This window comes from Paenibacillus sp. FSL K6-0276, from assembly GCF_037977235.1.
In the GTDB taxonomy this organism is placed as follows: Bacteria; Bacillota; Bacilli; order Paenibacillales; family Paenibacillaceae; genus Paenibacillus_AQ.
This window is the reverse complement of the sequence record NZ_CP150276.1, coordinates 346029-461371: the sequence shown is the minus strand read 5'-3', so window position 1 is coordinate 461371 and position 115343 is coordinate 346029. Positions and strand designations below refer to the sequence as shown.

Sequence of the window (115343 nt, the reverse complement as noted above, 5' to 3'; positions counted from 1 at the left end):
CCGGACTTCCCAAGTTCGTCCAAGATTCGATGTCGAACCCGCTTCCTGAATTACTTCGTTATCAAAGTTGGCTTTTTGAACTTACCTTATAAAATGAGAGGATTGATTATCGTGGCAAACACACTACTCAGCATTCAAGTAATTCCAAAGACTCCAAACAACGAGGACTCCATCCCATACGTAGATAAAGCGATTGAGGTCATTCAGAAATCCGGCGTTAAACATCAGGTAAATCCACTGGAAACCACCATGGAAGGTGAGCTTTGCGAGTTGCTAGAGGTTGTACGTCAGATGCAGGAAGCACTGATCGAGGCAGGCAGTCCAAGCGTGATTTCGCAGATCAAAATCGCTCATAATCCTAACGGAATCAGCATGGATAAATTGACGGAGAAATATCGGCCGTGAGATCGACCTGGAAGCTAATATGGCCGCCCCTTGTGGCGGTCGTCTTCTTTTTAACCGTATGGCAACTATCCGTTTCTCTTTTTTCTATCGAACCTTGGATTCTGCCGAGTCCTGCTGATATTGCTCGTGAATCCACCAGTAATGCCTCAGGTCTCTGGGCTCATACTATGGCTACGCTTCGGCTCACGTTAATCGGCTTTCCCATTGGTACGGCTGTAGGCCTGATCGTCGCTCTACTGCTGCATCTTTTGCCTTGGGCCAAACGGGCTTTTTATCCACTCATTATTCTGAGTCAAAATGTTCCCTCCATCGCACTCGGGCCGCTGCTCATCATCTGGTTCGGCTTCGGTCTTTTGCCCAAAATCGTGTTGATTACGCTGGTATGTTTCTTCCCGGTAGCTGTCGCTGCTATGGGCGGCTTGTCCCAAAGTGATCAGGTCATGGTGAATTATATGAAAATGGCGGGTGCAAGCAAGTGGCAAATCTTCACCAAGCTAGAGCTGCCCTCTTCTATTCCGGCACTATTCTCTGGTGTGAAAATATCCGCCACCTATGCGGTTATGGGAGCCGTGGTCGCAGAATGGATTGGCGCAGATAAAGGTATTGGCTATTATATGCTTCTCCAGAAATCCGCTTATCGTACAGATCGGATGTTTGTCGCTATTGTTATTATCGTGCTTCTTAGTCTTGTACTCTTTGCTATTATTGCCCTGCTTGAGAAATGGCTTGTACGCTGGAAGCCGCGCCGTAACTCATAGAAAGGAAGATGCCTGTATGTCTCAAGCGACGCAAATGCAACACAGAACAACAGAAGTCATAAGCTCACCTGAAGCTCATACCGCACCACCTGCTCTTGAAGTAAGTGGCATCTCCAAGTCCTTTTTCCATCGTCGCCGCGAGACGAACGTGCTGAATAACGTCTCTCTTAAGGTAGAACCGCAAGAGTTCGTTTCGATTGTAGGTCCTTCCGGCTGCGGAAAAAGCACCTTATTCCATATGATCGGTGGTCTTGTGAATCCAGATGCTGGAACGATTCGGATGAACGGCAAGGTCGTTACGGGACAGCGCGGTGAAATTAGTTATATGCCGCAACAGCCTGCACTGTTCCCTTGGCGGACGATTGAGGATAATGTGCTGCTTGCCGGTGAAATCAAAGGCGCACTGCGTGATGGCGCTCGTGAGGAAGCGCGGCAGTGGCTCGCCAAGGTTGGGCTAAGCGGGTTCGAACAAGCTTATCCGCATATGCTGTCGGGTGGAATGCAGCAGCGTGCGGCTTTTCTTAGAGCATTGCTCGCTCCGCAGGAACTGATGCTGCTCGATGAACCTTTCAGCGCACTGGATGCGCTAACTCGCAGTGAAATGCAGCGCTGGCTGCTCGAACTGTGGGAGGAGAATCGCCGCTCTGTACTGTTCATCACCCACAACATCGAAGAAGCATTGCTGCTCTCGAATCGTATTTATGTATTTTCGGGCCGCCCTGGCTCCATCCTACATACTGTTGACGTGCCATTTCTACGGCCGCGCCGCGATGAGATTACGGATTCCCCGGAATTCCTTAAACTCAAACGCCAGCTGTCACAATGGATGCGAGAGGAACAAGCTAAAAGCGGGAAGCAACCTTCAGAATAAATGTAGATAAAAGACATCTCAGATCAAAGTAACAAATGAGAGATCAAACAAAGAACCGCTCGGGCTTCTATTAGCCCAGCGGTTCTTTTGTTGTTACCCAGTAACGAAATATGGAGTTAGTATCTTATTGTGCTTGTACGAACTCAGCAGATTTAATCCCTGCTTGACGGCCGAAAATAATGATTTCTGCCACAGAGTTACCGCCGATCCGGTTTTGACCGTGCAATCCACCTGTAACTTCACCTGCTGCAAACAGGCCAGGAATAGCTGCACCGTCTTTATTTAATACTTCTGTGTTCGTATTGATCTTCACACCGCCCATGGTGTAGTGAATCCCAGGAGCGATCTTAATCGCGTAGAAAGGACCCGCGGACAAGTCGTTGTCCATCCCTGTTGTTCTGCCGAATTCAGCATCGTTCTTGTTCTTTACTGCGCTGTTCCAAGTATCGAGTGTAGCTTTCAACTTATCTGCTGGAACGCCGATTTCTTTTGCCAATGCCTCGATGGAATCCGCTTTGATTACGAAGCCCATTTTATCATATTGTTCAATCGCTTTAACGCGTGATTTTACGCCGGAATCAAAGACAAGTGTAGCCGCCTTTTCAGGAAGTGCATTGATAGCTGCAGTAACTTTATCACGTGTAGTCAATTCGTTTACGAACCGTGTACCTTCACTGTTAACGAGGATAGATCCTTCACCGCGAACTGCTTCCCCGATCAGGTAAGATTTTTCTTGTTGTACCGTTGGGTGAACCTGGATTTGATCCATATCAACCGTTGTTCCACCAAGTGCCTCAATCATCTTGATGCCGTCGCCGGTACTACCGATCTGGTTAGTAGTAACGTATCCTTCCAGATCAGGTCTGACTTTAGAGATCATGTCCATATTAGCACCGAAACCACCAGTTGTTACAACAACTGCCTTCGCTGTAATGGTTTTCTCATCGGCTTGGTTAAACAGTACTTTGACACCGTTAGTCTTACCATCTTTTTGGGTGATTTCCTTAACATCTGCGTTTACAAACAGTGGGATTTCTTTTTCTTGTAAGTTCTTAACCAAGCCTTTGACAAGGTATTGGCCTACCGCAGAGCCGTCTTCTGGACGGTGGGTACGTTTTTCACTCATGCCGCCTGTAATCGTGATATTGTTCAGTCTGATTCCAATTGAATCCAGCCAATCGATAGCACTTGCGGAATTGTCAACGAAGAAACGAAGCATCTCTTTATCGTTCGTGTCATGGCCGCCCTTTAGTGTCTCTTCATAAAACTTATCATTGCTGTCTTCAATGCCTTGATCTTTTTGGAATTTCGTTTGGGAAGCGTTCATCCCCGACGAGGATTTACTTGTATTCCCGCCAGCAACTGGCATTTTTTCGAAAATAACCGGGTTCAAGCCTTTAGCCTTTGCTTCTAGTGCAGCAGACATTCCCGCACCGCCAGCACCGACAATAACGATATCGTAACTATCTTTTAATTGATCCAGTGGTGTGTAACTTGCTTCTGATGCGCCTGATACGGCTTCTGTTTTATCATTTTTAGCCGTCTCATTTACCTTACTCTTGTTCTCGTTGCCACTACTATTACCTGTGCTGTTGCTATTACTGTTACCGCATCCTGCGAGAACGAGCATGACAGAGAGAATGAGAATAAGGGCAGAGCTTGTTGTCTTTTTCATTTTTATAACGCCCCTTTTTTTGTGAATAATTTCACATTTATAATACATCAATAACGATGTTTTGTGAAGCATTTTCTGTAATTAGTTATGATTATCCTTTCATTTCCATGAATATTTTCATGTATATTTTCATTTTAATTTGCAATTCCAGTTACTCCTCAGCTCGCTATTCAAGTATAAACGCCTTCGACGTCCCTATAAGGACGGTAAGCGTTTAAGCGAGAAATATAAGGTTATTAAAGTTGCGCAGCCTATAAATTCTTATATTTTAAGAAAGCCACCCTATCCAGGGTGGCCTTCTTACTTATTTTCTAATCATCGCTTGAAACACAAACTTGGGTAGTACGGACTGTCTTCGCCACCGCGACTTTTGTCCTTTGGCAACTGGGGCGAATAATAGTCGATGCAGCCACTCCAAGTTGAGCTTTTTCCATATCGGAGGTGCTGGCTTCACTTTCCCCGCTATGACATCCAAACTTCCGCCCACGCCAAAAACAACCTTAACCTGCGTAAGCTCCACTTTGTGCTTGTAAACCCATTTATCAGAGTACGGCGCACCCATAGCAACAATCAGGAAATCCGGCTGTGCACGCTGAATCTCTGCCACAATAGAAGGCTCCTCCTCTTTGGTAAGAAATCCATTATGTCTTCCCGCAATCTTCACATTCGGATAGGCGTGAGTGATCGCTTCGACCGCTTGGCAGCTTGTTAGCTCATCCGTGCCTAAGAAATAAAAACTCCATCCCAGCTTATTCCCTTGTGCGAGCAGCTCAAGAAGTAGCTCATACCCCGTAACTCTTTCAGCAATAGGGTCGCCTTTTCTTCTTGAAGCCATCACAATGCCGATCCCGTCAGGGGTAATCAAATCTGCCTCATGAAGTATGGTTCGAAGCTGCTCGTCCGATTGACTTGTTATCGTAATTTCCGGGTTTGCCGTTATCAAATGAAATAGCTTGGATTCCCCAGATTGAATATGTTCTGTTAGATGAAGTGTCGTCTCGTGTAATGTTAGTTTTGAAAAAGGAACTCCTAATATAGAGACTGTCCCAATCATATAGTCACCTCCTACTAAAAAGTTCATTCCAGTATACCTTACCCTAATCAATAAGGATAGTCGGTGTCATTACAGTTATCACTCATTCAAAAACTTCCACCACTCGATTAACCAAAGCTCATTTATCCCTCGCGCACGAAATTCATCCACAAGGATCTTCCGAAATCGTTTTTCCATTTTAACAAAGTTATTGTCCTCCTGGTACATAGGAGCAAAGGACTCATCATCTCTAAGATAACTCCAAAAATCGCCTGCACACTCCAGAATTTTTCTGCCAACGGTCGTTTGCTGCGCTACGGGAACAAGCCATTTGTCATAGGGATACGGATAACCTTCAATAGTGATTGCACAGCGTAAAGCTTCCTTATAAAGAGAAACCGCTAAGAACAGGACGGGAAAGGCGTCGCCACGAACTACAGGATTATCTAGACTTCTCGCATAGCTTCTTAGCTGTATGTATGAATTTTTACGAAATCTCATTAGTACTTCAGGTTGGAGTGGAACATAGGAATGAAAAAGTGACTTCAGATCCAACTCGTCGTAGTAAATATAGGACACTGATGCATTCCAAAGCCATTCCATATTCCCGCTTATTAACGCTTCTTTGATCTCAGATATTTTATGAAGTGTATAATGTCCTGTCTTCCCACTCGGAAGTTTTAAATCCATAAAAAAACTACTTTGCTCCGGAATCAGCCCCGCTTCCTCGAACCGATGATTAATACTGTTGTAAGATTCATCTTCACAAACAATGATTACATCCACATCCGACTGCCCATCCACTATTCCGAGTGCGGTTGATCCATCAAGGATAATGCTTACCCGTTGATGATCCTCTTGCAATAAAGGGTGATTTAGAATCTCTTGCGTAATGTATCGCCCAATCTCCTCTAGTAATTCGCTATGAAGCTGCAACTTGTCAGGCGTTAGTAAAATATCTGATAACACTGATTTCATCATCTTCCCCTCCAACCTCCAATCAATCTCAATTCCCCTAAAAAAATATCGTTTACATAAATCCCAAAATGTGGATGAGGGAATATTATTCTACACCACGGAGATACATCTTGCAACGATAAATGAAGTACCCTTTTGCCTAAGCCTAAATATAATGAAGTATCTATTTACTTGAAAAGGGGTATAAGCATGGCGCAGCCAAAAGTGATTGCTACAATCCGCTCTGCCGGACCGATCGGAGATATCGAAGTAAATGTCGACACAAATCGGGTATACTTTGTAAACCCAGACACTCAGGCTGGAACTATCGGGGTACTCGATGCCAGAATCAATAGAATTATCGCACGCATCAGTGTAGGAAGACTGCCAACACAGCTCGGAATTAACCCCCAAACTAACCGAATTTATGTACCTAACTTCCGTGATGAAACGGTTTCTGTTATAAACGGGCGGACAAACCAGGTGATCAAGACCATCAAAGTAGGCCGATTCCCTGACAATATCGGAGTAAATGTTCGAAAAAATTTGATTTATGTGACTAGCGCAGACGGAATTATATTCGTCATAGATGGAAAAACAAACCAGATCCGAACACAGATTGAAGTCGGTGGTCGCCCTTCCAGAATCGTTATCAATGTGCTTACCAATCGGATCTATGTGACCAACACAATAAATAATACCGTCTCCGTCATTAACGGGAATACACAGACTATCATTGCGACCATCAAAGTCGGTAATAACCCTGTGATAACACCCGCACTTAATGTAATCACGGGCCGCATTTATGTCGCTAATAACTTAAGTCGGTTTCTTTCAGTGATAAATGGGCGCAACAACAAGTTGCTGCAAAATGTGCAGCTGGGGCGTCTGCAAAGTGAGGTTGTATTAAATCCGCTGACGAACCGTATTTATGTCTCAAGTGCACAAGTTGAGGGTAAAGGAAAGCTATTTGTCATCAATGGACGCAACAACAAAATTATAACAACAAAAGTACTGCCCACCTCTTCCAACACGACCATTAATCCGAATACAAATCATCTGTTTGTTGGTAATTTCGAAAAGAACCACATATCCGTCTATAACGCTAGCACGTTTAAAAGACTCGCACGATTCCCTTCAGTTTCAGGCAGCACTGTGCTAAACCCGCTCACCAATAGAATTTATGTAGGAGGAAATGACTCCATCACGGTCATCCAAGATGCACCAGAACTAATTCGATAAGACAAGTATAAGGATATTATAGTTGCGCAGCTTATAAATCCTTATATTTAAAAGAAAGCGCCCACCTTAAGGTGAGCGCCTTTTTGAATAACAGATCACATAGAACTAATGCGTTGCAACTTGCTTAGCAGCTACTTGCTTTGAAGTCACTTTCTCTTCTACCGTTTCCTTAGGCTGTATGCCTCTTTTAATAAAGAAAGCAAGAATAAATGCAATGATGGCTACGCCTACTGATACTAAGAATGCATCATTAATCCCCTCAATAGTTGCTTTCGCAATGACTTGATTTTGTATACCAAGCAATTGGTCTGCCGAAGGCTTAGCCGTTAATTTACTTACAGCTTCAGCGACCATATCCTTCACATGTGAAGTGGTACTGTTGGACATGATTGTTACGAGCAGCGCTCCGCCAATAGCCCCCGAGACTTGCTGAATCGTACTGTTCATGGCTGTACCATGCGGTGTATATTTAGCCGGAATGGAATTCAAACCATTGGTCATAACAGGCATCATAACCATAGAGATCCCTAACATTCTCACAGAGTATAGAATCATCAATGTCGAATATTTAGTCGTTTCAGTCAAATCACTGAAGAAATACGTACTAGTCACTACAATGGCTAGACCGATAAGTGCTAATACTTTACCGCCGAATTTATCGAACAATTTACCTGTGATTGGTGACATAACCCCCATAATTAACGCACCAGGCAACATTAGAAGTCCCGAATCCAGTGGTGAAATCCCTCTAATATTTTGCAGGTAAATCGGCATTAGCATCATCGCCGAGAACATTGCCATATTCAGAGTAATCGAAATCGCTGAGGATAAAGCGAACATCGGATATTTGTACACTCTGAAGTTAAGCATAGGCTCCTTCATCTTCATCTGGCGCATAATGAATATTACTAATCCAATCGCCCCGATAATAAGGGCGGAGTAGACCATTGGATCATCCCATCCTTTATTCCCAGCGGAACTGAAGCCGTATAGAAGACCCCCGAACCCAATCGCTGATAAAACTACAGATAGAATATCGATCTTAATAGCCACATCTTTTTTAGGATCATGCAATTTGAAGAAGGCAAGAATGAACACCAATACGGCGATTGGTGCAATCATAAAGAATAGAACAGGCCATTCATAATGCTGAATAATCCATCCAGATAATGTAGGGCCGATAGCTGGTGCAAAAATCATTACCAACCCGAACATCCCCATAGCTGAACCGCGTTTCTCAGGTGGAAAGGTAGTGAACAATACGTTCATTAATAATGGCATCATGATCGCAGCCCCTGAAGCTTGAACCATTCTGGCGATCAATAACACAGGGAAACTTGGTGCTAATCCTCCGATAAAGGTTCCTATCGCAAATAATCCAATAGCGATTAAGAACAACCGTCTCGCGGTATACTTTTGAATCAAAAAGGCTGTTGAAGGAATCATGATCCCGTTCACTAGCATATAACCCGTTGATAGCCACTGTACCGTTGAGGCACTGACATCAAAATCCTTCATAATCGTTGGTAAAGCTATATTGAGTAGGGTATTACTCAGTAAAGCAACAAATGCACCAATCATGAGGATTGCCAATATCCCGTAGGACGCTTTACTTTCTTTTGCTTTCATTTTGGAATCCTCCATTCTATAATCATACTATCGGTTCAAAATTGAACTCTAGTTACAATCCAGTGTAGAATATAATACTCTCTTATTTCCTGCTTGGCAAGACAAAATTCATTTAAAATTGAAATTGTATTAAGCGGAAATATGAGCTAGTCTATATTGGAACAAAGAGTCCAGCTTAAAGGGGCACCTCAGATGATAAATAAACGAAAAGAGCAAGTGGTTCATAAAGCACATGAATTATTTATTGAAAAAGGCTATCACGCCACATCCATTCAGGATATTTTGAATCATAGTCGGATTTCCAAAGGATCTTTTTATAACTATTTCCCTTCCAAAGGGGATCTCTTTAAGGCTGTATTTACGTCTATTCACGTTCGACTTGAAGAAGGACGAAATTCGCTACTTATAGGTCAGGATCCCTCTGACATTAAGATATTTGCTGAGCAGATTCAGCTGGTTATGAAAATCAATAAAAAAAATAAATTGTTACAGCTCGTTGAGGATGCTTTGGTCTCCAATGATCCAGACTTAATTACATTTATCAAAAAAACGAAGTTCAGCCTGCTAACCTGGGTATATGAACGTTTCCTTCATATTTTCCCTGCCGATAAGAAACCCTATTTACTGGATGGAGCCATCATTTTTACCGGGATTCTGCAAAATATGCTGCAAATCAACAGTGCTATGAATGAAGTCATCACCTCTAAGCAAATCATTGATTATTGCACTACTCTTATCCAAACCATTGTTGAAGAAGTAAGTGAAATGGGCATTCAACTCATCTCACCAGATCACGTGGACAAGTTATTACCCGCAGCGGAATACACTGATTTTTTCAATAATGATTTATCCTTTGCGACAATAAGTTTGAAGAAAATTATAGAGAGATCCTTTGCGCCAGGTGATGCGAACCTCACCAACTATCTAAAGCTGTTGTACTTTGTCCAGGAAGAAATCATGAACAACAAGGAACCGAGGCAGTTCTTAATCGAAAGCGCTCTGCTATCCTTAAGGACATGCCCTAATCTAAATGAAGCCAAAGAGTTTAAGCATTATCAGGATGTATTATCTAAAATGCTGTAAACACTAACTAACTAAAAGTGTGGTGAAGAATTTGAAGCTATTATTAATCGAAGACGACACGACGTTGTTTAATGAGATCAAAGAGCGACTTACGCAGTGGTCTTATGATGTGTATGGCATTCAAGATTTCAGCAATGTCACGCAAGAATTTATAGAGATCAAACCTGATTTAGTCATCATCGACATCCAATTACCTAAATTCGATGGATTTCATTGGTGCCGAATGATTCGCTCCCACTCCAACCTTCCGATTATCTTCTTATCGTCCCGTGATCATCCTACGGATATGGTAATGTCCATGCAGCTTGGAGCTGATGACTATATTCAAAAGCCCTTCCATTTCGATGTACTCATTGCCAAAGTACGTGCGATTCTTCGACGTGTCTATAATTACAATACGGATAACATTGAACTCAAAACATGGTGCGGAGCCACCGTGGATTATGAGAGAAATCTATTGACCCATGACATGGGATCGATTGAGCTTACGAAAAATGAGATTTTTATATTGAAATTGCTTATTGAGAAAAAAAATAAAATCGTCACCCGCGAGGAATTAATCAATAGCTTGTGGGATGATAAACGTTTTATAAGTGACAACACCCTTACCGTCAACGTAAATCGGCTTCGAAAGAAGCTGGATGAGCTTGGATTAGGTGTTTTCATTGAAACGAAAGTGGGACAAGGGTATATGGCCATCGAAGAGGAATCGTTATGATTAAAAAGTATCTCTTAGAAAGAAGCAGCTGGATCATACTAGTTCTCTTTACCAATCTATTTATACTCTTTGTCACTTATATGGATCCGTCGATTCCACTCTCTTCGGTTCTCTATCTGGTCTCCTTGTCGATGCTTTTTTTCGTGATGTTCTTAATCCTTCGCTATCCCAGGGAAACCAGGTTCTATAAAAGCTTAGCTGAGCGAGATGATGATCTGGATTTAACGAGTATCGCCACCCCCGAAAGCCCGTTTGAGAAAATTATTGAAGAGAGCATCACCAATCAAGCTAAATTGTTAAAACAGGCTGCTTCGCATAATCTAATGACGCTAGAGCAAGAGAAAGATGAACTATTATCTTGGATTCATGAGGTGAAGACCCCTCTAACCGCAATGCATCTAATGATTGAGCGTATGGAAGATGATGTAATGAAGAAACATCTGACCTATGAATGGCTGCGAATTCATCTTCTACTGGATCAACAGCTCCATCAAAGGCGGATTCCCTTTATCGAAAATGATTTATATATAGAACATATTGATTTAGAAACGCTTATTTTTGGTGAGATTAAGACGTTGAAATCCTGGTGTATTCAGAAGGGAATTGGCTTTGAACTAAACTTGGAAGTAGCTGAAGTGCTTAGTGATGCCAAATGGCTGGCTTTTATCCTCCGACAACTACTAACCAACGCCGTAAAATATAGCGAAGCTTCAGATATTACAGTGAACAGCTATCAGCAAGCTGAGCATATTGTTCTTGAAGTGAAGGATGGTGGGCGCGGAATAGATCCCAAGGACCTGCCTCGTATATTTGATAGAGGGTTTACTTCCACCACGGTGCATCGCGACAATGCCGCCACAGGCATGGGATTATATTTAGCCAAAAAAGCAGCGCAATCCTTGTTTATCGTCATCGGGGTTGAGTCGAGGCTCGGATCAGGGACGACGTTCACCTTAACCTTTCCACTCAAAAATGAATTCGTGAAGCTCTCAAGCGTGTGACAACAATGTCACATGCTTTTTCATTTTGTTCGGGCAATCGAAGGATAAGAACGGAAAAGCCTTTTATAATAAAGCTATACAAAAAGAACGAGTATAAAAAAGGGAGTGAATCATTATGGCAATTCTAGAGGCCACTAAAATTCATAAAAGCTACGGAAATAAATTAAACAAACAATCCGTATTGAGCGGACTGGATATTTCTATAGAAGAAGGTGAATTTGTTGGGATTATGGGCTCTTCCGGTTCAGGAAAGACGACACTGCTTAACGTGCTCTCGTCGATTGACCAGATCAGCAACGGATCAATTACCATTGAGGGCAATGAAATTTCCAATATGAAAGAAAAGCAATTAGCTGAATTTCGGAAGAATCATTTAGGCTTTATTTTTCAAGAATACAATCTCTTGGACACGCTGACGGTGAAGGAGAACATCCTATTACCTCTGTCCATTACCAACACCCCCAAGAAAATCGCCAATGAGAAATTCGAGAGCGTCGCAAAGGAACTGGGGATTTATGAATTAAAGAATAAGTACCCGAATGAAATTTCCGGGGGCCAAAAACAACGTACCTCCGCAGCTCGGGCCTTCATTCATGATCCAAGCATTATTTTTGCTGACGAGCCTACCGGAGCCTTGGATTCTAAATCTGCTTCTGATTTGTTAAACAAGCTAAGTGAACTAAATCAAAGACGAAAAGCAACGATAGTTATGGTTACACATGATCCAGTGGCTGCTAGCTATTGCAGTAGAGTTATTTTTATTAAGGATGGTACGATCTATACGCAATTGAATAAAGGGGACGAATCCAGACAAGTCTTCTTCAACGACATCATAAAAACACAAGGTGTATTAGGTGGTGTGCAGAATGAGCATTAATGTACTGATGCTTCGAAATCTGCGAAAAAACATCAGAAATTACTACCTGTATGTGTTCGCTCTCGTCTTTAGCGTAGCCTTATATTTCGCCTTTGTTACGTTGCAATACGATCCCTCGATGGATGCGGTAGAAGGGTCTGTCAAAGGGGGCGCAGCAATCAAGTCCGCCTCGGTCTTACTGGTCGTGATTGTATCCATTTTCCTGTTATATGCTAACACCATCTTCATTAAACGGCGCGGTAAAGAAATTGGACTATTTCAGTTAATCGGGATGACCAAAAGTAAAATATTCCGTATTCTTACTGCCGAGAACTTCATACTATACTTTGGTTCTTTAATTCTAGGAATAGCCGTAGGCTTCTCAGTTTCAAAATTAATCCTCATGATTCTTTTTAAAACGATGGGGATCGATGCGATAGCCTCCCTTCATTTTTCTACCCCGGCCCTGATCCAAACGCTAATCGTATTCTTTGTAATCTATCTCTTAATCATGCTGATGAATTATGGCTTTATTAAAAGACAAAGCATTCTATCTCTGTTCCGGGTGACCTCAACCACAGAAGGCAACGCGAAAAAGCTATCCGTCTTTGAAATGATCATAGGGATCGCTGGGATTGGATTGATTCTGCTTGGCTATTCGATTTCATCTCGATTATTTAGTGGAGACTTAACATCAATGACTCAACTAACTATATCCATGATCACTATTCTGGCTTCAGTTATCGTTGGGACTTATCTTTTTTATAAAGGCTCGGTAAGCTTTATCTTTCATCTCATTCGTAAAAAGAAAAACGGGTACCTGAATATTAAAGAGGTGTTATCTCTCTCCTCCATTATGTTTCGTATGAAATCAAATGCCGTATTATTAACCATCATCACAACGGTATCGGCACTGGCGCTAGCTTTATTATCCTTGAGCTATATCTCTTTCTACTCTGCTGAGAAAAGTGCGAAGCTCTATGTCCCGTCAGATTTTATTCTTACAGACACCCATGATGCTGACATTTTTAAAGAGGCGTTAGTTGCGAAGAATTTAGTGTTTACAGAAAAAAAGATAGAAGTCATTCAGGTAGATGTAAATATGGAGAAGGCTATGGGTGAGAATCCAAAGGGATCCAGTATAGTTTCTAAGATCATGCCCCTCCCAGTTATTAGCGAAAATGCACTAGAAGGCATCGATGTATCACCGGATGAGACCTATTTTACAAAGACAAGTAGTGCACTGGATAATCTGATTTCGCTGAAAGACGAAGGCCCCATTGAATTTAAGGGAGCGCATGAGGTTATTCCGCAGGTATATACAACTATAAATAAGGACGCACCTATTTTAGGGTATTTCACAGGTGGCGGCTTACCTGTTGCGATTGTAGACGAATCGACTTTTGAACGCTTACAGAAAGATCTAGATCCAGCCCTTCAAAAAAAATCCACTCTTAATATCGGAATCGATATGAAAGAACGGGCAAGCGTTGAACAGGCTAATGAGCTTTTTCAGAACATGAAATTTAAAGATAAAAGCATTAACGACTCTCAATTGGAGACGAAAAACAATCAAAAACAAAATATGGGACTCATCATGTTTATCGTTGCCTTTCTGGGGTTAACCTTCCTGATTACCTCCGGATGCATTCTTTACTTTAAACAAATGGATGAGAGTGAGAATGAAAAGCCCAACTACACAATCCTAAGAAAGCTTGGTTTCACGCAAGGTGATCTGCTTAGAGGGATTCAGATGAAACAATTGTTCAATTTCGGGATTCCATTAGTCATAGGTCTGCTTCATAGCTACTTTGCCGTGAAATCCGGCTGGTTCTTCTTCGGTACAGAGCTTATGACACCAATGATTCTGGTGATGATCCTTTACACCGCTTTGTATTCGATCTTTGCAGTGCTGTCCGTCTTCTATTATAAAAAGGTGATTAAAGAGTCGCTCTAAAACTAAGAGGGTGTTCCAAAAGCCATCATGGCTTAGGAGCACCTATCTTCATATTCAATCCTAGTTAACCCGTAAAAGACTAGATCCTCGAATTTATCCCATTTTAAAATATGCCGTTTAAATTCCCCTTCAAATCTCATTCCAGCTTTTTTCATAACATTGGAGGAAGCAGGATTTCTAGACATTGCCGCTGCCCATATTTTATTTAATAGCAGGTCTTCAAATCCAAAATCGATCAGTTTCTTTGCCGCTTCCGTCGCATATCCATTTCCCCAAAAGGGACTACCTACCCAATAAGCAAGTTCACCTCTTCTATGCGATTTGTCTATATTTAGACTCATACAACCTATTAAGGTATTACTCTCTTTACTAATTAAAGCAAAAGGAAATCCTTCACCATCGTCTGCTCTCTTCCTACAGGCACCAATCCAAGATTCAGCCGCTCCATCAGGGTATGGATGAGGAATAGACAGCGTTGTTCTAGCTACTTCAATATCCCCAGCAAGCTCTTGAACTTTATTGGCATCTGTTGATTGAAACGGTCTTAGAATTAACCTTTGTGTTTCAAATGTAGGTTGCATAGAGTACCTCTCACTATTGGATTTTCAATAGATTATATTACAATTGTTGGATATTGCAATATATAAATCAGCTATTCACAATCCCCAATACGAATCCATCATACCCTTTACTTCCCACCGTCTGAATGGCAGTAGCCGAAATCCTAGGCTCTTCAGCCAACAGATCATAAAATTCCCGTACGCCTACTACACGAGGATCTTTGCTATTCTTGTTAATGATCTCACCTTCTCGGATCACATTATCGCCAATAATCACCGTTCCGGGATGGGAAAATTGAAGCGCCCATTGTAAATAGTTAGGGTTGTTCGGTTTGTCCGCATCAATGAATATAAAGTCAAAGGGTTCCACACCCTCTTGTTCCATCTGAGACAATTGCCCCAAAGCATCGCCTATACGAAGTTCTACCAGATCATCTACCTGAGCAAGCGAGAAATTGGCCCCTGCCACCTGAGCATGAGATGGATCTAGCTCCAAAGTAACGATATGTCCGTCAGACGGGAGCGCTCTTGCCATCCAAATCGTGCTATACCCACCCAAAGTGCCAATCTCCAGAATCCGGCGTGCACCTTTCATTTGAACCAATAGGTTAAGGAACTTACCCTGACTAGGTGAAACATCAAAGGGCGGCAGCCCTGCCTGTTGATTAGCGGACAACACTTCCTCGAGCACGGAATCCTGTGGAATTAGGCGCTCTGTAATGTACTGATCGACTTTATCCCATGTAGTCGTTTGATTCATATTTATCACTTCTCCTTTGGTTTGACTTCTAGTTAAAATGAACCTGTCATTTCCCATTTAGGGATCGGTCGTAACTACGAGGAGTGTTTGGACTTCCGGCCGCTGTTGTCTCCAGATTTCTTTAATTAAACCACTACTCGTGGTTGAAATCCGGGGACAAAGGCGGTCGCTAACGCTCCTACAGTTCCAAACCTCCTCTTCGTTACTCCCTTTCCCTAACTAAAAATTCAAGTTCAAATTCAAGTTCAAGTTCATCTTTATACCTGTATTGTAAATCAGTTATAATCATAAATATAATATATCTTTAACTATAAATTATATATTCAGTATATGAATCGAACGATAGCAGATGGGAGTTTAACCATGAATCTACATGCGTTACGCTTATTCCATGTGATCGCATCAACGGGAAGTGTGACACGCGCCTCAGAAACTTTAAGTATCAGTCAGCCTGCGATTACTGCTCAGATCAAGAAATTCGAAAAGGAACTGTCCTTCGCCTTATTTAAGCCTCAAGGGAGAGGGATTGCATTAACGGATGCGGGCGAAGAGCTTGCTCTACTCGCCAAAAGACTCTTCGCCGTCGAACAGCAGATCGAACAATTCGCCCAGGATTACGTTAACGGCACGAATGGAAGTATTCGTCTAGCCGCGACGTATTTACCCGCTCACTTCCTTATCCCTACCTGGATCGCAAAGTTCAAACAACAATATGAACAAGTAGAAATGGTGATTACCACCACCAATTCAAGCGATGCTCTGAAGCAGCTGTTAAATGTAGAAGTGGATATGGCGATTTACGGAGGGATTGCCGAGGCATATCCAGATACGATCCAGACAGAGGAGTTATTTCAGGACGAGTTATGGTTTGTGGTCGCACCCCATCATCGCTATGCGAATCAGCAAATTTCTCTATCCGAAATGATGAAAGAATCTTTTGTCATGCGTGAGGAAGGAAGTTCGACGAGGGAGAGATTATTATCCTTATGCCGTACATACAACATGCCAGCTCCCACAATCTCTTTGCAATTTAATGGACTACATGAAGCGATCCAAGCGGTCATCGCCGGATATGGCGCGAACTTCGTCTCTTCGCTCGTTGTACGCGAATATGTAGAACGTGGAGAGTTATGCCGAATTTATGTTGAAGGAATACATCTGAAGAACAGCATTGCGATCTGTACGCGGAAAAATGAACCTTTATCAGCCTCGGCGGCAAACCTTATTCAGATGATCCGCCAAAATCCCTATACCTTTGAGGGCATTAAAGCATAGCTTTATACTTTCTTATATTTACAGCTTACGGAGCACACATTGTTGTACTTCCCGCAGGATTTTCGGTGGTTTGGCGAGTAAGAACTACAGTGTAGGTGGAGGATTTTACTTTGGTGGAATACGTTATAGGGAAAACCTCCCTATAAATTAGGTCACAGCTGTTATATGACCAGGTTATACGGAATTTCTCCCTATATATTGACCAATTTCAATTAAATTCACCGATTTCAGCTGAAATATAGGGAACAATTCCCTATATTCTATCGAAATGACCTCATAATATAGAATTATAGGTAATAATTCCCTATAATTCTAGCGGTTTGACCCTGAAGTAGAGAAATAGAAAGCATTAAAAAAGTTTATGTGTGAGAGTAGTGATCTTTTAGAATCTGGCGGATGATTCCTTGCTTCTCCCACGTCTCCTGGTTCTTCACGTTCATCCCACCTACTTTTTTTCATCGGAGTTATCCACATTTTTTGACTGCATAATTTCCTATACAACAAAAAAAGCCATCCTTTGCGGGATGGCCTATCAATCCTATTTTACACCGTTCGATCTAAATAGACTTCAAACGTATCTCCAGTTACATAATCCATATACCTCGTATTCCCATCGTAATCCAAGTAAGCTTGATAGCGGGTACGAATAGCCGGTTGTGTAATCCAATCAAGCACTTTCTCTTTTACCACCCACATCACTTCAGATGTTTCCTCCGAGGTACATAATTCCCCACCCACGGGCTTGCAGATAAAATCAAACATGACCTTGGTAGGAACATCCGTCACACCGTCATACCATTTATGAATGCCTGTATTCGAATACACACCAATCAATCGAGAAACCGTAACATCTATTCCACTTTCCTCTTTAATCTCTCGAATTAATGCATCGATTAGGTTCTCTCCGACCTCTACTTGTCCACCAGGGAATACCCAGCCTCCATGATGAGTCTTTACTAAAAGGATATCTCCTTGTTCATTTTCCGCGAATCCACCTACCGCTACAATATGTGTTGGCCAAGCCATAGATCGCACCTCTTTTTTTTAAGAAGAGGTTAACAATTTAATCAGCATTTGTAAACGATATTTTTCTACTCCATAACGCTTTAAAAGCTTCGCAATGCTCTATTAAATCATCAAACTTCCCTTCACCCACAACCGAGCCTTGATCCACTACCAGTATCTTATCAACGTCTTTTATAAAATTCAGTCGGTGGGCAACAATGATGATGGTTTTGTCCTTAAATTCCTTTAAAATCGTCTCCATGAGACTTTGCTCCGTAATATTATCAAGTGCTGACACCGGCTCATCCAGAATTAGAACATTTCTTTTTTGGGCAATGATTCTGGCAAAAGCTAATCGCTGTCTTTCCCCGCCTGACAATTTAACCCCTTTTTCACCCACCAAAGTATCTAAACGATCCGGTAAGTGGCTTACTTTTTCCTGCAAATGAACTTTTCCCAAAATCTCATACAGCTCTTCATCGGACAAGGTATGCTCATCAAATACAATATTGTCCCTTATAGTCGCGTCAAAAATCGGCGTGTCTTGTGATAAGTAAGAGATGTGATCATAGTAGCTATCCAGATGAATCTCATCGATATCCTTACCATCCAATAAGAGTTCACCTTTGTTCTTTTTTAATAATCCTACGATCAATTTTATCAGGGTAGATTTCCCGCCTCCACTTAATCCGACAATAGCAACGGACATTCCTCGCCCAACGGAAAAGCTCAGGTTGTTCAGAATTCCTACATTACCATAGTCAAAAGATACATCCTTAAATTCAATATTGCCGTGGATCTCAGTGACGACTTCTCCGGACTCCAAATTTCTATCTTCTGGGGCATCAATAAATTCCTCAAATCTTCTGTAGGTCACTTTATTCAGTCTGTAATCTACAAATAGAACATTGAAAATGGCAATCGGCGAGTAAATCTTATCAATAAACATAAACAATGCGACCACAACACCAAGTGACGTATCACCTGCGACAATACTTTTCACACCATAAATCAAGACGACGACTTTAATTACCGTGACAAACAGCTCGAATATCGCGAAAAAAGCTTCGTGAATCATTTGTAGCTGGGCATTTTTATGAATGATAGTGCGTGCGGTTTGGCTTAACTTATCGATCTCTTTCTCATATCGTTTATTAGTTCTGAAGACGACCAATTCCATAAATCCACGGATAGAGAATCTGGACATCTTTTCTTGTTCCTGGAGAATGGTAGCCTTCATCGCATACAGAAATTTCAACAGCAGATTCGTTATCAAAAAGATGACCACGTAGCCAGCTGCAATCACTACCATGATCCTTAAATCATAGAAGCTGATAAAGATTAGACTGAACAGAAGAGTGGGCAATAACTCATGTAATGTTTTGAGGAAAAAAGAATAGATCATGCTGTTTCCAGCCGCTGCCCCGTTCTCGATCACTTTAATCATCTGCCCTGTGCCCATATCCTGATAGGCTTGATAGTCGATTTTGGATATTTTAGATAGTGCAAGTATCTTTAATCTCTCCGTTATACTGTTCGATAGATATACACTAGGGTATTCGTCCACATAATTTAGGATCACCACCCCAGCCAACAAACCCCCATACACCATGATTAAATTAGATATTTCACCAAAGCTGTTGATCATCGTGGCCTTGTCTAATATTTTTTGAAACACTACAATGCCTAAACTACTCAACAGCTGAATAGTAAAACCCAATAAAATATAACCACATATCCACCATTTCAGGTGGGATAGACTCTTTCTTAACATAACGTTCTTCCCCCTCTTTCAATTGAATGCAAAAAAGCCAGGCAACCCCCACCATCCAACTGTAAAAAACCATCCACAAATAAACGGTTCTCTAAGTTAAATAGTTAAGTGCCAGGCTCTATAGAAATAGCTGCCTATGACACCGTTCAAAGCTCTAGTTAGTGTAATCAAAAGGATAGACTACCCCCTTGATAGCTGGTACGCGTTTTACCCAGCCCGATAACTAGTTCCTTGTAACGGTACGGAAAGACATCCATTTCACCTCAATTAAAAGAATTGTACCTATTATAATTCTCGAAGCCTTTTTATTCAAGAATTACGTTTGACGATACGTAGTCCTGCTACTTGGCCAACCTTATCCCCTTCATGCGAAGCGAACTTGATTGTGAATGGTTTCCAGCTTGTTCATCTCTTCAGACTCAAGGACGCCTAGCCCAAGTTGTTCACCATCAGCCGGAATATCGAAGGCCACCGAAGTATCGTTGGACTTCAAATACGTTACTACCAAATCCACTTGCTCTTCTGGCAAGACTTCCATCGTGAAGGAGAACCAGCCATTGATCCAGCTGTCGCGATACTTGCGGTTATAAATTTTGCCTAAGCCAACATACTCACCTTCGAAGTGATGGTCGCGTTCAGGCTGCATCTCAGCAGGTTGTACTGAATCGACGGTTAGCTGTTCAAGCAGTAGATTAAAACTTCCATCCGGAACACATTTTTGCTCACATTAGACTGAATGAGGCTGCCCGTCAGCGTCTCACGATCACCGATTAATACGGAAGCAAGGGCGCGATCACTACCTAGCTCTGCATTTATAGGTCCAAAATCACCTGCGAGCACAAGCGGACCATAGAGGAACGCAATTCGATTCTTACCGACATCGGAATATCATATTCGACTACGTCTCCATCCTGCCACACTCTATCCAGCGTACGGTAGCTGGATTTGCCCACATTCACTGGAATGTCTTCACCATTCACTTTAACGCTCATTCCTTGCTCAGCCCAGTAAGGGTATCTTAGCTTCAATGTGAATTTAATTGGTTTCTCTGCGCTAATACGCAGGGTGCCTTGTCCCTCTTCTGGGAACTTGGTCTCCTGCTTTACACGGATGCCCTGCTCTTTCCAAGTCACTGTTGAAGGCACGTACTGATTCACATAGTGAATTCATCTCAGAAACGCCATGGAAACATGTAGAACGTGCAATGGGGAATTATGAGCTAATCATTGGCGTGAATGAAACGATCTATTTAAGTGAGGAGTTTCGAAGTAGGCCCTGACGAATAATGATTGAAGTAAAGGGGCTGACCCTAAGTAGCATTCACTACTTTTGAGACAGCCCTTTCTTCGACATAGAATCTTATATTATTGAATCGTTTGCGATGACGAATTCCATCTCCAGCGCGGAGCTACGCCTTGCAGATGCCCCCCTCCATACCATTCATCGATCCCTTTCTTCTCGGCCCAGTCCTCTTTTCCAGACATTACGTTCTTTCCGAACGCTGTTAATACAACCTCACAATCTTGAAATTGCATCACTGGTTCGTTATAACCGGGGAATTCCTTCAAGCCACGCATTTGCAGCAACGGGTATGGCTCTTGTGCCATCTTTCTTAGAATATGCCAATATTGCAGATCGCCCATTCCTAATATGTGAAGCTTATCACCCACATTTTTGAACAACTCACACGGTGATTTTATTCCCTCATGGATCATCTCCAGTGTGGATTGCTCTACAATCCCAAGTCCATTATAGGTAGATGGGAAACGCGATAAATGCGCTTGGAATGCGTCATGTGCAAATGGCAGTGCAGACGTATCTTTTGTTAATAATTCCCTTAATAATTCTGGATTCGGTGATACATAAGCTTCCCAGAACGCCTGTCCTACTTCTAGTTCCTTGTCGCCGATTAACTTCCACGTTCCTGATAAAGTCTCCATTTGCTCTACAGATAGTTGTCCAAGTCCTCGAAACAACTCAATTCCGGGATACTCTCCGATGCACAATAAGCTCAGCTTCGTTGTTAACAATTTCTGCTTTGAGAACCAGTGGAGCAAATAGCACAGCATCGTCTGGTCAAATAGATCATACTCGAACCACAACACCACTTCCTCATATTTATGAAAGTCAGCTAATATTTTTTCCTGACTCTCACTGCCCTGTATGAATTCCATCTGCGGAATCCCCATCGTTTGTTCCAAATATTGCGCTCGTATTAAGCGGTTATCCTGTTCCGCAGGCTCTAAAAAGACCGGTCCATGAGAGTAGACCTCTCTCCAAACTAATACATCACCTTGCACAATTCCCTGACGCAGCTTATCTCCCACTACATCTCCGTTTACAATATGAAGCACACCTTTTCCTCCTTCGTACAAATGGTTGAATACGGAGAGGACATCCGCTACAGGTAGCGCCCCTTTAAGCTTGCGGCGAGCATCAAAGAGTCGTTTCTTCAATACCGGGATTGAAGTCCCCAGAAAGTCAGCAATCTCTTGAAGAGAATATCCCTGAAAATAATATAATTGAACGGCGATCCGCATATTGGACGTTAATGCAGCTATAGACTCGTGAAGCAGTCGCCGCGCTTCTTTTTTCTCAATAATGTCCGCCACACTACATGAAGATTCTGTCGATTCCACAGCTTCATCGTAGGGTAATGCAGGATGCTGCTTTCTTCGCAAGATTCGATAACATTGCCTTGTTACTATCGCTTTAAACCAGCCTGGAAATGCCTCTACTGCTCGTAATTTATTCAAATTTAGGAAGGCTTCAGTGAAAGCTTCTTGCACAGCATCCTCCGCTAATTGGTAATCGTGTAGCTTTTCATATGCAACTGCATTCGCCATCGGTGTAAAGCGCCTAACAATCTGTTCAAAAGCTTGACGATCTCCTCGTCCTGCCTCTTCAATATACTGAAGCATACTTTCGCTCGCTCCCTTCTTCCGTATTATATACAAGTGCCAATGAAGTTCCCAAAGGTTACGGATTTGAATCAATATCTTTCACATAAAATCCTCTCTCCACATTTGAACCACAAGCTAGTTCCATATATGATAGCTTTATCATTGTTATCAGGGGAGGATTCACCCAAGTGACCGTATTAATCAACGAACAAATTAGAGCATCCGAAGTAGTGCTTACTGGACTTAGAGGTGAGAAGCTGGGGATTGTATCCAGAGAAGAGGCACTGGCAATGGCTCGTTCTGCAGGTGCAGATCTGGTATGCACCTCACTGATGAGCAGCCCGCCACCTTGCAGCCTGACCCCGAAGGGCAAGGCAAAAGCAGCCGCGCAGAAGGAAGCAGCGGCAACACGCAAGGCGAGCGCAGGCTCGGCAACAAAGGGAGGCAGCAAGGAAAAGGTCAAAGAGCTACGCTTCACTGCTCATATTGAAGAGCATGATTACGATACGAAGCTTCGTCAGGCAGAGAAGCATCTCCGCTCTGGCAAGCCAGTCCAACTAGTCGTGAAGGCATCCGGCGCCAAAGAAGCCGCTGCTTCCAAGGCCGTATTGGAGCGACTAGTGACTGATCTAAAGGAAGTCGGAACGAAAGAAACCGGCATCCAGACAGGTGGTAAAGGGTCGCAGGTAAAATTAAACCCGCGTTGAAGAGTGGCCTATGCCGATCATTCAAAAGCAAGCAAACAAGGCCATCCTCTGCGGGATGGCCTATCAATCCATAAGCAATGTCCTTGCTCGCTCTTAATCTTTCAACTTACACATGATTGCCCATTAATCCCCTTGGGCGATAGTTCATGCCACCAGCATAAAGGTGGGAGACATCTCCTAGTCCAATACATCTAGGAACCGCAAAGTGCTTGCTACGCTCTTCGAACAAGATCGTCGTTACCGAGCTTGGCGCTAACCAAAATACGGACCAGGCCAAAGCCAGAGGAATCTGCAGCAAATGAGCTAGCCAAGCGAGACCAAAGCCACCGTGGCATATTACTCCGATCTTCTTGGTAGAAGGCTCGAGGATACGATAAAGGCCATCTTCTCTTTTATAGTGGTGTCTCAGCAAGAATTGATCTGAGGCCGCTTGTAATTCGCTGAATCTCAATCTGTATTCTTCTTGTTTCAACCAATGATCCGTCTCATCAGACCACATTCTCTTTCCACTCGATAGCTCGCTAATATGTTCTCCGGGGCTATCCCATATAGACGCCAATTGTCCATCCAACATAATCTCTGTCCAATCCAGTTCACGAGTCCATGGTTCTGTCTGAATTACAAGTCCCGTCTCTTTGGCCACATAACTTGCTGTTGTCTGTGCTCTCCCCAGTGGTGAAGCATACAGTTCATCCAGACTGATAGAAGCCATACGTTGTCCCAATGCTGCCGCTTCCTGATGCCCGAACTCCGTAAGATCGTCTATAGTGTAATCCGGATCACCATGCCGAATCAGAAATATTTGCATAATAATGCCCTTCTCCCCTCAAATCCAGCCTTTTTCTTCTGCCAGCCGTACTGCTTCAATTCGACTTTTCACTTCCAGCTTATTGAGTATTTCAGAGATATAATTACGAACTGTGCCATGGGAAAGATGTAGCGAAAAAGCGATCTCCCCTGCCGTTTGCCCTTCACCAGCCAGCTTTAAAATCTCTCGCTCCCGTGCTGTGAGTGGATTCTCTTCACGCAAGCTACCGAAGACTAACTCGGGAGATACCTCACGGTGCCCAGCCATGACACGGCGAATGGATTCGGCCAGCTTATCTACAGGCTCGTCCTTTAATAAATACCCTTGTATACCAGCCTTCACTCCACGCTCGAAATACCCCGGACGTGCAAAGGTAGTCAAGATGATAATTCGAGTCGGACAACCCTTACTCCGCAATATTTCTGCAACCTCCAGTCCGCTCTTGAACGGCATTTCAATGTCCATAAGACATACATCCGGCTGAAGCCTGTCGATTAAAGCTAACGCCTCCGCCCCATCACAAGCTTCTCCGACTACTTCGATATCATCCTCAAGATCCAGCAAGGAAGCCATCGCCCCCCGAAGCAGACGTTGATCCTCCGCAATAACGATGGTTATCATGCACTCTCACCCCCTGTTGCTTCCTTAACGATTAGAGGGATCGTAACGATCAGCGTAGTTCCCTGACCTTCTTCTGAGCTTAGCGACAGAGAGCCATCAATCAGGGATAGACGTTCCGCCATCCCCTTCATGCCATTTCCATCACTAAGCTCACCATTACATCTCTCACCGTTCTGGAGGCCCATTCCGTTATCTTTAACGGTAATTCGAACTTCTCCAGTGGTCTTTGCCACCCCTATGAAGCATTTATCCGCTCTACTATGCTTCACAATATTAGTCACCGCTTCTTTAATGCAAAGGCTGAGAATATTTTGTGTCAGGTCGGATACTCCCTCTAGCGAGATATCGCCTTCCACTTCTAAGGCAATCTCTGCCGTTCGCAGCATTTCCCCCGCTTCTGCCAGTTCTTCTGCTACTGAGATCGCACGCATTTCCGACACTAGCTCACGCACCTGACGGAGCGCAGCCCGTGAAGTGCGCTGAATTTCTCGTGCCTCCTCTTGGGCTCGCTCCGTATTTTTGGTCACCAGCTTCTCTACGAGTTGACTTTTTAATGTAATCAAGGACAGCGTATGCCCGAGCGTATCATGTAAATCACGAGCGATTCGCATCCGTTCCTCGCGCTTCACCAGCTCTTTAATCACCTCATTGGCTTGATCCAGCTCTTTCTCCAGCTTCTGATGCCGATTCATGGATCTTACACCGAACGGAGTGATCAACATAATAATGATAAACGGAGTTAAGAACATTATACTAACCCATTCCATATCACGACCCACTAAGACCAGCACCGAAAGTACCATGACCACAAAAGAAGTAAATGCAATTTTGAACCCTTTATTCTCCGTATAATAAGCTATAAAATTCGCAGTGAAAAAACCCATGTACAGATTAAATGGCGTATAGAACAAACTAAGCGCCACGATGATCAACATTTGAATAATTAGCCAAACATTAAACACTCCGCCCCGAACCCAATACAGCTGCCGATAGCTGATGGCAAACACCGTGATCATAATCCCACCCAGAATGAGCTTCATTCCAGTCTCCCCGCGCAAATTCAGGATGGGCAAAATTAGATAAACAGCCCATACATAAGGGAAAAACCCCTGACTTCTCGGAAATAACTGGAACTTTCTACGCTCGGTCATTACTTACACCGCTTCCTGTTTTTTTCGGATATAAACCGATAGTAACATAAAAACCACCAAATATCCGAGCAAAATCAAGACATTACTCCACTGCGGGTAGGAGCCGCGTACGATCTCCCATGCCCCGTTTCCATAGTTATAGGAAGGTAACCAATGACCAATCTTCTGCATTAATCGTGGCAAAATCTCAATCGGCATCCACATGCCCCCCGCTACAGCAAGCGCCATATAAATCACGTTACTGACTCCACTGGCCGTATCCACCCGTCTCATAGCACCCACAAGCGTACCAATCGCCAAAAATGGAAGGGAACCAATCAGGATCCACAACCCGCTAAGCACCCATTGACCCGCAGATAAGGAGACGCCATTGATAAAATATCCTGCGGCAAAAATACAAATGACCGAGAATAGGTGCATCATCGTTTGTCCGAACATTTTTCCGAAGAAATAGACAGAACCCGGTAGCGGGGTAATCCGAATAAAGGTGGTCCAACCTTGTGTTCGCTCTTGCACCAAACGAATACCAAGCGTCATAATCGCTGAGCCCATTACACTAAAGGTTGCCATCGACATTAAGTAGTGGGCGCGCCACGTCGGGTCATCGCTACCTGTATTGACCACTCGAGTGAAGATGAAGTAGAACATGATGGGCATGAAGAGCGACCAGAACACGTAATAAGGATTACGGATGATCCGCAGCATCTCGGCTTTACACTGTACAGTAATTAGTCTCATCTTTAGATAGCCTCCTCTTGGTTCATGGTCAATTGTTCAAAAGCATCATCCAAACGTCCCTGATCTATCCGAACATCCTTCACGGGAAGTCCAGTAACAAAAATCGCTCGCAGCGCTTCATCCGTATCGTCTGTCGTCACATGAATTCGGCCTTCTTTTTCATAACAATCCTCAATAGCGGTTAGCTCCAGCAGGCTCCTGCGTAATTTAGATCGATCACCTATTGGCAAAAAGGATAGCGAACGCTTCACAATCCGCGATTTAATCTCATCTGGACTTCCGTCTGCAACTAAATGACCTTTGCTGAACAACAGAATACGATCCGCAATATCTTCGGCTTCCTGCAAATAATGCGTCGTGAACACAATCGTCTTGCCCTGCTCCGCAAGTCCACGAACCGTATCCCAGAACCGCCGCCGGGAAGTAATATCAAGTCCAACCGTAGGTTCATCGAAAAAGATCAGCTCTGGATTACCCGCTAGGGCCAGCGCGAAGCCGAGACTACGCTTTTGACCGCCCGAGAGCTTCTCGGCGTATCTATTTAAATCCGCTGGCGCAAGCCCTGTAGCTTTAATTAGAAATTCCATATCCATAGGCTGAGGATAATAGCTACGGATCAGGGCAATGATCTCCCGAACCTTTAACCGATCCATGACACTTACCTCCTGCAGCATCGCACCGGTCTTTTCACGCACCGCTTTATCTTTCGGATGTTGTCCGAATATTTTCACAGTACCTTCAGTGGGCTCTAATAGCCCCAATAACATTCCCAATGCCGTTGTTTTGCCTGCTCCGTTCGGTCCAAGAATTGCTGTAATCGATCCTTTAGCAATGTTGAAGCTGATGTTATCTACCGCTTTCTTATCCTTATATAATTTGCTGACTCCATTCATCTCTATAACAATGTCCATTCCGTAACCCCTCCGATTCCGAATGCGTTTGATCTATTTCAATCATATGGAAAAAGAGGACCTGACATTAGTATGGACTGTCATTTCTTTAAGATGACAACTGTCACCTTCATGCCTCAGGACACAAAAAAAGAGGCTGCCCTATCCGTAGTTTTAACTACGAATAGAGCAACCTCTTAAGCGAAAACGCTAGATTACCTCTTGAAGAATCCCTTTTCCTCTAGGAACTCCTTCATATGCAGCCGTGTTGGCTGTGCCAAACGCTCTGCCATGATCACCGACCAAGGTGTATCCTTGGCACCGTGGGTCCGCTCACGCATATAGTCTGAAGAGACCTGATCGTAAGTCTTGACCTGCTCCAATGTGGTTTCGGCATTGTACCGATTGCGATGCAGAACAGCCTCTAATGGAAGACGCGGACGCAGGCCCGAGGCTCCGTCAGGGTAGCCCACACACATTCCAAATATCGGGTAGACCAGTTCAGGCAGTCCCAGCAGCTCAGATACCTCCGCGATCCGGTTACGGATTCCGCCGATATAAACAATCCCGAGCCCAAGTGATTCCGCAGCCACAGCAGCATTCTGTGCAGCAAGCGTAACATCAACAGTAGCTACTATAAGGTTCTCAGCAGAATCTTCATACGAAGTCTTTCCCTGCAAATGAGGTTTCGTCACCTCACGCAGACGATACAGATCCGCACACCAGACCAAGAAGACTGGGCATTGTTCTATATAAGCCTGATTGCCTGCTAATCCGGCAAGCTCTGCTTTTAGAGCCGAGTCAGTCACTGCAATAACACTATAGGCTTGTACACTGCTGGAAGTCGAAGCCATTTGACCTGCTTCAATAATCGCTGTAAGCTGCTCTTCACTTACTGGCTTATCCTGATACTTGCGGACGGATGCATGTCTCATTAGTAGAGATATTGTCTCGTTGTTTTCTTGCACAGCGGCCACTCCTTACATAGTTATGATTCTCTTACAGCTTAACCCGCTGTAGCCGAAGTGCATTCAATACGACGGACACGGAACTGAATGCCATCGCAGCTCCAGCTAGCCATGGAGCTAGAAATCCAAGTGCAGCAATCGGTATACCTATTGTATTGTAAGCAAGCGCCCAGAACAAATTCTGTTTAATATTACCCATCGTTTTACGGCTCATCATAATGGCATCGGGTATGCTCTTCAGATCACCCCGCATCAGCGTAATATCCGCAGCCTCCATGGCTACATCCGTACCTGTACCGATCGCCATGCCCGTATCAGCAGTAGCCAGTGCAGGAGCATCATTGATCCCATCCCCAACCATGGCTACCTTTGTCCCATTCCGCTGCAGCTTACGAACTTCCTCGGCTTTGCCTTCCGGTAGAACCTCTGCTAACACTTTTCTAATACCTGCTTGCTTCGCAATAGCCTCCGCTGTAATTTTATTGTCACCTGTGATCATAACGACCTCTATACCCATATCATGAAGCGCTGCTACAGCCGCCTTTGAAGTCGGCTTAATCGTATCAGCCACAGCTACAATTCCGGCAATTTCATCGTCCACCGCTACAAGCATAGCTGTCTTTCCTGCCTCTTCCAGCCTCTTCATGATTGGAGCCCACTCTGTGATGTCCAATTGATGGTCTTCCATCATGCGCCGTGTACCCACCCTAACTTGTTGATTGGAGACAACAGCCATAATACCCCGTCCAGGCACATTATCAAGCTGTTCAGCGGTGGGCAAGGTCAATCCTCTTTCGGCAGCTCCTGCTACAATGGCTTCCGCAAGCGGATGCTCTGACAATTTCTCGGCTGCCGCAGTTAAAGCTAATAGACGATTCTCAGCATTTTCTTTACCATAAGCGGCAATTCCAGTTGTAGTCACGATATCAGTCAGCACGGGTTTACCGTTTGTGACCGTACCTGTCTTATCTAAGACAACAATCTTAATCCCTTGTGCGCCTTCTAAATGCTCACCGCCCTTGAACAGGATGCCAAGCTCCGCAGCGCGGCCCGATCCCGCCATAATAGAGGTCGGCGTTGCTAGACCTAGTGCACATGGACAAGCGATTACGAGCACCGCAATGGCTTTTTCAAGGGCATCGGCGAATTGACCAGGTGCTGCCCAGAAGTACCAGACCAAGAAAGTGATCACCGCAATTCCTACAACAATCGGTACAAAAATTCCTGAAATGACATCCGCGATCCGCTGAATCGGCGCTTTAGAGCCCTGGGCCTCTTCCACCACTCTTATGATTTGGGCAAGTGCAGTGTCTCTTCCTACTTTATTTGCTTTGATTCTCATGATCCCATTCTTATTTAAAGTAGCACCGATAACGGTATCTCCTGGTTTTTTCTCTACAGGAATACTTTCGCCGGTCAACATAGACTCGTCCACAGAAGAGGAACCCTCTACTACCTCACCATCCACTGGTACCTTTGTTCCGGGCTTCACCAGCACAATATCGCCAGGAATCACTTCATCTGTCGAGATATTCATCTCTTGCCCATCACGAATTACGAGAGCGGTCTTTGCCTGAAGACCCATTAAGCTCTTAATGGCGTCAGAGGAACGGCCTTTCGCCAGCGCCTCGAACCATTTACCTACGAGTATGAGTGTGATGAGTACAGCACTCGTCTCATAATACATTTGGGCGGTATGATTCATTCCCTTCATACTTAATGAATCAATCGTCAGATAGAGACTATAGAAATACGCCGCTGATGTTCCTAATACGACTAACACATCCATATTAGCACTCCCGTTACGAAATGCTTTATACGCGCCTACATAAAACTGCCAGCCGATGATAAACTGTACGGGAGTCGCCAGAACAAGCTGAAACCAAGGATTCATAAACATCTCCGGTGTTGGAATCCAGCTTGTGAATGAGAAATGACCTGCCATCGCCCATAACAATGGGAAAGAAAGAATAGCAGAAATGATCCACTTCCATTTCTTATGCTGAATTTCCTGTACACGACGATCCACATGATCTTTGCGGTCTTCTTTAAGCGAAGCTTTATACCCGATGCTGCTTACCTTTTCCATGATCTCTCTTGGACTGATGTTACTGGGTGTATACTCCACATGTGCCGTTTCCAGTGCTAAATTCACGTTCACCGCTGCTATACCTGGCGTACGACTCAACACTTTTTCGATCCGTGCCGAGCATGCAGCGCAGGTCATGCCTGATATATCAAAATCCGCGGTCTCTTTGACGGTATCGTAGCCAAGAGCGTGGATTTTATCTTCAATTTGTGGTAACCCTGATACAGAAGGATCGAATCCGACAGTAGCTTGTTCCAAGGCTAAATTTACATTTGCGCGAGAAACACCCTCCATCCGGGACAAACCTTTCTCAATTCGAGCTGCACAAGCGGAACAGGTCATGCCTGTAATCTGTATGGTCGCTTGCTGTTCGTTTGGTGAAGATGTTGTTTTTAACTTATCCATGATTCCTAAGCCTCCTCATACCCCTATAGGGTATGATAATTTCTAAAAAAAGAAAAGGCTTTGGAGCTTGGGCAATTCCCCAAACAGCTCCAAGCCTTATTACTGTACTTCAAATTAAACTACATCATACCCTTGATCTTCAATGGCTTCTTTAATCGCTCCAAGACTAACCTTGTTCTCATCATACTCAACGGAAACTTTCTTAGCTGCGAGATCAACCTTAGCAGTTGCTCCAAGATTGCCTACGGCCTTCTCTACAGAGCTAACACAGTGACCACAAGACATTCCTTCTACATTAAGTGTAGCGTTTGACATAATTATAACCTCCAATAAATGTTATGAAGCCCTGCTATATGAGCATTAGCTTATTATTTCATTAATTTGTTAACCGTAATTAGGAGCTCGTCGATAACCTCATGTTCACCGGCTTCAATTCGTTCAACTATACAACTCTTCATATGCCCTTCCAGCAACATCTTACCAACACCGTTTAGAGCCGCTTGAACGGCTGCGAGCTGGTTGAGCACATCATCACAATAAGTATCCCGCTCTATCATACCCTTTATCCCGCGGATCTGACCCTCAATCCGGTTGAGGCGAGTATTCAAACTACTCTTAAAATCTGCCGAATGATGACTTATTCGTTCTCCAGATGCCGAGGAATGACAGTCACCGTCGCAGAATTTCTCAGCTTGTTCTTTGTTACTAGTAGACACAGGAATCAGCCTCCTTGCCAATAATATAATATACCCCCGTAGGGTATGTCAAGAGACATCCTTAATTCCTATCACACTCCAATTCCATTTTTTCAAGCATAAACGCCTTCGGCGTCCTTATAAGTACGGTAAGCGTTTAAGCGAGAAATATAAGACATATAGTATGGTGTGAAACTTATACTTCTTATATTTGATAAAAAACTATTGCCACCCTATTCAAATTTGAATATAATAAATTTTGTTTCTAAACTATGAACATTTTTCGAACGGATTTTTCACTATTTAGAAAAAGGAGCCTGCGAAGCATGCATACTAAAGAAAGTAATCTTAAACTCGTAGTTGTTGGCCTGCTGCTCGGTATTCTTATGTCCGCTATGGACAATACCATTGTAGCTTCAGCTATGGGTACCATTGTCTCCGACCTTGGTGGTCTGGACAAAATCGTATGGGTCACCTCGGCTTATATGGTCATGGTAATGGCTGGAACCCCTATCTTCGGCAAGCTTTCGGATATGTATGGACGTAAACGTTTCTTCATGTTCGGTCTGATTGTATTCCTGATTGGCTCGGCTCTGTGCGGTACTGCCACCAGTATTACACAGCTCAGCATTTACCGCGCGATTCAAGGGATCGGCGGCGGCGCACTAATGCCAATCGCCTTCACCATCGTCTTCGACATTTACCCACCTGAAAAAAGAGGAAAGCTGACCGGCCTATTCGGTGCCGTCTTCGGAATCTCCAGTGTACTCGGACCGTTACTGGGTGCATATATTACCGACTATGTTGGCTGGCAGTGGGTATTCTACATTAACCTGCCACTCGGAATTATTGCACTTTTTCTGATTGCAACTTCTTACAAGGAATCGATCTCTCACGCTAAACAGCGCATCGACTGGGGCGGAGCCTTCACTCTCGTCGGCGCCATTATCTGCCTAATGTTTGCGCTAGAACTGGGAGGCAACCAATACGCTTGGGATTCTAGTGTCATCCTCGGCTTATTCGCGGGCTTTGCTGTTCTCTTGCTGGCGTTCATCTTCATTGAGAGAGTGGCGGCTGAACCTATCATCTCGTTCGCGATGTTCCGCAAACGACTGTTTGCAACAAGTAGCGTGACCAGCTTGTTCTATGGCTCTGCCTTTATCGTAGCTACTATCTACATTCCTATCTTTGTGCAAGGCGTATTTGGTGGTTCAGCTACGAACTCAGGCCTGATTCTCATGCCGATGATGATCGGTACGGTCGTTGGCAGTCAGACTGGGGGTCTACTTACAACAAAAACCAGCTTCCGCAACATTATGATCCTATCCGCAGTCTGCTTTGTCGCAGGTGTCTACAGTCTGAGCACTTTATCACCAGATACCTCCCGTCTCATGCTAAATGTATTCATGGCCTTGACTGGGTTCGGCGTGGGCTTCTCCTTCTCCGTACTGAGTATGGCGGCGATCCATAATTTCGATATGCGCCAACGCGGTTCGGCAACTTCAACAAGTACCTTTATGCGCTCTCTTGGGATGACGCTGGGGATTACGATCTTCGGTATTATTCAGCGAAATAGCTTCACCAGCAGTATTAGCGATGCTTTTGGCGGTAGTGAGCAGTCAGCGGGCTTCGGCGATCCACGGGCGGCCCTGACACCTGAAGCAAGAGCCAAGATTCCACCTGAAATCTTAGAGAAAATATCTAGTGCACTGTCCTCTTCTATCGCGCATACCTTTATGTGGGCCTTGATTCCTGCCGCCCTTGGTTTAGTCTTTGTGCTGCTTATGCCAAAAGACCGTCTCACCATTCCAGGTAAAGCTGTTCAGGCGTCCGAGGGCAAAAGGTAACCATTATGTCGATGAAATTGGCAATTCTCGGTCTACTGCTGGAACGGAACATGCATCCCTATGAAATTACACTGGTTATGAAAGAGCGCTCCATGGACCGAATTACAAAGCTGCAGCTCGGATCTCTCTATTACGCTGTCGATAAGCTTGCACAAGATGGTTATATCGAGGCCTTAGAGGTTATTAGCAGCAGTGATCGTCCTGACAAAACGATTTACGGTATTACTGAACAAGGCAAAACTTTATTCGAGCAGCTAATTCTACAGCAGATTAAGAAGAACGAGCCCTTCTTTCATCCGATGTATATGGCTCTTGCCATGACCCGTCATGTCGATCAAAGCAAGGTAGAGAAATTACTCGAGGAACGTATCCGTGAAACGGAGCATCAAGTGAATCTGGCTTATCAGGTGTATGAAGAGCATATTCCTATTGTTCCTCGTTCCGCACTTCATCTCATGTACGGCACCTACGAGCACACCCTGACTGAGCTAAAATGGCTGCAACGTCTCTATGATGATGTTGTAACACGCAAGTTAAATGATATTGGAACACCACTCAATACAGAGTAGAGGCCTTAGGGCCTCTTTTTTTGCGCGTCTTCCCTAACCCATACCTCTAATTGAACCCCGATGATTCTTTATAGCCGACTCTCGCGAGAGTCGGCTATTTTAATGCAATCCCCTTTTTTAGCATCGTTCTTTATTGCGAATATAATTAGATAACAAGCGATAAAATGAGATAAATAGAGATAAATTAACATTTTTGTTCTTTATAGAGCACAAACGAGATTTATTTGCAGTTTTCTTTTTGATTTATTCCCTGTATTATTCAATACAAGAAGTCATTCTTAATAAAGAACGATAATAACGAACCAAAGAAACTCAAGACATTGAGGGGAGGTATTCCTCTGAGACCCAGATCAGCAAAAAGAAGACCTAAAAGAAAGAGGCAAATCGGATTACGTGTTCTGCAATCAGGCATGGCTGTCTCCGTCTTATTTCTGTATACCTCGCAGCAAGTGGGTAGTACCTATGGTGGTTTTGGAGCTACTACGCAAGCCACTAGCACAATTAGCTTTTGCGAAGTATTTCCAAACTCAATCAAGGGACTTCTTACAGAACTCAAAGATCATGTCGAAAGAGCTGTTGCTTTAAAAGGATCGCTGCAAAGCTATACCCTCTCGGGCAGTCTCTCAGACGTTTCGGGAATAGAAGGCATGTCGCTGGATGAGCTTGATGTCGCAGCGCAAGAGATTTCCACGCAAATCTCCGCGCTTCAATCCCAAATCGATGGCGTTAATGAGCAGCTGGCTAGCAACAGCCAGATTTGGAATGACATCAATAGTGAGCTAAATGCAGCAGCAGCCGTACTATTCCAGATTGGAGGATATATGACCTCACTAGATTCAAACTGTCTAGAAATCAAGGATGAACAATTCTTCAGTGACCTACAAAATAGTCTGAATCAAAGCGGTGTACTCTCTGAATCCTTGAACGCTTCCTTAAATGGAGTGATTCATTACCTAAGCTCCATTCACGACATAGGTCTTCCATTTGCTTCGGTAGTGACCAGTGATGTTTATGGACAACTTGAGTTAAGCAACAGAGCGTTTCAGCAGCCCCTGCCCTTCCTGATTGCTTTTAATCAGCCGACCGGCAATATCTCTAGCGAACTTACCTCCACTTATGAAAGCTTTAATTCTGAAATGAATGGTCTTAAAGAATCGGCTACTTCAGGAATCAGCAATCTTCAGAGTCAGCTCCAATTGATCAGTCAAACCCGAGACCAACAATTGGAAGCGCTTGAGAAAGTCCGACTAGAGGCGCTGGAACAAGCAAAGAAAGAAGAAGAGCGTTTGGCCCTGGAGAAAAAAGAAAAGCAAGAAGCCGAGGACAAAGCGAAAGCGGAAGAGAAAGCGAAGGCGGAAGAGACTCCACCGACAGGTGAAGCTGCTCCAGAGAACATAAATAAAGAAGACCCTAAAGCCCCAGCTACTAACCCGGTCGAACCGGAAATTGGCGAAGAGCTAACGACTCCAAAAGATGTACCACAGCAAGAGGTTCCTCAGGAGACGCCAGAAGCGGAAGATACAGCTTCTTCTTCCCCACCGGCAGCAACACAAGCTCCTTCCAACCCTCAACAAGTTAAAGGTGGAGAATAATATGCGGATTAAAAAAATGATCAACAATATATTATCGAGCATCATGCTTGTGATTTTCATTCTGCTGGTAGTAGCCGTAGTTTTATCTAAAGCCTCCGGCGGTGAGCCTGCCTTCTTCGGATACCAGATCAAATCCGTACTCTCAGGTTCGATGGAACCAGGGATTCAGACCGGATCGATTGTCGCTTTAAAACCCGGAGGAGATATGAATCGCTTCCAAAAAGGCGATGTCATCACCTTTAGAAATGAAGAAAACCTACTCATTACTCACCGTGTTGTAGAAGCAACAATGAATAACGCTACCGGTGAAGCCATGTATCGCACGAAAGGCGATAACAATGATGCGCCTGATATGAACCCTACCAGCTCAACGAATGTTGTAGCTGAATATACCGGGGTCACCGTACCTTATGTAGGTTACGCTATGAATTTCGCGGTTTCCAAAGCTGGAAGTGTTGTGCTCATGATCGTACCTGGCTTGATGCTCCTGCTCTATGCCCTGTACTCGTCATGGAAGGCAGTAGCTGCACTCGAAAAGAAAAATGCTGCTATACTGCCCGCCTCTCCACCTCCAACTGAAATACAGTAATTCGTTGATTGTCCGCTTCCGCTTACGAACCGGAAGTTACAATATATAAATTTTATAAAATTTAACCACAAAAACCGAGGAGGAATTTTAATTATGGGTATCAAGAAAACATTAGGTCTTGGCGTAGCATCTGCAGCACTGGGTTTATCATTGATTGGTGGAGGAACCTTCGCTTACTTTAGTGACACTGCACAAAGCACTGCTACATTTGCAGCAGGTACACTAGATTTGAACTCCGACCCTTCCGTTATCGTAAATATTGCAAACCTGAAGCCAGGTGATACTGTGCTTAGAAGTTTCAAATTAAAAAATGACGGTTCGCTCGATATTGGGTCTATTATACTGAACACAACCACTCAAATTACGGATGCTAAAGGTGATAACTACCTGGATTTAGCAGAGTTCATCAAAGTTAAATTCCTTAGAAATAATGATAAGGGAATACCTGTCGTCGCTCCGGAAGATGTAGTTTATGAGACTACACTGGCTGCTTTAAAAAGTCAGCATCCAGACCTCGTAAAAAATACGGGTTGGGATCAACTCTTTACTGAAGCATCTGGCATTAAAGCCGGCACCAATGACAGCTTCTCAGTCCAATTTGAATTTGTGGAAAATAACCAAGATCAAAATATTTTCCAAGGTGATAGCTTAACACTGACTTGGGATTTCGTAGCTAAGCAAACTGCTGGATCCGCTAAATAATCTAATAAGTCTTCCATTCGAAGAGCAGCAGATTCTTATTCCGGAAAACGGATAAGTAGATGCTGCTTTTCTCTTTACAATAAACTTTGTCGAATTTAATGATATTTGCTATACTAATAACAAAAATTACGGAGGGGCGTCAGCATAGTGCCACAAAATATGGGCCAACGTATCCAGCATCTCCGCCTAGAAAAGGGATTGTCCCTATCTGAGCTTGCGGACAGAGCGGATGTTGCTAAGTCGTATCTTAGCAATGTGGAGAGAAACATCCAATCCAATCCTTCAATCCAGTTTATCGAAAAGATCGCCGACGCGCTTCAGGTATCCATCCACGCTTTACTCTATGGAGAGCCTAATGATGCTGAGGAATCACCTTTAGATTCGGAATGGTTCCGATTGGTGCAGGAAGCTATGGCCTCAGGCATAAGCAAACGCGAATTCAAGGAGTTTCTGGACTACCAGAAATGGCGCCTTGATCAGAAGGATTAATATTACACTGACCTGATAAGATCCTCTTCTACTCATACTATCAAGCATAAACGCCTTCGCCCTCCTAACATGGACCGCGAAGGCGTTTGTATTCTAGCAAAATATAATGATCATATACGGTGTGAAACTTATACTTTCATATATTTCGAAAAAGGGCACAGCGATAATTCGCTGTGCCCTTTTTCGAAATATAACGCTCTAAATGTATTACTGCACGGCTTGCACAGTCTTCTCATGAAAGAATCGACGAATTTCATCTGTCTTTATGCCAGCCTTCTTAGCTGCTAATAATAAATGTACCCACTCAACGTCTAGATCAATGACCTGCTGTTCTCTGTAGCTTCCCTGGTTGGACTTGTCCAAAAAATCTCCTCCTAAGATTTTACGTCCCCAGGCAATCCGGCTGTCATAGTATTTCTACCTTAGACCCGCGACTTTGTGCCCCTGTCTTTCGGCAGGTTTACCTTTTACTGGACCCTTTACACGAAAGGATCTACTTTGAAATATATGAAAACGCTAACTGCAATAACATTATACTATACTAAAGTGGAAAAGTTTGTCGATTTCTGATTAGTTTTTCCATTAAAAAACAAAAAATAGAAGCTCTTTTTTAGGATATCCTGTCCTATTAACACGATACTCGTCCTATTCATAAAATTAATTAAGCCAATATAACGATACTTTCTTCCCCTTTAGTTAAAAATAAGGATATTAGAATCATTTTAGTAGGCCATTGGAATGGGTAATGAGAAGAAACATCGTTCTTTTCAGTAGAACAAGCTAACCCATACCATTTTGCGAACGTATTGGACGAAAGAATGAATTGATTACACGTGTGGAAAGTAGCACAATAAGATAAGAAATGAAACCGCAATCATCACAGCTCCAGTAAGCGTTGACACAAAATGTCACGTATGGAGTTCATCCGTTAAGGAGGATGTATTCATGGCAGCCAAAGAGCCCTATAACGAATCCATTTGGAGTAAGTATTACGGACCCAATTTAGGCTACATTCAAGAAAGATATGAACAGTTTGTGAAAGATCCTTCCACCGTAGAGAATAATTATCGCGAGCTTTTTACAAATTCGGGTCCACCACCATTAACACCGGATAGCGAACCGGCTCCACAGCCTCGCATTTCGGGAGACACCGAATGGCTTAGAAAGGCAGTAAGAGCTTCCAAGCTAATCGCTAATATTCGTATATATGGCCATATGGCCGCTGAAATTGATCCGCTAGAGCGGGACCACAATCCCATGGCTAAATATCTCGAACTCGAAACCTATGAGCTGACTCGTGAGGATCTGATCGCACTACCTGCCACGCTCATTTGGGAGAATGCGCCGAATGATGTTCATACCGGGTGGGATGCTGTTCAGCGCATGCGTCAGGCATACACCAAGACAATCGCCTATGAATTCGGGCATGTACATGAAGAACAGGAACTGAAATGGTTGAACAGACAGGCAGAATCCACAAGCTCACCAGCACCTTTAAATAATTCAGAACGCAAAGAGCTGCTGAACCGCCTGATCCAAGTAGAGCAATTCGAAACCTTCCTCCACAAGACCTTTGTGGGTCAGAAGCGTTTCAGCTTGGAAGGCAATGACGCTCTCGTACCTATGCTGGATGAAATCGTACGCGCTGCTGCGCATGACGGCGCAGAGCATATTCTGATGGGCATGGCGCATCGTGGTCGCCTCAACGTTCTTGCACATATTTTGGGCAAACCTTATGATATTATATTTTCAGAGTTTCATCATTCTCCGAACAAGGAGCTTTTCCCTTCCGAAGGCTCTACAGGCATTAACTATGGCTGGACGGGTGATGTGAAATACCATCTCGGTGCAGACCGTGCTGTCCATGAAGGAGAAACCGTACGCACAAGAATAACACTAGCGAATAACCCGAGTCACTTGGAATTCGTCAATCCTGTCGTGGAAGGCTTCACTCGCGCTGCGCAAGAAGATCGGAGCACAGCCGGATTGCCGAAGATTGATACCAGTAAAGCAATGGCGGTGCTGATGCATGGCGATGCTGCTTTTCCAGGTGAAGGGATTGTTGCAGAAACACTTAATATCGGCAAACTTCAAGGTTATCAGAATGGTGGGACGATCCATATTATTGTTAATAACCGGATCGGCTTTACGACAGAAAGTGAAGACTCCCGTTCAACGCATTATGCGAGTGACATCGCCAAAGGATATGAAATTCCAATTATCCATGTCAACGCTGATGATCCTGAGGCTTGTATATCAGCAGTTCGTTTAGCTAGCGCATATCGCAATCAATTCAAAAAGGATTTCGTCATTGATCTCATCGGCTACCGTCGTCATGGACACAACGAAATGGATGATCCTGAAACTACACAACCTATCGTCTACAGTAAGGTACGCAATCATCCAACCGTCTACAAGGTGTATGCGGAGCGACTACAGCGTGAAAAAATCCTTACAGCTGATGATGTCCAAAAGATGCACACTGAAACAGAAGGCGTATTGCAACGTGCTTACGATAGTATGAAGGAAGGCAATTACAAGAAAAAAGAACCGAAAGCCTTCATTCCTCTTCAAACGGAGCGTTCAGCGGGAGGCACTACAGCCGTACCGATCTCCAGTCTGCAAGAGATCAATCGTGAGCTACTGACAGTTCCTGATGGATTCCAAGTCTACCCGAAGCTGGAGCGAATTCTGCAGCGTCGCAAGGATGCGCTGAATGAGGGTGAAAAGGTCGACTGGGCACTCGCTGAGTCTCTCGCCTTCGCAACCATTCTGAAGGATGGAACGCCTATTAGACTTAGCGGTCAGGATGCACAACGCGGCACCTTCGCACACCGCCATCTGGTGCTGCACGACAGTAAGACAGGAAAATTATTCTCTCCACTTCATCAGCTAAGTGATTCCCGCGCTTCCTTTGGCGTATACAACAGTCCGCTGTCTGAAGCTTCTGTACTAGGCTTTGAGTATGGTTATAATGTGTTCGCACCAGAAACTTTCGCCATCTGGGAAGCACAATATGGCGACTTCGCCAATGCAGGTCAGGTTATATTTGATCAGTTCATTGCCGCCGGACGTGCGAAATGGACGCAACGCAGCAATCTTGTCGTTATGTTACCACATGGCTACGAAGGACAGGGACCCGAGCATTCTAGCGGTAGATTGGAACGCTTCCTACAGTTGTCCGCGGAAGAGAACTGGACCGTTGCCAACTTGACCACCGCTTCTCAATATTTCCATCTCTTGCGGCGCCAAGCTGCTTTATGTGGGCAGGAAGACGCTAAGCCACTGGTGATTATGACGCCGAAGAGTCTCATTCGTAATCCGCGCAGCACATCTGCCGGAACCGAGCTCGCCTCCGGACAATTCCAGCCTGTGTTAGCAGAGCCTCTTCTAGGCCAGAAACCAGGTGAGGTCAAACGCCTAGTAGTCTGCAGCGGTAAAGTAGCTATCGATATCCAAACAGAGCTAGAAGCTGCTTCAGATAAGGATTGGTCTTGGTTGCATGTCCTTCGCCTAGAGCAACTCTACCCGTTCCCAGAACGCGAGCTGAGCGAACATTTAAATGCCTTCCGCTCTCTTCAGGAAATTGTCTGGGTGCAAGAAGAGCCGAAGAATATGGGTGGCTGGAGCTACACCGAACCTCGGTTACGCGCCATCGCACCACAGAATACAAGCGTGAGATATATCGGTCGTCCAGAACGTTCTAGCCCGGCCAGTGGTTATGCAGATGTTCATAGCTTTGAACAACGTAGAATTGTTACAGAGGCCCTAAAATCAAATTCACAAGTACAAACGGCTGTACCGTCCTCTTAAGAGGACGGTATCACAATAGCGTAAACCATTATGTTGGGGGAGGTCACGGCCTGTGTCAGAAATCTTAGTACCCGATTTGGGCGAATCCATATCCGAAGGAACGATCTATAAGTGGTTAGTTAAAGAAGGCGATACCGTCGGTCAAGGGGATGTGCTTGCTGAGCTAGAAACCGATAAGGTCAATCTCGAGATTAGTGCGGAGGTGGAGGGTGTCATCTCCTCCATCCTACGTCAAGCGGGCGAGAACGTAGCCGTTGGCGAAGCCATCGGCATCATTGGAGCCGCTAGCGGCAGTACACCGCAGGCCGCTGAGAGCAAAGCGCCTGAAGCGGCACCGGCAAGCGGCAGCGCAGCAGCCGCACCTGTAGCAGCGCCCGAAGTCGCTGTAGCGGGTGGCGAAAGCCCCGCTGCACTGGCATCGCCGGGCGCACGCAAGCTGGCACGGGAGCGCGGCATCGACCTCGGCGAGGTTAGCGCCCGTGATCCTATCGGCCGGATTGGTCAGGCCGATGTGTCGGGTCATGGTGCAGCAGCGCCGCAGGCCGCTGCACCGGTAGCTCCGGCGGCGCAAGCCAAGCCGGAGCCAGCGAAGCCGGCAGCGAGCAAAGCCGCGCCGGAGGATGGCAAGAACGTGGAGCGCAAGCGCATGTCGCGCAGACGGCTCACGATTGCTAGCCGCTTGGTAGAAGCGCAGCAGACCGCAGCCATGCTCACCACCTTCAACGAGGTGGACATGACAGCGATCCTCGACATCCGCAAGCGCCGCAAGGATGCTTTTAAAGAGAAGCATGAAGTTGGACTAGGCTTCATGTCCTTCTTCACCAAAGCCGTGATCGGTGCACTGAAGACCTATCCACTGCTGAACGCAGAGATCGACGGTGAAGATCTGGTCGTTAAGAAATTCTACGACATCGGTATTGCCGTTGCAGCTAAGGAAGGTCTCGTGGTTCCAGTTGTCCGTGACGCGGATCGACTGAGCTTCCCGGAAATCGAACGTCAGATTGGCGAACTCGCTTCCAAGGCACGCGCTAATACGCTAAGCCTCTCCGAGCTTCAAGGTGGTACGTTCACCATCACCAACGGTGGTGTATTCGGTTCCTTGTTATCCACTCCGATTCTGAATACCCCTCAAGTAGGTATTCTAGGGATGCATAAGATTCAATTGCGTCCAATCGCGTTGGATGAAGAAAGAACCGTTAACCGTCCAATGATGTATATCGCCCTTTCCTACGATCACCGGATCGTTGACGGCTCTGAAGCGGTAAGCTTCCTCGTCAAAGTGAAGGAATTGCTGGAAGATCCAGAAGCACTGCTGCTGGAAGGCTAATTTGCGCTAAGCTCCTAATAATAGAAAAAGGACAATCACGAGGTTTAGTCTTCGTGGTTGTCCTTTTTTATATCCTGCTACTCTTCTACTTCAACAGCTCCCCAGCCAACTGCAAAAATTGCTCCTCAGTCAAAGTCTTATTTCCATAGCTAGTGAGTGTATAATACGCATCCTGCTTCTCATTATACCAATTCAGATAATCGTAGCTGACCTCTTCCTTTACTACTTTGTTATAGATCACTTCTGTCCCTGCGACCATAATTTTATTCGCTTGATTCTCAGGCTCCTGCTCTACAAACATTTTGCCATCTTTCATGATCGATGCAGAGATACCTATATAAGCGTTGTCCTTCGAATAAGTAGCGCTTATCCAGCCGGGCTCCGACCACGGTATAGCCTTCATGAATAAATTACCGTTCCCTTTATCCTTGTTTGCCTGGGCAGTAAGATCTTGTAGTGTATCCTGATATAGAGAACTTTTCTTATCTGCATCTGTAGTCGGAAGATTAGGGTTTATAACCCCATATTTAAAAGCATACCCTGCTGCCAATTCAGGGAGCTTTGGTGCCCCTGTCCGTTTGATTTCCTTCAAGAAATCAGAATATGCACCTATCCGCTGCTCTTTATACTTAAAAGACAATTCTGTCGCCAGGCCTAATGCGCCTGCTTTATTTTTCACAAGATAGGCGATCAGTTCATCCGGTTTAGCAAATGCGTATACCTGCGCTGCATATTTATCAAAAGACGCTACTCCCGCTGCTTCATTCGGCGCGACATGTTGAACCTTCACTACCCCTTCACTATTGCGGATCTGAATATATTCCGACGCAGCATAAGCGGTCACAGAGATCAGTAGAAATAGTGTTAACATACTGGCAACAGCTGTTGTTTTATTCATCATCCTCAGTGAGAACGATCGTTTTCGGGTTGATATACTATGCTTGATTCGATTCATCCTCTTAGTCAGCGCATTGGGCCTAACCCCTAGAATCTCACTTATCTCTGTATATGTTTTCTCCTCAAACACCCTCAGAATAAGCATATTTCTCTCCTCCAGAGACAACCGCGATAACGTAGCTGACAATGAAGGATTATACAACCGATCATCCAGCTCTTATTCGGGACTTGCAGACATAACCTCTGGCCGGAAGATACGCATGACCTGCTTTTGCAGGCGACGCTTGCGCAGTAGATTCAAGCAGTGGTTATAGGCGATACGGTAAAGCCAAGCCGAGAAATGCACCTTCGGTTTGTAGTGATGTATAGACTGATAACCCTTTACCAAAACATTAAGAAGTTATGTATAAAGTAAACTTATCATTGATTAGATATTGAAAAATGCGGGGTGCGCACAGCTGTAGCCGTGCAACCCCGCATATATATCTGCCCGTCCGTCAAACAATGATTGACTGCCAGTCATTGACTTATAAACCGCTGATATCCCTGATATAACGGCGCGCCTTTATCGCATATTCTAACGGATCTGCAAGCGCCGGGTCCTGCTCCGCTTCGACCACGAACCATCCTGTATAGGAGTGCTGTGCCAATTCCGAGAAAATCTCTTCAAACGAAATGCAGCCATCACCAGGTACGGTGAATGCTCCCGCTTTTACAGCCTGCAGAAAGCTGAGCTGATCCTGCATGACACGCTGGGTGACCTCAGCACGTATATCTTTCAGATGTACATGTTTAATCCGGGGTAAATGCTCTCGTAGCACTTCCAAGGGATTCTCACCGGCAAAGGCCAAATGACCGGTATCGAACAGTAGGGATACCTCACTGGGCTCCGTAAGTTTCATCAGTTGGGCAATTTCAGCCCCCGTCTGTATACCAGTCCCCATATGGTGGTGATACACAAGTGTCATATCTTTTTCGGCAGCCAGACGACCCAGTCCACTCAGTCCATTAGCAAGTGTGACCCACTCTGCTTCCGTGAACACAGGCTTATTAGCGAACAGCGGTGTATCCATTTGCCCCTGAATGCTCCGCCCCTGCTCTGAAACCACAATCACTTTTGCCCCCATCACATGTAAAAAATCACGGTGCGCGCGAAAGGCCTCAGCTGTCTCCTCATACGGACGCACAGTCAGATACGCGCTGAACCAGGCGCTAGCAATTTCAAGTCCACGAAGTCCCAGTGCCCGGTGCAGCTGCTCCGGGGAGCGTGGATATTTATTTCCTACCTCACTTCCCTGGAACCCGGCAAGTGCCATCTCGCTAATGCACTGTTCAAAGGTATTGTCCTTTCCCAGTTCAGGCATATCATCATTGGTCCAAGCGATGGGAGCAATCGCCAGCTTGACCGCATGTTCTTTGAACATCATCGATTCTACCCCTTCCGTTTCACAATATTACAGATTCTAATAACTTCGCGCCTTTCCAAGCTGCCCAAGCTTCTGCTCATAGGCCGCTTGGACCGCTTCACTGTTGGACACTTCCGGTACACCGACATGCCACCAGGCTCCGTAGCCATGTGTCATTGTCTTTGGCAGCACCTTGATGTCGATCAGCGTGGACCGCTCTTGCATTCGAGCTTCCTCAAGTGCGTTTAGAAGCTGTTCAGGCGTCGTCGCACGGAAGGTTTTGACTCCATAACCGGCGGCACTGGCGGCATAATCTATGTGCATCAGTTCTCCACTCAATTGGCCCTCCGGGCCGCGGTAGCGAAATTCAGTGGCCATGCTGTTTAGACCCTGCTCCATCTGCAAATTGTTAATACAACCGAAGCCAGCATTGTCCAGCAGAATCACGTTAATTTTCTTGTTCTCCTGAAGGCTTGTCACCAGTTCAGAGTGCAACATTTGATAGCTACCGTCTCCTACCAGCGCATATACTTCCCGTTCCGGTTCAGCCAATTTCACGCCGAGTGCACCGGAGATTTCATAACCCATGCACGAAAAACCGTATTCCATATGGTAAGTATCCGGCACAGCGCAATTCCACATCCGCTGCATATCACCTGGCAGACTGCCTGCGGCCCCAATGACTATAGCATCTTTCGGGAGGTGCTCATTGAGTATCCCGAGTACTTGTGTTTGCGTCAGAGAAGTATTCAGCATCGCCGCATACTCGGAAAGCTTGTCATCCAAGTGCCCGGCAATTTCGGGCACAAAGGAAGCTGAAGCACTGTTCGCATCCTCCTTCACCGGATACTCCACGCCTGTGAGACGCTCTCTTTCCACTTCCCATACCTTCCTTGCCGACACGATTTCGTCCGTATATCCTGAACGGTAACCGCGCTCCTCCAGGGCTTCCGTCAGTGCTTTCAAACCTTCGGCAGCATCGCAGACTACAGCCAGAGCATCCAGTTTAGCAGCATGATAAGGAGAGGCATTGATCGTCAGAAACTCCACTTCGGAATGCGCAAACAGACTCTTCGAAGCAGTGGTAAAGTCCGTAAACCGAGTGCCAACACCGATCACCAGATCCGCTTCTGTGGCCAGGACATTGGCACTGCCATTGCCGGTAACGCCTATACCACCGAGATTGTAGGCACAATCGCTTGCCACTGCACTTTTTCCAGCCTGCGTTTCGCCGAACGGGATGGCGAATTTCTCGGCAAAAGCACGTAAGTCCGCTCCAGCATTCGCATACCGGACTCCTCCACCGCAGACCAGCAAAGGTCGCTGTTTACCTGCAATAAGATCAGCCGCCGCGGCGATCTCATCTGGACGGGGAAGACGGGAAACGACCCGGTGGATGCGCTTGCGGAAGAACTCAATCGGATAGTCCCAAGCTTCCCCTTGCACATCCTGTGGCAGTGCGATCGTAACCGCTCCGGTGTCGGCCTGATCGGTCAGCACACGCATTGCATTCAGCAATGCCGACATCAGCTGCTCCGGTCGATAGATCCGATCCCAATATTTACTCACCGCTTTAAATGCGTCGTTGACCGTGATCGACAGGTTATAGGTATGCTCCATTTGCTGTAGCACTGGATCGGGCTGGCGGGTAGCAAATGTGTCACCAGGCAGCAGTAGCACCGGAATCTGATTCGCTGTCGCGGTGGCGGCGGCCGTCAGCATGTTGGCCGCTCCCGGACCCACCGAGGCGGTGCAGGCCATAATCTTCCGCCTGCGATTCTGCTTGGCGAACGCAGTTGCTGCATGAACCATTCCCTGCTCGTTTCTCCCCTGGTAGACCGTCAATGCACCTGGTGCTTCCTGCAGCGCCTGACCCAAGCCGAGGACATTGCCATGACCGAAAACGGTGAATATACCGTGTACGAAACGCTCCGCTCCTTCGCCAAAGTCTACATATTGCTGATCTAGAAATTTCACCAGCGCCTGCGCCGTCGTTAATCTGACCGTATCCACATAAATCCCCCCCCTTCGTCTGTTGTTATTGCCAGCGGGCAGTAACGACTTTTTTACGTGTATAAAATTCGATTCCGTCGCTTCCATTCGCATGAAGATCGCCGTAAAAGGAATCCTTCCAGCCGGAGAAAGGGAAGAAGGCCATCGGTGCTGGCACGCCGACATTGACACCAAGCATGCCTGACTCGATATACTCCCGGAAATAGCGCACTTTCCCGCCATCGTTCGTAAAAATGCAGGCTCCGTTAGCAAACCGCGACGCATTGGCGACTTCAACCGCCTCCTCCACATCCTTAACGCGGATCACCGCAAGGACGGGTGCGAAAATTTCCTCCTGCCAGATCTTCATTTCCTGGGTCACCCCATCGAAAACCGTCGGTCCGATAAAATAACCCTGTCCCTTCACAGCGGCGTCCTCTCGGCCATCCCTGAGCAACTTCGCTCCCTCAGCTACACCCTGTTCGATATAAGCAACCGTTTTGTCCTTATGATTTTGGCGGATAACCGGTCCAAGAAACGTGTCTTCACTCAGGCCGTTGCCAATGATCATACTGTCACATTCACGCAGCAGAATCGAGATTAACTCATCCGCGACCTCTTCCTGCACCGTTACCACGGAGCAAGCCATGCAGCGCTCTCCGGCAGAGCCGAAAGCAGCGTTAACAATCTGCGATGCCGAAGCTTCAAGGTTCGCATCAGCAAGCACGATGGAATGATTCTTCGCTCCTGCCAACGCCTGAACTCGCTTCAAATGTGCTGTTCCCTTCTTATATACATACTCAGCTACCGGCTGCGAGCCAACGAAGGAAATCGCTTTAACATCCGGATGCTCTAGCAGCCCGTTTACAACATCATGTGCTCCGTTAACTACATTGAGCACTCCTTTCGGAAGTCCGGCTTCCGTCATCAGTTCCACTAAACGCGCCGCCAGCAGCGGTGTACGTTCGGAGGGCTTCAGCACAAAGGTATTACCACAGGCAATAGCTAGCGGGAACATCCAGCAGGGTACCATCATCGGAAAGTTAAATGGAGTGATCCCACCAATCACACCGATGGGATAGCGATACATTCCGGACTCAATGCCTGTCGCGATATCCGGCAGCTGCCGGCCCATCATCAGCGTCGGCGCACCAGCCGCGAATTCCACACACTCGATGCCGCGTTGGACTTCTCCGTAGGCTTCCTTAAAGCTTTTTCCGTTCTCCAGCGTAATCGTTCTCGCCAGTTCATCCCAATGCTCCACCAAAAGCTGCTGGTATTTGAACAAGATCCGTGCTCTTCGCGGCACCGGCGTTTTGGACCATCCTGCAAAAGCCACCTTCGCTGCCGCCACAGCCCGGTCTACATCTTCTCTGCCGGACAGTGGAACTCTGGCTAATTCCTCACCCGAGGCCGGATTATACACCGGATCTGTCTGCTTCGTGGCTGCTTCTACCCATTGCCCGTCAATATAATTGTGCAGAACCTGTACGTTTTGCTGTTCCATCCTACCCACTCCTTCGACTCTAGTGATGTATTGGTGCAAATGTTGTTGCTACCATGTTAATGATTGCTATAGTGACTGAATTAGTGTTCTCTGATACTGCCGTCTGATTACTCAGCCCCTGAGACGATTTCCTCATTAGTTAATAAGAACGCTTCCAATTCATCTAAAGTTGGCATTGCATCGGAGCAGCTATGACGTGAGATGACGATGGATGCGGAGGCACTGCCACGTCTCATGGCATCGCTAACGCTTTCACCTCGCATTAGACTGTGGATAAAGGCCGAAGCGTAAGAATCACCTGCACCAAACGTCTTCAATACCTTCGTAGGAAAAATACCACTCTGGTGCTTTTGTCCGTCCGCCGTATAGGAGATTGACCCGCTTCCTCCATGCTTGATGACGACTAGCTTCGCTTGGTGCGAGAACCAGCGATCTGCCGTTGCTTCATCGTCAGCATCTGTCTCATTGTACAAGTTCTCCATCATATTAAATTCCTCACGAGTGCCAATGATACAATCGCATTTCTCAGCTGCTAGGTTATAATAAACCGCTGTTTCTGCGGCTGACTTCCAGGTATATGGACGATAATCCAGATCAAAAAATACAGTGACATTATGCTTCCGGGCAAATTCCAGCGTGACAAACACGGCTTCACGGGACGGGCTTTGTGCCAATGCGGTGCCTGAGATCAGCAGCGCTTTAGACTTTCGGATGTAATCTTCTGAGATCTCTTCGGTATCCAGTAGCAAATCCGCCACATGGTCCCGGTACATCAGAATACTACATTCCTGAGGGCTCCGTATTTCAGTAAAAGCAAGTCCAGTCACCGCGCCTGTCCGGTCAACGCTCACCTGACTGTCGTCAATGCCATTCTGCTGCAAATAGGTTCGGATAAAAAGCCCCATTTGATCATCCGCGATCTTGCCGATGAAACCAGTGTTCATTCCTAGCCGCGCTGCGCCGATCACGATATTGGCGGGAGATCCGCCGACATATTTGGTAAACGTCATCGTCTCTTCCATCGGTCTTCCGGTTTCATTGGCATTCAAGTCAATACAGAGCCTACCAACAGCGATTAAATCCAGCGGCCGGGTAGGATCGAACTGCAAATCGTTCATAGTGACGCCTCCTTGAAAAAAACTTCAGTGAAATGGATTCATGAAAAAGGATCAAACAAAGCTCTGGGTATTTATGAGAAGCAACCATTAATGGGGTGAGGTGGGGTAAGCGCTTAACCAAATTTACATTAAGTATAGTTTAGAATTTAAGGTTTTGCAATCCTGAAGTTTAAGCGAAGTAGCGATTGGGGGATACTGACCAGAAATCAAGCAACAAAAGACCAGTCCACCGACAGAAAGCAGCGGGTGAACAAGTCTTCAGATAACAGATAATATAAGGGATATATATTGTGCAACTTATACTTTCTTAATGTTTGCGCAAATTCCATTGCCACTTAAAGCGGCGCAGGACCCGTGGAATGACGGACAATCAACTCCGGCATCAGCATAATCTTGCGCTTGGGACTAGAGGGATTAACGATGGATTCGTTCAGCAGAATCATTGCTTGCTCCGTCATCTCACGCAAAGGCTGGGCAATACTGGTCAAGGTAGGATGGCAGATTTCAGCCAGCATCGTATTGTCAAAACCCACTACGGACAGATCAAGAGGAATCGACAACCCTGCGCTGCGCGCCTCCTTCATTACCCCGATCGCGAGTAGATCGTTGCAGGCAAATATAGCGGTCGGTCGGTCTTCCGCCTGACTCAACATCGCGGCTGCCGCCTTGCGTCCATTCTCCAGTGTGGCCGATGTATGTATGATATTGACCGGATTATCAAACGGAACACCCGCCGCCTTCAGCGCATCTAGGAAGCCCTCAGCGCGCAGCTTGCTCCCTGGCAGATTGTCGGAGATGATGCCTAGTCTGCGATGTCCCAAGGACAGTAAATATTCCGTCGCCTGATAGCCTCCCTTATAGTCATCCACAGTGACACTGTTGCTCTCAATGATCCGGATATCGGCCGAGAACAACACTAACGGCACTTGGTCGGCCAGCAGATGGCGGATCATGTCCGTACTTCCGGTATGAGAAGCAATAATCAGGCCATCCACTCTTTTGCGCAAGAGCAGCGAAATATACCTGTCCGCCTTCTCGTCGCTCCGATCGGTACTGCACACGATTAAGTCGCTTCCTTGCTCCTGTGCATAATCCTCAATGCTACGGGCCGCCTCTGCAAAGAAGGGGTTGGCGATATCGGGAATCATCAGTCCGATGGTTCCCGTCCGCCTGCTCGTCAGCGCAGAGGCCACCAGGCTCGGCCGGTAGTTCAGCTCTTCCATGATCCGGTTAACCTTCTCCCGTGTCTTGTCACTGATTCTCCCGCTCTTGTTCAACACCTTGGACACTGTAGCGATGGAGACTCCCGCTTCCCGTGCCACATCATATATTGTAGGTTTCATCGTCAGTAAGCCCGCCTTTGCGTTCATGCAATCTTATTCCTCGATTATAGAGAACTCACCCAGTGGTGTCTATTCAGCGATACCAAATGCTTGTCCAATGCGGCTAATGTTTGGTGAATAATTTCAGAGAAAAATAAATGCACAAGAGAGGGCCTCCGCCATGCGGAGGCCCCTATTGCGCTTGCTTATTCCCGCTCGTCATGTCTGTGCTGCTTCGTCCTAAATAGCCATTCATGATCCGGCTCATTGTGGAAGGCCCAAGTACGGACCGGACCCGCCATCACATTAAGATAATATGAATCATAGCCCGGTGGCGCGGACACCGGATGATAGCCCTCCGGAACCAGCACGATGCTGCGGTCGGGCACAGACATTGTTTCATCGAGACTACGGTCATCATTGTACACCCGCTGCACTACAAAACCATGGGCAGGATTTAACCGGTGGTAGTAAGTCTCTTCCAGATACGACTCCCCCGGTAGATTCTCCTGATCATGTTTGTGCGGAGGATAACTGGACCAATTCCCACCGTCCGTGCGCACCTCTACGACAAGCAGACTCTCGGCCTCACTTTGCTCAGGAAGAATGTTGGTCACCCGGCGCGACATGCTGCCAAAGCCGCGATCCTCAACCACTGCATCGGATGGAGCGATCAGACGCGGCCCGTATTTGCCCGTCCCCGGTGCAAGACAGACGGCAAGCTCCAGTTCCGTCAAAGCTGTAACTCCATACCTTCCTCCAGCCGGAATATATACCGCATAAGGAGGCATATCCTCAAACACAGACATGCGCTCTCCGATGTCAGTGAACAATTGACCATCCGCCCTTACGTTCGCCTTCCCCGCTAATAGTACAAGGCAGATTTCATTCCCTTCCGTACTGCGGTTCAGAGTATCACCAGCCTGCAACTGATACACTTCAAAACCTACATACTTCCACCCGGCACTCTCCTTGCTCACTGCCGCCACCAGTCCATCCTTGCCAGGCGGTCTTCCCTTTATGAGTAATTTGGACACTTTCATAGCCCCCCCGTCTTCATGGTATGCAGCCGCTTACAAAACCTACATTGCCGATACTTTCTCTCCGGCACAATGAGTCAGCTTGACCGGAAGCCCGGTCAGGTGCGATTCTTTCGCAGCTTCGGCAATCCGTTCTGCTTGCTGTCCGTCAAGACCGCTGCAAATAATCGGTTCTTGCAGGCGGATTGCCCGGGCGAACGCGGAAATCTCTTCCGAGAATGCTTGGTTATACCGCTCAAGGAAAAAATGAAGTGGCTGATCGCGCGTGACCGAAGCGGCTGTGGATACTTCCACAGTTGTCGGGCGGCAGTTATCGGCGACGGCCGAACCGCCGGAACCGAACACTTCCACCCGTTGATCATAGCCATATACAGCCTTCCGACTGTTATCAATAACGCAGATTGCTCCGCTAGCAAAGGTCAGTGTAATGACTGCCGTGTCTACATCTCCGTTGCGTCCGAACATCGGATCAATCAGATTGGCGCCCCGGGTATACACTTCAGCCACTTCCTCACCCATCAGGTAGCGAGCCATATCAAAATCATGAATCGTCATATCCATAAACATTCCACCAGAAGAACGTACGTAAGCCTCGCCCGGAGGCTGCGGATCACGCGATGTAATCTTCACAATTTGTGGGCTGCCCAGCTCCCCCGACTCAACCAGCTGCTTGAGTCTGCGAAAATTCGGGTCCATCCGACGGTTGAATCCGACCTGAAGTAAGACGCCCTCTTCCTTTACAGTCTGCAATGCCTTGCTTGTCTGCGCCGATGACAGGCTGATCGGCTTCTCGCAAAAAATATGCTTTTTAGCGCGGGCAGCCTGCTCGATCCAGTATGCATGGGAATCCGTTGGTGTACAGATAAACACCGCTTCGATCTCAGGATCATTCAGTATATCTTCCCCGCTCACAAATATGGAGCCAAGGTTCCGGCTTTCCGCCCAGACCAACAATTCCTCACCTATTACAGCCTCAGAAATAGATTTTAGTTTAAATAATGGCATCATACGCAGATTATCTGCATGAAGGCGGCCGATTCTGCCTGCGCCAATAATACCTACTACGATTGGATTTACCATTTTCACTTATCCTCCCCAAGGTTAAGCGCTTAACCCTCTCGTGATTAGTATACTCCACACACCACCAAGGCTACAAGTAAATATTTCCCCATTTTAAATTGCATTTTAATTACAGCTGAATTGAACTACCCCATTGGGGCTTCCTCTCATTGTTGAGCCCTTCCCATATTTATTCTAAAGGTTCTAATCTCGTAGGGCTTGATCTGGAATGCCAACTCTTCCTCCCGCCACGCTTCCTGCGACTCCTCCATCAAATTACATTCCTGCCAAGACGAAATAGGGTACGCGCTCTTCACACTCACCTGCTTTCGTGAACCAGCATATTCATGCAGGCGTAGCAGCACATACACCCCATCCTCCGAACGCTTTATAGCATCAACTAGCACATGCTCACCTTCGATAGAGAATAGTGGCTCCCCTTCCATTTCTCCCGGTACGAAACGCAGGGTATTATTCAACTCCCAGGCCTCTTGGACAACTCCGCCCTCCACAAAATCGCCGGTATGCGGATAGAGTGCGTAAGTGAAGGTATGACGGCCCTGATCCTGATCTGGATGGGGGTGAACGGCTGATTTAAGCAGTGTCAGCCGCAGCACGCTGTCTTTGATGTCATAACCGTATTTGCAGTCATTGAGCAAGGCTACGCCATCCCCTTTCTCGCTGACATCGGCCACTGGTGACCAACCGTCTCGAAACGAGCATAATCCCAGCTCGTATTCCAGTGTGTCGGCCGCTTAACATTGCCGAACTGAATATCGTAGGTAGCCTCCAAGGCATGAATATCGACTGGAAATGCCGCTTTCAGCAGTTGATTATGCCCATGCCAGTCCATTACTGTACGGAAGTCAATTCTAGCCGTATCGCGGTAGAAAATAATATGCTGAGTAATCGTCGAGAGATGATACGTCCAGGTCATACGCAAGACAGCCCGTAGCGGACCGTTCTCGACCATTTCCCATTCATCAAGCTGCGAGATTTCAGTCATTTTCTCCTGATAGAAAATATCGATATCCCAAGCTTCATAATCTAGCGGCTTATCCTCGAATACTTGGAGGACATTGCTTCCAACACTGCTTCAACCACACTATCCTATTGATGTACCTACTTATATAGTTATAGAAAAAAGACGTACAACTGTTGTCAGTTTGCACGTCTTTTTAAAATTATTTAGTTGTCTTACATCCTTAAGCCGTGCGTTCTGCAGCTTTGAGCCGAAGTGCCTTCTCCTCTTCCACCTTCACCACCGGCGGTTTCAGAGAAATCGCAATGATGCAAGCCAGCAGACATAAGAGGCCGAAGATGACAAAGGTTGGTTTAAACCCACCCAGGAAGACGGCGATGAATGAACCGGAAAGGGCACCGATACCGAACCCTTGATAGACGATTCCATAGTTCTTACTGTGGTTCTTCAGACCAAAGAAGTCACTGACAATAGCCGGGAACACTGTAATGTTACCCCCGAAGCAGAACGCAATGGCTGCTACACAAGTGAAGAACAGTCCGAAATTCAGCGTTGCATAGCTAAGGGTCAACATAGCGGCTGCCGTTACAGCAAGCGAAGCGCCTACCAGCTTCAAACGGCTCATTTTATCAGACAAGGCACCCAAGATCAAACGTCCTGCTGTATTAAAAATGGCAATCATCGCTACCGCATTAGCTGCCGTCTGCACGTCAAGTCCAGCCAGCTGCACGCCGATGTCTTTTACAATACCGATCAAATACAGGCCACACATACAAGCGGTGAAAAAAATAATGAACAACAGGTAAGCTTCTTTCGTACGTAGCATTTCTTTTACCGTGTAGTCTTTTGGTTTAGCTATAGTCGAAGTTGATGTTGCACCCAGTGATGCCGCTTGTACTGGAGCTTCTCTTACGAGCAAGGCACCAATCACAATCATCACCATAACAATCATGCCCCAATACATAAACGTATTAGATACACCCACCGAGTCAATCAACCCGCCATTGATGTATTTAAAAATCAAGCTCCCCGTTCCGTAAGCACCCACGGACACACCAGAGATTAAACCTTTATTATTTGGAAACCATTTAATTAAGTTAGATAATGAAGTGATGTAAGCTGTTCCGTCCGCAAAACCAACGATTACACCAACTAGTACATAGAACATTAGAAGCGAATTCGCCTGAGAGCTAAGAATCAATCCTAGACCAAGCACAATCCCTGCGGCGGCAGTTAACCGACGAAGACCAAAACGATCCTGCAATTTCCCTGCGAACAAGGTTGCGAAAGCGAGTGCAAAGCTCGTGATCGAAAACGTAATAGAAACAGAGTTAAGCTCCCATCCGAATTTTGTTACCAGATGTGCATTGAACAAGCTCCATGTATAAATGGTACCTAGACCCATCTGCATAATTACTGTTCCTAATACGATAAGCCACCGTTTGGCGTCTTTGTTGTCCATCGTCGAAGTCATGGTCTATTCCTTCTTTCTCTCTCGTTGTCTGCTACAAGAGCTTCTATTGCCTCTTTATTGTAGCTAAACCAGCGAATGTTGAGAGAAATCCGGCATGAGATGACGAAAATGAAGAATGAACTGCATCTATAGGCGCATAATCTGCCTGAATTCTTTCACCTTACTACGACTTACCGGCACTTCAAAGTCCAAATCGTGCAGGCGCAGCAAGTACGTATTGTTGAACCAAGGGATGATTTCCTTGATCTTGGACAGGTTAACGATATAGGAGCGATGACAGCGAAAAAAACGATCCTCAGGCAGTCGATTATAGAAATCACTGATGCTGAGCGCCATACTATACTCCTCGCCTTTAGTCATTACGCTCGTACTTTTCTCCTGCGCGGAGGCGTAATAAATATCGTCGGCATTCACTACGATAATCTTTTCATTTTTCCACAGGTTTACCTTATCACTGACTGGATTACGTTCTTCTTCCCCCTGTCTCCCACGGGTCGCAAACGTTCCCTCTAGCTTGTGCAGCATAGCCTTAATTCGCACCTCACTGTAAGGCTTCAGAATATAGTCAAACGCTTCAATCTCAAAGGCTTCAGCGGCATGCTCCTTATAAGCAGTAATAAACACTATATATGGTTTCACCGAGAATCTGCTAATATTCTGAGCCAACAGCACTCCATCGATCGAGGGAATATTAATGTCCAGAAAAATCACATCTACCGTCTCAACCTGTAAAAATTTGAGTGCATCCAGCCCGTCTTCAAATTGTGCGGCAATGTCGATCCCACTGTGTGTCTCTATTAAATAAGCCAGCTCCTGTCTTGCCAGCTCTTCATCCTCCACGATGATTGCTCTCATAGGCCCTCCTTTTTGACATCAAAATAAATGTTCGTCCCTTTATCCAACCTCTGAATCGTAAGTCCAGTTCCATAGATGAGCTTGACCCGTTGATGTACATTAAACAATCCGATTTTATTCTCCGGCATATCGCCAGTATAGACCTTCTCTATGGTTTCATCGCTGATGCCAGCTCCGGTATCCCGAATGCCAACTCGCACATTATCGCCTTGATTTTTTACAGAAATCGTTACTGTTCCCGCTCCTCTTACCTTCAGTATGCCATGTATAATCGCATTTTCTACAAGCGGCTGAATAATCAGACTCGGAATTCGAACCTGAACCTCATCAATATCGTAAAGCACGTTCAGACGGCTTCCGAAGCGCGCTTTTTCAATCTCCACGTATTGCTGAACCTGCTGCAGCTCGCGTTTAATATCAATGAATTCATCCGTCAGCTCCAGATTATATCTCATATAACCGGACAGATTCACAATTAGCTCGCGCGCCTTATCCGGGTTAATCCGAATCGAGGACGCAATCGCATTCAGTGCATTGAACAGGAAGTGTGGGTTAATGCTGGTCTGCAGCGCCTTTAGTTCTGCTTTGTTCGCCATTTCTTTAATACCCTCAACCCGCGATACTTCCATTAGTGTAGAGATCATTTGTGACAAACCTACAGCCATAGCTTGGAGAGAATAAGTGATCTTGTGGGCTCTGGTGTAATAGATTTTGAGCGCTCCCGTCACTTCGCCTTTTTCCTTCAATGGAATAATAATCAGCGATTTAATCTCCGGATTGACATAATCACTATCGTCGTTACGGATGGTGATTTCACCACTGGACAACGTCACTTTAGTTTCTTCAGTAATAATTTCATTGGTCGTAGTATAATCCTCTTCTCCAACACCAACGTAAGCGAGAATGAGTCTAGTATCCGTAATAGCTACCGCATCTGCGCCGATATCTTCTTTGATAATTTGGCAGATGGTGCGAAGCGACTCGGGATTAATATTGCGAAAATAAGGCAAGGTCTTATTGGCAATATCCAGTGCCAGCTTGGACTGCTTCGCCGCAATCCGTTCCTTTTCACCTTCCACACTCTGCACTAGCATGACAATCAGACCGACACTAATCTGGCTCATAATCATCGGAAAAGCAATTTTGGACACGATATCCACACCCAGCGACGACGGTTCAGCCATCACCAGAATGAGCAGCATCGTCAGCGCTTCACAGGCCATTCCAGCCAAAATACCCGCCATCCATCGACGCTCGCCAGAGGTACGGCGGTATATCATCCCGGATACAATACCTGCGGTAATACTCGTAATCAGACAAGGAAGAGAGGTTACCCCTCCGATATCAATCAGAAAACGGTGAACCCCTGAGATGATGCCTGTTATGAGTCCTACCCATGGCCCGAACAAAATCCCACCGGATACGATGGCGATAATTCGCACATTCACAAGCGAACCTTCCACATTAATCCCACTGTAGGTACCAAAGATGGCAAATAAACTGAAGATCATCGTCGCTATGGCAAGCTCCTGCGGGGCGTAGGTTCCTTTTTGAAAAATCTCTTTAAACCGCGGCAGACGAGTCAGCACAAACAGACACATCAGCAATAGCGCAGCTCTTTCGAATAATTGCAGTAATATCGTAAACGTATATTGCACGGTCTCCGCCTCCAAAGGACTAGATGTCGACTTATTATAAAGATAGTTCATGCCTCTGTCCATTCAGCCTGTCCTTTTATACCTCTATCGAAACTCTTGTTGTATGATATTAACAGATTGGAAACACGAATATTCGGAGGTGGGCGGATTGCAGAAAATAGAACACGAGGCAGATATCATTCAGCTTGTACAAAATGATCCCTGGATGATGGATATATTAGAAAATGCTAGATCCCTTCAGCTACCCGATTGGTGGGTTTGTGCTGGCTTTGTACGTGCAAAAATCTGGGACACCCTACATGGCTTCGAAGAACGGACACCTTTACCAGACGTTGATGTTATTTATTATGACGACAGCAATCTTCAAGAGGAAGTGGAGAAGCAATGGGAGGCGAGACTAAGAAGCCTGAATCCTACTATACCCTGGTCTGTTAAAAATGAAGCAAGAATGCATACCGTCAATCAACTTCCACCTTATACATCAGCTGTAGATGCGATCTCCAAGTTTCCGGAAACCGCCACAGCGCTTGGACTCTCCCTAGATCCATCGGGTAAAATCATCCTAGTCGCTCCACACGGAATTTCAGACGTAATTCGTGTCGTATTACGACCTACCCCACATTTTACAGAAAAACCGAACTTACTCCCTATTTATGAACAACGCGTTATTAAGAAGAACTGGCAGAAAACTTGGACGCAGTTGCAGATTAGCTCTACCTAAAATAACAAACAGCAAGCCCCAGTATAAAAGGGCTTGCTTTTGTTGTTTTACTACACCGCCAAATCGATACCCACTACACCAACGACATCAGTCTCTTGGAGAATATTTCAGCTAAGGAAGAACTGTACGCCGTAGATACTGAAGTTCATCAGGGTGTTTTGACCTCTTACATTAAAAAAATTCCGGATGTGCAAGCCATTTGGTCCAATCGGACGACTTTCTATACTATTCCTTTTCGATCGATCATCCCTCTAGCAATCCATATCCCTGCGGGACCTGCACCAACAACAATCACATCATATTTACTCATCTGTTCCTCCCTTAAACAAAAAAAATCCCGACTACAACATAGGTATGCCAAAAGCACCCTATCCGTAGCCAGGAATTTACGGTTCCCTGTAGAAACCCCCAAACCTTATCTTCGGGGATAACGAACAGCTGATCATTATTTTTCGATCCAATAGGAATGTTACCGAAAATACACGAATGCACCAAGAGGATAATCACTATATAATTCGCCTTTAAGTATTATTAACATGTATAAACCACCATTAAAATATATATCTCTGTCAAAAGACGAATATTAATCTTAAATTGTTCATTTGGAAATAAATAGTCAAGAGGGGATCAGGGATTATTGTCGAATATATAAGCATATTGCCACTGGAAAAGAGGATCATATTATGCATACTACATCTCAAACTCCTCGACAGACTAATTGGAATCGTGTGCTTCTCAATGCATTCTGGATCATCCTGCTTGTGGATTTAAGTATTCATTTTTTGGATTCTCTATGCTTATGGGGTCAACATCCGGAGCCCCTAACCATAAGCAAGTTTATTACGCAATCGCTGATTCCTGATACCATCATAGTGACTTTGATCATTATTCTGGAATGCATCTATAGATGGAAACCCCTATGGTCCGAGCTCGCCATTACGGTTGCGAGCCATTTATTTGCAGTTCTGATTATCATCAATCTCAGCGATGAACTGTATGGTATATCATTAATTATGCTGCTCCCGCTACTTATATCCATGATCTATATGAAGAGCAGTTATATGAAAGCCACTTCTGCCATTTGTCTACTGTACACGATCATTTTATTCTTCAAGACATCTAATCACGGGTACGTACCGATCACTCAAACTATCATTATTTCGCTTATTTTTGCTGCTACTGCTTTAGCAGGCTTTGCAGTAATCGGTCGTGGGCGTGATTTGATGCAATCCCTAGAGAACTCGGTAAAGTCAGAACAGGAATTACGCATTCAGAATATAATTATGGACCGTCTATCCAAGATCGATCCCCTGACTGACCTTTATAATCATAAGACTTTTCATGAATACTTGGGTTGGCTAATCGAGCATCAGCAGAGTAATCCATTTCCAATGCAGCTAGCCGTTATGGACATCGACAACTTCAAAAAAGTAAATGACACCTATGGACACTCCGTTGGAGATATCGTATTGCAAAAGGTCGCAGCGATCCTCCTCGAGCATATCGGTCCCGATGATTTCGCGGCTCGCTTCGGCGGAGAAGAATTTGTCGTCATTCTGACTTCTAAAACCCTTAATCATTCACATGAGATTATGAAGCAGATTCTAGCAGCCATCTCTAATACACCTTTTACGGAAATGAACGGTAAAAGCGTAACTGTCAGTATCGGTATGCACGATTTCACAGGTACAGATTCCAAGAATTCTACGTTTCAGAAAGCAGATGACGCACTATACGAGGCTAAGAACACGGGGAAGAACAAAATCGTAATCAGCTAAGACAGAACACAACAAATAAGCCCACGGATATTTTCACGGGCTTGTTTGTGTTCATCTATAAGTTTGTATCTGACAGCTAGATCCCATAGCGCCTCTGTGTTTCCAAAAGCTCTACTACTGCCTGCTTTGGTACAGGTCTGCTAATCAGGTAGCCTTGAACCTTGTCGCAGCCTGTTGTCTTGAGGAAATCCATTTGGCTAACCTCTTCTACACCCTCCGCTACGACCTCTAATCCCATATTATGCCCCAGCTGAATAATTGACTGCACAAAAGACTCATTGTTAGCTTTTTCTGAGAGCGAATCAATAAAGGTTTTATCCATCTTGAGCGTTGAAATCGGTAATTGCTGCAAATAGCTAAGTGATGAGTAACCCGTCCCGAAATCATCCAAGGCGATACCAATGCCCTTAGATTTTAGAAACTCCAGCTTGCCAAGGATACTCTCAAATGATTTCATAAAAATAGACTCCGTGATTTCCAACTCAAGACAGCTTGGCTTTAGGCCACTTACAGCCAGACTATCCTGTACCATCTCGATAAAATCGTTCTGAAATAACTGAATAATCGAAATGTTAACCGATATTTTATAAGGAACGCCTGTACGCTCTTGAATGCCTTTCATAAAGACGCAAGATTCACGAAGCACCCATTCACCAATACCGATGATCAGTCTGGAATCCTCAGCAATTTTTATAAATGAAAGTGGGGATACAGAACCAAGTGATGGGCTGTTCCAACGAATTAAAGCTTCAAAGCCTGAGATGAATCCAGTCTGGATATCCATCTGTGGCTGATAGTACAGTTCAAATTCATTGTTGTTCATAGCACTGCGCAAATGCTTCTCTATATTCATTCGTTCATTAAACGCTGTATGCATCGATTTATCATAGACTACATAAGTTCCCTTGCCGTCCTCTTTAGCACGGTACATTGCCACATCCGCATTACTCAAAATTTGCTCGGTCGTCTCTCCATCATCCGGATAAAAGGAAATCCCTACGCTTAGCGAGACGTACAAATTACTCTCACCAATTAAAAAGGACCGCCTGAACACACTCATTATACTCTCTGCCAGGTTCAATACATCCTCACGGTCCTCTATATCCTTAAGAAAAATAACAAATTCATCTCCGCCCAGCCGAGAGAGCATATTCCCTTCCGGCAACACCGACTGCAATCTCTCGCTAACCTTCCTTATGAGAACATCCCCGGATTTATGACCTAAGGAATCGTTGATGTATTTGAAATTATCTGAATCTATGAACAGTAGTGCCGCCTTTCCAACCGGACGCTGTATGTATTTCTCCATGGTCTCTAGTAGGCATAAACGGTTGGGTAAATTACTAAGCTCATCCACATAAGCCAGCCGATGCATATGTTTCTGATTCTCTAGAAGCATATTATATTGCACTAGAAGCTCCTGTTGAGTGGTCGTAAGCTGCTCATATGTCGCCTCGAGTTCTTGGTAGCTGTTACTCAGTTTGAGCTCTGCCTGCTTCTGCTCGGTGATATCAATCAAGGAGCCTATAAATAACCGATCTTTATACTTTGAACTAACGACAGCCTTTCCGCTTACTTCAAACCATCTCGTTTGATTATCCTTGGTCCGCATGCGGTATACAGTCTCGTAGATAGGCGTCAATCCATTCAGATGATCTTGTTTAGCCTTGTAGGATGACAATTGGTCTTCGGGATGAGCAATGCTAAACGCTCCTAGTTCGAACGAGTTGATTTCATCCTTCGTATAGCCCATTAGTTCGCACCAACGATCCGGTAAATTATAACGTCCCGTCTCCCAATCAAGGTCCCACAGATATGCCCCTGAGCCTTCTAGTACAAGCCGGTACCGTTGATCACTTACTTGTAGCTTATCAAATTGCTCCTGCAGCTCGACCTCTGCCGCTGACAATTCTTCGCAAGTAGCTTCCAGTTCCTCATAACTTAGCTGCAGTCTCAGCTCATTTTGCTTACGATCTTCAATATCCACACCTACAAGCACAAAGATATCAGTTGCCTGCTTATCGAGTCCTTTTAATAAGGCTGTCCGAAATGAGAAGTATCGTGCTTCAGATGACTGGTCTGGGAGTTTAATTTCTACGTTGCTAACGTATTCGAGTCCTACTGCCCGGTTCAGCAGATCCCGGATTACAGCCGTACTACCTTTCAAACCATCGATATCCTCAATGTTTACTCCCAGTACCTCTTTCTCGCTTAAACCTGTCATCCGCTCAGCGAACTTGTTAAACCGAACTACCTTTTTATCTGCTTGTACCGCCCACACCACCATACCGCTATGCTCTATAACATCCTCAAAAAATTGATGCTCCGAATAAACAGCACGCCGTAAACGATTATTATACAATTTAAGCAGGACTAAACTAAGAATAAGAAGACAGAATAGAACGATTGCTCCGTAAACCAATCTCTTGTGGATCATGCCTTTATAATAATCAGAATGAGCGAAGAAATAGTTCTGGTACAGTTCTTCAAAAGCACCCGAATGTTGCAATTCCTCCAATCTCTCGTTAATATAAGAAACCAACTCCGGTGTGGACTTATTGATTGCAAAAGCTACATCCCTTGGGTAAAGATCATTCACTTCCTTTATAATACTGTCCGTCTTTCCCTGTTCAACGAGCAGATAATCGACCACCTCCTGATTCTCAAATAGAAGGTCGATCTCCCCTTTTTCTAAGGCCTCCAAAGCCGCAGGAATCGTTGCATATTCTATGTAATCATTAATCCCCAGTTGCCCGTTTAGTACCGTTTCAGAATACTGTCCGTTTCCTAGACCTATCTTATAACTTCCAAGCGTATTTAAATCGATCTCACCCTTAAGCCCTCGCCTTGTGTAGATGGAAATATAACTTTTGAAAACAGGTTCTGAAAATAACAACTCTTGTTTTCGTCTTTCGGTTATTGCCATTAGACCCGCTGTTTCGATATCTCCCTGAACGAGCCGACTATACACATCAGCCCACTTCCCTGTACTGTAGTGGACGTCGTAATCCTGCTTCTCAAAGATCATATTACTCAATTCAATATCAAAACCAGTCATGTAGCCATCTTTATCATATTTATATGGTGGATATTCCAGCTCTACTTGATACTCTATCTCCTTTCTTTCGGCGTGAATGGCAGTAGGAGGTAAGAGCATAAACAGAATGCTAATCAGAAGCAACAGTTTGCACCGCTTCATCGATCATTCCCCCTTTTTACTGATTTTACAGTAATATCCTAAATTATATTCGACAAAATATGTCAATATACCTGCTTTTTCTTTCTTTGTCACACAATATACGCAAATCCCATCGATGAACCCTTCCCTTTGTAAATTATATAAAATTACGGATGCTACATTTTTATATTGCTTTTTAGATGGAAAATGTGGATAATAGCAATAATGATACAAGTTGATAATGATTATCATTATTAAAGAAGTTATTAATTTCACTTTACTATATTTAAGTTAAAAGGAGACTGATCACCCATGAACGTTACCTCTACCCGAACGTCACTACAGGTTGACGATTATCTGGATCTGCTCAATCTTGCCGTTAAAGTTGGAGATTTAAAATGGCAAAAAGAAATTAAATCCAGATTGCAATACATTCTCTGTCTGCCGACAAGATAACCCTTCTGCATATTCGCCGCATTCCTTTTAAGGAATGCGGCTTTTTTTGCTAGTATGATTAACGACCATGTAAGAATAGGAGGATCTCCGGGTCACGTGAGGGTTAATGATATAGTATAATTATCAGCATAATATATTGAATACAAAGTCCTTCAGATTGGAGCGTGTCAGCTTGAAAAAGTATATAGCCTTATTCTTATTGATCAGCGTGTTATGGGTTCCCGGTGCATACGCCGCCGAAATCCCTACTCAGCAGGGATTAGTTACCGATAACGCTGGAATGTTTAGTTCCGCAGAAGCGACGACCATTTCTGCTGCCGCCACTGGAGATCTCGTTACTATGCATGTACTCACCGTAGATTCCTTAAACGGCACTCCGGCCGATAAATACGCTGATGATACTTACGCCTCATGGGGACTGTCCACTCGCGATATTCTCTTGCTGATATCCGCTGGCGATCAGTCCATTGAACTTAATTTTAACAATCCAGGCTTTCAAACCTCGTTAAATGCCTGGTCCCAGAATCAGGGTGGGAACTCAGGAAGTGCTGCTATTACAGCGCTACTTGATACTTATTTCATCCCTTATGCCAGAGAAGGAGACTTCGCTGGAGGGACAAAGGCTTTAATTAAAGCGATCCATTCCATTGGGGAAAGCACCGGGAATACTGGAGGAAGCGCAGGAAGTGGTAGCACAGTTGGCAGTGCGGACAGCGGTACAGGGAACGGAGCCTCCGGCAATCCAGGGACTTCGATCACTACTGGAAATCGCTCCAGCAGCTCCATGTTTACGATTGCCGCCATTCTAATCGGAATCGTATTAATACTACTTGTACTATTCACAGTGATCACAGGTCTGCGTCGACGTAAGCAGCTAAGCGAGCAACAGGAGCAGTTATCCAATTTGCTGGTACAAGCGAATCGAGCACTGGAGTCATTAAAGCCATTTCAGGGGATCGTTCAAGGGAAGACCGAGGTGCTGGTAGAAGGCATCTCAAAACGGGTGTCTGCAAAGCTCGTTGAAATCTCTTCGCTGCAAAGTGATGGTCAAGGTGCTCAGCTGCCATTTTATCGTTTGACTGCCCTCAAGGCAGCCGTGGAACAATTGCAGCAGACAGAAGCCTCCTTCCGCACAGCGCTTGAAGAGGAAGAGAAGAACATTGCTATCATCAGTGAAGCAGATCGCAATGTTAAACAACGTATTACAGAGCTGAAAGAGGATACGCCAGAGCTTGAAGAGCAGCTGCAAGGTGCGGCAAAAGAAACTGGTTATGCACTTCAAGAAATTGTAGAAGAGCTTAAGGAGCTTGCCGAGGAGACCTCAAAGGCAGATCAATTGGAGCTTTTTGACCCTATAGCTGCACAAGAAATTACCGAGGACGCGCAAGAACGACAAGAAAAGATTGAACAAGACCTGAAGGATGTTGATCTCTACGATGGTAAGCTAAACAATTTCCCTACGGTATTAGCTGCTACCCGCACGAAAATTACAGGCATCATCGAACAAAATTCACTCCACAACATGAAGGTAAAACCATATGACCGTCTAGAGCAGGCCCGCGCAGAATCGCTGACGCTTGAAGCGCCACTACGCGTTGGAGATATGGATGAGGTGCGCAGGATTGGCGCCAATCTTGACCTTCTCCTGGATGAGGCTGTTGCTATGACAGAACAACAAGCACTTCTTCGGCAGAACAACCGCAGAGATTTAGAGACATTCCGCACCGAATGGAGCCAATTGAAGCAGCGGAGAGACGGACTGCAGAGCCGGATTACGGAAGCGCGCTTACATTTCGAAGAACAACATGTAGCAACTGTGGAGAACATCCTGACCGAGTGGAGCACGCGCCTTCGGGAAGGTGCGAGTGAAGTGGCGCAGATTGAGAATTGGACCAGCGATGAGCGCGGCGAATATAAGAAGGCCAACAATGCGCTTGAGCAATTGCTATCCTTACAAGATGAGGCTGCAAGGCAGTTCGATGGTGTCTCAGAAAGTCTAAATGCACTCAATGAAAGACTGGATAGGGTCAATCGCCTCTTCTCCGAAGGGCAAAGCCGGGTGGAAGCCACCCAACGAATGCTGCATAGCAGAGGGTTGTCTTCTAGAATTCGCTTCGAGCTATCCTTACTGCCGGAATCCAGTGCACTGGAACATCGCTTGGCATCCCGGCCTTACAATCTTGAGGAACTGGAATCCCTTGGCCGTTCTTATGATTCGCAGATCACTTCCTTTGTGAATGAAGCGAACCGACTCGTTCGTCAGAAGGAAGAGGAAGAACGGCTAGCTCAATTAGCTATGATGAGAGAACAGCAACGTCGAGCGCAGGCTCGCAAACGGATGTCCTCCGGCCCTCCTTCCTCGGGCGGATTCGGTGGAGGTCGTTCCTCCGGTGGTTCTTCCTCGGGGGGAGGCGGCAGCGGTGGCAAATCTTCCGGCGGCTCTTCTTGGGGTGGTGGCGGAGGGAAGTCCGGCCGAAATTCATCTGGTGGGTCCAAGTGGTAGCCCATCTCCAAAAAAAAGACTCTTTCAGCCTACATTCGGTGGAAGAGTCTTTTTTTATAAATTACTGCTGCTCCATTTGTTCGAAGTTGTAGGCACGATACCCATTCTATTTTAACGGAAGATAAATCGCAACGGCTGTACCGACTCCCTCTTCACTAGCTATAGCCACGCGTCCTTTATGAGCAGACACTATTTTTTTTACAATCATGATTCCAAGTCCATTACCATCACATCTGGTCGTGTGAAAAGGCTCGCCTAATTTGTCCAGCACTCCCTGGTTCATACCCTCTCCGTTGTCTGTGAAGGTAATCGCCTGGAATCCGTCCTCCATATCTAGGGCTACTGAAATGTTCCCGCCAAAGGGCAAGGCTTCCATTGAATTTCTTAGGATGTTTTGGAAAATCTGCTTGATCTGGTTGCGGTCACACTCGATCTTAGCATCATAATAGATCTGCGTGTTCAGCGATATATTATTCATCTCCACCTGAATCGCGAAGATACTCAACACTTCCTGCAGGATCGCACTACATTGTTCAGTCCTATAATGCGCAGCCTGCGGTTTACCCAGTATGAGAAACTCACTCACAATGAGGTTCATTCTTTCCACTTCTGACATAATGAGATCATAGTGCAGCAGACGCGAATCTTTATTGGCCAGTTGAAGCATACCTTTGACTGTAGTTAGCGGATTTCGAATTTCATGTGCAATACTCATGGCCAGTTGTCCTGCGACCACTAATTTCTCTGTATTGCGCAGCACTTCTTGCGTTCTTTTCATCTCCGTGATGTTCCGAAGACTTCCAATCACACGAGCCAAGCATCCATTCGAATCATAAATCGGAAGCACATCCAGCATATAATGCTCGAACAAGCCGTTGCTCTCCTGAATCACTTCCAGCCCAGCACATGCTTCTTGCTGTAAAATGACATGCTGAAAATAAGATCCAACATTCTGAATTTCAAACACACTGGCTCCGATAACTGATTCTTGATACTCACCGTCCAAATGAAGCATGGTTAAGCAATTCTCATTTATATTCACGATCGCTCCGCGTTCATCCGTTATAATTACACCCAAGTAATTGGTATCCAATAAAATTCGATTTAAAAGCTGAAGCTGAGCGTTCCCTCTACGCAGCAAAATCTCGCGTTCGATTGAGTCAGCCATCGTACAGAGCAAAGGCAATAGGTGGGGATGCGCCACATCTATATCCGCCATAAATGATATCGTCCCCAATATTTCAAGCCCATCCTCTTTATAAAAAGGAGCCGTACAGCACACTAAACGATGAAGAATGTGATGATAATGGTCTTGTCCCTTCAACTGAAATGGCCGCTGATGTTCGAGACATAACGCAATTGAATTTGTACCCACCTCTTTGTTTAGTTGCACACCTTCTTTGATGCCAACCTGCCCTACGAGATCAATAATTGTTGGATCCCCTTTGAACGCTAATAGATAACCTGCATCATCCGATATCGTAACAAGGATCGGATTACCTTTTACTGAAGAAAGAAACTTATTTACAAAAAAATCAATAACCTCAATCACTTCACTATATACATGGAGTTGTGACCCCAATTCATCTGCAGCATAACATTTTGGAAAAATAGGAGGCTGCTCAGGGTCTATTCCTTGATCAATGCAATGCTGATTGGAAGCCTTAATGATAGTCTCATCCGTCAGTAACCCTGTTGTCTTTTCCAAAGCCTTTACCCCATTCTGTATGAATCTTCAATTTTGCAATACTAATATGTATTCTACTTCTTTCCCCCTAATCCTTTTCAACCCTAAAAAATCAAAAAATCCCAATCATGAAGAAATTTCTTGCAGCACAAAAAAACTCCGCCCTTTAGAGAGCGAAGTTGCGAGTTAACCGTTCTTCTTAATGCTTCGTGTCGTCTAGAAAAGGTTTGTTCACATAATAATACATAACCCCCATCAGAACCCCACCACCAATCAGATTACCGATTGTAACAGGCACAAGATTATGTACCACACCGCCCCACGAAACGGTTCCGGGATGGTCAAGGACCAGTGCAATCGCAAAGGTACACATATTGGCAATACTATGCTCATAACCGGAGATGAAAAAACAGAATACGAATAAGACCATCGCAAACATTTTGGCCCCATCGCCTTTGATATTCATCGGTATAAAGAAAGCCATACAAACGAGCCAGTTACAGAGGATAGCACGGAAAAAAAGCTGACCTGCCGGAGCCCCCATTTTATGTTCAACCACATATAGCAAAAATCCATTTACATCAGAGCTGTAAAACAGCCCTGTTAAAAAAATCAACAGCGCAAATACCGCAGCACCGAGAATATTACCGATATAACTCATGACCCACATGCGTACAACCTCGGACCATTTCATTTTCCGTCTCAAAGCCGTGTACGTGTAATAGAAAGTATCTCCAGTAAATAAGTCTCCCCCACCGTATGAGATTAGGATGATCGCTGCTCCAAAAGTAATCGCAGCCATTGGATACGCAAATGGTGAATGCTCCATATAGAAGTAGTTACCTGTCTTGAACGCTACAATTACACCGAACCCGATAAACATACTGGCCAGCATGGCTCTGGCAATATAGCGCAATACACTTTGCCGATAGATCTTCTGTTTCTTAAGTGCTAATTGTTCAACCTGTAGCAGCGCCTCGTTCTCCATGTGACCTCCTTAGGGATTTGGGTTTTCCAGCTAGTTATGGGCTAATCGTGCAATCTTGCGTTATTATACCCAATAACCAGCTGGAAATCACTTGAACCAAATCATGGTAAAAAAACCTAAGTGTCCTCATTCATTTTCGCAATCGCTTCTGCTCTTTCACTGCTGGCTACGATGATAAGCACGAGTATCAAGCACCCTAAGATCATATGCCTATCCTCACTTCCTCCACATGTAGTCTTGTGACAACTTATGTGCAAGGATAGGGCTTTATGATTGAGTATTGGCGTTTAAAAAAGCCTGTTGAATAAATTCAACAGGCTTCTCGATCTATTCTCTGTATTTCTATTATTGTCAGAAACAATTTAGTTCAAGAAACTGCTCAGTTGACTCTCAGCCTCTCCTTGCTTCAGTGCCTGAGGCTTGTCCGCCTCATTTAGTCCTAAACGATTGCCTAGTTGAGTATTGATTGCCGTCATTTTAGACGTATAATCTTGGCAGCTCTCAATAATACGACGGTTGGACTGTTCTGAAGTATCTAGTGCGCTAAGCAGATCGCCGATCGCTTGATTCACAGCTTCCATAGACATAGAAGGCTTAGATAGCAACTCGGTTGTTTTCTCCGTAGTGGTACGCAGCAGACGTGCATTTTCTTTAAATTGATCTTCAATCGTCTTATTCGTCGCTTCTACAGCGTTGATGACATTCTCCTGATCCGCTAACGACATCGCAATCATTGCCGACACCGTGATCAGATTAGAAGTCTTATCAATAGCGTTATTCACGGAATCAATCAGCTTGTCATTATTGTCATTAATGATGTCTGTAGCAGCAATCGCTTGATTGTACAGCAGAATCATTTCTGTCATCGACTGAATACGAACCATCACTTTACGCAAACCGCGCTCCAGATAAGCTTTACGGTACTCATTCTCAGGCTTCGCGATCTCCACCTCGAACAACTCTTTCAACTTAGTGCCAAAAGCAATTTTGGTCTGGAGGTTATAGATCTCTTCCATGGAGGTGCGTTTCAGCTGACGCATATTCACAATGCTCTCTTCGAGGGTATCTCTACCATCGCGAAGCCCTGTAACAATGGCATCAATGTTCGTGCGGACCGACTGATATTTGTACACGTAGTTCTTCATCGGACTCTTGCGCAGCATTTTGCCGAAGAAGCTTACATTCTTACTCTGCTGTAGATTCTCACACTCATTCCGTAGCTTCATAATCATGTTAGGCACTTCAACTCGTTTACCAGACATCAGGTCATTCACTGGGCGATCCAGCAGCTTCAGGGTTTGACCTGCTTTTTCCTGTGTCTTAACCCCGAGCTTGCCGATATCATCCATCAAGGAATCTAATGTAACTGTATCCGTTTGGGATACCTTCTCAATTAATTGTGCGGCTTCCTCGACTACCTTTTGTTCATCTTCTTTTTTTAATTGGATTAACTGCGTGGACATGGGATTCCCTCCTATAGTTCGGAACTGCTGTACCGCTGATGAATCAGTTCCGCCTTCGTCTGAAGTTCCATCAGGTCTTTATGTTCGATCGTGGAAGCGATATCCGATATTTTGGAATCGACATCTCTTAGACCGTTCAGCAGCATTCTCCGATTCTTCGTCTTTGCTTCACCGCCTAGGCGTAGGAACGGGTTGATTACACCATTCAAATCCTTCAGAATCAATCTACGGACCGTATGATTAATCTCGCCGTTATTCAGCTCCTGCAGCAGCGGAATTACACGTTGAAGTCTTGCGAAGAGCGCCAGTGATTTCTCGACAATTTCATTGTCCAGCGTGTCCTTTTGCCCTTCTGAGATAATCATATCTTCCAGAATGCTAAGATACTCCACAACCGGAGCGAACTCCGGTCCAATCTTCACAGCACCCTCAGTTCTACCGTCATAGCTATGATTACCTGATACAGTTTCATTTGTCGTGTTGCTTAATTGTGGAGCACTCGCAGCGGGTGGCGGAGCAATAGGTTCCGTCACCGGGCCCGCTGGCAACACCTCCGCCGGGAGATTGGTTCTTGGGTTTCTCGTTACCAGAACACCTATCCCCCCACCTGCTAAAGGCAACAGCAGAGAGATGAATTCAGGCAGAAAAGAGCTCGTTAATACAGCGACAACATAGCCGATTCCGGCGTAAAGCAATACTTTTGATTTAAACTGAATTGTTCTCACCTCTTGTGAGCGACTTTATGAACGCTCAATTCACAGCATCCGGAATGACGGATTCGCCGTTTATTTTCATAATCATCGGTTGCTCCAGATGGCTAGCCAATACATCTCCTTCAAAATTCATAGGCTGAACCTCGCCACCGAGTGCGCTTTTGACGGCTAAATAAGGAAAGTTAATCCCTGACAGACATGACATATGCAGTCCACCGGACATTCGTGGGTTAATTTCCAACAACTTTGGCGTATCTCCATTGTATTTCATTTGAATATTGAAATTGAAAGGGATTTTATAAACTTCTGCAACTCTAGCCGCAATCTCCTCCAGTTCAGGAATATGCTCCATCAATCGCAGACGACCGCCCACTTTACGACGTGGCACAGCCACTAACAACTTACCGTTCTCATCTGCCAGACAATCTATACTATACTCGTAACCCTCCAGCAATTCCATAACCATCAAATCAGGGAAAGTCGTTCTGCTTGCAAGAATACGATAGGCATCATCAAACGTAATCAATGGGGTCACATACCCAAAAAGCTCTTGAAGAGGATCACGGGTATTGTCGATAATGCGGAAGCCTAGCCCACCTTCGGTTTCAGTAGGCTTAAAGCAGACACGATGCCCTTTGGCAACAAGGTCCTCGTAAGCCTCTTTAAATTGCTCGGCTGTACTAACTACATGATAATCTGGGATACTCATGATGCCCTGCTCACTAACATTCTCGTAAAATTTACCTTTGTCCATAATGGACTCCAGCAGATCAAGATCTCTGCAGACCAGCACCTTCGTACCAATCGCATCAAACATTGCCACATGTAAAGCAATATCAAGCATATGCAACCGAGGAATAAAAACATCGATCTCATTACGCCGACAGAAATCAACGCAAAACTGAACATATTCTATCCCCTTCAGCGCCGGCTCGGTTTCAGCAAAGTCAGCACCTTGTAGCGACATATGGCGGATATCCGGGTGTGTTGCAAATATTTGAACTGGTATACCATCCTCGTTATTGCGGAGGAGATTCATATAATGGTAAGCCACGGAAAACCAACGATTGAAATAAATATTTACCTTTTTCATAGTGGCCCCACTCCCAATGCAGTTAGATTATTATAGATCATATTTACATACTGCAAAATCTCATCCCCAGCAAATACGCCTGATTCTTTGGTAAACGGATACCTTGATTTTACAAGACCACTCTGCTGCTCTGCAAATATTTCACCATGACAAGGGGCAATAGCATAGTCGGCACTCTCAAGCAGACTCTTATCTAGCAGTGAATCCCCGGAGGCTACCATAGGTTCAGAGCGAACTGTGCGCCGCAAATGAAGTATAGCGTCGCTTTTGTTCACCGCTGCCGGCACAGCGTACAGCTTGCGGCCTTGTAAAGAAACTCTCCAGCCGAGGTTGTAGAGCCGATCTGATAGATTGGTGATTTCATCTAGAGGCAACTGATCCCGATAAACCATGAAGGAATAGAATAGATCATCACAATAATGCTCGCTAATAATCCAATCCTCACGTACAACAGCTTTGATATATGATCTAACTTCTTCAGCCCCAGCAGAGTGACGAGCTACCAATCTACCGATTGATTCTCTCCATTCCTTATCGACAACACCACCGATTAGGATATTTCCCCCATTGCTTGTAACCGCATAGTCAGGTATGACCGTTTCCTGAAACAGATTAATACGCTTATATTGTTGTATCGTACGCGTAGTAACCGGGATAAAAATAACCCGTGCGGTAAGATCCAACAGCTGATTCAATGCCTGCTGCGAAATATAGGATCTTGTCTTTCCCTCTATGATTTCCGCCGGAATTAGACCCGGAGTATTCTCAGGAACACCAATTGCACCTAAAGAATAGATCAAAGTACGATCTAGATCACTAGCATATATCATTCTGTCTCCCCTTTCAGCGGTTTAATTATTCCGCAACAGGAGTACGTCATTCCAGGAAATATCTCAACTGGAACGCCCCGGTCCTTCGCTAAGAGAAGAATATGCCTTAGATTCGGATTATCCATAGTATCGACAAGAATTTTCCAGGGTACTCTGCGCAGTAGTACACGGGTTGTTTCACCAACCCCCGGCTTTACCAGATTAATGTTATCTATGCCGAAAGTCTCCTGAATACTCTGAATATCACGAAGACCCTGCCAAGTGATTTCTGGCGGATGCTCCAGCATCTGTTCACAAGCGCTCTTCGCTTCTGCTACTACGGAAGGAAAATACGGGCAAATTGTATCAATGAATACATTGGACTCGTCCGCATCCAACCACTCCTTATAAAACTTTGAACCATGAAACTCCTCGGGACCAATGAGATCAGCGTGTAACACCGTTCGGCTCATCAGCCCTGATACGGTAGAATTTAAGCAGGCGCTAGGAATGAGATAGTCTTCTCGAGTCCCAAACGTTCCTGCACAGTTTCCCGGATCGGCCAACACAGCAAGATCATCATTTAATCGAATACCATACTTCTCATAGAGGCTGTTGCAAGAATCAATCAGCACCCCACGGATAGCCCCTTTTCCTGTCCATCCATCTACAAACTGCAAGTCAGCATCAAGTCCATGCTTCTGCAGAATGTAGAGTATCGCATTCTCATCTATACCTTTGCCCCGAATAATAGAAATACTATAATGCGGTAGATCTACTCCGTATCTCTCTGCTATATAACGCTTAATGAGTATACCAACTGGTGTTCCTGCTCTAGCTAAAGAGACAAGCACACTTCCTAGCCCTCTTCTTGCGACAATCATTTCAGAAACAATGGCAACAGCTAAAGCTACCTTCTTAGCCGATTGCTGCAGCGTCTCATGAAACAATTCAATATACTGCTCGGTAGGCTGATATTCAACGGGCAGCATCTCAGAATAATGGACACCCGATTGAATAGCTTCCTCCCTTTCTTCCGTCGCCAGCTCCAGCGAAACATTACTAAGATCCTTGAGCAGAAACGTAACATCTGACGGTGGATAGCTACCTAGCGGAACCGGTTCTGCTATTTTTTTGTCCATGACTTTATGATTACTTGTTCCCTTCATACTGGGGGCCTCCACTTCTTCTTTCAGGGGTCAGCACAATAAGATGCACTTTATGGCGGGCCAGTTTCTTCAGTATATCAAGCATCGGTTTCATTCGCTCATGCGGTACATCACGCTCAATCAGCACGAATATATCATCATACTGATCAGGGTCCACATTATAAATAAAGTTTGTAATTTTCGGGTCGCCAGCTGAAGGATATGCCGCAGCACTATGTACCCCGTAATCCGGTCGACGATCAGGGTGGATTGGACTACGAGTAGAGGACTGATATGAAATACCTTCCCCCATCTCAGCCGCTATCCGCATAGGAAGATACATAAATTCCCCTACACCCATCACTAGAGTCCTAGAATCTTCTTCTCGTAGTTCTCTAAGCTGCGCGGCTATCCGGGTTACGCCTAAATCAACCTCATCATTATTCAGCGACTCCAGTCCGAAACGTCCGCTGTATTTCACATAAGGGGATGTGTTGGTGTCACCATATGAATCTATGGATGTCACCTGCAGACGTTCTAAACCGTCCACCACATAGGTTGTCACCACTTCGGATTCCACTGAAGAAGATAACAAATCTTTGTCATTCCTAGCATGAAGCGAAGGCGTGCCTTTTACTTCAATACTACCCTGAAGCAGACACAAGGACTTAATCCGAATCCCCAGTTCCTGTTCTAACTCGCTATAGGTGTGAAGATTATTGCCGCTCCTCCAATCCAAAATAGAAACGACTACATATTCCTCCCGAGGGAATTTGGACTGAATATCACGGATCGTATTAATTGCTGTATTCCCCGTTGTAATCTCATCATCCACCAATATAATCGGCTCAGTCCCTGATAATAGTTCAGCGTTTAAGGCGTAACATAGATGGTCAACCGCATGTGAATGCTCCTCTTCAAAGCTAACAATCGACTCCAAATCGAGAATTTGTTCACGCGTAGTATGAATATATGATGCAGCATCAGCAAACATGTTGTACACACTGTGACCCAGTGCAGTTGCAGTCTCAGCAAAGCCAATAAAGACAACGGGCCTAGGAAGAACTAGCCGCGCGGCTAACAAATGCTGATAGGCTTCCTTGGCAGACTCAGGGTGGATCAGTCCGTGTACAGCTTTATCCAATAAGTCTTTCATACAATCATTATCCGCAGAATCACCATTCATCTCCTGATATAACAGCAGTCCCAGTGCAGCCCCACTTAACAGCGGGGTGTATGGATTGACTGGGATATGTTTACCAAGTACCTTGCTGACGAATAGAAAAGAGCGCTTCTTATTAATTCGGGCCGCCATGGAGAATAAAGCATCCACAGGCATATGAAAAGGGTTAGATGTTTCGGTAACCGCGACCTGCAGGTTCTCGACTATGTTATACGTGTGTAAATTCGTTTTCGGGTAATAATCCGACAAAATGCTGTTGTTCATGTAACACCCCGTATATTTGTGATCGTAATAAAATCCGTTTTGCCCAGTTCAAATGTGGCTTGATTTCATTCATCTTATTAGAATATTGACTCTTGAAGACTCCAAGGCTACCATCATTACTCTCTACGATACTGCAGGCGTCAACATATTCCTCGTGCATTACCGTATACATGGCCTGAACAGGTCTGAGGTGAGAGGGATGTATAATCGTCTTCCCCAAGATCCCATTTTCCTTATCTAAAATCACTTCACGAATAAGCCCATCCATGCTGCTAGAAATGTAACTATTTCGCATGTCGCGGCCGTTTTTACCATAGGTGTCCTCAAACGGAGTCTGCCGTAGCTGTGGCCTGAGCACCCGATGCCCTTTATTCGCAAAATATTCCCAGACTGGTCCGGAAATTACATACCCTTCTTCCACTCTACCAAAAATATTAATAATATCCGATATGCAGTCTCGAATAGGGGTAAGATCATAGATACTAATATCAGGACTACGACGCAGTCCGAATAAACTAGAGAAATCTGTTGCTCCAATTCTAACGTTTAACACATATTCGCGATAGTTCCCTAGCAGATTACGAATAGATACAAGACTCTCTACCCGGCTCTCCCGGTAAATAATTGGCGCACTTTCCAGTATTGGCATGCCATACAGCACAGGGTCTGAGTAGCTTCGCGTTCTATTGTAATCGGCTATCGCCTCAAAATATTGGATTCCGTTGTCGACCGAAAACTTAGGAAAAACAAAACCCGTTAACATCGTAACCAAAGATCCTAATCGAAAAATCAGCTGCCGCAGCTGCTCTGGATTACGAACTCGGATGAAAAGAAGCGGAAGACTATCACTCCCACCTGGTTCATTCTCCGCATATGCGGCGAGAAAAATAAGATGCTGGATGAGAGACTCCTCTGCATGGTCAACCTCGTTATCTCCAATTGCATCCTCCAGATCAATAATAACGGTTACAAGTCCTGCACTTTTAAGCTTCACAATGTCTTCAGGAACACTAGCACGAGTTGCCGGCATATAAAGGGCAGCACCCACAGCATGAGCCAGCAGATCCTTGCTCGTAGTATGGTTAAATGAAATCGGAGGATTATAAAATAAGGCTATTTCTTGTTCTTTCGTCAGGTAATCGAAGTATCTCAAGATGGTTCCCCCTTATAGTTTTGCGAAGCCAAGCAAAACAAACATAGGCCTCTCCTATAGAGAGTGGCAGAACCAGCTATACCCTATCCGGTTCTCTCATATATAAGTGAAGGCCTACGCTATAAACATATACGATTACCTGAAAGCAGGTGTTCAACTAACTTTAAAATCGTGCATTTCTTTGAGCTTCTTTTTTCTTACGCAGTACGCTGTAAAGTATCGTACCACCGAATACAAGAATAATAATTGAGAAGAATAATACATGTGGCATTTCGTATCCAAAAGCGCCTGCGAGCATTTTACCAGCAATAATGGCAATAAGCGCAAAAGCAGCACGCTCTAGTTCCGGAATTTTATCAATGAGCTTCAAGAATAATTGCGCTACTCCCCGCATCATCAGAACGCCTATTATACCACCCATAAAGAGCACCCAAACCTGGTTGCTAACTCCAAATGCAGCGATGACACTATCAATACTGAAAGCAATATCCATTAATTCAACAAGGAGAACCGTCTTCCAAAAAGAGAAGCCTTTATTCTCAATCTTGTCATCGCCACCGCCCTTAAATAACCCGCTATAAGCGATATAAAAGAGATATGCTGCACCGAGAACCTTAACCAACATGAATTTGATAAGAAATGTCCCGAGACCGATAGCCAAAAATCTGAATACATAAGCTCCTATAATACCGTAAAAGAGTGCCTTCTTCTGTTGTTCTTTAGGTAAATGCTTAACCATGACGGCGAGCACAAGCGCATTATCTGCAGAGAGCAGCCCTTCCAGCAGAACTAAGCTACCAATAATGCCCCAGCTAACCGGGTCAGAGAGCGTACCTACCACATCGCTCCATGAGAAAAAATGACCGTAGTTCTCACTAATATTTCTAAAAAAATCAGCGAACCAATCCATTACACTCGCGCCTCCGGAAAAATCGTTTATTTACTGCCAGCAACCCAGCGCAGTCCCCATCCATAAGCTTCATCAATTTCCCGATGACCACTGTAATACTGGACCAGCCGTTCAACACTGAATGTCTCATTACTCACATTCCGGAATAATGCGATAGCACACATGCCTTTGCGATTGTTATGCTCGTCCATATTGACAATAATATCGGGTCCACCACTCTGGGTAATCGTGACAACACCGTCAGCTTCTGACCAATTGGTAACGCCTTTATAAATAAAAGAAAAAATTAGAATTCGTTCAATTTCGGCAATTTTACTACCATTAATCCGTAGATTCTCACCGGTTGTTACAGAGCCTGTTCGATCATCTCCATCAAGCATGACATAAGGAGGCTGGTTTAACGAGCCAAAAGCATTACCTAGCGCTTGAACTACTCCCTTACTGCCATTCTTCAGCTCATATAGACAAGCAAGATCTAAATCCACACCGTTTTTACGACTAAAAAGCCCTCCACCCTGCTTCTGATTCCAGTTGAGGTTAATTAGCAATTCGCCCAAACCACCAGCTGATTTCTTCAGGTTAATCGAATCACCTTTTTTCTTGAGTTCGATTTTCTTCAGGTTGAGATTGATCGGTGGAGGTGATACAGGTGAAGGTGTAGCTGAAGGCAGAGGTGGAATCTGAAGCTTAGGCTCCGCTATCGGCGCTGATTGACGTTTAAGCTCTGGCTTTGGAGCAGCAGGCGCCGGTGCCGGTTCATCGTTCGCTTCTATCCCGAAGTTCCGACACAGTTCCTGTAGACCACCAGCAAAACCTGCAGCAATGGCGCTGAATTTCCATTCGCCGTTATATCTATATAATTCTCCTACCACAACAGCCGTTTCCACGGAGAAATGATTTTCAAGATCACATCGGAGAAGCTCCGCACCTGTCACTTGATTCAGAATCCGAAAATAGGCCTGATTTACCTGCCTAAAACTTTGACTTCGCTTCTCGCCATCATAAATGGTAAGTGTAAACGCGAGTTTCATCACATCAGAAGGAACTTTGTTTAGCTCCACGTCAAATTGCTTGAGATTGTTTGATGTGGGCACTTCCTTATATCTGATATAAGGCGTAGACGGGTTATTATAAAATATCAAATCCTCATCTTTGCTTACTTTACCTTGCGCTCCAAGCAGAAAAGCTGAAGTATCAATCTCTAGTGAAGATGGCGATTGCCATCCGATCTCTACTATAAGAGAATCAAGTCCAGGGTGTCCTTTAGTTAAATCAACCTTTTGTCCTTTGACAACTGTAATACCCATTCTTACACCACCTTTATAAATGGAGCAAGCATAAACGCCTTCGGCGTCCTTATAAGGACGGCAAGCGTTTAAGCGAGAAATATAAGACATAAAGTATCGTGTGAAACTTATACTTTCTTATATTTTTAAATAACCCCACAAAGTGGAGTTTATACTTCACGACCTATTCCATGTCCTTTGTGGGGAATCCATAATTAATCAAGTATAAACGCCTTCGGCGTCCTTATAAGGACGGTAAGCGTTTAAGCGAGAAATATAAGACATATAGTATTGTGTGAAACTTATACTTTCTTATATTTTAAAAAAAGGGCAGGATCGGTGATGACCCCGCCCGGAAAATGCTATTGCGCGTCCAGCCCATAATTTTTACACAATGCGCTAAGGCCGCCGCCAAAACCACTACCTACTGCCTGGAACTTCCAATCCGCACCATTACGGTAGAATTCACAGAATACAACTGCCGTCTCTGTTGAGAAATCTTCACCCAGGTCGAAACGGAGTACTTCACGATCTGTGGAAGCATCGACAACACGTACGAAAGCATTGGATACTTGTCCAAAGTTCTGTGCACGAGTTTCGTAATCATAAATCGTTACGGTTATACCAATACGCTGAATATGGGTAGGGACTTTGCTGAAATCAACGATAACTTGCTCGTCATCTCCGTCGCCTTCTCCTGTACGGTTATCTCCCGTGTAGATTACAGAACCTGCACCACCATTTGGGTTGTTATAGAATACAAAATCATCTGCACCTTTAGCTTTGCCGTCTTCATGAAGCAGAAACGCTGAAGCATCGAGGTCAAAATCTTGACCTCCACTATACTTGTTAGTGTCCCAGCCCAATCCAACCACTACCTTTGTTAAACCTGGATTAGTCTTGGTAAGATCAATCCGTTGTCCTTTGGAAAGACTGATCGTCACTGACATAACCTTCTTTCATGAGTAGATTCAGTTCACTGTGTAACTACAAGATTTATTGCAAGCCGTAATCGCGAGTCAAACCGCTCAAGCCGTCTTTGTAGCCGCTACCGATCGCATTGAACTTCCACTCTGCACCATGACGGTATAGCTCGCCGACAACAACGCCAGTTTCAATAGAGAAGTCTTCACCCAAATCGAAACGGATTAGTTCTTCATTGTTCAAATCATTTACGATACGTACATAAGAACGAGAAACTTGTCCGAAGTTTTGGCTTCTTGCTTCAGCTTCATAAATTGTAATAGTAAAAGCTACCTTTTCTACATCCGCCGGGATGTTCAGAAGATCCACTTGAATCTGCTCATCATCACCATCGCCGTCACCAGTACGGTTGTCACCTGTATGAACAACAGAAGCGTTCTCGTTCTGTTTATTATTGAAGTAAATGAAATTAGTTTCTTTTTCAACTTTGCTGTTAGCATTAGTCAAAAATACGGAAACGTCCAAATCGAAATCTTTACCGCCGTCATATTTATTAGTGTCCCAACCAAGACCCACTGTGATTTTGGACAGACCTGGATTTGTTTTCGTTAAATCGATCTTTTGACCTTTGGATAGATTAATTGCCATGATAACATTCCTCTTTTCTTTTATTTGGATTATACGTAGCGTTCTGCCAGTTGATTGATATGTGCCGCGTGACTACCCTCACCAATTGCAGCGAACTTCCATTCTCCACCTTGCCGGTAAAGTTCCCCACAAATAAGCGCCGTATAGCCATTGTAATTATCAGATAGGTTGAAGCGGATCAGCTCATTATTGCCTACAGCATTCATCACACGGATATAAGCTGATTTGATCAGTCCGAAATCCTGTTTACGGTTCGTAGCATCATAAATATTCACAACTACCAGAACCTTGTGCACATCGGAAGGAATGGCATTCAGGTTGACCATGATTTGCTCATCGTCTCCGTCTCCATCACCCGTGAGATTGTCTCCGGAATGAATGACAGAGTTACAAGGGCTTTGCTTATTATGGAAGCACACCAGGTTACCCTTCTTAATTAGCTTACCATTCTCGTTCAGCATCAGCGCTGAAGCATCACAGTCCACGTTGGCCTGTTTCTTCACACCGAAGAATCCTCGAGCCGGCTCAGCCGGATCCCAACCTAAACCTACAATTACGTTAGATAAGCCTGCATTACCTTTTGTGAGGTCAATCTTCTGACCTTTTACCAGATTAATTCCAGCCAACTTTACGTACCTCCATTCCCTAAAAAGAATCACCACTATTAGTCTAGCTTTTGGATGTTATATGAGTGATACGCTAAAGAACTAAATACGTTTCATCCGAACTCATGTATATGGTTTTACATCGTTTATAAACTGAACTCGCCAGGGTTTAATCCCAAGACACCGCAAATATGCCGTACTACCGCTTTTTCATTGTCATCAAAATCACCATCAGCTGATCCAATAGCTGAGCACACACCCACAATTACGCGTCCCACATCCGGTTTTCCGGTAAACTTACCGATTGCTTTCAGTGCTTCCTGCTTACCGATTTCTGGTGAGAACTCAAAGTTACTTACATAAAAGTTGAACTGGGTAATGACGTCTCTCATGTCAAACACCTTTAGTTCATTACTCATATTCATATAGCCAGCCATTTTATTCTTTTCAGTTTCTTCTATCTTACCGTCTGCAGCAGCAACCAAGGCGCAGCCCGCAACTACCGCATTCATGAAATCTTTATTTTTGAATTTCTTTACTTGTTCTGTTAATCCGTTTTTGGTTGTGTTCAACCAGCTTTTAAATGTGCTCATCGTATTCTCCTTCTATCACTGCAAGATTATGATAACAAAAGATATCCCAGAGCCTCCTCTCCACGTATCCGACAGAATTTTCATAGTAGATCCTTGAATCACGGTTTACTCTTCTAATATACCTGATAAAATAGCAATATTCTACTTTTCCAAACTCTTACAGTACTTTTGATAGAAAAGATTGTGTCCGTTCTCGCATAGGATTCTCGAACATTTGCTCTAAACTTCATTCCTCCAACATTTCCCAATTGAACATAAAAAAGGCCCTGCCAGAGATTCTATCCTCTCTAGCAGTGCCTTTAGCACATTTAATTGGGAATTCTATTAAAGAATGATATCCCCATCATAAGAACCAATCATTTTGTACAGGTCCGGCCGGCGATCACGGAAGATGCCCCACTCGATCCGTCCGACTTCCAAAGCATCCAGATCGAATTCGCTTACCAGCACGGTTTGCTCATCTCGGCCTGCTTCAACAATTTTATTGCCTTGCGGGCCTGCAATGAACGATGAACCGTAGAAATTAATTCTCGAATCCTCATCAATTTCTTCACCGATACGGTTGGAAGCCACGACTGGAATAAGGTTAGCAGCTGCATGTCCAAGCATACAGGTCTGCCAATGATCCTTGGAATCGATCAATCCATCCTGCGGTTCAGAACCAATAGCCGTTGGATAGAACAGAATCTCTGCTCCCATCAGACTCATTACTCTAGCCGCTTCTGGATACCACTGATCCCAGCATATACCTACGCCAATCTTGGCATAGCGGGTGTTCCATACCTTAAAGCCGGTATCTCCCGGATTAAAGTAGAACTTCTCTTCATAACCTGGACCATCTGGAATATGACTCTTGCGGTATTTGCCAAGTATCGTTCCATCGGCGTCGATTACAGCCAGTGAGTTGTAACGGGCGTAATTCTTTTTCTCATAAAAACTGATTGGCAGTACTACCTGTAGCTCCTTGGCCACTGCTTTGAAATGATTAATCGCTTTGTTATGCTCAAGCTCTGTTGCATACGCGTAATAATCAGCTTTCTCTTTTTGACAGAAATACGGGGTCTCGAACAGCTCCTGCAGCAAAATAATTTGCGCACCCTGTGCCGCTGCTTCTCTAACCAATGTTTCGGCTTTGCTGATATTCTCATCAATATTGCTGGAACAGCTCATTTGTGTCGCAGCTACTTTTACATTTCTCAAGTGTCTGTCCTCCTTGTATATAAATGTCCCTCTGGACGTTTAGTTTCTTTCAATTATTGCTGAGCCGGCATTTGCTGCGTAGTGCAGTGAACATTCCCGCCTTCGGTGATGACCGCCATACCGTTAACTGTACGAATCTTGCGGTCTGGGAACAAGCCAGCCAGCACTTCCTCAGCAAGTTTGTCTGTTTCCACCGCTGTACCGCCAAACACAGGTAATATAATCCCGCCATTTACGAAATAAAAGTTCAAATAACTAAGCGTCAGACGGCTGCCGTCATGATCCACCCGTGGTGGCTGCTGAATCTTGATAATCTCCAGCTTACGCCCTTTGGCATCTATAGCGTTCTCCAGAATACGCAGATTCTCCTGCGTAATTTCAAAATTCTCATCCTGCGGATCCTCGCAGACTTGAATAATGACTTTGCCTGGAGCAGCAAAGCAAGCAATATTATCGACATGACCATCGGTTTCATCGCCACTTAGGCCACGCTTCAGCCAGATAATAGCTTCTGTACCTGTATAGTTCCGCACGTACTCTTCAATATCCTCGCGCTTCAGCTCTGGGTTGCGGTTCGTATTGAGTAGACATTCTTCTGTAGTAATCAAGGTGCCTTCTCCATCTGTATGAATAGAGCCACCTTCCATCACAAGCGGCGCATCAAAGCGTGTGACTTGCGAATGTTCGAGAATCTGCGGAGCCACTTCGTCATCCAGATCCCAAGGTGAATATTTACCACCCCAGGCATTGAACTTCCAGTTCACGCCTGCCAAAGCACCGTCTTTATTAACAACAAAGGTAGGCCCGTTATCACGCAACCAAGCATCGCTATGCTCTATAGGCAGCAGCGTTACATTCGGTCCGCCGACCAGACGCTCTACCCTTTCCACGTCCTCCGGGTTAACGATGACCGTAATCGGTTCAAACTCGGCAATGGCTGTGATGATCTCAGCATAACCTTGGCACACAGACTCATGGTTATCTGGGAAACACATGGATTCCTGCACCGGCCAGGAGATAAAAGTACGTTCATGCTTGCCCCATTCCGGTGGCATTGTATAGTTCAATTCTTTAGGATTCATGTGTTAACTACCTTTACTATTATATTTGGAGCCAGCCTATCCTTGGAACTCCTTCCTCATCATACAATAATATGTTCTAGTGCTCAATTCCCTAGGACACTAATAATATTGGAAGGAATTCGGGTCACAAGGGATCTGGCTAAGCCTATAGTGTGATGCTTTTTACCACATTGCCTTCAAAATCCTTAACGATGAATTCTCCATCCTCAATGACACCGTAGGAATTCGGATTATTCTCTTTAGGCAGCGATATGGAGCCGGGATTCAGCACATATATCCCCTCTTTTTCATCCGCAACCGGAATATGAGTGTGCCCCTGAATAAAGATATCCTTCTCGGAAAGTGCCGGTAAATTCTCAATGCTAAAGCCATGCCCGTGTGTAATATAGATCCGTCTACCTTCATGCAGGAGCATGACATAATCGCCCATCATCGGGAATTGCAGCAACATCTGGTCCACCTCAGCATCGCAGTTACCCCGTACCGCCGTTATGGGCTTCTTTTGGTTATATTCATTCAGTTTATTAGCAACTCCCTGTGGGTCATAACCCTTCGGCAGTGGATTTCTGGGACCGTGATATAAAAAGTCTCCTACAATAACAAGACTGTCTGGCTGTTCTACCTCAACCTTTTCCAAAGCCCGTTCTAGCCAGAATAAAGATCCGTGAATATCGGAAATAAACATTAGCTTCATCATGTATTCTCCTTTTCGACTAAAGTAGATCATGTCCTTAGGTTACAATTTTAACCTTGAATATGCCAACAACGCAAAAGCGGACGTTCCCTAAAAGGAACGCCCTGCTCTATATGCCTCAATTCTTACGGCAAATTCGATGATCCCATCAAGAACCGGTCCACTTCGCGGGCTGTCTGACGACCCTCATCAATGGCCCAGACTACAAGACTTTGTCCGCGGCGCATATCGCCTGCGGTGAATACACCTTCTACATTGGTTGCTTGTGCTCCGAACTCCGCCTTGGCATTTCCACGCTCATCACGTTCCACTCCAAACTCGCCTAGTACAGTCTCTTCGGGACCTGTGAATCCCAATGCGAGTAGTACCAGCTGCGCCTTTAGAACTTCCTCACTGCCCGGTACTTCAACTGGAACCATCCGTCCCTGTTCATTACGAGTCCACTCAATTCGCACGGTATGCAGCTCCTGCACATGTCCACAATCGTCGCCGACAAAACGTTTCGTCGAAACAAGATAACGGCGTGGATCTTCTTTATACAGCGATGCCGCTTCATCTTGGCCATAGTCCACCTTAAGAACCTTTGGCCATTCTGGCCACGGATTGCTAGGCTGACGCGTCAGCGGAGCCTGTGGCATAATCTCAAGCTGGATCACACTACGGCAGCCGTGGCGAATCGACGTAGCTACACAGTCTGTGCCAGTATCTCCGCCACCGATTACAACTACATCCTTATCTGCCGCGGACAAGTATTCGCCATCAGCAAGCTCTGAATCCAGTAAGCTCTTAGTATTCAGTGTCAGAAACTCCATAGCCTGATGAATGCCCCGCAGCTCACGACCAGCTATAGGAAGATCTCGTACCTGCGTAGACCCGCCACACAAGACAACAGCAACATGTTCCGCCCTGAGTTGTGATGCCGAGATATCTCGCCCAATCTCTGTACGAGTTACGAATGAAATGCCTTCAGCCGCTAGCAGGTCTACTCGGCGCTGAACAGTCTTCTTATCCAGCTTCATGTTCGGAATACCATACGTCAGCAAACCGCCAATCCGGTCTGCCCGTTCATACACGGTCACCGAATGCCCTGCCTTGTTAAGCTGAGCTGCACAAGCAAGACCTGCCGGACCCGAACCCACTACAGCTACCTTTTTACCTGTGCGAGTTAGTGGCGGTTCTGGCACAATCCAGTTTTCTGCAAAACCTCTATCTACAATCGCCTTTTCAAGCGATTTAATCGTAACGGGCTTGCCGTTCATCCCTACCGTACAAGAGCCTTCACAAGGAGCCGGACACACACGTCCAGTAAATTCAGGGAAGTTATTGGTCTTATGCAGACGTTTCAGCGCAACCTCCCAATTTCCACGATAGACCATATCATTCCATTCTGGAATCAGGTTATGCAGTGGGCAGCCGGAAGCCATACCAGACAACAGACGTCCTACATGACAAAATGGCGTGCCACAGTCCATACAGCGTGCCCCTTGCTCGCGCAGCTTCTCTTCATCCATAGGAATCGAAAATTCATCCCAATTCTTAATCCGCTCCAGCGCCTCACACTCCGAAGGCGTCTGCCGTTCAAACTCTAAGAATCCGGTTGCTTTCCCCATCTCTTTCATCCTCTCTAAATATCCCCACAAAGTGGGGCTTTGCTTCGATGCATACTCAGGTACTTTGCGGGGGCCCCAAATATATACTTTCTAAACCGTTAAAAAAGAAAAATACTCTCTATAATTGTCTGTCGTTATGCTTATGCCACTCTAAAGCACCAAAGTAAATGCCTTCATATTAACATCCAATATCATCATCGAAAATGAATAATGTCACCTTTTTATGTAAAATGAAACAATCAAATTAAGGAAATAGAAAGACAGAAAAAAGCACACAGTGTACTGTACCTGATTGATGTACGTTACTCTGCATGCTTTTCACTAATTGTCTTGTAAAATACTATCTATTTCGCCGTCAGTACTACCATTCCGATTCCATTTACCGTTAGCTTATTTCCAGTCAGATCCTGCGTGAGGTCAGCCCCAAAGATGGTCTTCCACGCTCCAAGCTGTGGCAGAACCACAGTGGTCTGTTCAGCATTCGCATTAAAAAGAACATAGATATGCTTCTCTACATCTCCTCCAGCATGGCCACGTAGCGTATAAGATACTGCGCTTACTGGTGCTTTTTCAAAAACCAAATGGCTCCGAATGTCATCTGCTGTTCGCATACGGAAAGCCGGATGAGCTTTGCGCAGTGTAATTAGCTGCTTCATATACATCACATCTTCCTGATGCGCAGCGCACAATTCCCAATCCATGCGATTGATCTCGACGGAGGATTTGAAGCTGTTCTCCACCCCGTCCTTCGTACGCATAAATTCCTGACCCGCATGGATAAAAGGAATTCCCTGACTCATGAACAATATCGCAGAAGCTAGCCTATGCATGGAGCGGCGCTGAGTGACCGTCTCACCCTCGGTGGACAATACTATTTTATCCCAGAGCGTATGATTATCATGACACTCCACATAGTTAACGGTTTGCTGAGGCTCCACGGCAAATTGCTTAATCCCTGAACTGAAGGCAATTCCTCCTGCAACCCCTGCCTTGATCGCAAGCTCTAAGCCCATCATTCCGCTGATAAAGCCTGGCTGATCGTACAAAAAGATATTTCCTTTGATGGCATCTCTGAAATCATCATTAAATTGCCCGATTCTCGGGAGAAGAGCTGCATTCTTCTGATGAGCGAGCCGTTCCATCGGCAGCACTGTCCCCATGATCCAGCCTTCACCAATCGTAATGATGGATGGATCTATTTCATCCAGACGTCGCCGAGTTTCCCTCATAGTATCGACATCCATCAAACCCATCAAATCGAAGCGGAAGCCGTCAATATGGTATTCTTTGGCCCAATAGATCACGGACTCCACAATGAAGCGAGACATCATCAAGCGCTCTGTAGCCACGTCATTCCCGCAACCAGAGCCATTCGACAGGCTTCCGTCTTGTTTATAACGCAAATAATAGCCAGGAACCAGCTTGGTGAAATTTACGCGGTATCCGTCGTACACATGGTTGTAAACAACATCCATAATGACACGGAGACCCCGATCATGAAGCGCTTGAATCATTGTTTTTAACTCTTGGATTCGTAGTCCAGGCATATACGGATCCGTAGCATAGGAGCCTTCAGGCGCATTATAATTCTTCGGATCATAGCCCCAGTTAAAATGCGGTTCATCCAGCTTCGTCTCATCTACACTCTCTGTAGAATAATCATAAATAGGCAATAGCTGCACGTGGGTCACACCGAGATTCGCGATATGATCAAGCCCTGTCAAAATTCCATCAGGTCCGCGAGTTCCTTCTTCCGCCAAAGCGAGATATTGCCCCTCGTGAGCCATGCCACTTGCCGGATGAATAGATAGGTCACGTAAATGAAGTTCATAAATGATGGCGTCTACAGGATCCTCAAAAGGCGGCTTATCTTCCGTCCACCGCTCAGGATCTGTCTTGCGTAAATCTAAAATAGCCCCTCTGTCGCCGTTCACGCCAACAGCCCGTGCATAAGGATCAGCCGCTTCATTCCACTGTTCGCCTAGACGCACTCGGTAGGTATAGAATTTGCCGTCTAGATCACCGTCAACCGTAGCTCTCCACGTTCCCCGGATATCACGATTCATAGCATATTTGCACACTGCTGCTCCTTGCCACGAATCATAGATTACCAACTCTGCTTCCTGAGCCGTAGGGGCCCACAAGCAAAATGATGAACAGGCCGGTGAATACGTCAGCCCCAGATCATCCCCGTCATAGCTAAACAACTGATCAAACTCCTGTGCGAATACGGAAATTCCTTCAGTAGTCGCAGGATCACCATAATAAATGGGTTCCTTCATTTCCTTTTGTACGGACAAAGCACCTATCCCCTTTTCCAGTTATTAACTGGATTATAGTATGATCCTCTAATTAGTGCAAACGTTTGACTCAAAATAATTAGATCATTTTTTCAGGGCAATCCCCTAGCCGAATCGCAATCAATTAAGAGGTTCTACGATATTCATTCCGACCATCGTAATGATGTCTTTATTTACAAAATACGGAATACGGCGTTCCTTACCAAGAGCAATCTCACCGTCCTTATACCTCACACCATTATCCTGAACGATGAGGATTGGACGATCTCCGTTATCAGGCACCTCATATCCTATTCCGAGTACCCAGTGGTAGTCGTAAGCGAATTTCCCTCTCCATCGGAATTTAAACCATTTATCAAATTTAACAGCTACAGGCCGACCCGCATCAATCTCCGCTTTATATCCATTGAAATCATTAAAAGTGGTAATGAACAGCTTATGCTTCCCTTTCGGTAAAAGCGATGAATGGATATAGTCTTTCAGTCCTTTGGTAAAACGGCGTACACTCATCCCCAAAGGGGTCCCTCCGTGATGACTATATATGTAATTAATATGAGCTGCTTTGGAGTGAAAATGCCCTTTGCCACGAATAAAGTCCATTCTTAGCTGGGTATTCCAATACTCGGTTAAAGCCGCCATCGTCGCCGGTCCACATGCAGAAGACGGGGATGCAACCCCAGCCTCCCACTGTGTATATGGATCCGCTGGTAGTTTGTTACTGAGACTGGACATTCTATGCTTCATCAGGATGGATTACCTCTTGAGGGTTCCGGATTAGAAGCTGAAAGGGCAGGGCCTTCCGGGAGTAAAATCACATTTGCGCCAACATCCATTGGTACCTCTGAATCAGATCCTGATTCTATTTCCTGTGTGGATTTCCACTCTGTCTGAGCAACTACTTCCTCATCACCCTCATATCCGCTTTCAGGATTAATCTGTAGCGTAAAATAGAAATTGGCGCCCTCTCCTTCGCTACTCTCCACCGCAATTGCTCCACCCATCAGCTCGACGAGCTTCTTACAAATCGCCAGCCCTAACCCCGTCCCGCCATACTTACGATTAAACGAGGAGTGCAGCTGGTAGAACGATTGAAACAGCAGATCCTGCTTCTCTAAAGGAATACCTATCCCCGTATCTCTAACATTAAATTTCAAAGTCGATTTCTTTGGATCTTCGGACATATTCTGTTCCACGTAAATACAGACGCTGCCCCGATCAGTAAATTTAATCGCATTGCTGACCAGATTGACCAATACCTGACGTAGTCGCCCTGCATCTCCCATAATGAGCGTTGGAACTCTTGCCGCCATGCAATAAGACAGCTCGATATTTTGTTCCAAAGCCTTTGCCATAAATAAATCCGTTACACTGTCCAGAACCTCTTGAAGACGCACAGGCTCATGTACGATCATCATTTTACCGGCCTCAATTTTACTGTAATCGAGAATTTCATTAAGAATATATAGAAGAGAACTACTACTCTCTTTAATAATATCTGTATACCCACGTTGCTCTTCATCCAGTTCCGTCTCTGCAAGCAGATCAGTCATCCCCACTATACCGTTCATAGGTGTGCGTATTTCGTGACTCATAACGGCTAGAAACTCAGATTTAGCCTGATCCGCTTTTTCCGCAGATTCCTTCGCCCGAATGATCTCCTTCTCATCTGTAATATCCCTGAACACTACTACAACGCCCTTAGGTTCACCTTTATCGAATAGAGGGGTTACCTGATACTCCGCAAGAAAGCTTGTACCATCCTTACGCCACAAAACCGCATCCTTACTCTGAAAAGATACCCCTGACCTAATAGCCTTCATAAGTGGAGACTCCTCAGGCCGATAATGGATCCCATCAAGCGCCGTCTGCTGAATATGATCCAGATACGAATGACCCATGATTTCATCATGTTCATAGCCCAGCATTTGCAAACCTGCAGGGTTGATGAAGGTCACCTTCTCCTCCATGTCGAGTCCAAAAATACCTTCTGAAACCGCATTTAAAATGAGGGTGTACTCATTGCTTAGCTTTTCAATTTGTTCTGTATATCGTATACGTTCCGTAATATCACGGGAAATACCATACACACCAACCACTTGATCGTCTACAATAATCGGAATATTAGTCGTATTAATCTCTACAAAATGGCCTTCTTTATGAATAAGCGTCAGCTCATAGCTTTGGGGATATCCCTTAGCGGCTAGATTAAAATGATATAGCGTCTTCTCCATGTCCTTCTCATGCACAACAGGACCAAAGTACATTCCAATCAGTTCATCCAGCGAATACCCCGTCAACTTCTCCAGATTCGCATTGGCTGTCAAATAATCACCTTGCAAATTCATAGAGTACACAGCAGAGGGATTATATTCGAATAAGGATTTATAGCGTTGTTCGTTCTCCTGAAGCTTGAATTCGAACTGTTTACGCTCTTCAACTGCATGACGGGAGATTAAATCCAGCGAGTTCTCAGACATCAATCTATAATAGCGTTCGCTTTGAAGAATCTGTTCCTCCATCTGCTGCTGATCTTGATGATCTACCGTTTGTTGATCTGCAATCTTTCGGTTCGTAATATCTTCAGCATACACTATGATATACGAAAGGGATTGTCCTGCCCCTAATCCTGAGAACGTTAGGGAAAGCCATACTGGCTGACCCGCTTTGGTACGAATGCATTGTTCCTTCTTATAGCTAACCGCTGGTGAATTCTGAAGTTCTTCCATTTCTGCAAAAATAGCTCCAGCAAGAAACTCAGCTTCCGTTAAGCCAAGTAGATTGCAAAAAGTCGGATTGACCTTTAGCCAGTTGCCATTGTCGTTATTCAAAGATAGTACGGCCATTCCCTCTGGGGACCTCATAAATGCATGTTCCAACATAGCGCTATATTCTACTGAGTTATCCATCTACGCCAGACCTCCTTTGTTGCGAACGTTGCACTCCTCTATTCCCTTCTTATTTCAGTATACGATAAGAGAAGTGAGTAAAGAAATGTCCTGTGCATCATTTTGAATAGTGAATAGTTTAATTTTAAATATTGACTGGATGGTCTGAGACAAACTATTATTAAACATAATATATCGTTCGTAACCTATTACGTTGGAAGCACCCGTAATAAAGGCTCTTGCCTTTGCTACGGGTGCTTTTTTTTGTTGTCATTAGGGTTACGGAAATAGGAGGAGAGCAAATGAAAATATTAAAGTCAGTGCCCTTACTACTACTGACGGTCCTGCTACTGCTAAGCACATCAACGGGAGCTTTTGCTGCATCTACGACGGAACTAACACCCTCTATTCAAGCGGCTTTTGATCTGACGGCTGCGACGGCAGAAAGCTCTGCCAGAGTTAAGCTGACTACTCTATACAATGATTTATCCACCTTAAAGCTGCAGTATGACCATCGCGAGGAACAGATCCGAATCCTTCACTACAATAATGAGCAAGCGTTGATTGTGGTACGTCAACAAATTAAAGGGATTGATATTGAAGCAGTAACCCGGCTAGAAACCACCGTTAAGAGCTGCAAGCAGCGCTATCAACCCTTATTCGACCAGTATAGTGCACTTACTAAGCGAATTAGTATCGCCAAGGGTTTTAAGGATAAGACCTTGAATGCCGTACTGCGTGCCCAAGGTGATGCTATGAAAATCTTGGTTCAGTTGGCACGCCAAGAGATCAGCGACAAACAGAATCAGCTGAACGCAGCCAAAAAGACACGTACCCAAAAGATAGCCGAAGCTCGCAAGACCTTATCTGGCATTGAAAGTCCTCAAATCACAATCAAATCTAACAAAAGCGTTATCACTTCGTTAAACAAACGGATCTCGGCAGATTGGTCTGACTTTAAAGCAGCGATACGTAAACAAAATCTTACGTTAACCACCCAGTCCCTATCTTCACTGGTCTCCGGTTATCGTCAAATCGCAACCCACAAACAAAAAGTAATAGAACTCGAACAAAAGGTCTCCATTGTTATTGCGAATACGAAGAAACAAATCAGCTAGTGGACTTCTTCTTCGCATTTGCTCTGCGGTAAGCCATCACTTTGCGGTACATGCTTTTATTAGGAAGATGTTTGAAAATATACGGATCTGGATTAGTATTCACTTCAATAATCCAAGGAGTCATGTAACTGTCTAATCCTACATCAACACCAATCTGTTTAAAACCGGGATATTTCTTATGGTAGAAACGCCCAGTATCCTCTCCTAGCTTTCTCAATATCTTAAGCATCTGATCTTGCTGAGCTTCGTTCAAATAAGGCGACAGCAGCTTCTCCATAGCCGTTAACTTACCGCCGCTATGATAGTTGGTCACGATCTTGCCTTTCTCAGCTACTCGGCCGATCAGCCCGGTAGTTTCCCATTTACCACGCGGACTGAGCTGGACCATAACGCGGATATCAAAACGATGCTTTCCGTGCTTCAACAAAACAATCCCTCTCTGAATCAAGTAACTACGTCCGCGTGTCGCTTTCTTGAGTAATAAATAAAAGGTGTCATAGGCTCCAAAGGTTTTTATCTTTGTTCCAGTTTGGTATTTGTATTCTATTCCATGAGAACCCTTACTCTGTTCAACCTTCATCACACCATTACCATAGGTACCATGCTCCGGTTTAACGTAAATCATCCCGTATTTCAACAGCATCGTCTTTAAGTTTGCTTTGCTAAACTTCACAGTCTCTGGAATCAGCGGTGAAATCGTAGAACTTTGCATGAGCACCTTGGTTTTAATCCATTTGCTAGTCAATCCAGACTTATGTTTCGTTCCCAATTGCCCTCTCCCCTGTCATTCGAATAATGGTCACAACCATAGTTAGCCTTAGTATTTTATGCTTCGACCATGTGAATGGAATGGGCCCCACGCCCTCTCCGCTTTCAGATGTATCTCCAGTTTACTAAGCTGCATATGGTGGGAAGAGGATAACCATTAGCGGATCAGAGGAGGCGTGAACCATGCATATTTGTATCATTGCACCGGAGCAGTTCCCGGTTCCGGGAGACGGTTCAGTAGAAATCTGCATTTGGGCCATTGCCAAAAGGCTGGCTGAGAGACATAAGGTTACCATTGTGAGCCGGAGAGCACCGGGACTGCCCGAGGCTTCAATATTGGAGCAGGTCAGAATCATTCGATTGCCCGCAAGTACTTCCGTCCATTATCGTACTTCGGTATTAGACTACATTCAAAAAGAGTCATTTGATATGATTCAGATCGATAATCGCCCCCATCTTATGTCTGCTGTAAAGAAACGGCTCCCTCATATTCCAGTATTTCTATTTCTGCACTCTCTTACATTCACACCGGGGACAGTTAAGATTGCTAGGGACTTGTCTAGAGCAGATCTGATCATTGCGAACAGCCACTCTCTACAGCGAAGACTAGCCCGGCGCTTCCCTCAATTGAACAAAGAGATCCGTATTGTCCTTCTCGGAGCGGATCTTGATCGATTCACTCCAGTACTAACACAGGAAAAATACCATCTTCGCAGACTTTATAGACTCCCGAAGGTCTTTACCGTCTTGTTCGTCGGTCGAGTCATTCCCCGCAAAGGGGTGCCTGTATTGATACGTGCTATGTACCATTTAAATAAACATCTCCCCGCTCATCTTGTAATCGCAGGCAAAGGGAAACCGTCGTATTTGCGACAGTTGAAGCTGCTTGCACGGCGATTAGGAGTGCACGTCACCTTCCTAGGAAATGTTGCTCATGAAGATATTCATACCCTTTATCAAGCAGCGGACTGCTTTGTATGCCCTTCTCAGAATCATGAATCCTTTGGTCTTGTTAATGTAGAGGCCATGGCGTCCGGAATACCGGTTATCGCTTCTTGCAATGGGGGTATCCGGGAGATTATTGTCTCCGGACATAACGGATATTTGGTAGAACGATATCGCGAGGCCTTGCCTTTTGCAAGGGATTTGCTGCGACTAGGCCGCAATCCAGAGTTAGTAGAAACCATTGGGAAACAAGGAAGAGCGGATGCGCTTGAAGTCTTCAATTGGCAGCGTACAGCAACCGATTTGGAGCGGCTTTATCAAGCTGCCTTAATACAAAGGTAGAACAAAAAAATAGTCCGTCTCTAATGACTGGAGACGGACTACTTTTATTTAAATAAATTGAACAATCGTAAGTACAAGCCCTACAACAAAACCGCATAAGGCGCCGTTCACACGAATCCACTGAAGATCTTTACCCACTTTATCCTCCAGCATGTTCACTAGACTAGCATCATCCATGCTTTCCAGATTCTCTTTCACCAAGAGACCGATCCGGAAGTGGTTAGCCTCTACAAATGCAATTAATGAAGCGCGAATCCGCTCCTCCCAGCTACTGATCCATTCTTGTTCCTTGCTAATACGACGCATAAGCAGGGTATAGAGCGCAAATAACTTGCGTCCTCCAGCTGCCCGGTCCTCTTCCAATAAGGAGAGTACCTTACTACGCACATTTTCCAATTGAGTATGCAGAAAAGCGGTTGCTGCTTCTCCCTCAAGCTCATTCAGTGCCCATTCTTTTAATGACGCCAGCTTAGCTTCATCATTAACAATCTGGAACAGCGCCACCCGAATTTCCCGGATGATCTCTTCACGGTAGGGGCTATCCTCTTCACGAAAATCGCGGATACCGGACTGTAGCATACCTTGCAACATTTCACCAAGCATATCCGCATCCATGAACCCAACGAAAGCCTGAAAAGCCATACCTTTAAGTCCGCCAAGCTTCACTTCAGCCAGTTTCTCACTGGCGATCTTACCCAGCATAGCTTTCGTTTCGGGGCGCCCACTCCAATTAGATACCCCTTCCAGCGCATAATCCAGAGCAGCTACATCTTTTCCAGCGTTCATCAATTTAGTGACAATTTTATCAGCCGCAACCCCAAGCTCGGCTTCATGAATATATTCGGAAGCTGCCTTTTGAAGGAATGGTACAGCCTTCTCTACCGGAAGACGTGACACGAATTCGCTAAACTGCTCCAGGATTTGGGCTCTTGCCTTCTTCTTGCTGAAGAACTTCGTCAGCAGCTTGGAACCCATAGACATAATACCAAACTTGCGCAGCTTGTTCTCAATACTCTCTTTGTTCAGTAGCTCAGTCTCCATAGCGGTGATTAACGACTGGATAATCTTATCCCGATTCTTGAGCAGCAGTGAGGTATGTGGAATACGCAGACCCAGCGGATGGCGGAACAGCGCGGTTACCGCAAACCAGTCGGCAATCCCCCCTACCAGACCGGCCTCAAAGCCGCCTCTTAGTAGAATCACAGCGAGATTCTCAGGTAGAAATAGTGTAATCAGAAACCCACATGCCATAAAGGCGAGTGACATGGTGGCTAAGTTTTTGGATCTCACGAATAGTCCCCCTTACATATACAGCTGCCGATGTCCTTACGCAGGAAAAATATCGACGGATCACGTCCCACGAACATGAACTGACGATAGACTCGGCTAGTCGATTAGTTTGACAACTATTGTACCACGACTGAACTATTTTCTAAAAATATACGATTAAGATATGAATGAAAAGGGGTTTTTGGTTTTCAAAATATTAATGATAAGATACAAGTAACGTTCTCACAGCCCGCGAATGGACAACTATGACTGGATAAGGAGATCATACAATATGCTGATTGCTTTAGATATGGATGGAACATTGCTGAACGAAAAAGGGAACATCAGTCCAAAGAACCGAGAGGCGATTATAAACGCTCAGAATTTAGGTCACATTGTAATTATTGCTACGGGACGCTCTTTTATGGATGCGGAACGACAGTTGCGGCTGGCGGATCTGGAATGCCCTGTAGTCAGTCTGAATGGCGCAGTAGTTACACTGTCTGACCGCACGCTCGCGGCAAGTAAACCGCTGAATAAGGCGGACATCATTCCTGCGTTACGCTGGATGAACGAAATTCCGGATTTGTATTACGAGGTATACACAGAGGACAACGTATATGTAGAACTGAACAAACGGGTAAAATTAGAAAAATTATCTGCACTGAGCGAAGAAGAAGTACCCGAGGAAGTCAGCTGGCTGCTAAAAGCAATGATCGATCAGCAGTTTCAACAAGCGGCTGTAACTTACGTCGAGAGTATGGAAGAGATCTGGAGCAAAGAGGAGAATGTCATTTATAAAACGTTAGCCTTTTCTCTAAACCGGGAACTGCTCAAAGAAGCCTCCACCCGTTTCGCCGCGATCCCTGGCCTCATTATTACAGCCTCCCATGTCAATAATATCGAAATTAACCACGAGGATGCCAACAAAGGCTCCGGTGTTGCTATGCTAGCCGCTCACTATGGCATCCCGCTAACTGATGTAGCCGTAATGGGTGACAGCTATAATGATCAACCGATGTTCGAGATGGCTGGCTACCGAATTGCCATGTCTAATGCAGCACCGATTCTAAAAGAAATGGCTGAATTTGTTACCGTCACTAATGATGAAGATGGGGTTGCAGCAGGACTTGAGCATCTTTTGAATTTGAACAGGAAATCTCCTCTGTCATAGACTGCCAAAATAACCTCTAACAGCATCCTGAGGATGGGTTAGAGGTTATTTTTAAAATATAAGAATTTATATGTTCCATGCTATAAATTATCCTTATATTTCTCGCTTAAACACTTGCCGCCCTTATAGGGACGCCGAAGGCGCTTATGCTTGCAGAATACCTTAACTAATTATAGCTACAGCTTTATACAAGGGTGATTGTCCAAGCTTAGCGGCTTTGCAAACTCAACATCTTTTAACAACTCGTTATTCCGCTTATTTTGTATAACACGTGATTCGCATAGCCCTGACTGAATCTCCTTGAGTATTTGACGATTCTCATCATATAAGGTAACTGCCAGTATATGATCATCCTGTCTTACAACCAGCTCCATATTTGGCTTAACTTCAAGCGATACCGTTTCAAAAGGGGACACATCGATCATAACTTCCAGTCCTACATTCTTGAATGTATAGGAGTATGTTGTTTCAAGTCCACGGTTATATGTAGCTTTAATACGTCCATTCCCTATATTCACATCATAGGCCAAGGATTCAAGCTCTTGGGGAATTCTTGGAGCAATCGTCAGTGTATTGTTAATCAGGTCCGGACGGATCCCTAAGAAGTATTGATACCACACACGCAGCTGCTCAGCATTAGACCAAGCTTGTAGGTATGCACCCGTCAACTTCGCCCAGCTCTCACCTTCCAGCGGATAAGCATCCATATTCTCACTAAGTCCTCCGACTACACCCAAATTCAAGGCCTGCCAGTTCATATTCTTGAATAGCTGATAGGCGGTTTCTTCCTGCCCCGCTTCAATCATACGCTGCATCGCAATACCATTAAGCCAAATCCAAACCGCACCGTTATGGTAAGCCTCGTCTTTCGGATAATGAGAAGTTAAATGAAACGGGCGGAACAATGGATGATGTCTATCTAGCGAAGCAACGCCCCATGGATAAACCAACTCTTCCCACGCGGTACGAATCGCTCTAGCCTTAAAATCATTATCGTCAAACATTTCAAAAGCAAATAACTGGTTCGGGCGCAGGGAGAATTCAGGCTTGTCTTCTGCGTCCAGTCTGTCTGCTAAATAAGGATGAGCTTGATCAAAGAAATCGACCTCAAAATGATGCTTCAAGGTTTCAGCAATGCCCTTCCATTTATCAGCATTCACTTTGTCATCCATATATTCAGCAAAGTAAACACCAGCAAGCAATTGGTTATACCAGAGTGCTTGAATGTCATTGGCACGGGTATCCCGAGGAGAATAAGACTCCAAATTACCATCCCGGGCATCCATCCAAGTTTCATTATCTGCGTGCTTCAAGTACCCTTTATCATCTACCCAATATTTTATGGAACCTTCAATACTATATTGTACATTGTGATAAAGCTCTCTAATGATCGCTGTATCTCCCGAATATTTAACGTAATCCTGCAACTGGATAATGAATCGCGGCGTACCATCCGTAGTATGGTAATCCACCTTTCCAGGAGACAAGATATTTGGAATTCTACCAAAGTATTTAGAATCTTCGTCCGTATTCTGAAATTCTGCGAATGACAGCAAGATATTTCTAGCCGTTTCGAATTGCCCTGTAACTAGCACGGCTCCCGGAAGAGCTATAAATTGATCCCGTCCCCAATATTCGTTAAACCATGGCAATCCTGCATAGATACCATCACCCTGCTGTCTAGTAACCAACTGATCCATAGTGATATTCAACCAATTCATAGCTAAAGTAAGCGTATCATCACTGCTGGTTAGATGGGCATTGTGGTGTAAGAAGTCTTCTAGCCGCTTAACACGTTCATCTTTCAAAGTGCCTATATCTTGCCTAGCATTAAGGATTAACCTTACTGCTTCTTCGGTTGTCTTACCTGCAGCGATATAATATCCTCCAGCGTTTGCATCGGCAATTAGAATTTCATTATCCATGTGCAAAGGTGAAAGGTTGATAGCACTAACTGCAATCACCCAATCTCCCTCGATAGGGCTAAAGTAGGCGACATGATCTTGTTGGTTTATATAGCTAACATTCTCTCCGCTTAAAGTAATGCCTATGGCTTCCTTCGCATTAGCGAGACTAATTTCTAATAGATTATGATAATCCAACAACCAAAGCTCTTCAGTCAGTTCCGCATGCTTACGCACCATTTTATAAGGATAGGCCCAGACTTCAGATTGCCGATTGTCTAGCTTCTGCTCACCTACGAATAAAGTGTACCCACCGAAAATTCTATTCTTAGCGATATTAAATCCCTCAAAAAATGCATGTTCCACATGATCCGTGTGATGCGATTGCGTAAAATAAAATGCTGCCTCTTTATTCGTAAATGAAATACCCCGATTGGCTTCTTGAGAGACAAATGTCTTCATTTCATCCAGAATTGATGTATGAACTTGATTACTATTCATTGTAAGCCTCCTACTTGAAAATAGTAGACCGCTATGAAACCTCATAGCGGCTGTCTACTAATATTTATTCTTTAACCGAACCCACAACAATCCCTGTAACGAAATACTTTTGCATAAACGGATAAATCAACAACAATGGCAGCGTGGAAACCACGATTTTAGCAGCGTTCAAAGTCTTATTCGAAACTTTTGCTAATTCCATTAATTTTTCAGGATCTGTAATGTTCTGAACATCAACGCTAAGCTGTTGGATATACGTTTGCAATGGATAATTCGCCGTTTTATTAATATAAACCAGGGCACCAAAGTAATCATTCCAATGCCCCCCCACAAGAACGACTCAATCTTCTGCTTAAATCCCAGTCTATAGGCTATGGACTCAAAAATGTAAATGACCGGGCTATGCTAATGTACGGACCAGAATACGGCTTGTCCATTAGCAGTATTGTAGACCTGGGAACGCAGGTCTCATTTCGATTCCCATCCAAAAGATACGAAGGTGGCTCAGATCTATAACTCTTCTAAATGCAGTGATGTTAACTGGATACGCTCAAAAAGTCAACCGGGACAGGTACGCTGGATTCAAAAAGACCCGGTTGATTTTCTTCGGTGAACATAAAATATTAGGGGCTAGCAATCTACATGTTGAGTTTGAATCCTGCTTATTGCGCTACCCTAAGTAGTTAATTATCAAGGGTGTCTTTCTCCCCCTCCCATCCGGCAGAAACGCGCACATAATCCCCAACGTCAGGAAATGCCACCAGTTCAATGATGATCAATTCGAGCGGTGTAATCGCCCGCAGACCATGTCTCGCACCCGCAGGTACCGTGACCGTGTCTCCGGCAGCAACCACATGAAGAATGCCGTTCATACGGTACTCTCCACTACCGGAAAGAAAAGACCATATTTCTTTAGTATGCCTGTGAAAATGATAGCTGGTGTGCTTCCCTGCCAACATGGCGATTTTGGAAGTCGTAACCTCAACTCCTGTTGCTGTTCGTGAGAAATCCAAAATACGGGAGCTCCCCCACCGCTTCTCTTCAATCATCGGCTTCGCGGCATGACCCTCCAGCTTCTGCTTGATCCGTTTCGCCTGCTCTATCCCAGCAACCAAAATGCCATCCGGACCTACCGCCACGATCAAACCTGGGGCACCGATGATATGCACAGGACAAGAGAGCTCGTTGACTAAATGTGTTCCTTTTGAATCCTCAGAGATACTTCCCCTGCCAATTACTTTTTCTTGCAAATGAGAAGCAAGCGCATCCCAACTGCCAATATCCGCCCATACCCCGCTATAGGGAATAACTACCGCTCGCCGCGTGTGTTCCAGCACCTCATAATCAAAGCTTCGTTCTGGCAATTCGTCATACCGCTCCAGCAGCTGAATGTAATCCACTGGAAGATCCCTTCCAGCCATACAAGAAAGCAAGTGCCCCAACGAACAGGAGAACACACCGCAGTTCCACAGTCCTCCACGGGAAATAAACTCGGCGGCCCTCGCTTCATCCGGCTTCTCTGCGAACTGCTCAACATTTAGAAAGGACGTACCACGTGAACCTTCACTTGGTAAAATATATCCAAACTGTGTGGAGGGGAATTCAGGTGTAACACCTATCAGGGCAATATCCGCCTGTGATTCTGAAAGTACATTGGGAAACCGTTGAAGCTGCTTAAAAAAGGAAGCCTCCACATATGAATCCACCGGAATGACGACTATAATCTCTTCTAGGTCTATCTTCTTCACGGAGTGCAAGTAGCTCGCCGCCAGCGCGACCGCAGTAAAGGTTCCCCGCTTCTGCGGCTCCGCCAGCAAGGAAACCTGATCGCCAACGGATTTGCGGGTAATCTCCACCTGACTGCGATGGGTTACAATGGAGCTTGAATCCAGCAATCCTGCCTCCTCCAGCCCTCTGCATACTCGCTCGATCATCGACTCCATACCGCCATTTTCTGTGGGAAGAAGTCTTAAAAATGCTTTTGACCTGATCTCATTCGACAACGGCCACAGCCTCTTCCCCGATCCCCCTGAAAGGAGTACGATTTGCAAGCCTATCGCCCCCCTGCGCTGGACTTACTACTCGGTGTTCTCACATACCCTTTCCGTTTATGAAAAGACAACGATCTATACTTTTCCGCCAGCCCATTCAGCTTCTGCTTGGATAGCTGACCTGCATTCATATGGAGGCCTTTATTGCGAGCTTTTTGGATCTTCATCCCCCCACGATCCTTCGAATATAGGTAATTACCATAAGTTTCGAATTCAGAGAAGGCAAACTGCTTGGTGCGGTTCATGCTGTGTAAAATCGCCGAATACCAGGGCTTCTGATGCTTGATTTCGATTTCTCTTTTCATTTGAGTCAATTTGCTGCGTTCAAACAGCATATAATGCGTCACAAAAGAGGAAGCGGACGCCGCCTTCCTACCCATAAGCTTCTTATAGGTTGCAAAGTACTGAGGCTGACTCCAATTGCGGCTGTAAAAAATCGTCTTCCCTTTCTCACGGAACCGATGAGGAGCGATTAAGACCGTATCTGCATCAATGACTAAAAAATAATCAGCCGTACACAGCTTGTCACCATTCAGCTTCAACAATTGCTGGAACAACCAGCCAGAGCGTTCCCATGTCCGTGAACGGTAATGGATATCTTTTTTTGTAATCGGCAGGACCGTATTCTCATCAACAAATGTGCAGCCCTTTTTTCGGCAGAAATCTAGTATCCGTGTCTTTTTTGGAGCAACAATCAGTATTCGACCTATCGGATGCTTAACATGTGTTCGGACAGCGTCAATAACATAGGGTAGTGTAGCCAAATCCTTCTCGATCGCCGGAATCAGTACATCTATGGTAACGGCATGTCTTATGCGAACCTTATTGGGCGAGGGCATACGCTCATCTCCATATCATGATTTTGCTTTAGGATATGAGCATGATGAGGAAAGGGAATGGGCTACTGTAAACATAAAAGAGGGATCACAAGGAGGAATAGGCACCGGACAAATCTGCGATGCGTGGGGAGTATAGTTGTACTTGGAGGAGAGTAGCCAAATTGTACTACCATTTAAAAAGTAACAGAACCGCACCCAGCGTAATCAAGCTCGCAGCAACAAACATATTGATTTTAAACATGTTGGTTACAAACATTGAAACCTTTGCAAACCGAGTAGCGACTAAGTTGAGTCCACTAAGCACAATAACGAGCGGGAGGACGAACCATGCAGAATGAGCGACCACTAATGCAGCCTCAGTTTGAAAAGCTGATGCACAAATGCACTCGCAGCGCCTGATTCGCACACAGTGCTCGATTTGCTCTTTTTCAGGGCATTTATGCCCTTCTTTTCGCTCGCGGTGCCCGATTTGCTCTTTTCTGGGGCATTTTTGCCCTTCTTTTCGCTCGCAGAGCCAGATTTGCTCTCTTCTGGGGCATTTTCGCCCTTCTTTCCGCCCACGGAGCACCATCCCCGCATTTCTACGGGATTTATACCGTACATTCGACCCACGGAGCCCCATTCCAGCAATTCTACGGGATTTATACCGTACATTTCACTCGCGGAGCCAAATTCCAGCATTTCTACGGGATTTATACCGTACATTTCGCCTACAGAGCCAAATTCCAGCATTTCTACGGGATTTATACCGTACATTTCGCCTACAGAGCCCAATCCCAGCAATTCTACGGGATTTATACCGTACATTTTGCTCACGGAGCCAAATTCCAGCTATTCTACGGGATTTATACCGTTCATTTCACCCATCGGGCCCCATTACAGCTATTCTACGGGATTTATACCGTACATTCCGCCCACGGAGCCCATTTCCGCATTTCTACGGGATTTATACCGTACATTTCGCTCACGGAGCCAAATTCCAGCTATTCTACGGGATTTATACCGTACATTTCACCCATCGGGCCCCATTTACGGGATTTATACCGTACATTCCGCCCACCGAGCCCCACTCTCATAACCAAACTCCACCTTTCCCCAAACTATATCCAGCATTTTTTTCTGTGCAGCAAAAACGCTGGGATGGTATATTGTAGATTGGCTAAATTTAAGACACTATTTAAGATGAACCCAAAGCATCATAGAATTAGATTCTTTGAGCTCACTCTATACAGAAATATATGAAGGTGAATCTATTGAATAAGCTCTTATTTCATAATATCCCGCTGGGTGCTACTGGCGAACGCATCCCGCAGGCGGCAGTAGCTTCAGCACAGACCAGCAGGGAGCTGGTGAAGCGGGAAGAGGGGGACTCCGCTTATTTTCGCAGGTTGGAGGAAGGTGGCATCCTGCTCAACCGTCCGCAGATTGCCGCCGTACGGCATCATAAAGGGCCGCTGCTGACTCTAGCCGGTGCAGGCTCCGGCAAAACCTCGGTTCTGATCTGCAGAACCGGTTATTTGTTGTCTGTGCGCGGCATCTCGCCGAGTCAGCTACTATTGCTGACTTTTTCGAGTAAAGCTGCGGCCGAAATGCGCGAACGAATCGCCCTGCTCCCGGGAGTAAGCACAGCTGACGTCGCAAGGTTGCAGGCTCGTACGTTCCATTCCTTTTTCTTGTTTTTCTTGCGCAGACAGGGATTGCAGCAGGAGATTTTCAGCGAGACACGGCGCCAGCACATCCTATTGAAGCAGATCATGCGTGAGCTCGGGCTGCCGAAGGATGCTTATCCACCGGAAACCCTACTCTCTCTGCTCTCTTCCTGCAAAATGAACATGGGCACCGTGGAAGACTTGCCAGCTGGAACCACCGCCGAAAAAGAAATGAAATCCATTCTGGAAATATACGAACAATGGAAACAGGACAATTTCAAAATCGATTTCGATGATGTCCTCTTAATCGCTTATCGGATGCTGCGAGAGCGTCCGGCGCTTTTGCAGGAATTGCAGATGAGATATCTGTACGTGATGGTGGATGAGTTCCAGGATACAAACGCCTTGCAGTACGAACTTGTCAAAATGGTCGCTCACCCACAGCATAATCTAATGGTAGTTGGTGACGATGACCAAACGATTTATTCCTTCAACGGAGCGCGTAGTGAGTTCATTTTAGAGTTCGAGAAGCTCTATCCGGGAGCAAGAGTTATTACGCTCGATATTAATTACCGCTCAGGCCCAGCTATCGTTGGACTTGGCAACGGCATTATCAAGCACAATACACGTCGGCGTTCCAAAACCCTGCAAGCCGCAAAAGGCAGTGGAAGTCAGCCCCGGTATATGCGTCCGCAAACTGCAGATGAAGAAGCCGAGCAGATGGTCGAGCATATTTTAAACGAGGTCTCTAGCGGCAAAAGAGAATATAGCGACTTCGCCATGTTGTACCGAGCGTCGAGCAGCAATCGGGCCGTTCTCGAACTGCTCCTTTTACGCGATATTCCCTATATTGATTACGGAGAAGGGCAATTATTGTACGAGCATTGGCTGATCTCTCCGGTAGTGGATCATTTGCGACTCTCCGTGAATCGGCGGAATTTTGCAGCTATGGAGAATATCCTGCCGACGCTATATATGAACCGTGAAAAAGGCATGAATCATATCCGCCAAATGGAGGCTAGACAGCCTAAGCAAGGACCTTTAATCCACCTGTTGTCTATGCCCGGCATGGAAGACTTCAAGGGGGCCAAGCTAAGAGATCGGCTCGATCTAATCCGGAATATGCGTGACCTGACCCCGGTACAAGCGATCCGTCAGATCCGTACCCAATTCTATGATTATTTCATCGAAGCGAATGAACGGCATCAAGCGACCTTGCATCGAGAGACGTTAAAAGAAATGCTAGATGAGCTAGAATCCTCCGCGGCGCGTTTCGACAGCATCCCTGCCTTTCTTGATTTCATAGATAATGTTACGGAGCGTAACGAGCATAATCGTCAACCTGGCACCAAAGAGCAAGGTAACCGGATCGCACTAATGACCATTCACAAATCAAAGGGGCTAGAGTTTCCTGTAGTCTTCTTAATTGGGGCGTCTGAGGGAATCCTTCCGCATAGCTCTGCACTGGAGGGTGATCGGCTAAAAGACCGCAAGCTTGCGGCCGGAAGCAGCGGAGCTTCAAGCTTAGCAGCACTGGAGGAGGAACGGAGACTGGCGTATGTGGCCGTTACGAGAGCCCGAGAGGAGCTATTTATCAGCTCACCCGCACAGCATAGGGGTAAAAAAGCGGAGGTCTCCCGCTTCATGTTATCCGCCTTCCGTTCAGCGGTTTCTTCCACAGCAGCGACTACGGTGAGCAGAACCGTGACGACTAGATCCTTGCCGACCAGCCGAACAGCCGCTACAAAAACTCATGTCGTTCCGGTATGGAAATGCACGGGCAGCAGTTGTCCTGGTTGGACACGCATGAAAGCTGGCGGAGCTGAGGACCATCTAACCTCGAAGCCCTGCCCTCTATGTAGCTCACCTATGGCAAAGGATCAGCGAGAAGTTCCCGTATGATTCAAACGCAAAAAAAAGCAAGTTTCCTCTTCCCTGGAAACTTGCTTTTTATATAAACATATATTTAGGCTGTAGTTACTACTGCTTCTTCAACTTCTTCATGTACAGTCTTAATCTGAATCATTACTGCATTCGGATCGGTCAGCACTTCGATTCCATCTTGGAATATCAGGTCAGAAACTAGCAGCTGATCGCCAATATCAAGTTTACTAATATCTACTTCCATAGAAGTAGGCAAAACGCCCGGCATACAACGAACCTCTACTTCATACAATTCCACTTGCAGTACGCCACCGGATTTCACGCCGATTGCTTCACCCGCAAAATGTATCGTAACTTTACTATCCATATTTACAGACATGTTCACATGTTGAAAATCGATATGCAATATTTTTCCTGACAGCGAACCTTTTTGAATATGCTGAACAATGATTGGCATTACTTCATCGTCAGTGGTCTTTGCTTGCAGAATAGCTCGTGGATTTTTTCTCAAAATGTCCAACAGCTCTTTTTCATTCACTTCTACATTCAGAGTATCTTTACCCACTCCATACAACACAGCCGGGATACGTCCCTGTTCTCTCGCTAATTTCTTTTGGGACTTTGTTTCGCCAGTACGCTTGTTTAATTGAATAAATTTACTCATTTTTTATTTCCTGCTCTCTTTGACCATAAATTCTTGTCAATCCAATTATAACATGACCATAGAATCTAGTCAATTTTAGCCAAAACCCCTCTTTTCCATACAAAAAAGAAGACTTGAGTGAATTCGACTTCCCATTCCTCAACTCTTCCCAACTGCATTTTCTCTATTATTTAACTCTCACTTAACCCATCTTCACCTATCACTTCTTCTATTGTACAATCACTTTCATTCAACTCTTCGATTCCGATGAGTTCTCCAGGCTGAACATTAAAATATAAACAAAGCTTTAGGAGCAAGTCTCTGGGATACTGTACCATCTCATCCTTATACATACGGCGAACCGAATCAAAGTGATAATTAATATCCTTAGCAAGCTTTCGTATAGAGAGTTTGGGATCATGATTCTCCATGACCACACTTAATTTACTACGGATAACCGGCATACATTCACCTCCAACTTAAGTCCACGCCCACAAAAATCCATCGCGATCCCACGCGATTTTGCCGCCGTGCAGCTTCCGGAAAGCCTTCTTTACTTCCTTGGACAGTGAGGCATTGCCATTCTCATTCACAAATACAAATTGTTCCCCAAAATTCTCTTTCACATATTCAATCGCCGCGGTCTGATACAAGGTACCCGTAAACCGAATTTCCTTAATCATCCATTCTGCTACCTCTTCTGCTGTTACTTCCATATGGATGTGCCTCCTTTCGTGTACTTCATGCTAAAATGTGCCCTCATTATAACATGAATACAGCCCGACCGGACAAACGTCCGAATCGGGCTGTATTAGATGTCTTAATTATTGAGGATATGTATGATTCGAAGAATGACGAGTCTTCTGCCCGCCACTTACCATCAACAGAATCCCTGTAATCAAGTGTAGTACCCATATGATTTTTATCGTGCTTTACTATTTTATTTTCATCCTAAAATCACAGGTTCATCCACTTCATGATGTGGTTGCTTCTGTACAAAAGGAGGCAATCCTTCCTTGCTCATTGCAGCCGAAGGTGCAAGCCCCAAGCAGTGGCACATTAGCGGAGCTAGGCGCAATTGGGGAATTGCCTGATCCTCTTTTTCCAGAGATAATACATCTACTCCAAACGTATACAACGGCACATCTCGTTCTGAAGAGGTTATCCCTCCGTGATATCCATTTGCGTTCATTCCATGATCTGCCGTAATCAGAATCTTATACCCCTGCTCCATCCAAATTGGCAAAACAGTGGCCAGCAAACCATCGGCGTTACGCACTGAAAGCTCATATTCCTTGCTCTCCCCACCATAACGATGCCCGGCGTCATCTATATTCATGGAGTGAATGTAAAGAAAATGTGGATCATACGCACTCCGTAAATACACAGCATCGGCAAACACATGGCTATCGGGATAGTGATCCTCGAAATAAAAGCTGCCATGCTGAATCGGCTTCATCACGTTGTGCTGATGGCGATCAGCCAGTGGATTAAAGGGAGCCGAATTATAAAGCTCACTGACCCAATGATAGGCGACAGCAGCTGTTCGCAAATTAGCGGCCACTGCCAGATGAAATACACTCTCTTCATGGCTTGGTCTCACAATATGGTTGGCCGTAATTCCATTTTTGGACACGGGTGTACCCGTCAAGAGCACTTCATAAAGCGGGCGTGACAGACTGGGTAATTCCGACTGTACTCGATAACAAGATAAGGGGCCCTGCTCCACAAGATGCTCCAGATACCCCATGTATTTGCGAGCTGCATCATATCTAAGTCCGTCCAAGACAACCACAATGAGTTTATTGGTCATTTCCGTCATTCTACTCATGCTCCTTCTCGCTCTAAATGTAAAAGCTCGGAAGGGTTCAGCGCCAATGTGACTTTGTCCCCTTCTCCAACCCGCAGCCAGCGTCCATCATTTAAAAGATCAACCGTTAATCGGATGCCTTCAGCCTCAACCGTACATCGAATGATATTGCCAAGCACAGACACCGATTTAATCATTCCATTCACCAGTTGTGCTCCGGCAGCAGCCTCCTGTTGTCCCGCTCCCTCATGCAGTAGCGTTACGGCTTCGGGGCGAATGGCAAAGCTGTCCATACCACTATCTATTCCGTGGAACAGCGCCATCACTTCAGGCCGAGTCAATACGTTATAACTGCCCATGAACCGAGCAACGAACTCTGTGCGCGGTGCAGTGTACAGTCCTTCCGGCGTTCCATCCTGAACAATTCGTCCACCGTTCATAATGCAGATGCGGTCGGATAGGATCAGCGCTTCTTCCTGATCATGCGTAACGAATAGTGTCGTCATGTTAAAACGCTTCTGAATATCGCGAATTTCGGCACGTAGATTCTTACGAATCTTGGCATCGAGTGCACTCAGGGGTTCATCCAGCAGTAATACTTTGGGCTGCACTGCTAGAGAACGGGCCAGCGCTACCCGCTGCTGTTGTCCACCGGAGAGTGACTGCGGATAGACATTGCGCTTCTCCTCCAGATCGATCAATACCAGCAACTCCTCGCAGCGATTATGCCGGGCGGATTTGGATAACCCACGCATTTTCATTCCATACTCGATATTTTGGCTCACCGTCAGATTAGGAAATAGAGCATAAGACTGAAACACCATCCCCACTTCGCGTTTACGGGGCGGCAGATTTGCCAGATCTTTATTCTCTAGAAGAATTCTGCCGCCATCCAGCTCCGAAAGGCCAGCTATGCAGCGCAGTAACGTACTTTTCCCGCAACCGGAGGGGCCCAGCAGCGTCACAAGCTCCCCTTCGCGAATCTCTAAATCTATATTGTCTAGCACACAGGTATCACCGAACATTTTGCGTATACCCTGCAGCTTCAGATAATCGTTCATCCCTTAACGCCTCCTCCCATCTTTTTGCCAAGCTTCATCAGTACCATCGAAAGGACTAGAATAAACAGAAAATACGAGATGGCAATCGCACTGGCTAAATGTCCGCTTTCGCCCATTCTTTGATATAGATACACCTGAATCGTCTGAATATGTCCGCCAACTAGCATGTTTGTAAGGACAAATTCGCCGAACAGAACCGAGAATGATAACAGGGTGGAGACGATAACTCCAGGCCAGATATTTGGCAAAATCACATTCACAAAAGCCGTTCTGCGGCGGGCCCCAAGCAATTCCGCAGCATGCAGCAGTTCAACGGCGTTAACGGTCAACAGACTATTACGAATGCCCTGATACATATAGGGAAGAATGACCACAAAATACGCGCCCACCAATAAATAAGCTGTTCCAGCGATATCAAAGGGGCCAGAGGAATAGGTACGAATAAGTCCCACCGCAGCCACTACACCAGGCACCGCATATGGCAGAACAACGATCACTTTCATAAAGCTCTCCCAGCGCGGAAAATAAATGGTGATGACAAAAACAGCTGGCAGCATCACGGTCAGACTCAGCACCACGCTGATCAGGCATAAATACAGCGAGGTCCAAAGTGCCTCTAAAAAACGAATATCCTTAAACATTTCTCCGAACCAATTCAGCGTCCAAGCTTGGGGCAGCAAGGTATTCTGCCAGTCCTGTGCAAAAGCATAAATACCCGTTGCCAACAGTGGAAGTAATAAATAAACCATGAGCAGTAGCATGAAGGCGCGTGGAGCGAAGCTCGCTTTGCGTATATTCATTGCCGAGCCTCCTCACTAGCTGCTGTCCATAAGCTCCTAGAAGATTTGGCTTTTACATCCGATCTGAACGCTTTAGCTCCAAATCTCTCCGTGCGCCGAACCATCAGATGATTCAAATAGACTGCCAAAATCGTAGTCAGACCAAGCAGGACAGCGAGCGTACTCCCCATTTGTGGCTGAGTGACCACATCTCCAGCAACCAGTGAACCGATACGTACCGCCAGCAGATTATAGTTCCCGCCAACCAAGGCGTACGCCGTGGCATAAGCACCCATCGCATTGGCAAACAGTATCCCGAGCGTGCCGAAAATCGCCGGAGTTAGAATCGGTAGCCCGATCGTCTTCCAGAACTGCCATGGCCCTGCCCCCAGCAAGGACGCCGCCTCTCTCCACTGCTCACGAATGCCATAAAAAGACGGATACAAAAGCAGTAAGGCTAACGGAACTTGAAAATATACATACACCAGAATCAGCCCAGACCAGCTATATAAATCAAAATCGGTAAAAACACTCCAGCCCCATTGTTTGAATAAGAGCGTAAATACCCCGTTATTTCCGAGTAAAATGATATAAGCAAAGGCCAGCGGAACACCCGCGAAATTAGAGGTCATATTTGACAGCATCAACAGTCTATCCCGTACCCGCGGGGTGAATCGGGTAATGCAATATGCACAAAAAAGTCCGACAACAATCCCTATCAGACTTGAGGTTAAAGAGATCAGCAAGCTGTTCTTGATTGCCTGCATGTAATAGGCACTTTGCAGTGCATGCAGATAATTGCCTAGCGTAAACCCAGTTCCATCTGCCTTTTGGAAACTTCCCGTCAGCATGGACAATACAGGTACTAGCTGAAATGCCAACACCATCAGTGCAAACGGAATGAGTGCCAGGATCACACCGCGGCTTTTCTGTTTCAACTTCCTCACTCCTTGTCGCGGGAATAGAACAAGGGCACCTTACGGCATCGTGACGAAGGCGCCCTGCTTCTTTATTTGGGGGAAGAACAATTCTAGTTCAAATGTACAAGTACACGTTCCTGCCATAACTGCGGAATGGTCTTAGCTGTCTCTTCCCACACCTTGTAATCACCAACTGGTTTGGCGTTGACATATTCCTCTTTTGGCAGCAACTTAGCAGCAACATCATCTGGCAGCTTTACACTGTCACGGATCGGACGAGCGTACCCTTTGGCAAGATTAATCTGTCCTTCATCACTAAGGATGTACTGACGTGTCAGCTTCGCAGCGTTAGGATGCGGCGCATATTTGTTAATGATCGTTGCATAACCGCTCACAACACTGCCTTCCTTCGGAATGGCTACCGCGAAGCCATCTTTGTTGATCTGGTCTCTATAGTTCAAAGCGTTGAAATCCCACAGCAGGGTAACTTCTACTTCCCCTTTTTCGATGTTGGCAAGGGAAGCTTCTGCATTGGAGAGACGTCCTTTTTTAGCCAAATCCTCGAAAAAAGCAATTCCCGGCTCAATGTTCGACTCATCGCCACCAAAAGCAATCGCTGCGGCCAATACAGCCATTTGCGCTTGAGCAGCTTTGGTTACATCACCAACGATGATTTTGTAATTTCCGTTCTTCAGATCTCCCCAGCTCTTCGGTGGGTTAGCCACGAGCTTGGTGTTCGTCAGAAACGAAATCGTCCCTTGATAGCCGACAATCCAATTTCCGTCCTTATCCTTAGCCCAATCAGGGATCTCATCCCAGTAGGTCGTTTTATAAGGTTGTGTTACTCCTTTATCCACGGCAACCGATCCAAAAGCGATCCCTACATCTCCGATGTCAGCCGTTGGTTTATCTTTTTCCGCATCAAACTTGGCAATTTCCTCCGCGCTCGACATATCGGTATCTGAATGTGTAAGACCATACTTACTACTCATATCACTCCATGTATCTTTCCAATTCGCCCAGGAATCCGGCATTCCCACACTGATAACACTGCCCTCTTCTTTAGCTTTATTCTCGATCTCAGTCAGACTTAACTCTTTGGTGCCAGCATTTCCATTCGTTGTTTCCTCAGCCTTGGCCGAATTTCCACAAGCAGCAAGCAACAGGACGAGCAAGGATAACATTAGACCCATCGATAATTGATTTTTGATCCCTTTTTTCATGATTTCCCCTTCACTCCTATTTCTTATTTGCGGGCTTCTCTATGCTCCAACTGTTAGGCACCCAATTGCAGTATAGGCGTGTACTATTTTCGTGACATTAAGTAGGATAGGAATATTTGTAAATAAAAAGTAAGACATACCAAAAACCACCTGATTCACTCAGGCGGTTCTGATGTTTATGTTTAAATCTATACTACCTTCTACGCGCCACCACACTAACCACGCCGTATCTATAGAGCACTTTCTTACCGAAACAGCCAAATAGACGATCCGTAAAAAAGCCCATAAAGCCAAGGCAGAATAAACTGACAAAGATCCAGTCTGTACGGAAAAATAATCGAGAATTCCAGATCAGATAACCTACACCTTCGTTCGAAGCAATCATTTCCGCACCGATAATCGCCATATACGAGGTTCCTATCGCTAACCGGATGCCTGTAAAAATATACGGTATCGTCGCCGGAACGATCACATGAATCAGGATTTGCCACTCACTGGCGCCCATACTGCGGGCTGAGCGGATTTTATCCTCCTCCACGGACATCACATCGGTCAAGGTATTCAGCACCACGATAAAAAAGGTAGCGTACACAATCAGCGCAATCTTCGACTGCTCCCCAATACCAAACCATACTAGAAACAATGTAATGAACGCAATCTGCGGACCACCTTGCGGAAGATCCAATCCGTCTCCTCCTGCTGTCTCCCATACGTATCGCTCATTCCTACCTCTGCTTTCTCCCTATCGGCCAAGTGGAAACGACTTTTCCGTCCTTTATAGGACGGTAACGTTTCAGCGAGAAATATAAGGATGATTGATGAAGTGAAGCCTATACATCCTTATATTTCAACAAAAAAGACTCCCAGCACATACCCCTAACAAGGGAGAAGTGCGGGAGCCTTTGGCGGTCCAATCGGCTCGGATGAATTATTTCACTGTTCATTTAATTAGTGTTTAAGTATTGGCGATATCATATACACATTTATTCCTACCTGTAAAGTATGTATTTCGAATATTAAAAAAGAGCGCCCATAAAAGCGCCCTTCCGAGTTGAACCCTTAGCACATTCATTGAGCACATCAACGAATGATTATTGACCACTTTCCAGCACAATTGCGTGACTGTCCTCATCATAAACCTGCATAAAGGATGAAACAGTCGGCAAATAATCGGCTGCCACATACAAAGTACCCTTTATGATTTGCACATTAAGGCTCACGTCTGGCTTTAGGGAAAGTGTCCACTCCCCTTTGCTAATTACGGTTTCTTTGCTTGCTGTATCCCAACGAATGTCCGCTCCCCATGAGCCAAATAGCGCTCTAACCGGTAAATATATTCTATCGGATTGCTCAAGTGGTAGAGTAGTAGTATTTAATTTCACCTGCACTCCGTCCAACCATACTTGAATGTTCTTACCCGCTGGTAACAGCGAGACCGCATCGAGCAGATCAGCCTCGCTACGCAGTGGCTTAAGGGCTTGCAAATCGAGATTCAATACCTTTAGTTTGTTATTCAGCGTATCCGATACATACAGCTTGCCAGACATAAGTGCAACACCGGAAGGCTGATTAAACATCACTTTATCCAACGCTCCAACCTGATCTCCCGAGGTACCCTGCCCTGCGACTGTGATGACTTTCTCGTCCTTCTGAATGGCCCGAACCCGATGATTCAGACTATCAGCAATCAGCAACACTCCATCGGCATAGGCCAGTCCACGAGGACGATTGAACAGCGCCGACAGGCGATCTCCATTCTGGAACCCTCCAGCCATATAACCAGTCACTGGATCAATACTGGTTGCTTTGCCTGCAAAGGTCTCAACCTTACTGCCTTTAATCAATCGGATCATCTGATTCCCACTGTCAGCCACATAGAGATTACCGGTCTCATCGAACACAAGACCCACGGGCTCATTAAATTTGGCCGAAGCTACTGCTCCATCCAAATAAGCGCCATTACTCCCCTGTTGACCCGCAAAAGTAGTCACGATACCTTCTGATGTAACCTTGCGAATCACATGATTCAGTGTATCCGCTACGTATACGTTGTTATTACTATCTACAGCTAATCCACCTGGTGAGTTAAACTGCGCCTCATTGCGTTGTCCATCTTTGTAGCCGGCGACTCCCGTTCCTGCGAGGGTGTACACTTCTCCATTCTTTATTTTGCGGATAACATGATTGTCGGTATCACTGATATAGATATTGCCTTTACTGTCTGCAGCAGTATACGTCGGATGATTAAACAAGGCCTTTGCACTCTTATCATCGATATATCCTTCAGCACCTTGTCCAGCCACTGTCTGCAGCTCTCCATTACTCCACTTGCTGATCGTACCGCTTCCGGACTGAACGATAATGAGATCATTGCTACCAGGTACGGTAGTCAATCCCCACGGCTGTTTAAGAGAGAGTACAGCATTAGACGAAGCATTCTGCGTGATAGTCCCTTGAACGTCACCGCTTGTGTTTTGCACTGCCTCTGCGGTAACGATACTGGATAGTGATCCGCTTATGAACATAAATCCACAAACGATGGAGATGAGTTTCTTTTTCATTACATTTTTTCTCCTCTCGAAGGTTATTGCGCCTTTAAAATAACAAAGATAATCTAATCTGGAGGTTGTCTATTATTATCTGTAAAGGGCCGTTTTCTGTATCTTCAATCCTCACCAGAGGAATGATAACGATATAAGGTTCGGGAGTTAGTCCATTCAAGAATTTCGGAGTAAGCTTAAGCACAAAGGTATTCTCATCGTTCCGATCCAGTATATAATCCGTATCTTCTAGTGGAGATGGATTTCCCTCATAATA

Annotated in this window: 104 protein-coding genes, 3 pseudogenes and 2 riboswitches (2 of these 109 cut by a window edge); of the genes and pseudogenes, 28 read left to right on the top strand and 79 right to left on the bottom strand. The window is 45.2% G+C overall.

From position 1 onward, the window contains the following. The 4 genes from MHH52_RS02115 to MHH52_RS02100 all read left to right on the top strand — a co-directional run. A protein-coding gene (locus tag MHH52_RS02115) for a hypothetical protein (protein WP_340006365.1) crosses the window boundary here: on the top strand, positions 1-49 show its 3' portion. Its footprint begins 203 nt before the window's first position; only the last 49 of its 252 coding nucleotides appear in the window; the start codon falls outside the window, past its left edge; the stop codon is at positions 47-49. Between the two features lie 62 nt (positions 50-111). Then, positions 112-405: an MTH1187 family thiamine-binding protein gene (locus tag MHH52_RS02110; protein ID WP_340009459.1), complete on the top strand. Its 294-nt coding sequence runs from the start codon at positions 112-114 to the stop codon at positions 403-405. Then, entirely contained in the window at positions 402-1163 is a 762-nt protein-coding gene (locus MHH52_RS02105) for an ABC transporter permease (RefSeq protein WP_340006363.1), read from the top strand. The genes MHH52_RS02110 and MHH52_RS02105 overlap by 4 nt, the downstream gene beginning before the upstream one ends. Positions 1164-1197: 34 nt before the next feature. Beyond that, positions 1198-2034: an ABC transporter ATP-binding protein gene (locus MHH52_RS02100; protein ID WP_340009457.1), complete on the top strand. Its 837-nt coding sequence runs from the start codon at positions 1198-1200 to the stop codon at positions 2032-2034. A 124-nt stretch (positions 2035-2158) separates the two neighbouring features. Here the strand turns inward: MHH52_RS02100 and MHH52_RS02095 are convergent, their stop codons facing one another. The 3 genes from MHH52_RS02095 to MHH52_RS02085 all read right to left on the bottom strand — a co-directional run bounded on the left by MHH52_RS02095 (position 2159) and on the right by MHH52_RS02085 (position 5723). Next, entirely contained in the window at positions 2159-3709 is a 1551-nt protein-coding gene (locus MHH52_RS02095; RefSeq protein WP_340006361.1) for a flavocytochrome c, read from the bottom strand. A gap of 304 nt (positions 3710-4013) precedes the next feature. Next, positions 4014-4763: a WecB/TagA/CpsF family glycosyltransferase gene (locus MHH52_RS02090; protein ID WP_340006359.1), complete on the bottom strand. Its 750-nt coding sequence runs from the start codon at positions 4761-4763 to the stop codon at positions 4014-4016. A gap of 78 nt (positions 4764-4841) precedes the next feature. Then, positions 4842-5723: a nucleotidyltransferase domain-containing protein gene (locus tag MHH52_RS02085; RefSeq protein ID WP_340006357.1), complete on the bottom strand. Its 882-nt coding sequence runs from the start codon at positions 5721-5723 to the stop codon at positions 4842-4844. A gap of 186 nt (positions 5724-5909) precedes the next feature. On the opposite strand from MHH52_RS02085, the gene MHH52_RS02080 reads away from it, so the two are divergent. Further along, positions 5910-6941 carry a YncE family protein gene (locus MHH52_RS02080; RefSeq protein WP_340006356.1) on the top strand — a complete coding sequence of 344 codons (1032 nt, stop codon included), beginning with the start codon at positions 5910-5912 and terminating at the stop codon, positions 6939-6941. Between the two features lie 105 nt (positions 6942-7046). On the opposite strand, the gene MHH52_RS02075 is transcribed toward MHH52_RS02080, so the two are convergent. Then, complete coding sequence (locus tag MHH52_RS02075; RefSeq protein ID WP_340006354.1) at positions 7047-8570, bottom strand: DHA2 family efflux MFS transporter permease subunit; 1524 nt, start codon at positions 8568-8570, stop codon at positions 7047-7049. A gap of 192 nt (positions 8571-8762) precedes the next feature. Here MHH52_RS02075 and MHH52_RS02070 point away from each other — a divergent pair, with 192 nt between their 5' ends. From MHH52_RS02070 to MHH52_RS02050, 5 genes are all read left to right on the top strand, one after another. After that, positions 8763-9653, top strand: coding sequence for a TetR/AcrR family transcriptional regulator (locus tag MHH52_RS02070; RefSeq protein WP_313640713.1), 891 nt, complete (start codon positions 8763-8765; stop codon positions 9651-9653). 22 nt (positions 9654-9675) lie between these two features. Beyond that, positions 9676-10371, top strand: a complete 696-nt coding sequence (locus MHH52_RS02065) for a response regulator transcription factor (protein ID WP_340006351.1) — start codon at positions 9676-9678, stop codon at positions 10369-10371. Beyond that, positions 10368-11372 carry a sensor histidine kinase gene (locus MHH52_RS02060; RefSeq protein WP_340006349.1) on the top strand — a complete coding sequence of 335 codons (1005 nt, stop codon included), beginning with the start codon at positions 10368-10370 and terminating at the stop codon, positions 11370-11372. The genes MHH52_RS02065 and MHH52_RS02060 overlap by 4 nt, the downstream gene beginning before the upstream one ends. 115 nt (positions 11373-11487) lie before the next feature. Continuing rightward, complete coding sequence (locus MHH52_RS02055) at positions 11488-12249, top strand: ABC transporter ATP-binding protein (RefSeq protein WP_340006347.1); 762 nt, start codon at positions 11488-11490, stop codon at positions 12247-12249. Continuing rightward, a complete protein-coding gene (locus tag MHH52_RS02050; RefSeq protein ID WP_340006345.1) occupies positions 12239-14185 on the top strand; it encodes an ABC transporter permease in 1947 nt (648 codons plus the stop codon). Before MHH52_RS02055 ends, MHH52_RS02050 begins: the two co-directional genes overlap by 11 nt. Positions 14186-14217: 32 nt before the next feature. On the opposite strand, the gene MHH52_RS02045 is transcribed toward MHH52_RS02050, so the two are convergent. Both MHH52_RS02045 and MHH52_RS02040 read right to left on the bottom strand, forming a co-directional pair. Then, positions 14218-14766, bottom strand: coding sequence for a GNAT family N-acetyltransferase (locus tag MHH52_RS02045; RefSeq protein ID WP_340006343.1), 549 nt, complete (start codon positions 14764-14766; stop codon positions 14218-14220). Between the two features lie 67 nt (positions 14767-14833). Further along, positions 14834-15505 (bottom strand): O-methyltransferase, encoded by a 672-nt coding sequence (locus tag MHH52_RS02040; protein ID WP_340006342.1) that lies wholly within the window; start codon positions 15503-15505, stop codon positions 14834-14836. Positions 15506-15868: 363 nt separating this feature from the next. Here MHH52_RS02040 and MHH52_RS02035 point away from each other — a divergent pair, with 363 nt between their 5' ends. After that, a complete protein-coding gene (locus tag MHH52_RS02035; RefSeq protein WP_340006340.1) occupies positions 15869-16780 on the top strand; it encodes a LysR family transcriptional regulator in 912 nt (303 codons plus the stop codon). A gap of 543 nt (positions 16781-17323) precedes the next feature. Here the strand turns inward: MHH52_RS02035 and MHH52_RS02030 are convergent. From MHH52_RS02030 to MHH52_RS02005, 6 genes are all read right to left on the bottom strand, one after another. Then, on the bottom strand, positions 17324-17806 hold the full coding sequence (locus tag MHH52_RS02030; RefSeq protein WP_340006339.1) for an NUDIX hydrolase: 483 nt from the start codon (positions 17804-17806) through the stop codon (positions 17324-17326). A gap of 37 nt (positions 17807-17843) precedes the next feature. Then, complete coding sequence (locus MHH52_RS02025; protein WP_340006336.1) at positions 17844-19559, bottom strand: ABC transporter ATP-binding protein; 1716 nt, start codon at positions 19557-19559, stop codon at positions 17844-17846. A 364-nt stretch (positions 19560-19923) separates the two neighbouring features. Next, on the bottom strand, positions 19924-20205 hold the full coding sequence (locus tag MHH52_RS02020) for a DUF6805 domain-containing protein (RefSeq protein ID WP_340006335.1): 282 nt from the start codon (positions 20203-20205) through the stop codon (positions 19924-19926). A 26-nt stretch (positions 20206-20231) separates the two neighbouring features. After that, a complete protein-coding gene (locus tag MHH52_RS02015) occupies positions 20232-20399 on the bottom strand; it encodes a hypothetical protein (protein WP_340006334.1) in 168 nt (55 codons plus the stop codon). After that, positions 20372-20692, bottom strand: a complete 321-nt coding sequence (locus MHH52_RS02010) for a hypothetical protein (RefSeq protein WP_340006333.1) — start codon at positions 20690-20692, stop codon at positions 20372-20374. The genes MHH52_RS02015 and MHH52_RS02010 overlap by 28 nt, the downstream gene beginning before the upstream one ends. 231 nt (positions 20693-20923) lie before the next feature. Then, positions 20924-22480: a sigma-70 family RNA polymerase sigma factor gene (locus MHH52_RS02005; RefSeq protein ID WP_340006331.1), complete on the bottom strand. Its 1557-nt coding sequence runs from the start codon at positions 22478-22480 to the stop codon at positions 20924-20926. A gap of 170 nt (positions 22481-22650) precedes the next feature. Between MHH52_RS02005 and infC the strand changes: the two genes are divergently transcribed. After that, positions 22651-23169 carry a translation initiation factor IF-3 gene (infC, locus tag MHH52_RS02000; RefSeq protein ID WP_340006330.1) on the top strand — a complete coding sequence of 173 codons (519 nt, stop codon included), beginning with the start codon at positions 22651-22653 and terminating at the stop codon, positions 23167-23169. Positions 23170-23275: 106 nt separating this feature from the next. Here the strand turns inward: infC and MHH52_RS01995 are convergent, their stop codons facing one another. From MHH52_RS01995 to MHH52_RS01955, 9 genes are all read right to left on the bottom strand, one after another. Beyond that, positions 23276-23977, bottom strand: coding sequence for a histidine phosphatase family protein (locus MHH52_RS01995; RefSeq protein WP_340006328.1), 702 nt, complete (start codon positions 23975-23977; stop codon positions 23276-23278). Positions 23978-23995: 18 nt separating this feature from the next. Beyond that, a complete protein-coding gene (locus MHH52_RS01990; protein WP_340006326.1) occupies positions 23996-24598 on the bottom strand; it encodes a response regulator transcription factor in 603 nt (200 codons plus the stop codon). After that, positions 24595-25749, bottom strand: a complete 1155-nt coding sequence (locus MHH52_RS01985) for a sensor histidine kinase (protein ID WP_340006324.1) — start codon at positions 25747-25749, stop codon at positions 24595-24597. The genes MHH52_RS01990 and MHH52_RS01985 overlap by 4 nt, the downstream gene beginning before the upstream one ends. A gap of 3 nt (positions 25750-25752) precedes the next feature. After that, entirely contained in the window at positions 25753-26487 is a 735-nt protein-coding gene (locus MHH52_RS01980; RefSeq protein WP_340006322.1) for an ABC transporter permease, read from the bottom strand. A 2-nt stretch (positions 26488-26489) separates the two neighbouring features. After that, entirely contained in the window at positions 26490-27398 is a 909-nt protein-coding gene (locus tag MHH52_RS01975; RefSeq protein ID WP_340006320.1) for an ABC transporter ATP-binding protein, read from the bottom strand. 194 nt (positions 27399-27592) lie between these two features. Further along, positions 27593-28345: an oxygen-insensitive NADPH nitroreductase gene (nfsA, locus tag MHH52_RS01970; protein WP_340006317.1), complete on the bottom strand. Its 753-nt coding sequence runs from the start codon at positions 28343-28345 to the stop codon at positions 27593-27595. A 31-nt stretch (positions 28346-28376) separates the two neighbouring features. Continuing rightward, positions 28377-30839 (bottom strand): heavy metal translocating P-type ATPase, encoded by a 2463-nt coding sequence (locus MHH52_RS01965; protein WP_340006315.1) that lies wholly within the window; start codon positions 30837-30839, stop codon positions 28377-28379. Positions 30840-30953: 114 nt separating this feature from the next. Beyond that, positions 30954-31154, bottom strand: a complete 201-nt coding sequence (gene copZ, locus MHH52_RS01960; protein ID WP_042123576.1) for a copper chaperone CopZ — start codon at positions 31152-31154, stop codon at positions 30954-30956. A gap of 53 nt (positions 31155-31207) precedes the next feature. Beyond that, positions 31208-31480: a metal-sensitive transcriptional regulator gene (locus MHH52_RS01955; protein WP_313642030.1), complete on the bottom strand. Its 273-nt coding sequence runs from the start codon at positions 31478-31480 to the stop codon at positions 31208-31210. A 380-nt stretch (positions 31481-31860) separates the two neighbouring features. On the opposite strand from MHH52_RS01955, the gene MHH52_RS01950 reads away from it, so the two are divergent. The 6 genes from MHH52_RS01950 (at position 31861) to MHH52_RS01925 (ending at position 37322) form a co-directional block, all read left to right on the top strand. Then, positions 31861-33381 carry an MDR family MFS transporter gene (locus MHH52_RS01950; protein WP_340006312.1) on the top strand — a complete coding sequence of 507 codons (1521 nt, stop codon included), beginning with the start codon at positions 31861-31863 and terminating at the stop codon, positions 33379-33381. A gap of 5 nt (positions 33382-33386) precedes the next feature. Next, positions 33387-33950, top strand: coding sequence for a PadR family transcriptional regulator (locus MHH52_RS01945; RefSeq protein ID WP_313639022.1), 564 nt, complete (start codon positions 33387-33389; stop codon positions 33948-33950). 410 nt (positions 33951-34360) lie between these two features. Continuing rightward, complete coding sequence (locus MHH52_RS01940; RefSeq protein WP_340006310.1) at positions 34361-35542, top strand: hypothetical protein; 1182 nt, start codon at positions 34361-34363, stop codon at positions 35540-35542. A 1-nt stretch (position 35543) separates the two neighbouring features. After that, a complete protein-coding gene (locus tag MHH52_RS01935) occupies positions 35544-36131 on the top strand; it encodes a signal peptidase I (protein WP_340006308.1) in 588 nt (195 codons plus the stop codon). 93 nt (positions 36132-36224) lie between these two features. Beyond that, on the top strand, positions 36225-36833 hold the full coding sequence (locus MHH52_RS01930) for a TasA family protein (protein WP_340006307.1): 609 nt from the start codon (positions 36225-36227) through the stop codon (positions 36831-36833). Positions 36834-36992: 159 nt separating this feature from the next. Continuing rightward, entirely contained in the window at positions 36993-37322 is a 330-nt protein-coding gene (locus MHH52_RS01925; protein WP_042131791.1) for a helix-turn-helix domain-containing protein, read from the top strand. Between the two features lie 207 nt (positions 37323-37529). Here MHH52_RS01925 and MHH52_RS01920 read toward each other — a convergent pair whose 3' ends face one another. After that, a complete protein-coding gene (locus tag MHH52_RS01920) occupies positions 37530-37685 on the bottom strand; it encodes an anti-repressor SinI family protein (RefSeq protein ID WP_340006305.1) in 156 nt (51 codons plus the stop codon). A gap of 27 nt (positions 37686-37712) precedes the next feature. Continuing rightward, positions 37713-37797: riboswitch (cyclic di-GMP riboswitch) on the bottom strand. 470 nt (positions 37798-38267) lie between these two features. Here MHH52_RS01920 and MHH52_RS01915 point away from each other — a divergent pair. After that, the gene (locus tag MHH52_RS01915; protein WP_340006302.1) at positions 38268-41135 is read left to right on the top strand and encodes a 2-oxoglutarate dehydrogenase E1 component; all 2868 of its coding nucleotides are present in this window, start codon (positions 38268-38270) and stop codon (positions 41133-41135) included. A gap of 52 nt (positions 41136-41187) precedes the next feature. Continuing rightward, complete coding sequence (gene odhB, locus MHH52_RS01910) at positions 41188-42462, top strand: 2-oxoglutarate dehydrogenase complex dihydrolipoyllysine-residue succinyltransferase (RefSeq protein ID WP_340006300.1); 1275 nt, start codon at positions 41188-41190, stop codon at positions 42460-42462. An 85-nt stretch (positions 42463-42547) separates the two neighbouring features. Here the strand turns inward: odhB and MHH52_RS01905 are convergent, their stop codons facing one another. From MHH52_RS01905 to MHH52_RS01835, 15 genes and pseudogenes are all read right to left on the bottom strand, one after another. Beyond that, entirely contained in the window at positions 42548-43363 is an 816-nt protein-coding gene (locus tag MHH52_RS01905) for a hypothetical protein (RefSeq protein ID WP_340009878.1), read from the bottom strand. A 54-nt stretch (positions 43364-43417) separates the two neighbouring features. Beyond that, positions 43418-43546, bottom strand: a pseudogene (locus MHH52_RS01900) (sigma factor-like helix-turn-helix DNA-binding protein); the annotation flags it as partial. 30 nt (positions 43547-43576) lie between these two features. Beyond that, positions 43577-43747, bottom strand: coding sequence for a sigma factor (locus tag MHH52_RS01895; protein ID WP_340006299.1), 171 nt, complete (start codon positions 43745-43747; stop codon positions 43577-43579). 139 nt (positions 43748-43886) lie between these two features. Continuing rightward, a complete protein-coding gene (iolE, locus tag MHH52_RS01890) occupies positions 43887-44783 on the bottom strand; it encodes a myo-inosose-2 dehydratase (RefSeq protein WP_340009455.1) in 897 nt (298 codons plus the stop codon). A gap of 39 nt (positions 44784-44822) precedes the next feature. After that, positions 44823-46778: a 3D-(3,5/4)-trihydroxycyclohexane-1,2-dione acylhydrolase (decyclizing) gene (gene iolD, locus MHH52_RS01885; protein ID WP_340006298.1), complete on the bottom strand. Its 1956-nt coding sequence runs from the start codon at positions 46776-46778 to the stop codon at positions 44823-44825. 25 nt (positions 46779-46803) lie between these two features. Then, the gene (locus tag MHH52_RS01880) at positions 46804-48264 is read right to left on the bottom strand and encodes a CoA-acylating methylmalonate-semialdehyde dehydrogenase (protein WP_340006297.1); all 1461 of its coding nucleotides are present in this window, start codon (positions 48262-48264) and stop codon (positions 46804-46806) included. Between the two features lie 107 nt (positions 48265-48371). Then, a complete protein-coding gene (gene iolC, locus MHH52_RS01875; RefSeq protein WP_340006295.1) occupies positions 48372-49382 on the bottom strand; it encodes a 5-dehydro-2-deoxygluconokinase in 1011 nt (336 codons plus the stop codon). A 335-nt stretch (positions 49383-49717) separates the two neighbouring features. Then, positions 49718-50752, bottom strand: a complete 1035-nt coding sequence (locus MHH52_RS01870) for a LacI family DNA-binding transcriptional regulator (protein WP_340006293.1) — start codon at positions 50750-50752, stop codon at positions 49718-49720. A gap of 158 nt (positions 50753-50910) precedes the next feature. After that, complete coding sequence (iolB, locus tag MHH52_RS01865; protein WP_340006291.1) at positions 50911-51741, bottom strand: 5-deoxy-glucuronate isomerase; 831 nt, start codon at positions 51739-51741, stop codon at positions 50911-50913. 45 nt (positions 51742-51786) lie between these two features. Beyond that, entirely contained in the window at positions 51787-52824 is a 1038-nt protein-coding gene (iolG, locus tag MHH52_RS01860; RefSeq protein ID WP_340006289.1) for an inositol 2-dehydrogenase, read from the bottom strand. A 146-nt stretch (positions 52825-52970) separates the two neighbouring features. Then, a complete protein-coding gene (locus MHH52_RS01855) occupies positions 52971-53249 on the bottom strand; it encodes a glycosyl hydrolase-related protein (RefSeq protein WP_340009453.1) in 279 nt (92 codons plus the stop codon). Between the two features lie 186 nt (positions 53250-53435). After that, positions 53436-53827 (bottom strand): annotated as a pseudogene (locus MHH52_RS01850) (glycoside hydrolase family 38 C-terminal domain-containing protein); the annotation flags it as partial. 181 nt (positions 53828-54008) lie between these two features. Further along, entirely contained in the window at positions 54009-55259 is a 1251-nt protein-coding gene (locus tag MHH52_RS01845) for an OFA family MFS transporter (RefSeq protein ID WP_340006288.1), read from the bottom strand. A gap of 126 nt (positions 55260-55385) precedes the next feature. Beyond that, on the bottom strand, positions 55386-56114 hold the full coding sequence (locus MHH52_RS01840) for a LytTR family DNA-binding domain-containing protein (protein WP_313639002.1): 729 nt from the start codon (positions 56112-56114) through the stop codon (positions 55386-55388). After that, positions 56111-57715, bottom strand: coding sequence for a sensor histidine kinase (locus tag MHH52_RS01835; RefSeq protein ID WP_340009452.1), 1605 nt, complete (start codon positions 57713-57715; stop codon positions 56111-56113). Before MHH52_RS01835 ends, MHH52_RS01840 begins: the two co-directional genes overlap by 4 nt. A 262-nt stretch (positions 57716-57977) precedes the next feature. Here MHH52_RS01835 and MHH52_RS01830 point away from each other — a divergent pair, with 262 nt between their 5' ends. Both MHH52_RS01830 and MHH52_RS01825 read left to right on the top strand, forming a co-directional pair. Then, the gene (locus MHH52_RS01830) at positions 57978-58493 is read left to right on the top strand and encodes a nucleotidyltransferase family protein (RefSeq protein ID WP_340009450.1); all 516 of its coding nucleotides are present in this window, start codon (positions 57978-57980) and stop codon (positions 58491-58493) included. 355 nt (positions 58494-58848) lie between these two features. After that, positions 58849-58947: riboswitch (purine riboswitch) on the bottom strand. Between the two features lie 229 nt (positions 58948-59176). Next, positions 59177-60271 (top strand): GGDEF domain-containing protein, encoded by a 1095-nt coding sequence (locus MHH52_RS01825; RefSeq protein ID WP_340006285.1) that lies wholly within the window; start codon positions 59177-59179, stop codon positions 60269-60271. 76 nt (positions 60272-60347) lie between these two features. Here the strand turns inward: MHH52_RS01825 and MHH52_RS01820 are convergent, their stop codons facing one another. After that, positions 60348-63470, bottom strand: coding sequence for an EAL domain-containing protein (locus tag MHH52_RS01820; protein ID WP_340006284.1), 3123 nt, complete (start codon positions 63468-63470; stop codon positions 60348-60350). A 291-nt stretch (positions 63471-63761) separates the two neighbouring features. Here MHH52_RS01820 and MHH52_RS01815 point away from each other — a divergent pair, with 291 nt between their 5' ends. Then, positions 63762-63905, top strand: coding sequence for a hypothetical protein (locus MHH52_RS01815; protein ID WP_313638997.1), 144 nt, complete (start codon positions 63762-63764; stop codon positions 63903-63905). 172 nt (positions 63906-64077) lie between these two features. Next, on the top strand, positions 64078-66408 hold the full coding sequence (locus MHH52_RS01810; protein WP_340006282.1) for a septation ring formation regulator EzrA: 2331 nt from the start codon (positions 64078-64080) through the stop codon (positions 66406-66408). A 106-nt stretch (positions 66409-66514) separates the two neighbouring features. On the opposite strand, the gene MHH52_RS01805 is transcribed toward MHH52_RS01810, so the two are convergent. From MHH52_RS01805 to MHH52_RS01700, 22 genes are all read right to left on the bottom strand, one after another. Beyond that, positions 66515-68116: an ATP-binding protein gene (locus MHH52_RS01805; RefSeq protein ID WP_340006280.1), complete on the bottom strand. Its 1602-nt coding sequence runs from the start codon at positions 68114-68116 to the stop codon at positions 66515-66517. A gap of 178 nt (positions 68117-68294) precedes the next feature. After that, complete coding sequence (locus MHH52_RS01800) at positions 68295-69083, bottom strand: formate/nitrite transporter family protein (RefSeq protein ID WP_340006278.1); 789 nt, start codon at positions 69081-69083, stop codon at positions 68295-68297. 362 nt (positions 69084-69445) lie between these two features. Then, positions 69446-70546, bottom strand: coding sequence for a toxic anion resistance protein (locus MHH52_RS01795; protein ID WP_042184271.1), 1101 nt, complete (start codon positions 70544-70546; stop codon positions 69446-69448). Positions 70547-70557: 11 nt separating this feature from the next. Next, complete coding sequence (locus MHH52_RS01790) at positions 70558-71262, bottom strand: hypothetical protein (RefSeq protein WP_313639026.1); 705 nt, start codon at positions 71260-71262, stop codon at positions 70558-70560. A 34-nt stretch (positions 71263-71296) separates the two neighbouring features. Continuing rightward, the gene (locus MHH52_RS01785) at positions 71297-72352 is read right to left on the bottom strand and encodes an ATP-grasp domain-containing protein (protein ID WP_340006276.1); all 1056 of its coding nucleotides are present in this window, start codon (positions 72350-72352) and stop codon (positions 71297-71299) included. Continuing rightward, positions 72349-73182, bottom strand: a complete 834-nt coding sequence (locus tag MHH52_RS01780; RefSeq protein WP_313638991.1) for an HAD family hydrolase — start codon at positions 73180-73182, stop codon at positions 72349-72351. The genes MHH52_RS01785 and MHH52_RS01780 overlap by 4 nt, the downstream gene beginning before the upstream one ends. Continuing rightward, positions 73179-74330 (bottom strand): cysteine protease StiP family protein, encoded by a 1152-nt coding sequence (locus MHH52_RS01775; protein WP_340006274.1) that lies wholly within the window; start codon positions 74328-74330, stop codon positions 73179-73181. Before MHH52_RS01775 ends, MHH52_RS01780 begins: the two co-directional genes overlap by 4 nt. Continuing rightward, complete coding sequence (locus tag MHH52_RS01770) at positions 74314-75624, bottom strand: phosphoribosyltransferase family protein (protein WP_340009448.1); 1311 nt, start codon at positions 75622-75624, stop codon at positions 74314-74316. Before MHH52_RS01770 ends, MHH52_RS01775 begins: the two co-directional genes overlap by 17 nt. A 76-nt stretch (positions 75625-75700) precedes the next feature. Then, a complete protein-coding gene (locus MHH52_RS01765) occupies positions 75701-76909 on the bottom strand; it encodes an HpcH/HpaI aldolase/citrate lyase family protein (protein WP_340006273.1) in 1209 nt (402 codons plus the stop codon). A 163-nt stretch (positions 76910-77072) separates the two neighbouring features. Further along, positions 77073-77819: a TerC family protein gene (locus MHH52_RS01760; protein WP_340006272.1), complete on the bottom strand. Its 747-nt coding sequence runs from the start codon at positions 77817-77819 to the stop codon at positions 77073-77075. A 26-nt stretch (positions 77820-77845) separates the two neighbouring features. After that, positions 77846-79126: a TerD family protein gene (locus tag MHH52_RS01755; RefSeq protein ID WP_340006270.1), complete on the bottom strand. Its 1281-nt coding sequence runs from the start codon at positions 79124-79126 to the stop codon at positions 77846-77848. Positions 79127-79467: 341 nt separating this feature from the next. After that, positions 79468-80049, bottom strand: a complete 582-nt coding sequence (locus MHH52_RS01750; protein ID WP_313640520.1) for a TerD family protein — start codon at positions 80047-80049, stop codon at positions 79468-79470. Between the two features lie 52 nt (positions 80050-80101). Beyond that, entirely contained in the window at positions 80102-80677 is a 576-nt protein-coding gene (locus tag MHH52_RS01745; protein WP_340006268.1) for a TerD family protein, read from the bottom strand. A 29-nt stretch (positions 80678-80706) separates the two neighbouring features. Beyond that, complete coding sequence (locus MHH52_RS01740) at positions 80707-81303, bottom strand: TerD family protein (protein WP_313640522.1); 597 nt, start codon at positions 81301-81303, stop codon at positions 80707-80709. A gap of 125 nt (positions 81304-81428) precedes the next feature. Further along, the gene (locus tag MHH52_RS01735; RefSeq protein ID WP_340006266.1) at positions 81429-81875 is read right to left on the bottom strand and encodes a tellurite resistance TerB family protein; all 447 of its coding nucleotides are present in this window, start codon (positions 81873-81875) and stop codon (positions 81429-81431) included. Between the two features lie 324 nt (positions 81876-82199). Continuing rightward, positions 82200-83075 carry an N-carbamoylputrescine amidase gene (aguB, locus tag MHH52_RS01730; RefSeq protein WP_340006264.1) on the bottom strand — a complete coding sequence of 292 codons (876 nt, stop codon included), beginning with the start codon at positions 83073-83075 and terminating at the stop codon, positions 82200-82202. Positions 83076-83128: 53 nt separating this feature from the next. Next, positions 83129-84157: an agmatine deiminase family protein gene (locus tag MHH52_RS01725; RefSeq protein ID WP_340006262.1), complete on the bottom strand. Its 1029-nt coding sequence runs from the start codon at positions 84155-84157 to the stop codon at positions 83129-83131. A gap of 145 nt (positions 84158-84302) precedes the next feature. Beyond that, the gene (gene yfcE / locus MHH52_RS01720) at positions 84303-84851 is read right to left on the bottom strand and encodes a phosphodiesterase (RefSeq protein ID WP_340009446.1); all 549 of its coding nucleotides are present in this window, start codon (positions 84849-84851) and stop codon (positions 84303-84305) included. A 125-nt stretch (positions 84852-84976) separates the two neighbouring features. Next, the gene (locus tag MHH52_RS01715) at positions 84977-86461 is read right to left on the bottom strand and encodes a glutamate synthase subunit beta (RefSeq protein ID WP_340006260.1); all 1485 of its coding nucleotides are present in this window, start codon (positions 86459-86461) and stop codon (positions 84977-84979) included. 344 nt (positions 86462-86805) lie between these two features. Next, the gene (pulA, locus tag MHH52_RS01710) at positions 86806-88761 is read right to left on the bottom strand and encodes a type I pullulanase (RefSeq protein WP_340006259.1); all 1956 of its coding nucleotides are present in this window, start codon (positions 88759-88761) and stop codon (positions 86806-86808) included. A 120-nt stretch (positions 88762-88881) separates the two neighbouring features. Continuing rightward, positions 88882-89505: a C39 family peptidase gene (locus MHH52_RS01705; RefSeq protein WP_340006257.1), complete on the bottom strand. Its 624-nt coding sequence runs from the start codon at positions 89503-89505 to the stop codon at positions 88882-88884. Beyond that, the gene (locus MHH52_RS01700; protein WP_340006255.1) at positions 89505-91667 is read right to left on the bottom strand and encodes a PAS domain S-box protein; all 2163 of its coding nucleotides are present in this window, start codon (positions 91665-91667) and stop codon (positions 89505-89507) included. The genes MHH52_RS01705 and MHH52_RS01700 overlap by 1 nt, the downstream gene beginning before the upstream one ends. A 281-nt stretch (positions 91668-91948) precedes the next feature. Between MHH52_RS01700 and MHH52_RS01695 the strand changes: the two genes are divergently transcribed. After that, positions 91949-92764 (top strand): hypothetical protein, encoded by an 816-nt coding sequence (locus tag MHH52_RS01695; protein WP_340006254.1) that lies wholly within the window; start codon positions 91949-91951, stop codon positions 92762-92764. Here MHH52_RS01695 and MHH52_RS01690 read toward each other — a convergent pair. Next, positions 92757-93533, bottom strand: coding sequence for a YheC/YheD family protein (locus MHH52_RS01690; protein ID WP_340006252.1), 777 nt, complete (start codon positions 93531-93533; stop codon positions 92757-92759). The two genes, MHH52_RS01695 and MHH52_RS01690, sit on opposite strands and share 8 nt — an antisense overlap. A gap of 182 nt (positions 93534-93715) precedes the next feature. On the opposite strand from MHH52_RS01690, the gene MHH52_RS01685 reads away from it, so the two are divergent. Further along, the gene (locus tag MHH52_RS01685) at positions 93716-94819 is read left to right on the top strand and encodes a glycosyltransferase family 4 protein (RefSeq protein WP_340006250.1); all 1104 of its coding nucleotides are present in this window, start codon (positions 93716-93718) and stop codon (positions 94817-94819) included. A 48-nt stretch (positions 94820-94867) separates the two neighbouring features. On the opposite strand, the gene MHH52_RS01680 is transcribed toward MHH52_RS01685, so the two are convergent. Continuing rightward, entirely contained in the window at positions 94868-96109 is a 1242-nt protein-coding gene (locus tag MHH52_RS01680; protein ID WP_340006248.1) for a DUF445 domain-containing protein, read from the bottom strand. A gap of 271 nt (positions 96110-96380) precedes the next feature. Here MHH52_RS01680 and MHH52_RS01675 point away from each other — a divergent pair, with 271 nt between their 5' ends. Then, the gene (locus MHH52_RS01675) at positions 96381-97262 is read left to right on the top strand and encodes a Cof-type HAD-IIB family hydrolase (RefSeq protein WP_340006246.1); all 882 of its coding nucleotides are present in this window, start codon (positions 96381-96383) and stop codon (positions 97260-97262) included. Positions 97263-97438: 176 nt separating this feature from the next. On the opposite strand, the gene MHH52_RS01670 is transcribed toward MHH52_RS01675, so the two are convergent. The 6 genes from MHH52_RS01670 to MHH52_RS01645 form a co-directional block, all read right to left on the bottom strand. Continuing rightward, positions 97439-99667, bottom strand: a complete 2229-nt coding sequence (locus MHH52_RS01670) for an amylo-alpha-1,6-glucosidase (RefSeq protein WP_340006244.1) — start codon at positions 99665-99667, stop codon at positions 97439-97441. A 64-nt stretch (positions 99668-99731) separates the two neighbouring features. Beyond that, positions 99732-99998: a hypothetical protein gene (locus MHH52_RS01665; protein ID WP_340006242.1), complete on the bottom strand. Its 267-nt coding sequence runs from the start codon at positions 99996-99998 to the stop codon at positions 99732-99734. 352 nt (positions 99999-100350) lie between these two features. Further along, a complete protein-coding gene (locus MHH52_RS01660) occupies positions 100351-101718 on the bottom strand; it encodes a sugar phosphate nucleotidyltransferase (protein WP_340006241.1) in 1368 nt (455 codons plus the stop codon). Positions 101719-101720: 2 nt separating this feature from the next. After that, entirely contained in the window at positions 101721-102557 is an 837-nt protein-coding gene (locus tag MHH52_RS01655; protein WP_340006239.1) for a DUF6492 family protein, read from the bottom strand. A 166-nt stretch (positions 102558-102723) separates the two neighbouring features. Then, complete coding sequence (locus MHH52_RS01650; RefSeq protein WP_340006237.1) at positions 102724-102903, bottom strand: hypothetical protein; 180 nt, start codon at positions 102901-102903, stop codon at positions 102724-102726. Further along, on the bottom strand, positions 102903-103373 hold the full coding sequence (locus MHH52_RS01645; RefSeq protein WP_340006236.1) for a hypothetical protein: 471 nt from the start codon (positions 103371-103373) through the stop codon (positions 102903-102905). The genes MHH52_RS01650 and MHH52_RS01645 overlap by 1 nt, the downstream gene beginning before the upstream one ends. 437 nt (positions 103374-103810) lie before the next feature. Between MHH52_RS01645 and MHH52_RS01640 the strand changes: the two genes are divergently transcribed. Next, a complete protein-coding gene (locus MHH52_RS01640) occupies positions 103811-106108 on the top strand; it encodes a UvrD-helicase domain-containing protein (RefSeq protein ID WP_340006234.1) in 2298 nt (765 codons plus the stop codon). 64 nt (positions 106109-106172) lie between these two features. Here MHH52_RS01640 and MHH52_RS01635 read toward each other — a convergent pair whose 3' ends face one another. From MHH52_RS01635 to MHH52_RS01585, 11 genes and pseudogenes are all read right to left on the bottom strand, one after another. Continuing rightward, a complete protein-coding gene (locus MHH52_RS01635; RefSeq protein WP_340006232.1) occupies positions 106173-106754 on the bottom strand; it encodes a 50S ribosomal protein L25 in 582 nt (193 codons plus the stop codon). Between the two features lie 170 nt (positions 106755-106924). Next, entirely contained in the window at positions 106925-107197 is a 273-nt protein-coding gene (locus MHH52_RS01630; RefSeq protein WP_340006230.1) for a helix-turn-helix transcriptional regulator, read from the bottom strand. A gap of 15 nt (positions 107198-107212) precedes the next feature. After that, complete coding sequence (locus MHH52_RS01625; protein WP_340006228.1) at positions 107213-107449, bottom strand: hypothetical protein; 237 nt, start codon at positions 107447-107449, stop codon at positions 107213-107215. A gap of 230 nt (positions 107450-107679) precedes the next feature. Further along, a complete protein-coding gene (locus MHH52_RS01620; protein WP_340006227.1) occupies positions 107680-108555 on the bottom strand; it encodes an alkaline phosphatase family protein in 876 nt (291 codons plus the stop codon). Positions 108556-108560: 5 nt separating this feature from the next. Further along, entirely contained in the window at positions 108561-109604 is a 1044-nt protein-coding gene (locus MHH52_RS01615) for an ABC transporter ATP-binding protein (protein ID WP_340006226.1), read from the bottom strand. Then, the gene (locus MHH52_RS01610) at positions 109601-110404 is read right to left on the bottom strand and encodes an ABC transporter permease subunit (RefSeq protein ID WP_313636508.1); all 804 of its coding nucleotides are present in this window, start codon (positions 110402-110404) and stop codon (positions 109601-109603) included. The genes MHH52_RS01615 and MHH52_RS01610 overlap by 4 nt, the downstream gene beginning before the upstream one ends. Further along, positions 110401-111321 (bottom strand): ABC transporter permease subunit, encoded by a 921-nt coding sequence (locus tag MHH52_RS01605; RefSeq protein ID WP_340006225.1) that lies wholly within the window; start codon positions 111319-111321, stop codon positions 110401-110403. Before MHH52_RS01605 ends, MHH52_RS01610 begins: the two co-directional genes overlap by 4 nt. A gap of 92 nt (positions 111322-111413) precedes the next feature. Next, on the bottom strand, positions 111414-112526 hold the full coding sequence (locus MHH52_RS01600) for an extracellular solute-binding protein (RefSeq protein WP_340006224.1): 1113 nt from the start codon (positions 112524-112526) through the stop codon (positions 111414-111416). A 193-nt stretch (positions 112527-112719) separates the two neighbouring features. Further along, positions 112720-113184: pseudogene (locus MHH52_RS01595) on the bottom strand (ABC transporter permease subunit); the annotation flags it as partial. A gap of 433 nt (positions 113185-113617) precedes the next feature. Continuing rightward, entirely contained in the window at positions 113618-115087 is a 1470-nt protein-coding gene (locus MHH52_RS01590) for an SMP-30/gluconolactonase/LRE family protein (protein ID WP_340006223.1), read from the bottom strand. Between the two features lie 34 nt (positions 115088-115121). Beyond that, positions 115122-115343, bottom strand: the 3' end of a protein-coding gene (locus tag MHH52_RS01585; RefSeq protein ID WP_340006222.1) for a FecR domain-containing protein. Its footprint extends 1443 nt past the window's final position; the window shows 222 of its 1665 coding nt (coding positions 1444-1665); its start codon lies off the right edge, out of view — the gene reads right to left on this strand; the stop codon is at positions 115122-115124.

Excerpts from the sequence above, each read along its gene's own strand:
- MHH52_RS02100 (WP_340009457.1), top strand. The coding sequence starts at position 1,198 with ATGCAACACAGAACAACAGAAGTCATAAGCTCACCTGAAGCTCATACC.
- MHH52_RS02095 (WP_340006361.1), bottom strand. The coding sequence starts at position 3,709 with ATGAAAAAGACAACAAGCTCTGCCCTTATTCTCATTCTCTCTGTCATG.
- MHH52_RS02090 (WP_340006359.1), bottom strand. The coding sequence starts at position 4,763 with ATGATTGGGACAGTCTCTATATTAGGAGTTCCTTTTTCAAAACTAACA.
- MHH52_RS02085 (WP_340006357.1), bottom strand. The coding sequence starts at position 5,723 with ATGATGAAATCAGTGTTATCAGATATTTTACTAACGCCTGACAAGTTG.
- MHH52_RS02080 (WP_340006356.1), top strand. The coding sequence starts at position 5,910 with ATGGCGCAGCCAAAAGTGATTGCTACAATCCGCTCTGCCGGACCGATC.
- MHH52_RS02075 (WP_340006354.1), bottom strand. The coding sequence starts at position 8,570 with ATGAAAGCAAAAGAAAGTAAAGCGTCCTACGGGATATTGGCAATCCTC.
- MHH52_RS02070 (WP_313640713.1), top strand. The coding sequence starts at position 8,763 with ATGATAAATAAACGAAAAGAGCAAGTGGTTCATAAAGCACATGAATTA.
- MHH52_RS02060 (WP_340006349.1), top strand. The coding sequence starts at position 10,368 with ATGATTAAAAAGTATCTCTTAGAAAGAAGCAGCTGGATCATACTAGTT.
- MHH52_RS02055 (WP_340006347.1), top strand. The coding sequence starts at position 11,488 with ATGGCAATTCTAGAGGCCACTAAAATTCATAAAAGCTACGGAAATAAA.
- MHH52_RS02050 (WP_340006345.1), top strand. The coding sequence starts at position 12,239 with ATGAGCATTAATGTACTGATGCTTCGAAATCTGCGAAAAAACATCAGA.
- MHH52_RS02045 (WP_340006343.1), bottom strand. The coding sequence starts at position 14,766 with ATGCAACCTACATTTGAAACACAAAGGTTAATTCTAAGACCGTTTCAA.
- MHH52_RS02040 (WP_340006342.1), bottom strand. The coding sequence starts at position 15,505 with ATGAATCAAACGACTACATGGGATAAAGTCGATCAGTACATTACAGAG.
- MHH52_RS02035 (WP_340006340.1), top strand. The coding sequence starts at position 15,869 with ATGAATCTACATGCGTTACGCTTATTCCATGTGATCGCATCAACGGGA.
- MHH52_RS02030 (WP_340006339.1), bottom strand. The coding sequence starts at position 17,806 with ATGGCTTGGCCAACACATATTGTAGCGGTAGGTGGATTCGCGGAAAAT.
- MHH52_RS02025 (WP_340006336.1), bottom strand. The coding sequence starts at position 19,559 with ATGTTAAGAAAGAGTCTATCCCACCTGAAATGGTGGATATGTGGTTAT.
- MHH52_RS02020 (WP_340006335.1), bottom strand. The coding sequence starts at position 20,205 with ATGCAGCCTGAACGCGACCATCACTTCGAAGGTGAGTATGTTGGCTTA.
- MHH52_RS02005 (WP_340006331.1), bottom strand. The coding sequence starts at position 22,480 with ATGCTTCAGTATATTGAAGAGGCAGGACGAGGAGATCGTCAAGCTTTT.
- MHH52_RS01995 (WP_340006328.1), bottom strand. The coding sequence starts at position 23,977 with ATGCAAATATTTCTGATTCGGCATGGTGATCCGGATTACACTATAGAC.
- MHH52_RS01990 (WP_340006326.1), bottom strand. The coding sequence starts at position 24,598 with ATGATAACCATCGTTATTGCGGAGGATCAACGTCTGCTTCGGGGGGCG.
- MHH52_RS01985 (WP_340006324.1), bottom strand. The coding sequence starts at position 25,749 with ATGACCGAGCGTAGAAAGTTCCAGTTATTTCCGAGAAGTCAGGGGTTT.
- MHH52_RS01980 (WP_340006322.1), bottom strand. The coding sequence starts at position 26,487 with ATGAGACTAATTACTGTACAGTGTAAAGCCGAGATGCTGCGGATCATC.
- MHH52_RS01975 (WP_340006320.1), bottom strand. The coding sequence starts at position 27,398 with ATGGACATTGTTATAGAGATGAATGGAGTCAGCAAATTATATAAGGAT.
- MHH52_RS01965 (WP_340006315.1), bottom strand. The coding sequence starts at position 30,839 with ATGGATAAGTTAAAAACAACATCTTCACCAAACGAACAGCAAGCGACC.
- copZ (WP_042123576.1), bottom strand. The coding sequence starts at position 31,154 with ATGTCAAACGCTACACTTAATGTAGAAGGAATGTCTTGTGGTCACTGT.
- MHH52_RS01950 (WP_340006312.1), top strand. The coding sequence starts at position 31,861 with ATGCATACTAAAGAAAGTAATCTTAAACTCGTAGTTGTTGGCCTGCTG.
- MHH52_RS01945 (WP_313639022.1), top strand. The coding sequence starts at position 33,387 with ATGTCGATGAAATTGGCAATTCTCGGTCTACTGCTGGAACGGAACATG.
- MHH52_RS01940 (WP_340006310.1), top strand. The coding sequence starts at position 34,361 with ATGGCTGTCTCCGTCTTATTTCTGTATACCTCGCAGCAAGTGGGTAGT.
- MHH52_RS01935 (WP_340006308.1), top strand. The coding sequence starts at position 35,544 with ATGCGGATTAAAAAAATGATCAACAATATATTATCGAGCATCATGCTT.
- MHH52_RS01930 (WP_340006307.1), top strand. The coding sequence starts at position 36,225 with ATGGGTATCAAGAAAACATTAGGTCTTGGCGTAGCATCTGCAGCACTG.
- MHH52_RS01925 (WP_042131791.1), top strand. The coding sequence starts at position 36,993 with ATGGGCCAACGTATCCAGCATCTCCGCCTAGAAAAGGGATTGTCCCTA.
- MHH52_RS01915 (WP_340006302.1), top strand. The coding sequence starts at position 38,268 with ATGGCAGCCAAAGAGCCCTATAACGAATCCATTTGGAGTAAGTATTAC.
- MHH52_RS01905 (WP_340009878.1), bottom strand. The coding sequence starts at position 43,363 with ATGATGAATAAAACAACAGCTGTTGCCAGTATGTTAACACTATTTCTA.
- iolE (WP_340009455.1), bottom strand. The coding sequence starts at position 44,783 with ATGTTCAAAGAACATGCGGTCAAGCTGGCGATTGCTCCCATCGCTTGG.
- MHH52_RS01880 (WP_340006297.1), bottom strand. The coding sequence starts at position 48,264 with ATGGAACAGCAAAACGTACAGGTTCTGCACAATTATATTGACGGGCAA.
- iolC (WP_340006295.1), bottom strand. The coding sequence starts at position 49,382 with ATGAACGATTTGCAGTTCGATCCTACCCGGCCGCTGGATTTAATCGCT.
- MHH52_RS01870 (WP_340006293.1), bottom strand. The coding sequence starts at position 50,752 with ATGAACGCAAAGGCGGGCTTACTGACGATGAAACCTACAATATATGAT.
- iolG (WP_340006289.1), bottom strand. The coding sequence starts at position 52,824 with ATGGTAAATCCAATCGTAGTAGGTATTATTGGCGCAGGCAGAATCGGC.
- MHH52_RS01855 (WP_340009453.1), bottom strand. The coding sequence starts at position 53,249 with ATGGAAGGGGAGCCACTATTCTCTATCGAAGGTGAGCATGTGCTAGTT.
- MHH52_RS01845 (WP_340006288.1), bottom strand. The coding sequence starts at position 55,259 with ATGACTTCGACGATGGACAACAAAGACGCCAAACGGTGGCTTATCGTA.
- MHH52_RS01840 (WP_313639002.1), bottom strand. The coding sequence starts at position 56,114 with ATGAGAGCAATCATCGTGGAGGATGAAGAGCTGGCAAGACAGGAGCTG.
- MHH52_RS01835 (WP_340009452.1), bottom strand. The coding sequence starts at position 57,715 with ATGTGTCTGTTTGTGCTGACTCGTCTGCCGCGGTTTAAAGAGATTTTT.
- MHH52_RS01830 (WP_340009450.1), top strand. The coding sequence starts at position 57,978 with ATGATGGATATATTAGAAAATGCTAGATCCCTTCAGCTACCCGATTGG.
- MHH52_RS01825 (WP_340006285.1), top strand. The coding sequence starts at position 59,177 with ATGCATACTACATCTCAAACTCCTCGACAGACTAATTGGAATCGTGTG.
- MHH52_RS01820 (WP_340006284.1), bottom strand. The coding sequence starts at position 63,470 with ATGAAGCGGTGCAAACTGTTGCTTCTGATTAGCATTCTGTTTATGCTC.
- MHH52_RS01815 (WP_313638997.1), top strand. The coding sequence starts at position 63,762 with ATGAACGTTACCTCTACCCGAACGTCACTACAGGTTGACGATTATCTG.
- MHH52_RS01800 (WP_340006278.1), bottom strand. The coding sequence starts at position 69,083 with ATGGAGAACGAGGCGCTGCTACAGGTTGAACAATTAGCACTTAAGAAA.
- MHH52_RS01795 (WP_042184271.1), bottom strand. The coding sequence starts at position 70,546 with ATGTCCACGCAGTTAATCCAATTAAAAAAAGAAGATGAACAAAAGGTA.
- MHH52_RS01785 (WP_340006276.1), bottom strand. The coding sequence starts at position 72,352 with ATGAAAAAGGTAAATATTTATTTCAATCGTTGGTTTTCCGTGGCTTAC.
- MHH52_RS01780 (WP_313638991.1), bottom strand. The coding sequence starts at position 73,182 with ATGATATATGCTAGTGATCTAGATCGTACTTTGATCTATTCTTTAGGT.
- MHH52_RS01775 (WP_340006274.1), bottom strand. The coding sequence starts at position 74,330 with ATGAAGGGAACAAGTAATCATAAAGTCATGGACAAAAAAATAGCAGAA.
- MHH52_RS01770 (WP_340009448.1), bottom strand. The coding sequence starts at position 75,624 with ATGGCGGCCCGAATTAATAAGAAGCGCTCTTTTCTATTCGTCAGCAAG.
- MHH52_RS01760 (WP_340006272.1), bottom strand. The coding sequence starts at position 77,819 with ATGGATTGGTTCGCTGATTTTTTTAGAAATATTAGTGAGAACTACGGT.
- MHH52_RS01755 (WP_340006270.1), bottom strand. The coding sequence starts at position 79,126 with ATGGGTATTACAGTTGTCAAAGGACAAAAGGTTGATTTAACTAAAGGA.
- MHH52_RS01745 (WP_340006268.1), bottom strand. The coding sequence starts at position 80,677 with ATGGCAATTAATCTATCCAAAGGTCAAAAGATCGATTTAACGAAAACA.
- MHH52_RS01735 (WP_340006266.1), bottom strand. The coding sequence starts at position 81,875 with ATGAGCACATTTAAAAGCTGGTTGAACACAACCAAAAACGGATTAACA.
- MHH52_RS01725 (WP_340006262.1), bottom strand. The coding sequence starts at position 84,157 with ATGAATCCTAAAGAATTGAACTATACAATGCCACCGGAATGGGGCAAG.
- yfcE (WP_340009446.1), bottom strand. The coding sequence starts at position 84,851 with ATGAAGCTAATGTTTATTTCCGATATTCACGGATCTTTATTCTGGCTA.
- MHH52_RS01715 (WP_340006260.1), bottom strand. The coding sequence starts at position 86,461 with ATGGGGAAAGCAACCGGATTCTTAGAGTTTGAACGGCAGACGCCTTCG.
- MHH52_RS01705 (WP_340006257.1), bottom strand. The coding sequence starts at position 89,505 with ATGAAGCATAGAATGTCCAGTCTCAGTAACAAACTACCAGCGGATCCA.
- MHH52_RS01700 (WP_340006255.1), bottom strand. The coding sequence starts at position 91,667 with ATGGATAACTCAGTAGAATATAGCGCTATGTTGGAACATGCATTTATG.
- MHH52_RS01695 (WP_340006254.1), top strand. The coding sequence starts at position 91,949 with ATGAAAATATTAAAGTCAGTGCCCTTACTACTACTGACGGTCCTGCTA.
- MHH52_RS01685 (WP_340006250.1), top strand. The coding sequence starts at position 93,716 with ATGCATATTTGTATCATTGCACCGGAGCAGTTCCCGGTTCCGGGAGAC.
- MHH52_RS01675 (WP_340006246.1), top strand. The coding sequence starts at position 96,381 with ATGCTGATTGCTTTAGATATGGATGGAACATTGCTGAACGAAAAAGGG.
- MHH52_RS01670 (WP_340006244.1), bottom strand. The coding sequence starts at position 99,667 with ATGAATAGTAATCAAGTTCATACATCAATTCTGGATGAAATGAAGACA.
- MHH52_RS01655 (WP_340006239.1), bottom strand. The coding sequence starts at position 102,557 with ATGCCCTCGCCCAATAAGGTTCGCATAAGACATGCCGTTACCATAGAT.
- MHH52_RS01635 (WP_340006232.1), bottom strand. The coding sequence starts at position 106,754 with ATGAGTAAATTTATTCAATTAAACAAGCGTACTGGCGAAACAAAGTCC.
- MHH52_RS01630 (WP_340006230.1), bottom strand. The coding sequence starts at position 107,197 with ATGCCGGTTATCCGTAGTAAATTAAGTGTGGTCATGGAGAATCATGAT.
- MHH52_RS01625 (WP_340006228.1), bottom strand. The coding sequence starts at position 107,449 with ATGGAAGTAACAGCAGAAGAGGTAGCAGAATGGATGATTAAGGAAATT.
- MHH52_RS01620 (WP_340006227.1), bottom strand. The coding sequence starts at position 108,555 with ATGACGGAAATGACCAATAAACTCATTGTGGTTGTCTTGGACGGACTT.
- MHH52_RS01615 (WP_340006226.1), bottom strand. The coding sequence starts at position 109,604 with ATGAACGATTATCTGAAGCTGCAGGGTATACGCAAAATGTTCGGTGAT.
- MHH52_RS01610 (WP_313636508.1), bottom strand. The coding sequence starts at position 110,404 with ATGAATATACGCAAAGCGAGCTTCGCTCCACGCGCCTTCATGCTACTG.
- MHH52_RS01600 (WP_340006224.1), bottom strand. The coding sequence starts at position 112,526 with ATGAAAAAAGGGATCAAAAATCAATTATCGATGGGTCTAATGTTATCC.
- MHH52_RS01590 (WP_340006223.1), bottom strand. The coding sequence starts at position 115,087 with ATGAAAAAGAAACTCATCTCCATCGTTTGTGGATTTATGTTCATAAGC.